This is a genomic window from Streptomyces sp. NBC_00885, assembly GCF_045207475.1.
Lineage (GTDB): Bacteria > Actinomycetota > Actinomycetes > Streptomycetales > Streptomycetaceae > Streptomyces.
On record NZ_CP108796.1, the window covers coordinates 7,678,545 to 7,793,555 of the forward strand.

Consider the following 115,011-nt stretch of genomic DNA (forward strand, 5'->3'; position numbering starts at 1 on the left):
GCCCGTGGTCAGCGTCAGCGCCGCCATCAGGGACGTCAGATGCCCGGGCTTCGTCTGCAAGCGCGCTCCTCGGCTGCGGCCGCGGCTGGGGTGTCGGGCCAGTGTCCGCATCCGCGTGCCACCGACCGCACCATTGGGCCAACCGTGGGCCGAACCCGGCCGGAGCGACCAGGGGCGCCTCGAAACGTACGGCCGGACAGGGCCTTAGACGTGCGACCTTCTGCGCGGCACCGCGCTGCCCGCCTGAAGGGCTTCGGTGATCAGCCGGACGCCGCGGGCCAGACGGTTCAGCTGCTCCAGCTCGATCGCGTACATCCTGATCGTGCTCTCGATGATCGTCTCGGCCACTCCGAGGGCCGGCAGTTCGGCCCTGCAGGTCTGCAACGCGGTCCGCACTGCCCGCATCTCGTGCTGCACCTGGAAGTGTGCGTGGCGCGCGAGCAGGATCGGGTTGCGCGTGAGCGGCGAGTAGCCGGCGTAGCGGGCCGGCAGGAGGTCTCGCAGCCAGCGGGCGGCCGTTCGTTCCCAGTCAAGGCTCCCGGGAGCCTTGACCTGGCACGGCCAGTCCGCGTTGATCGGCGAGTAGGTCGTCTGGGACATCGTCGTCCTTTTGGGATGTCGTGCGGATGTCGTACGCGTGGGCTCTGGTCGAGGGGATTTCCGGCGGCCCCGGCCCAGGGGTTGACCGGGGCCGCCGATGGACGGGCGCGTCCGAGGGGAAACGGAGCGCCCTGTTGGATCACCCCGGGCCGACGAGAGGAGGCGTCGCCCCATGGCGTCCGGTTCTGTGGCCCGTGAGGGCCGTGGTTCCGGCGTGCGGCTCCGGGAAACCCGGGGCCACCGGAGCAGTAAATATATATACCGTCGAGTACGCAAGGGTATGAAAAATTTCATGCATGAATAATGATGAAAACGCCTGGTCTGCGAGCTTCCGCGACGGCGGCGCAGACGCGGGCGCGACGCGACGCGGACGGCGGGCGAAGCCCTGGGCCGGTCCCTGGTCCAGTCCCAGGGGCCGGCCCCAGTATTCAGTCCTCGAGGAAGAAGTTGTGCTGATCGGCGACCTGCTCGTATCCCTCGAGCCGGACCTGCGTGCGCTGGGGGTCGGCATCCGCCATGGCCTGGAGGAGGGCCGCGGACAGAACGCCCGGTGCCGCGTACGAGTCGAAGACGAGACGTGAGCCGGTGCCGGCGATCAGTGCCACATCGGCCTCGTCCACCAGCGGCCCGAAGGCGAGGTCGGTGATCAGCGCGACGCGCAGCCCGATGCGGCGGGCCGTACGCATCGTCGCCAGCGTCTCGTTGGCGTGCCGCGGCATGGCGAAGGCCAGCACCCAGGTCCCGCCCGCCTCGTGCGACTGCAGCAGCGCGTCATAGGCGACGCTGCCGCCGCGGGTCACCGTGCGCACATCGGGATGGATCCGTCTCGCGGCGTAGGCGAAGTACTCCGCGAGGGACACCGAGATCCGCAGACCCAGAATCGTCAGCGGAACGGACCGCGCCAGCTCCCGGCCGACGTCCAGGACCTGATTGGTGTCCGCGAGCAGGCGGCGCAGGCTCTCCAGGTTCTCGATCTCGGCGTCGACGGCGGCCTGCAGTTCATTGCGGCGGATTTCCTCCCGCGTGTCCGGCGAACCGGCGACCGCGCTGAGGGCGATGGGCTGAAGTGCCTCCCGCAGTGCGGGGTATCCGCTGAAGCCCAGCGAGGAGGCGAAGCGGGTGACCGACGGCTGGCTCACCCCGACGCGTTCCGCGAGCTCGGTGATCGAAAGGAATGCGGCCTCGGTGAGGTGGTCCACCAGGTACTGGGCGATGCGACGCTGCGCGGGCGACAGCCGGTGGCCGCCGAACAGGGCGAGAACCCTGTCCGTGGGGGCGGCTTCCGTCTCGGGAGACTGCCCTCCCGGCGTGATCGCAGACGCCTCTGCGCGTGCCTGCTGATCTGATGGCACCGGTGTCACTCCTTCTCGTCCCACTTCCGCTCAACATAGCTCACGCACCGTGGTCGCAAGGGGGCGAGAAGGAGAACGGGCAGCCGTCGGCGGCTGCCCGTTCCCGGATCGGCGTGCGTCCACCGTCGTCGTCGGAGTGTTCCGGCCGGAGATCCTCGGACGGGGTGCGGAACAGATCTGAGTGGGCCATGCCAATGAGACCGCCGCTCGTCGCCGCTGGATGACGCAATCCCTCAGGTGTGGCGGGAGTTGGCGGCCGGGGCCCGTTCCCGCCCGGCGTTGTTTCGCTGCCGGGCCCCGGCCGTTGCCGTGTGACCTGCTACTGAACGGAGGGAAGCAGCCCCGTGACGGGCGCGACCAGGTCGGTGAGCTGGTGCAGCTGGTTCAGCTCGGCGAGCCCCTCGTCGGCTCCCCGGAACTGACCGGACACCGACGGCAGTTCGGCCCGGTGCTCCGAAGGGATGCTGCTCTCGGCGAGAGAATCGACCTGGCTCATGACGGGGATCTTGTGGTCGGTGGCGACATCGGCGCTCGCTGCGGGGGCGGCCAGCGCCGTGGCGCCGGTGGCAAGAGCTACGGCGGCGAGAATGCGTCGTGTGTTGTTCATGCCCTGGCAACGGCTGACATGACGGGCGGACACGGCCGAACGGCCTCACTCACCCGCGGGCCGTATCGCGCGCTGCCCTGATGACGCCGCGGCTGCGGTGACCGGCTGCGAGGGGTGCGATCGGCTGGTTGGCTACGAAGTGTCAGCAGCCCGGCATGGAGAGGCGGCACGCATGACCACATCGCCCGCAGACGGCAGCGAGGAGAATCGTCCCGTGGTGGCGGTGCTGGGCACCGGCATCATGGGCGCCGCGATGGCCCGCAGTCTGCTCCGCTCCGGTCTGTCCGTCCGGGCGTGGAACCGTACGCGGGAGAAGGCCGAAGCCCTCGTGGCCGACGGAGCGTACTGCGCCGAGTCTCCGCAGGACGCCGTCGCGGGCGCGGACGTGGTGCTGACCATGCTCAACGACGGACCGCGGGTACTCGCCGCCATGCGGGCGGCGAGCGCGGGCCTGGCTCCCGGAACGGTGTGGGCCCAGTCGGCCACCGTCGGGGAAGCCGCGACGGCCGAACTCGCCGACTTCGCCGGGCGGCACTCCCTGGTCTTCGTCGACGCCCCCGTGCTCGGCACGCGCCGGCCCGCCGAGGCGGGGGAGTTGCTGGTCCTGGCGGCGGGGCCGGACAGCGCGCGATCCGTACTCGCGCCCGTCTTCGACGCCGTGGGCAGGCGCACCACATGGGTCGACGACGACGGCTCCCGCGCGGCCGCCAGCCGGCTCAAACTCGTACTGAACAGCTGGGTCGCCGCCCTGACCCATGCGACCGGCGAGGCGCTCACGCTGGCGAGGGTGCTCGGTGTCGATCCGCAGGCCTTCCTCGACAGCGTGTCCGGCGGCCCGCTCGACAGCGGATACCTGCGCGCCAAGGCCAAGGCCATCCTCGACGGCGACTACACGCCGAGCTTCGCGGTCGACAACGCGCTCAAGGATTCCCGGCTGATCGTCGAGGCGGGTCAGCGCGCGGGCGTACGGCTCGATCTCGCGCAGGCGGGGGTGGCTCGCTTCGAGCGACTGGAGCGGCGCGGCCTGGGCGAGCAGGACATGGCCGCCACCTATCTCGCCTCCTTCGACGACGGAGTGGAGCCTTCGGACCAAGGCGGCGGCAACTAGGACAGGAACTGGCCTACAGGATGTCTAACGTGGCATCACGTGAGGCATTCGAAGCCGGGGAGGCGCCCAGATGGAATCGTTCAACGGCCTGGAAGTCAACGCCTTCGAGGACGCAGCGGAGCTGGAGTCCTGGCTCTGCGAACATCACGGGCTGCAGTCCGGCGTATGGCTGAAGCTGGCCAAGAAGAATTCCGGAATCGCCTCGGTGACGGCCGCGGAGGTCATCGACGTGGCCCTGTGCTTCGGCTGGATCGACGGTCAGCGCCGGTCCTTGGACGAGTCGTACTTCCTGCAGAAGATCACGCCTCGACGGCCGCGGAGCATGTGGTCGCAGGTCAATATCCGCAAGGTCGAGGCGCTGACGCAGGCAGGTCGTATGCGGGAGCCCGGCCTTGCCCAGGTCGAGGCCGCCCAGGCGGACGGACGCTGGGCCGCGGCGTACGCATCGCAGAAGGAAGCCACCGTCCCGTCCGATCTCGAAGCCGCGCTCGACGGAAATGAGCCGGCGAAAACCGCCTTCGGGAAACTCAACAAAACGAAGAGATACGCCGTGATCTACCGCCTTCTGACGGCGAGGACCCCCGGTATCAGGGCCGCACGGCTGCGGGAGATGGTCGCCGCGCTGGAAGCGGGTCAGCCGATTCGGTAGTCCTGCGCGTGCCCGCGTGAGGGCCGTCCACGCGCCTTCCGGCTGGCCGCCGCGAAGCCGGTATGCACACCATGGCTCTCTGGGATGATGCCCGCACGCCGCACCCCTGGCGCGAGCGATCACTGGAGGAAGCATGGCCGGTCATTTCGAGGCAACGGTCGAGATCGGCCCCCCCGTCGAGGAAGTCTTCGCCTTCCTCGCGGACGGCACGAACGATCCCAAGTTCAGCCCCAGGGTCCTCGAGATCACGAAGGCGCCGGACGGGCCGACGGAGGTGGGCACCGTCTTCAGGAGCACGGTCAAGGACGCCGGGATGACGACCAAGCGTGAGATCCGGATCAGTGAGTTCGTGCCGCCCGGCACCCTCCGCTGGACCGAGACCTCCAAGAACATCGTCGTGTCCAAGGAAGGCGGCTACGACCTCGAGCCCACGCCGGAGGGCAATACTCGCCTGCGTATCTTCAACAGCCTTGAGGGCCATGGCATCGGCAAGCTCATCGTGGGTCTCGCCCTCAGCGCGGCACGCAAGGACGCGGACGCGTTCGGGCAGCGGATCAAGGCGGCCGTCGAGGCGTCCTGACTTGGAGCCCGCCGGAGAGGTCCTGGCGGCATCCCGTGCTGTGACAGGCTTCCTGTGAACGCCCGGCCGGACAGGTCGCCGGGCCGGACGGATCGGGAAGCGCAGCCCATGGCCATAGTGGATCATTCCGGGTCGCAGTCGCAGACACCTTCGAGTTCCGCCCTGACGTCTGCGGCTCATCGTGACGCCGTCGCGGCTCAGACCGCCAGATTCGTGACGGTCGTCAAGGGAGCCGACCTGGCGACCCCGGTGCCCACTTGTCCGGGCTGGACGCTCCTCGACCTGGTACGCCACGCCGGGAGTGTGCAGCGCTGGTTCTCCGTACTGCTGCGTCAGCTCGTCCAGGAACCGCCGCGCAGCCGTGATGTCGAGCTGCGGCTTCCCGCGGACGAGGACGCCTTCGCCGACTGGCTGACCGCGAGCGCGGCCGAGGCGGCCGGTGCCTTCGCGGTCACCGATCCGGACGCCCCGATGTGGGTGTGGGGCGCCGATCACCACGCCAGGTTCTGGGTGCGGCGGATGCTGTTCGAGACCCTGGTGCACCGCGTCGACGCCGAACTCGCCCTGGGACTGCGGCCCGCGATCGACCGCGACCTCGCGGCCGACGGAGTGGACGAGTTCCTGGTCAACCTGCCCTTCGCCACACCCTTCGCGCCGGACGTGGCCAAGCTGCGCGGCAGCGGCGAAACCCTGCGCTTTCGCTGCACCGACGCCGGTGGCGACTGGCTCGTCCGCCTGCGGCCCGACGGTTTCGGCCTCGACGACCAGGACTGCGCGGACACACCGGCGGACGCCACGGTCCAGGCAGCCGCGGCCGATCTGCTGCTGCTCCTGTACGGACGCCTCGACCGCGGCGCGGATGCCTTCGAGATCACCGGGGACGAGGATCTGCTGGCCCGCTGGTTCGCCAACTCCGCCTTCTGAGGAACGTGGGCCGCTCCGGACACCTGGCCGCGGTGGGGTGCCGGGTGGCAAGGAGATGCGCGGGGCGCCCGCCGGGGAGCATGCTGGCTGTGTGACCTGGTACCGCGCGGCCGGGCGCGCCGCGGTGAACGAGGGCGGGGCGGAACCCGGGGGACCGAACGGCACCGACCGCGTTCCGGACGAACTGACCCTGGTGCTCGCGCACGCCGCCGTAGGGGCGACCGAGGCTGTCGGCGGGTACGCGGGCGGCGTCTACCTGCCCTCGCGCACGCAAGGGCTGTTGCGGCTGGCCGTGATGGCCGGGCTGCCCAGCCGGCTGTTCAGGCCCTGGTGGCGGATGCATGTGAACCGGCCGTTTCCGGTGGCCGACGCCCACCGTTCGGGCCAAGCCATCCACCTCGGCGACGCCGAGGAAGCCATGCGGCGATATCCACAGCTCATGGCCGGTCTGCCGTACCCCTTCGGCTCGCTGTACGCGCCCGTGGTCAGCGGCCGCCAGAAGTTCGGGGTGCTGGTCGTGCTGCGCCCGGCCACGCCCGGACAACCGGTGACGCACGCCGACCGGCTGCGGATGCACAACGCCGCGGCACGGCTCGCGTCCGCCCTCGTCACGCTGGGCGCGCGGGGGGTGCCGCTCCTGTGGGACGGCGAACCGCTGTCCGTCCAGTTGCCCGCGGTCACCACGCCGCCCGTGCGCTTCGGCCGCTTCGACTGGGACCTTGGCACCGGAGCCGTATCCGCCGACGAGGACCTGTGCGCGATTCTCGGCACCAGTCGTGCGGACTTCGGCGACACCGTCGACGCGCTGACGGCAAGACTGGCACCGGAGGACATGTACGGGCTGTGGACCATCGCCCGCCAGGCCACGGAGACGGGCAGGCCCGTCTCCCGCAGCATGCGCCTGCGCGGCCCGGACGGACGGCCTCACCTGCTTGAACTCTCCGCCCTGGCGCACCCACCGGGCGACGGCCGGGGCCGCCGTCTGACCGGATACCTGGTGGACCTCGGCACCGGACCGATCGTGGCCGAGGCGACCGACCGGCTCCCGCGCGGCATCTTCTCGCTCGACCGGCTCGGGCGGATCACCTATGTCAATCACAGCGCGGAGCTCCTGCTGGGCCGGCCGCGGTCGGAGTTGTCCGGACGTGTCCTGTGGGAGGTCCTGCCGTGGTTCGGGAACACGGCATACGAGGACCACTACCGGGCGGCGCTGCTCTCCCGCGACCCCGTTCACTTCATGGCCCGCCGATCGCCCCAGGACTTGCTGTCGGTCACCCTTTACCCGGGTCACGACGGCCTGACCGTCACCGTCTCCCCGTCCCACCGGCCCTCGTACCCGCCGGGGTCCGTCGCCCTGCCCGGGACCGGGCTCGGCTCCCCGGCCGACCGGGCAGCGGCCCTCTACCGGCCGGTTGCCCTGGCCATCGCCCTGACCGAGGCCGTCACGGCCCGCCAGGTGTCCGCCGTGGTCACCGAGGAACTGCTGCCCGCCTTCGGCGGCCGTCAGCTGGCGATCTACCTGCTCAACGAGCGCCATCTCTATCTGGCCTGGGAGACCGGGTTCCCGCAGGGCTTTTTGAACCGCTTCGACGGTGTCGCGCTCGACGCCAGGCTGCCCGGCGTCGAGACGCTCACCACCGGCCGTCCCATCTTCTTCGAGTCCATGGAGCACCTGGCCGAGGCCTACCCCGGCATCCCCCTCGACGCCAACGTCGGCGCCCGGGCCTTCCTGCCGCTGATCGCCTCCGGGAGGCCCGTCGGCTCCTGCATCCTCGGCTTCGACCGGCCGCGCGGCTTCAGCCCCGAGGAGCGCACGGTGCTGACCGCGCTCGCCGGACTCATCGCGCAGGCCCTCCAGCGAGCCCAGCGCTACGACACCGAAGCGGCCCTCGCGCGCGGACTGCAGGACGCCCTGCTGCCGCACCGGCTTCCCGTGCTCGACCAGGTCGACACCGTGGGCCGGTATCTGCCAGGCACCCAGGGCATGGAGGTCGGAGGCGACTGGTACGACGTCGTCGAGACCGACCGTGGACTGGCCCTGGTCATCGGCGACGTACAGGGACACGGTGTCTCCGCCGCGGCCACCATGGGCCAACTGCGCAGCGCCGTACGCGCCTTCGCGCTGAGCGGGCACGACCCGGAGGAGGTGATGACCGGCACCAACCGGCTGCTCATCGACCTCGATCCCGGCCAGTTCGCCAGTTGCTGCTACATCGTCCTCGACCCGGCGACCGGCTCCGTGAAGGCGGTGCGGGCCGGGCATCCGCAGCCCCTTCTGCGCCACGCCAACGGCAGGACCGAGGTCCTGGACCTTGCCGGCGGGGTCGTGCTCGGCATCGACGTGGAGGCCTCGTACCCGGTCACCGAACTGCGGCTCGGGCCCGGCGATGTCCTCGCGCTGTACACGGACGGACTCGTGGAACAGGCGGGAATCGACATCGACCTCGGCGTCGAGCGGCTGCGCGGCTCGCTCGCCGAGGCCGGCTCGTCCTCGCTCGCCGGAACGGCGGACCGCCTGATGAACGAGGCACGGCAGGCCACCGACCGGCCCGACGACATCGCGCTGCTGCTTGCCGCCCGCTGGACGGAATCCGGCACAGGGAACCCGCCATGAGCAGCGTGTACGGCGCCGAGCACCACAGCGTGCGCGGGCCACTCAACGCCACGAGGGCCGCCACGGCCGTCCTGGACGCCGACGGCACGGTCGTCGGCTGGAGCCCGACGGCTCAGGGGCTGCTGGGATACGCACCACAGGACGTGCTCGGGCGCATGATCGACACCCTGGTGATGGACGGAACGGCAGAGGATCACGCGGCGCCTGATGCGCCGGCCATGGGCCGCGTAGCCCGGACGCTCCGTATGCGCCACCAGGACGGCCGCGCTCTCCGCGTGACCACCACAGAGCTGCCGCTCGCCCACACGGGCCCCGGTCCCGCACGGCTCCTGGCACTTGCCGACGCCGAGGAGACCGAGCAGTGGGAAGCCCTCCAGTCGATGCTCCGGGGACTGGCCACCCAGTCACCCGTCGGTCTGGCCATCTACGACACGGATCTGCGGGTGGTGTGGACGAACGCCGCCCTGTACGAGGAGATGGGCCCTTCGCAGTACGTTGGCCTCGGCCCGGACGACATGGTGACCCACGGCGAGGTGCTGTCCACGGCGTATCCGAAGACTCTCGAAGAGATGATGCGGCGGGTGCTCGCCACCGGTGAGACGGTCGTCGACCTGCACTACCGGGGCCGCCCGCCCTCGGACCCGGAGCGTGATCACGTCTGGTCGTGCTCCTACTACCGGCTGCAGGACGCCGGATCGGTCTCGCTGGGTGTGTGCGAGGAGACGGTGGACATCACCGATCGCTATCTCGCGCAGCAGCGACTGGATCTGCTCGTCCGCGCCGGGGCGCATCTGGGCACGAGCCTGGACATCACCCGCACGGCTCGCGAGCTCTCCGCGGTCGCAGTACCGGAGTTCGCCGACAAGGTCACGGTCGATCTCCTGGAGGAGGTCCTCGAGGGCGATAAGGCCACGCCCGGCGCGCGGCGGGCGGGAAGTGTGGTCCGGGTGTTGTGGGAGGCGGAGGAAGCCACGGGCGCGGCGGGTGAAATGCCCGTACCGGGGAAGCGGATCTACTACGCCCCCGACTCGCCGCAGGCCCGCAGCCTCGCATCCGGCAGCCCCGTGCTGGAAGGCCCGGCGGGCTCGGAGGACGATGACGAGCCACCGCCGCAGCGCTCGTGCCTGGCCGTGCCCCTGCGTGTCGAAAGCGCGACGCTGGGCGTGGTCACGTTCACGCGGAACCGTCTGCCCAGCCCGTTCGACCCCGCCGAACAGGCGGTTGCCGAGGAACTCGCGGCCCGGGTCGCCGTCTGCATCGACAACGCCCGCCACTACACCCGAGAGCATGCCGCTGCCCTGATGCTTCAGCGCAGTCTGCTCCCGCAGAAACTGCCACGGCTGACCGGAGTCGAGCTGGCCCACCGCTATCTGCCCGCGGACAGCAGGGCTGGAGTGGGCGGCGACTGGTTCGATGCCATCGCCTTGTCCGGCGCGCGGGTCGGTCTGGTTGTGGGAGACGTCGTGGGGCACGGGCTGCGGGCCGCTGCCACCATGGGCCGGCTGCGCACCAGCGTACGGGTGCTCGCGCGACTGGACCTCGCGCCCGACGACCTCCTCGCCCGCCTGGACGACCTGCTCTGGCAGGGGGCCGACGAGCAGGAGGCCGCCCGGATGGAGGGCGACGAACTGCCCGACGACGCGGCGCTCGGCGTGACGTGTCTGTACGCCGTCTACGACCCTGTGTCCGGTCTGTGCCGCATGGCGCGGGCCGGGCATCTGCTGCCCGCCGTCGTCGATCCCACGAACGGCTCCGTCACGTTCCCCGACATTCCGGCGGGACCGCCCCTCGGCCTCGGGGGCCTTCCCTTCGAGACAGCGGAACTGACGCTGCCGGAGGGGAGCCTCCTCGCGCTGTTCACCGATGGCCTCGTGCGGACCCGCGACCGGGATGTCGACGCCGGTCTCGACGGGCTGCGGGCCGTCCTCGCGGAGTACGAGCACCCGCTGGACGAGCTGGCCGACCGGGCGCTGGCAACGCTGCTTGCCGGTCCCGTCGACGACGACGTCGCGCTGCTCCTCGTCCGGACCCGCACGCTCGACAGCCGTCAGGTGGCCACCTGGGAGCTGACCCCCGATCCCCAGGAGGTCGCCCGGGCCCGTGCGCAGGCCGCCGCTCAGGTAGGCGTCTGGGGACTGGACGACCTCGTCTTCACCACCGAACTGGTGGTGAGCGAGCTGGTCACCAACGCCCTGCGGTACGCCTCAGGACCGATCCGGCTGCGGCTCATCCGCGACCGGACGCTGATCTGCGAGGTCTCGGACAACGGCCACACCTCACCCCACCTGCGCCGGGCGGGCTCCGACGACGAAGGCGGCCGGGGCCTCTTCCTCGTCGCCCAGATGACCCAGCGGTGGGGGACCCGCCATGCGTACAGCGGCAAGACCATCTGGGCCGAGCAGACACTGCCGTAGAGGCCGGGCAGGCAGGGCGTCAATCAGCGTCCAGGCACAGGACCGGGATCCGCTGGACCAGATTGTTGGCGAAGCCGCCGCGGTTCCAGGGCTGGGTGAGGGGTTGCGTACGGCCCTCGGCGTCGGTGGCACGGACGCTCAGCACATGGCTGCCGGGCGTCGCGGTCCAGACCGTCCGCCACTGCCGCCAGGCCCAGCCGTGCTCGTCCGCCGGGCCGAGAGCGGCCCTGCTCCAGGAGCCGCCGTCGTCGGTGCTGACCTCCACCTGTGTCACCGGGGCGTGACCGGACCAGGCCCGGCCCTCCAGCGGCACCTCGCCGGGGCGTACGACACGGGCCCGGGACATGAAGTCCGGGAACCCGGGCGGGATCATCAGCGCACGCGGGGCGATCTTGTCGACCGGTTCGCCGGGCTCGTCGGGAGACTGCTTCAAGCGGTACGCCACCGCCTGCTGGAATCCGGTGAACGGGGTGTCGGTCAGCGCGATGTCGCGCAGCCATTTCACATGCGCCATGCCGTACCACCCGGGGACGATCAGCCGCAGGGGATAGCCGTGCTGCGGCGGCAGGGGAAGGCCGTTCATCTCGTACGCGACCAGCACCTCGCGATCCTCGCCCATGGCCAGTGCCAGTGGCAGGCTGCGGCGGTAGTCCTGCTCGATGCCGCGCTCGACGCCGTGGTCGGCCCCGGTGAAGACGGCTTCGACGGCATCCGGCTCCACTCCGGCCTCGATGAGCAGTGTGCGCAGCGGCACCCCCGTCCACTCGGCGGTTCCGACCGCCTCGACCAGCCAGGGCTGGCTCACCGGCCGTGGATCGAGGCGTGCCCTGCCGTTTCCGGCGCATTCCATCGTGACGCGGTGGGTTGTGGACGGGAGCGATCTCAGCCTTGGCATGTCCAGGGTGAGCGGGGTGCGCACCCGGCCGCTCACGGTCAGCCTCCACTCGTCGGCGTCGGCGGCGGGGATGTCGTAGTGGACGAGCACATAGTGCAGTCCGGCGGGGGTGAGGTCGTAGCGCAGCGCCTCCAGCAAGAGCCCGTGATTGCGGGCCGCGAGGGCCAGTTCGTCCAGGCCGATGCCCTCGCCGGGCTCCGCGAGACGCCCCGGTGTGCTGAGGTCGGCGATGCGTCCGTCCATGACTTCATGGTGCTCTCCGGGCGGGTCCCGGGCACCTTGCGGGCGGAGGTGAGCACAACTCGGCGAGGTGCTCATGGACTGCCTGTTGACTGGAATGCCCTGGCAAGCGTTATATCGGAGATAAAGGGCAGATAAAGGCTTCTGAGTAGGAGGCAGCCCGCAATGACCACCCACCCGAGCATTGAGCAACACCCCGATCTGGCCGAGATGCGTTCCCGGTTCGAACGGGCGACCACGACCCCCCGTGCCCAGGCGATCGAGACACTGGCCCTTCTGACGGGTCTGTACCTGGCCGCCTCGCCCTGGATAGTCGGGTTCAACGACCTGAGCACTCTGGCCGTCTGCAACCTGATCACCGGCGCCGCCTACTGCCTGTGCATGGGAGGGTTCGGCTCGGCTTACGAGCGGACTCACGCCATGGCATGGTGTGCCATCGCCATCGGAGCGTGGACGATCATCGCTCCGTGGGTCGTGGCAGGCAGTGTCGACACGACCCGCACGATTGTCAGCAACGTCATTGTCGGAGCCGTGGCCCTGCTGCTCGGCCTGGCAATGGCCGCCATGGACATCCGCCGTCCCAGCCGCCTCCGCGCTCGCGGGAACGCGGCCATGTGATCCCCAGCGCTTACGCGCACGTTCCGAACACAAGGGCCCGGTGGGGTGCGGCTGCCGCACCCCACCGGGCTTCACGGACACCCGGAGGGGCACGGACAACATGCTCGTCAGGTACGCGGCATGAGGCGGGTCAGCCCACTGCCTTGAGGAGTTCGACGGCCAGCGGGGCGGACGACGAGGGGTTCTGGCCGGTGATGAGATTGCGGTCGGTGACCACGTGCGGGGCCCACGGCTCGCCCTCCTGGAAGTCCGCGCCGATCTCCACGAGCCGGTCCTGGAGCAGCCACTTCGCCTTGTCCGCCAGACCGGCCTGGGTCTCCTCGGCATTGGTGAAGCCGGTGAGCCGGTAGCCCGCGAACGGCGATGTGCCGTCCTCGCGCCGGGCGGCGAGCAGCGCGGCCGGCCCGTGGCACACCACGCCGAGCGGCTTGCCGGAGTCCAGCGCGGCCGTGAGCAGGGCGCCCGAGTCGGCATCGACAGCCAGGTCCTCCATCGGGCCGTGCCCACCGGGGTAGAAGACCGCCGCGTAGTCGGCGAGGTCGACCTCGTCCAGCTTCATGGGGCGCTCCAGCGCCGACATCTCGGCGAGGGCGGCCGTCACGGCGGCGGCGCCCTCGGGGCCGCCGTTCACCTCGGGGGCCAGGCTCCCGGCGTCCACGGTGGGGACGACGCCCCCGGGGGTGGCGACGGTGACCTCGTGGCCCGCGGCGGTGAGGGCCCGATAGGGAGCCACGGCCTCCTCGGCCCAGTAACCGGACGGGTGCCGGGTGCCGTCCGCCAGCGTCCAGTGGTCCGCGCCGGTCAGTACGAACAGGATCTTCGCCATCTCACATCTCTCCGCTGGGCTTCGCTCTTGCTGACGTCCTCGAACCTAAATCGCCGGGTCATTCGGATCCAATAGGCTCACCACCATGAGCCATAGAGAATCCAATGGATCGACGGGAATGCGGGAGGCCGCGTCGAACGCACCGCTCGATCTGACCCTGCTGCGGACCTTCCTCGCCGTCCACCGGGCGGGCTCATTCACCGCGGCCGCGCGCCTCCTCGGTCTGTCCCAGCCCACGGTGACCACCCAGATCCGTTCCCTGGAACGGCAGTTGGGCCGCGAGCTGTTCGGGCGGCTGCCCCGCGGCGTCACTCCGACCCCGGTCGCCGACGGGCTCGCCGCGCGGATCGCCTCGCCTCTGGACGCCCTGGCCGCCGTCGCCGACCGCGGCCACCTCGACGAGACCGTGCCCGCCGATCCCGTACACCTCGCGGGTCCGGCCGAGCTTCTGTGCGTACGCGCCCTGCCCGCCCTCGCGCCGCTGGTCGAGCAGGGCGTACGGCTCAGGGTCACGACCGGGCTGACCGACGAACTGCTCGAAGGCCTGCGCCAGGGCCACTACGACCTGGCGATCTCCACCCACCGCCCGCGCGGGCGCACGCTCACCGCCGTACCGCTGATGGACGAGGAATTCGTGCTGGTCGCTTCGCCGTTGTGGGCCGAACGCATCGGCCGGGACGGGGACTGGCAGGAGCGGGTGGCGGACGAAGGGCCCGCCGCCCTGCGCGGCGTCCCGCTGGTCACCTACGCGGAGGATCTGCCCATCGCCCGCCGCTACTGGCGCCATGTCTTCGGCACCCGCCTGAACGCGCAGCCCGCACTGACCGTCCCCGATCTGCGCGGGGTGCTCTCGGCCGTCGCCGCGGGCGCCGGAATGAGCGTGCTGCCGCGCTATCTCTGCCAGGGCGAACTCACCTCGGGCGTGGTGGTGCCGCTGCTGGCGCCCGAGGACCCGCCCATCAACACCGGCTTTCTCGTCCAGCGCCCGGGCGCCACCGACAACCCGCACCTCACGCTGGTGCGTGACCGGCTGCTGCGGGAGGCGCGCGGCTGGTGAGCGAGGCACCTGGCCGGTGCGCGATTCCTTCGGCACTCGGCGGCGTATGGAGGGATCATCGTGACAGCGGTCCGACGACAGCAAGGAGTACGACGCGTGTCCCCTCTCTTCCCCGCACTCGCCGCGAGGTCTGCGCTGCCGGCTCTCCGCTTCGGCGACCGGTCCCTGACTCATGCCGAACTGGCCGCGGCCGCGGGCTCACTGGCCGCGAGGCTGGCCGGCGCGCGGAGGGTCGCGGTGTGGGCGACGCCCACGCCTCAGACCGCGGTGGGTGTGGTCGCGGCGCTGCTCGCGGGCGTGCCCGCCGTACCGCTCAATCCGAAGACCGGCGAGCGCGAACTGGCGCACATCCTCGCCGACAGCGAGCCGTCACTGGTGCTGGCCGAGCCGGGCACCGAACTGCCTGCGGCCCTGGGCGCCTTGCCGCGCAGGGATGTGGAGCTCACCGGACCGGAAACACCGTTGCCGCCCGAGCCGTCACCCGAGGCGCCCGCCCTCATCGTCTACACCTCGGGCACCACCGGACCGCCCAAGGGCGCCGTCCTGCCGCACCGGGCGATCACCTCCACACTCGACGCGCTGGAGGACGCCTGGCAGTGGACCGCCGACGACGTTCTGGTGCACGGGTTGCCGCTGTTCCACGTCCACGGGCTGATCCTCGGCATCCTGGGGCCGCTGCGCCGCGGCGGCGAGGTGCGGCACCTGGGACGGTTCAGCACGCAGGGCGTGGCACGCGAACTGGCCTCGGGCGCCACGATGCTCTTCGGAGTACCGACGATGTACCACCGCATCGCCGAGGAACTGCCAGGCGATGCGCAGCTGGTGAAGGCATTGGCCGGAGCCAGGCTGCTCGTCTCCGGATCGGCGGCGCTGCCCGTGCACGACCATGAACGGATCGCCGCGGCGACCGGCCGCAGGGTCATCGAGCGCTACGGGATGACGGAGACGCTCATGAGTACTTCCGTACGCGCCGACGGCGACCCGCGCCCAGGGACGGTCGGTGTGCCGCTCAAGGGAGTTGAGTTCCGGCTGGTCGACGAGAGCGACGGCATCGGTGAGATCCAGGTGCGCGGGCCCAACCTGTTCACGGAGTATCTGAACCGGCCCGACGCGACCGAGGCGGCCTTCGACGACGGCTGGTTCCGTACGGGAGACATGGCGAGCCTCGACGCCGACGGCTATGTGCGGATCGTCGGCCGCAAGGCCACCGACCTCATCAAGAGCGGCGGTTACAAGATCGGCGCGGGCGAGATCGAGAACGCGCTGCTCGACCATCCCGGTGTCCGTGAGGCAGCCGTGACCGGCGAGCCCGACGCGGATCTGGGCGAGCGGATCGTCGCCTGGATCGTGCCGGCGGACCCGGCCGCGCCACCCGCCCCGGAAGAGCTGTCCGCGCATGTCGCGGCCCAACTCGCCCCGCACAAGCGACCGCGCGACGTGCGCTTCCTCGACGCCCTGCCCCGCAACGACATGGGCAAGATCATGAAGCGGGCGCTCCATGGCTGAGCGGCTCACGGCACGCGAGGCCATCACCCGGGTGGCCTCAGCCTTCACCGAACTGCCCGCGCCCGACGGCACGTCCGCGCCCGACGGTCCGATCGCCTGGCAGGGCTACGACGAGCAGCACGCCCGTGCCGCGCTGCGCACCGGCGAGAGCGAGTCGGTGGTCTGCGGCACCGGCACGGTCGGCGAGACCGAAGTGGTGCTGATCTCCTTCGAGTTCGGCTTCCTCGGCGGATCGCTGGGGGAGCGCACCGGCGACCGGCTGGAGGCGGCGTACACGCATGCGCGCGAGCGGCGGCTGCCCGTCGTCTCGCTGATCGCGACCGGCGGCAGCCGGATGCAGGAGGGCATGCGCGCGCTGGTCCAACTCCAGCGCGTGGCACGGCAGTCCACACTCACCCGCGCCGCCGGCCTGCCCCAGATCGCGGTGGTGCGCGACCCTTCGACGGGCGGCGGCTGGGCCACTCTGGGCGCCGGTGCGGATGTCGTCCTCGCGCTGCCCGGCGCCCAGATCGGCTTCGCGGGCTCGCGGGTACGCCCGGCGGACGCCGACCCTGCCGCATACACGGCGGAGGCTCAGCTGGCCGCCGGCCATGTCGACGCGGTCGTACGCCAGGAGGAGCTGCGCGCGACGCTGGGCCGCTGGCTGACGCTGCTCACCGCCCCGTCCGACGCACCGGCCCGGCCGCCCCGCGCCCTCGGCCGCGCCGAACTCCCCGCCACCGGCTGGGAAGCCGTCCAGAACGCACGCTCGGCCGACCGCCCGAGGGCGGGCGCCTACCTCGACGCGTACTTCGAGACACGCGAGGCCATCAGCGGCGACCGGTGCGGAGGTGTCGACCCGGGCATGCTGTGCGGCTTCGGACTGCACCAGGGACGGGCCATCGCCTACGCCGCCCAGTGCGGCACCGCGACCCTCCCCGCCGGCTACCGGACCGCGGCCCGGCTGATCCGGCTCGCCGGCCGTCTCGGCGTACCGGTGCTCACCGTGATCGACACGCCGGGCGCCGCCAATGACGCCGCGGCGGAACACGCGGGAGCGGGACCCGCGATCGCGGACGCCTTCTCCGCGGTGGCCGCCGCCCGAGTGCCGGTCACCACGCTCGTGATCGGCGAGGGCGGATCGGGCGGGGCGCTCGCGCTCGCCTCACCCGGCAACACCTGGGCCACGCCGGACAGTTACTTCTCCGTCATCGCCCCCGAGCTGGCCGCGGCGATCCTCAAACGCGGGCCGGACCAGACGCGCGCGACCGCCGAACAACTCCGGCTGCGCCCACAGGACCTGGTGGACCTGGGCATCGCCCGTGGTGTCGTATCCACCGACTGACTACCTGGAGACCGACTGCCTCGGTGGAAACCGGCGCCGTCCGCCCGGTCAAGGCGACTGTTCCTTCCGCGATTACCGCAGCGATATGCCGTTCCAGCCGTTCAGGGCTGACCAACGTGCCGAAAAGTGTGCGCGAGCTCGCCGAGTTCGGCAGCCGCGCAGCCGAACGCCGTCTGAGCGGCGTCGTGCGCTGTGCCGGACTCCAAGTGCGAGAGCAGGACGAATTCCTCGGGCAGGGAGAGGTACCACGGTGCAGGACCAGATATGCGACTGATCCTGCCCGGTGCCGTCCTGAAACAGAACGGCCCGGCAACGCACGCTCAACCCGCAACCTCAGCGACGCCACAAGTCCAAGACCAGCACCCGAGCGACGGTGAGGCGCTCATTCGTGGAAGGCGGCGGTTGCGATCTGGACGAACGAGCGGATGAGTGGATTCGTGTCGCCCTCGTTCCATGCCGCCACCGCGCGGCTCGGCGGCATGTCGATCAGCGGCACCACGCTGAGCCCCTCTGCCGGCTCGTGGTCCAGGAGAGTCATGCCGACCGTGCCGTTCCAGAGAACGGCTTGCCGGCATTCCTGGACGGCGCGCACCACCGGGCCCTGGCGAGGTTCCCCGCCGTTCCAGTACGACTGCCAGATGGGGTCGGTGCCCTCCGGGAACAGGAACCAGCTGCGGTCGGCCAGGTCGGCCAGCTTCAGGCTGTCGCGGCGGGACAGAGGATCGTCGGCGCGCAGCAGCGCGCCCACCGGGTCGGCGCGCAGCTCGTGCACCGTCAGGCCGGTCTCGTCGAACGGCCCGCGGGTCAGGGCGACGTCGACCAGTCCGCCGCGCAGCCCGCAGGTGGGATCGGTCAGGTTGGTCTCGCGGATGCGGACTTCGACGCGCGGGTGCCTCCCGCGGAAGGTGTTGGCCATCCGGGTTGCGCCCGGGTCGGTGCTGTCACCCAGGATGCCGACGGTGATGGTCGCGCCGCCGGCCGCCGTGGCCAGGCGTATGCGTACCCGGTCGGCCTGGTCGAGCAGGGCGCGCGCCTCATCGAGCAGCACCGCCCCCACCGGAGTGAGCCTGACAGCGGTGGACGACCGGTTGAACAGCGCCGCGCCGACCTCGGTCTCGAGCTGCTTGATCGCCCGGCTCAGTGGCGGCTGACTCATGTGCAGCCGGGCGGCGGCCCGGCCGAAGTGGAGTTCCTCGGCGACCGCCACGAAATAGCGCAGCGTGCGTAGCTCCATGGTGCGACGATACCGGTACGGTATCGACATCACAGAATGGGTCTTGGACGGTCGCACTGCCATGGCAGTTGAATCGAAGCGTGACTGACGAACCGAAGACCAGTGAGCCGATTGCCGACCCCACCGTATCGGTGGTCGGTCCGGGCGACGGTGAGACGATCCTCCTGGGCACCACGCGACTGCGCGTCCTCGAAGACGGCAGCAACACCGGGCACCGCCTCGGGCTCGCCGAGTCCGTCCTCGCGCCACACACGCCCGGACCGCCGCAGCACCGCCACGCCCAGCACGACGAGGGTTTCTACATCATCTCCGGCACGGTGCGGTTCACGGTCGGAGAGAAGGACTACGACGCGACCGTGGGCACGCTCGTGATGGTTTCGCCCGGAGCACCGCACACCTTCGCCAACATGACCGACCAACCGGCCGTCATGCTCAGCACTTTCACGCCGGACCTGTACGTGCAGTACTTCCGGGACCTGCAGAACATGATCGTCGGCGGCCGGGCATTGACCCCCCAGGCGAACATCCAAGCGATGAGTCGTTACGCCACCGAGCCTGCCACCGACTTCGCCTAGAAGCCGGAAGAGCCGCCCGGCTGCCCGTTACCGGATCCGTACCCCGAGGCGGCTTCTACCTGGGCCGCTTACGCACTTACGCACTCGCCTGTGCCTTTTGTCGCCGCTCTCTTGGTGACGATGTGTCACCTACAACTGGTAGCCGTGGATGGGAATCGTGAACGTTGCATATTGGATCGTCGCCGGCCCGCTTGCTCTCTTCTACCTCTACGGGGGCGGAGTGAAGGTGGTCCAGAGCCGTGAGCAGCTCCGACCGATGATGGCGTGGGTGGACAGCACGCCGATGCCGGCCGTCAGGGCCATCGGGGTGATCGAAGTGCTCGGCGCGATCGGGCTGATCCTCCCGCCGCTGACCGGCATCGCCCCCTGGCTGGCCCTGGCTGCGGCGATCGGGTTCGTGGTCCTGCAGATCGGCGCGACAAGGGTTCACCTGAGCCGCGGAGACCGCGAGGTCGCCCTCAACATCACGCTCATTCTCGCTGCGGCCCTGACCATCTGGCCGGCGACGATGTGGCGGTGACTTCAGGCGAGGCTGGTCACCCTGCGCCTGGCGCGGTCGCGTCTTGATCGTGCGGCTCAGGAGCTGAGGGCCGGGGCCCGGTCCAGGTAGGGGCTGGGAGGCTGCGGGATCTTCTGGAGGGAGGTCACGTCGAGGGCGAGGGCCGCGGAGGGCGTTCCCAGGGTGCCCTGTGGATGCCAGGTGCCCGTGACCTTCACCCAGGTGTCGGCGGGCGGCGCCTTCACGCCGTGCATCGCGACCGTCAGGGACTGGGAGTCGGCGGCGCAGCAGGCCACCAGCAGCCGGGTGAGATCCCAGGTGCCGTTCTTGCCGGGTGTGACGAAGCCCGACAGGAGCACGTTGCGGTCCTTGAGGGCCTGGTGGTCGTCCTGCTGCGTCCGGGCGATGAACTCCGTCAGCGAGAGAGGCGCGGGGCCGTGCGCCGGCAGCGGGTCGAAGCGGTCGTAGTCCTCGACGACCTTGGCGTTGTCACGTGCGGCTGTGTACGAGCCGAGTGCGGGGGGCGCGTAGAAGAGGAGGGTGAGTGCGGGCAGGAGCAGCAGCCAGGCGATGCGGGGGCCGTGCGAGTGATCATGTCCGTGCTCGTGCTCGTGCCCGTGCTGATGGCCGGGTTCGTCCTCAGCCGCTCCGTCCCGTCCGGGCCTGTCGCGCACCGTGCCGATCAGGCCGAGCGCCATCAGGCAGACGCCCGAGGCGATCACGTACGGCTGCAGGCCCGCCTTGACATACCGCAGGACGATGTCGCTGAACAGGGAGACCCGCAGCACCCCTGCCCCGGTGAGCAGGAGCAGCCCTGCCTGGAGGGTGCGCTTCAAAGCAGCCACCACCCGGTCAACGCGCTGCACACGACGGCGGTGATCGCCGTGGCCGTCGAGAACCGTACGGCGAAGGCCCGGCCGAACGTCCCCACCTGCAGGGCGATCAGCTTGAGGTCGACCATCGGGCCGACCACCATGAACGCCAGCCGTGCCGTGGGGGAGAAGCCGGTCAGCGAGGCGGCCACAAAGGCGTCCGCCTCCGAACAGACCGCCAGGACGACGGCCAGGCCCGCGAGGAAGAGCACCGACATCCAGGCCGAGCCGGAGAAGGTCTCGAGCACCGAGCGCGGCACGGTGACATTGAAGGTGGCGGCAGCCATCGCGCCGAACACCAGGAACCCTCCGGCGTGCAGGAAGTCGTGCTGGAAGCCCAGCCGGAACTCGTCCCAGCGGCTGTGGCCGCTCTGATGTCCGGTGTGCCGGGAAGGCATCCGCAGCCACTCGGAGCGGCCGAGCCTGAGCCACAGCCAGCCCATGCTTGCGGACGTGGCCAGGGAGGCGATGAGCCGCGCGAGGACCATCTGCGGACTGCCGGGGAAGGCCACGGCCGTCGCCGCGAGCACGACCGGGTTGACCGCGGGTGCGGACAGGAGGAACGCGAATGCGGCGGCCGGTGTGACACCGCGCCGGATCAGGCTGCCGGCAACCGGCACCGACGCGCACTCGCAGCCGGGCAGTACGACACCGGCTGCGCTCGCCACCGGCACCGCGAGCGCGGGGTTGCGCGGCAGGATCCGGCTGAAGGCATGAGCGGGGACGAACGCGTTGACGGCGCCGGAGATCAGCGTGCCCAGCAGGAGGAACGGCAGCGCCTGTACGGCGATGGCCACGCAGATCGTCTGCCAGGCCCGGAAGCCGGGATGCGTGAGCCACTGGTCGGCCCCGAGCAGTCGGCCGAGCGCGACGAGGATCAACAGCGAGACCGCTCCGGCGACGACAACGGAGGGCACGAGGCGGCCAGGCGTGGTCTGGGGGATGGGCGCGACGGCCTGCCCGCTCAGCGGCCGGTCCGCCAGTTCTTCCGCATTGGGCACATCTGCTCCGGTTGTCGGTGAAAGAGCATCACGATAACCAGGAGATCGATGCCTCCTGCATACGTTGAAACGCAAACATGTGACCGATAACAGGTGTATTCGGCTCCGGCCCGTAGAGCGTCTCCCCTGCGCCGAGCCTCTCCGACGGGCGGGCCCCTGACCACGAGCTGTTCCAGGACGCGTTCTCCGGCGCGGTGAGCGAGGATGAGGCGAAGGAGCCCTCGACCCGTGGACGGAGGCCAAGGTCGACACACCGCTCTCACCTGCGCACGCCGCTTCGTCCGACCGAGAGGACAGCAGCTAATGAGCAGTTTTACGACCACCGACGGCACCGAGATCTACTACAAGGACTGGGGCAGCGGGCAGCCCGTCGTCTTCAGCCACGGCTGGCCGCTCAACGCCGACGCCTGGGACGGGCAGTTGCGGCTGGTCGCCGAGAACGGCTTCCGTGCCGTCGCCCACGACAGGCGCGGTCACGGCCGCTCCGGCCAGCCCTGGCAGGGCAACGATATGGACACGTACGCAGATGATCTCGCCGAGCTGATCGAGTCGCTCCGTCTCAACGAGGTGATCCTGGTCGGGCACTCGACCGGCGGCGGCGAAGTGGCCCGCTACATCGGCAGGCACGGCACGGCCCGCGTGGCCAAGGCCGTACTCCTCGGCGCCGTACCGCCGCAGATGCTGAAGACCGACGCCAATCCGGAAGGTCTGCCCATCGACGTCTTCGACGGCCTGAGGGCGGGAGTCGAGCGCGACCGGTCGCAGTTCTACAAGGAGCTCAGCGAGAGCTTCTACGGGGCGAACCGGCCCGGATCGTCCGTCTCCCAGGGCACGCGGGACGCGTTCTGGCTGCAGAGCATGCAGTGCGGGCTGAAGGCCGCGTACGACTGCGTCGCCCAGTTCTCGGAGACCGACTTCACCGAGGACCTGAAGCGGATCGACGTCCCCACCCTCGTCGCCCACGGCGACGACGACCAGATCGTGCCCATCGTCGCGGCCGCCCACAAGTCCGTAACGCTGGTCAAGGACGCGACGCTCAAGGTCTACCCCGGCGCACCGCACGGTCTGACCGGCGACTACGAGCAGGCCTTCAACGCCGATCTGCTCGACTTCATCCGGGGCTGACGGCTACAGCGGCGGGGCGCACCCGGCCACGGGTGATGTACAACAGCGGCTCACATCAGCGTGATGGCGTACACCTCGACCCGAGGGTCGTCCGGCAGCGTCACCGAGCGCAGCGTCCTCGTCCCGTCGAGCGCGACCGTGCCGCCGAACAGCCGCACCGGCGGCCCGTCGACGCCCTGCCCGTCCTTGATGCGGTGCGGCATGTCGAGCACGACCGTGCTGCCGGACGGTGTGGAACCGGCCCAGTCGCCCACAGTGACCGGCACGTCCGCACTGCTTCCGTCCGTGTAGCGGACGGTGAGCGTCGTCGCGACCGGACCGTTGTGCGCGGCGGCGACCAGGCGCAGCGAGGAACGTGCCCCCGCGGGAAGAAGCAGCGCCTGGCCGCGGGCCTCGACGAAGTTCCCGGCCGTCCCCGACGCATCGGGCGCGTTGTACGTCACGCCGTTCCAGGTGACCGGACCCGCCTTCGGCAGCAGGTCGCCGTCGTAACTCCAGCCAAGGCCGTCGAAGTTGCCCTGGCCCGGCTGCTCCTTCGTCGCCGTACCGTCGTGGTTCATGGCGCCGCCCAGGTCCACGGCACACTGTCCGCCACCGGCTCCCGCACAGCTCGCCGCGGTCCGCACGTCCACGGTGGCCGTACGGACGACGGGCGCGATGCCCTGCGCCGTGACCGTGAACTGCACCGGATACGAGCCGACCGCGGTGCCCGGCGGCACCGTCACGGCGAGCGGGACGGTCGTCTGCACCGGCAGACGACGGGAGGCGAGAGTCAGGGGCGAGGATGTTTCCGTGGCCCAGCCGGCCGGAGCCTTGGCAGCGACGGACACGCGCACATCTCCCGGTGACTGGGCCAGTACGTCCAGCGAGAGGTGGGCGGTCTGTGCGCTGACGCCCGCCGGCACGGCGTCCGAGGCGGTGCGCAGCGAGGCGTCGACATGCCGGCGGCTGTCGGCTGCGGCCGCCGCGCCCACCGACGGAGGCTCGGCGTTCCTGCCGGTGCCCCACGCGGACGGCCGGGTTGCCAGCCGGTGGGCCAGCCGACCGCCGTGTGCGATCGCGTCCCAGTCCAGCCAAGTGGTGGCTACGTTCTCGCCGTTCAGGGCCACGCTCTGCACATAGCGCCGGTCGTCGCTCGCCCCGGGAGCACTGATCTCCAGCGTGCCGCCCTGCTTGCGGCCGTACTGCCCGATCCTGACCGTCGCCGATTCGAACTGCGGGCTGGACAGCGCCAGGAAGTCGGCGCCGCTCATCGTCGGATAGAGACCCAGCGACGAGAAGACGTACCAGGCCGACATCGTGCCGAGATCGTCATTGCCGGTCATGCCGTCCGGGCCGTTGGTGAAGAGCGTCATCGCCGCACGCGTGACGGTCGCGGTCTTCGCGGGCGCACCCGCCCACAGATACATGTACGGGGCGTGCAGATCGGGTTCGTTGTTGGGGTTGTAGGTGGGCTTGCCGTAGTAGTCGTAGGGCTGGGAGATCCAGTCGTTGCGCGCGGTACCGGCCGGGTCGGTGAGCAGCTTGTCGTGGACGAAGAAGGCGTCGAGCCGCTTCTCGGCGGCCTTCCTGCCGCCCATCAGCGCGACAAGCCCGGCCGGATCCTGGGGCACCAGCCACTGGTACTGGTGGGCGCCGCCCTCGTGGAACTGATGGCTCGCCCCGACCGGGTCGTACGGCGTCACCCATGTCCCCTGCGTCGTACGGGGACGGAACTGCCCGATCGAGGAGTCCCACAGATTGCGGTACCACCGGCCGCGCACGGCGAACACCTTGGCGTCGGCCCGGTGGCCGAGCCCACCGGCCATCAGGGCCAGCGAGGCATCGGCTGCCGCGTACTCCAGGGTCGCCGACGCGGGGTGGCTGCAGTCGTTGTCGCCGCCCTTGTCGGCGCAGTCCTTGCCGAGGGCGAGACCCGAGGGGATGTAGCCGCGCTCGCGGTAGAAGTCCACGCCCGAGCGGCCGTTGTACGGGGATGCGGCGGGCGGCGTGCTCGTGGCGTTCTGCTTCAGCAGCGCGTACGCCTCTTCCTCGTGCCCGACGAGCAGGCCTTTCGACCAGGCCTCGACGAGGAACGGGGTCACCGGGTCACCCGTCATGATGTTGGTCTCGCTGTTGGCGAGCGCCCAGCGCGGCAGCCGGCCGCCGTCCCTGCCGATCGCGACCACGGAGAGCGCCACATCGCGGGCGACACCGGGCTGAAGGAGTTCGAGCAGCTGGTTCTGCGGGCGGTAGGTGTCCCAGAGCGAGAGGTTCTGGTAGGGCGTATAGCCGTTCGCCGTATGGGCTTTGCGGTCGAAGCCGGTGTAGCGGCCGTCCACGTCGCCGGCCAGGTTGGGGTGCAGTTGTGCGTGGTAGAGCGCGGTGTAGAAGGCGCTCTGCCGCTCGTGCGAACCGCCGCCGATACGGATCGAGCCGAGCTGCTCCTGCCAACTGCGGTGCAGGGCGGCGCGGGTGGCGTCGAAGTCGTACGAGTCCTTCGTCTCCGCGGTCAGATTCCTGCGGGCGCCTTCGACGCCGGTGTACGAGAGGCCGACCTTCACCACGACGTCCTTGTCGGTGCTCGCGTCGAAGCTCACCCATGCGCCGTTGCCGCCCTCGCCCGCGGCGTCCCGGCTGCCCGGCTCGGGAGTCGAGCCGCGCCACGTGCCCTGGGTCTTGAAGGGCCGGTCGAAGGTGGCGGTGAAGTAGACGGTGTGGTCGTCCTTGCCCGCGCAGAAGTTGCCCGCGTGCACCCGGCCCTCGACGGTGCGGTCTCCGATGACATGCACTTCGGAGTCGTACACCTTCTGGTTGGCCCTGCCCGTGTTGAACAGGACGTTGGCGGCGCCGGTCGAGGGGAAGGTGTAGCGCTGCCAGCCGGTGCGCTGCGTGGCGGTGAGCTCGGTGTCGATGCCGTAGGTCTTCAGCTTCACGCGGTAGTAGCCGGGCTCGGCCTGCTCGTCGTCGTGGGAGTACTCCGAGCGGTAGTCGTCCGGGTTCACGCGGTCGACCGCACCGGTGGTCGGCATGATCGGGAGCTCGCCCGCGACGGAGCAGCCCACGCCGGACAGATGGGTCTGGCTGAAGCCGTGGATCCTGTTCTGCTGGTAGTCGTAGCCGCCCTGGCCGCCGGTGTCCGGGCTGACCTGGACCATCCCGAAGGGTGCGCTCGCTCCGGGGAAGGTGTTGCCGAAGTTCTGTGTGCCGACGAAGGGGTTGACCAGACTCGTCGGGTCGGCCACTGGTGCGGCGGCGGCGCTGACGGCGGCCGGCCCGCTGAGAGCACCGGTCAGCAGGGCGCCAACGGCCAGGCTGGTCACGCAGTTCCGGATCCGGCCGACTGACCGTCGCATAGGGCCACCCCTTGTTGACAACGTTGTCTGATGCGGGCTCGGGAAAGATGTCACGGCCGCGCAAACCTGTCAACGGCCGTCCACGGCACGGTCGCCCGGCCATACCGTGACGCTCGGGACGGTCCCTCGGAACGGCGTCGGGCGGGGCATGGGGATTCCGCCCGGAGATCTCACGGAGAAGTGCATATGCCATACGGATGTCCCGCGAGTTGGGGGTGCAAAAGAGGCTACGGTCCGGTTAGTGCAATCCTGAATGAGTTGGCGGTGGATCAACCGGACTGCTGTTTTCGATATGACTTGTTGGTGAGTAGGGTGTGCTCGCTGCCGTGGATCAATGGAAGGGATCCGGCTAATTCTGCGTGGCCGGAATCTGTGCATGGGTGGTGTCGTCTGCAGGAGCGGGGAGGGGTTCATGGCTGCTGGCTCGTTCGAGGGGCAGTATGTCTGGCATCCGGCTGCCGATGACCGCCAGTTGGCTCAGGCCTGTATCGATGTGAAGGCGGGCCGGTACCTGAGCGCGCACGAAGCCCTCCTGGACGCGCGCCACGATTTCGAAGTGCGGGCCCATCGCTCCCTGGTGCTGGCGTCCGAGGCGGCGGACTCCGATCTTGCCGAGCGGTGGCTGGACGAGGAGCCTGGCCCGGAGTCGGCCCTTTTGTGGGCGCGCGTGGCGATGCTCCGGGCGTTACGGATGGCCGATGCCCATGACCGCCGGGCGGGAACGCTCGTGGGGATAGCGCAGGCGGCAAGCGAACGGGCGGCGCAGCTGCTGCCGCAGGACCCCACTCCGTGGGTTGCCCAACTGGCCCTGTCCCGCCTCAGGCGCCCCCGGGATCCGGCCCCCAACGGTCTGCTGACCGCGCCGCCCGGACCCTGGCAGTTGTTCGCCCACATCCTCCGGCTCGACCCCTGGCACCGCGAGGCGCACCACCGATTTCTTGCCTTCTTCTTCACCCGTCACGGCGGGACGGCGAGTGCGCGCTGGGACGTCGCCTCCTTCCTCAGCCACCGGGCCCCGGCCTCCTCCGCGTTGAGGCTGCTGCCGCTGGTCGCCCTTGTCGAGGACTACGACGCCTCGGCCCTGCTGGCCGACCGCACCTGGGAACAGCCCCAGTGGCTGGCCGCTGCGACGGGCAGCTACAACAACTGGTTCCCCCGGGTGGCCGACTACCGGTTCACTCCCGTACTCGACCTCTCGTATCTGGCCCACGCGCTCTACATGGCGAAGCGTGAATTCGAGGCCCGGGAGGTGCTCACGGCGATGGGGCCCTATGCCTCACGTATGCCGTGGAGTGCATTCGGTGCCCCGGCGGATCAGTTGACCCGAGCGAGACGCTCCTGCGGGCTCCCCATTCCCAGTGCGGCCTGATATTGCCGCACGAGTTGTCCCCTCAATGAAGCCGATCAGTTCTCTCACCCCCAATGAGAAAGGCTGCGATTGTGTCCGAGCGTACGTCTGTCCTTCGCTCGAAATACCGTCAGGATGCGGAGTCGGTCGCCCTCGACGACGACGCCACCCTGCACGCCATGGGCTACCCCAGGAAACTCACCCGCAGATTCCGGGCGTTCGACAATTTCGCCATCTCCTTCACCATCATCAACATCATCTCCGGGATCTTCTCGGCGTTCGGCTTCGGCATGGGCGCGGGCGGGCCGCGGATCCTTGTCTTCGGCTGGATCGGCGTGTCGGTCATGGTGCTGTTCGTCGGCGCGGCGATGGGTGAAATCGCCTCCGCCTACCCGACGAGCGGCGCGCTGTACTTCTCCGCGGGCAAGCTCGCCAAGCGGCACCGCGGAGCCTGGTCCTGGTACACGGGCTGGCTGAACTTCGTGGGCCAGGTGGGCGGCACCGCCGCGACCGGTTATGCCGCGGCCACCTTCGTCCAGGCCTTCATAGTCATGCAGTGGCCGGGCTACGAGGTCACGGCGCAGCGCACGGTGCTCATCACGGCGGTGATCCTGGTCCTCCAGGCGCTGGCCAATACCTACACGGTGCAGTTGGTCGCCGCCCTCAACCGGATCTCCGTGTGGTGGCTGCTGATCGGCATGGTGGTGATCGTCGTCGCCCTGACCGTGAAGCCGGCGCACCATCAGTCGGCCTCCTTCGTCACCCATTTCACGAACAACACTGGTTTCACCAATGGCATCTACGCCGCAATGCTGGGTCTGCTCGTGACCAGCTGGACCTTCACCGGTTTCGACGGCAGTTTCCACATGTCCGAGGAGACCGTGAAGGCGACGGTCAACACGCCCAAGGGCATCATGCGGGCGATCTCCTACTCCGCGGGCGCCGGGCTGATCCTCATGCTCGCCCTGGTGTACGCGATCCACGATTACGCGGCCGAAGCGAGCGCCGCGGCGCCCCCGGTGCAGATTCTCATCGATGCGCTCGGCATGGGCACGGCGAAGCTGCTTCTGCTGATCGTGATCGGCGCCATGCTCTTCTGCGGGCTCGCCAACATGACCAGCAATACGCGTCAGATCTTCGCCTTCTCCCGCGACGGGGCGATGCCCGGCTCCCGTTGGTGGCATTCGGTGTCCCTGCGGACCCGTACACCGGTCAATGCGGTGTGGCTCGCCGCGGCCTGCTCCATGGCGCTGATCATTCCCGCCTGGTGGTCGCACACGGCCTTCACCGCCATTGTGAGCGTCAATGTCGTCGGGCTCTATCTCGCCTACGGAGTGCCGATCTTCCTGCGTCTGCGGCTCGACGACTTCCAGCCGGGACCGTGGAACCTGGGCCGCTACGGCAAGCCGGTGGGCGTGATCGCCGTGACCTGGATCGTCTTCAGCAGCGTGCTGTTCATGCTGCCCCAGGTCTCTCCGATCACCGGAACGACGTTCAACTACGCGCCGATCGCACTGGGAGTGGTGCTGTTCATCGCCACGGTGTGGTGGTTTGCCACCGCCCGCCGCCGCTTCCAGGGGCCGGTCAGCTACGGCAGCCCCGACGAAGTGGCCGCCATGGACCTGATCTGACCGCCGGCACAACCACCCCGAGGCCGCGCACGGCGGCCGCACCCGCCATCATCTGAAGGGACGAAAGAACGTATGAACCCCCTCGGCGAAGCCCCCCAGTCACCTGCCGCCGTCGAGCGCGCCGCCGGGAGCACTCCCGGCGGCGCGGGCGGACTCACCGTCACCGCAGCCTCGTTGGAGGACTGGCACCAGGTGGCGGGGTGGGCCGCCGAGGAGGGGTGGAATCCCGGCCGCGGCGACGTGGCCTGTTTCCACCCCACCGATCCCGCCGGCTTCTTCATCGGCCGCCTGGGCTACCGCACGCTGTCCGCCGTCTCGATCGTCAACTACTCGGAGCAGTACGCCTTCCTCGGCTACTACCTCGTTCACCCCGACCACCGTCACCAGGGCCTCGGCCTGGCGACCTGGCGGGCCGCCTTTCCGCACGCCGGGACCCGCACTGTCGGACTTGACGCGGTCCCGGAGCAGCAACCCACCTACATGCGCGCCGGGTTCAAGTCCGCCAACGACACCCTCCGCTACGGCGGCCGCCCCGAGCGGTCCGCAGCCTTGGCGCCGGATGTCGTGCCCGTCACCGCGGCCCATGCCGACGCGATCGCGGCGTACGACCGGCAGTGCTTCCCCGCCGACCGGCGTGCCTTCGTCGCGCGCTGGCTCACCGCGGCGGGACATGTCGCCTATGCCCGCCTGAGCGAGGGACACATCAGCGGCTACGGAGTGATCCGCCCGGCCCGCGACGGCCATCGCATCGGGCCGCTGTTCGCCGACACGCCCGAGGACGCCGAAGCGCTCTTCGACGCCCTCACCGCGCATCTCGGGCCCGAGGACGAGGTCTCCATCGACATCCCCGAACCCCAGCACGCGGCGGGCGCCCTGGCCGCGGCGCGCGGCCTCGAAGCGCGCTCGCACACGGTGCGCATGTACACCGGGCCGGTCCCCGAGATCCGGGCGGAGCGCACGTTCGGCGTCACAACGCTCGAACTCGGATAGCGGTGCAGGTGCTCGGTGAGAGCTAGGACGAGGAGGCCGCGTCGGGCTGCGAGGCCGATGAGCCGCCGGGCGACTCAGGGGCCGACGAGCCCGACTCCGGTTGTTCCGACGACGGCGGCTCCGATGATGGCGTCGAGGACGACGGGGACGACGGGGACTCGGGCGACGGGGGCTTCGAAGAAGGCGACGTCGGGGGGCAGGGGCTGCTCGAACCGGGCGAGGGCTCTGCCGGGGGCGAGCAGGGCGACGACACGCCCGTCGACGGCGAGGACGTGCTCGGGGACGTGGGCGGCCGGGTCACGGGCGGCGGGACCTTCTTGTCGTGGCGTCCGTGCTGGTCACCGGCCTTCCGCACGAACCAGTCCCCCTGGTTCGGGTCGAAGACGACAAAGACGTTGATCACGGTGACGGAGGGCTGAACCTGCACCACCTTCGTGGTCTGGAAGCCGGACCACGTCGGGCCCGTCAGCCGGGCGTCGCCCTGCACCCTTTTCGGCTCCTGCAGCGGATTGCCGCATGCGCAGCGCACGCGCGGTACGCCGTGGTCGTCGACGAGGACGGCCGTACCCGCCTGCAGCACCGACTGATACGTGGTGGGGCCGCCGTCCTTGTAGCCGTGGTTGGTGACCCGGGTGTCATAGCTGAGCCGAAGGGGGGTCAGCGAGCGCAGATAACCGGGCACCTGGCCGGGGCTGATGCCCAGGACCGAGGCGAACGCGCTGTTCTTGGCCGGAGCCGCGGAGAGGTAGCCGATCTGCTTTTCCACGTCGCAGCTGGCCGTCTTCCGTGTGCCGCCGTACACGCCGGCGTCCGAGCCGCTCACCTCTCCCGCCCGCGGGGCGGGCGCGTCCTTGGGAGGGGGCTCCTTGTCCGTGGACGGCGGCGTGTACGGATCTTCGCCCGCCGCGTTGACGGGGTCTCTGACGATCTCCCCGGCGGCGGCCGTGCCGCCCCCTCCGGGGCGCGTCAGGACAAGGGTCAGTGCCACGACGGCGACCAGCGCGGCGGCGATCGTTGCGATTCTGGGGACCGACCGCCACCAGGGGCGTTCGGGCTCCCCGCCCGGGCCCTGTGCCTGCCCGCCTCCTCCCGAGCCGCCCGGTCCACCGCCGCCACCACCGGTCGGAGGTCCCGGGGGAGTGCCGGGCGGGGGCGTCGGGCTCTGCTGGGTCGGGCCCGAGAGGGGGCCGGACGGGGGTCCTGTGGGGCGGTCGGACGACGGCGGTTGGGCGCTCACGGGCCCTTCCTTCCAGCGTAGGAACATCCGGCGCAGGAGTAGGTCGGCGCCGGAAACTCGGCACAGCAATACCGGCAAATGCACTCAAAAACGAAAAATGCCCACTATCGCGCATACCGAGCCCATTGTGTGCTCCACACCTGGACGGCCCGCAAGCCGACGCGGTCGGCCCACCACAGCGGGCGCGGCGCCGCAGCCCTGCTTAGCGTGGCAGCGTGAGCTTTCAGGAGACCGGCCGCCGGAGCCGTACGACACGTGCCTCCCCCGGCTGGGGCGACGCCCTGGTGGCGGTGCTCGCAGGGGGGATCGCCCTCTTCGCCACCGCCGCACTCGGCCTGTGGGCCGCCGGCGCCGCCGATCTTCCCGGAAACGCCTTCGGGAGCGTCACGGCGGCCGTGGTCGTCATGGCCGTCGGCGGCTCCGTGGAACTCTCGGGCGACGCCGGATTCATCGCCGACACCCAGGCCGACCTCAGCGCGCTGCCACTGTCGGTCACCCTCGCCGGAGCCCTCGTCATCGCCGCCGGGTTTCTGCGTCCGCTGCGCAACCGTGCCGTCGCCGGGACCCGTGAACTCGTCGGCTGGGCGGCCCGCTTGGCGGTGCTGTGGGCGCTGGCGCTCATTGGCCTCGCGGCCCTGGCCCGCCACACCTTCGACATCCCGCTCGGCGAAGGCACCATCGGCGACATCGGCGACCTGCTGGACGCCTCGCCCCAGGTCGGATTCCGCGCCGACATCCCGCTCACCGTCATCCTCGGCCTCGTCTGGCTCGCGGGCCTTCTCGTCCTCGCTCTGCTCGTATCGCGCAAAGCCCCGCTCCCCGCCCGACTGGTGCGCTTCCAGGAGTCGGTGCGCCCGGCCGCCTTCGCCATGGTCGTGCTGCTGCTCGCCTATGTCGTCGTCGGAGTGGTCATCGGACTCGTCGTCGCGGCGACCCGGGGCCACACCGCCGAGACCTTCGCCGTGATGCTGCTCGGACTGCCCAACCTCGTCTGGCTCGCCCTCACTCTCGGTCTCGGCGCCTCGTGGGAGGGACGGGTCGAGGGGCCCTTCGGGCTGCCCATGCCGCAGGTGCTCGACTCGGTTCTGCGTACGCCCGAGGACTCCACCCTCAATGTCGGCTCGCTCGCCGACTACGACGAGCGGGCGTGGTGGCTCGTCGTCGTGGCCGCGGTCCTGGTGCTGGCTGCCGCCTTCGTGATGGCCGTGCGTTCACCTGCCCGGATGCGAGCTTGGCAGCACGCCGTTCACATGGCCGTGGGGCTGACCCTCACCGTGCTGACCATCTGCCTCGTCGTTCCGGTCGATGCTCGCTACGGCCTGTCCCTGCTGGGCATCGGCGACCTCGCCGGAGGCCTGAGGGGAGTGGTGACACTGGAGCCGCAGCTGTGGGCCGCGCTCGGCCTGGCCGTCCTGTGGGGACTGGTCACCGGCTTCCTCGGCAGCCTGCTCGCCTCCCGTGTGCACCGCAGGGGCGAGGTCTGATCCGCCGGCCGGACACCCGTCACGCATCGGGCCCGAGCCCGGGGAACACCGGCCTCGCCCAGCGCGGCGGCAGCGGCGGCGGCCCGGGTTCCTGAACCGGTTTGGCCACGCGGACATCCACCTGTGTCGGCGGATGGCCGCCACCCGCAGCCCGTACGGTGCCCGCGACGCGCAGCGCGGACACGAACGCGAGGCAGCTGTCGTAGCGCTCGTCGGGAGACTTGGCGAGAGCCCGCGCCAGTACGCCGTCGACCGCGCCCGGGATATCGGGGCGCTGTTCGGTCAGCGGCGGCGGGGGATCGTACTGATGGGCCCACAACAGCGCCATGTCGTCGTCCCGCTGGAAGGGCGGTGCCCCCGCCATCATCTCGTGGACCACACAGGCCAGGCTGTACACGTCGCACCGGCCGTCCACCGGGCGGCCCGAGATCTGCTCCGGGGCCACATAGTCGAGGGTCCCGACGAACTGGCCCACGGTGGTGAACCCGGTCAGCGACAGCGACTTCTTCGTCAGCCCGAAGTCGGTGAGGTAGACGTGCTCGGGGTGGTCGCTGTCCGTGCCCGCCGCGACCAGGATGTTGCCCGGTTTGACGTCCCGGTGCACCAGATCGTGGTCGTGGGCGGCGTCGAGCGCGGACGCCACCTGTGCGGCGATCCGGCCGGCCGCACGTACCGAGAGCGGCCCCTTGCGGTCCAGGAGGGCTCGCAGATCCTGTCCCGCGACAAAGCGCATGGCGATGTAGAGAATGCCGTCGGTCTCACCGGCCTCGAAGACCGGCACGATGTGCGGGTGGTCGATCGCGGCGGCGACCCGTGACTCGTGCGTGAAGCGCTTGCGGAAGGTGTCGTTGCGGGCGAGTTCGGGGGCGAGCAGTTTCAGTGCGACGGTGCGGTCGAGCCGCAGGTCCTTCGCGCGGTAGACGACCGCCATGCCGCCGCGGCCGATCTCGCTCTCGACGAGATAGCCCGCGATCTGCTTTCCCAGCAGATCGGAGGGCCTTCCGGTGGGCAGGCCGTCGTCACGCGGGGCACTGGACATCAGGGCTCACCGGGCCACGTGGGCGGATGGCCGGGGGAGTCCCCGAGGGGCGGCACCGGACGGGTCTCCTCCGCCCTGCCCGATCCCGGCGCGACCTCCCCCGGGCCCACCACTCGCGTCGCGTCCGCCGGCGCCGCGGTACCGGTCCCCGACGGTGATGTCCCGGCAGCGGGCCCCGACGGTGTCGCGTACGTCCGAAGCCGTATTCCGTCGCAGTAGACCCACCGCTCGTGCTCGGCGTCGTAGAGCCAGACCGACTCACCCTCCACGACCATGCCCACGCGCAGCCCCCGCGTCCGGTGGTGGAAGGTCTCGCCGTCCGTCCGCCCGGCCGCCAGGTCCTCCGCCGCGCTGCGGTACTGGCCCAGGGTCTCCTCGACGCGTGCCATCAGCGGCCGTGGATCGGCCGTACGGGCCATCGGCTGTCCGGCCGCCGGGGGTTCTCGCGGTACGGAGACCAGCAGCCGGCCGTCCACCCACGCCGACCAGCCGTTCGCGCACAGGATCTGCCCCCAGTCCCCGCGCCGCTCCAGCAGTTGTACCGGCAGCAGCGGGTCCAGCGGCTCGGTCGGACGGGACACGTCCGGAGCCTCCCAGGCGGGCAGTCCGTCCTGGGGGACGACATGTGTCGGGCGGAAGTCCTCGATCGTCATCAGTGATCCGCCCCTACTTCCGCATGATGGCGGGTTCATGGCGGCGCAGCAGCTTCGCGACCGCGTATCCGAAGACGACGGAGAGGACCACCATCATGCCCATGTTGAGCAGCCACACCGCGGTTTCGTGCTCGAAGAGCGGATCGGATGTCAGCTTGCCCGGGACGATCCGGTGCAGCCCGATCGTTCCCGCCATCGCCCCCAGCGCCCACCGGGAGGGCACCAGCCACGCCAGCTGCTCGACCCCGGGGACCCCGTCCAGCTTCAACAGCGCGCCGCAGAACACGACCTGGACGATGGCGAGGAGCACCAGCAGAGGCATCGTGACCTCTTCCTTGCGCACCAGCGCGGAGACCAGCAGGCCGAGCATCATCGCGGTGAAGGACAGCAGTGCCACGGCCAGGGTGATCTCCACGAGGGGCGGCATCAGCACTCCTTCGCCGCCCGGCGCGGAGAGGTCGACGCCGACGAGCCCGACCAGGGTCAGGACGATGGCCTGCAGCACGGTGATCGTGCCGAGCACCACGACCTTGGACATCAGATACGCGGATCTGGACAGCCCGACGGCGCGTTCCCGCTGGTAGATGACGCGTTCCTTGACCAGCTCCCGCACGGCGTTGGCCGCTCCCGTCAGCACGCCGCCCACACACAGGATGAGCAGCGCGTTCATCGCCGTCTCCTGGGTCAGCGTGCTGCCGGCCAGGGCGCGGGTCATCGCACCCATCACGAAGGGCAGCGCGACCATGATGACCAGGAAGGTCCGGTCGGCGCCGAGTGCGGCGGCGTACCGGCGCACCAGGGTCCACAACTGTGTCCCCCAGCTCTGTGCCTTCGGCGGCGGCGCGACCTGGGCGGCCACCTGGTCCTGCGGCAGCACCGGCTGCGTAGTGGAGTTCGCGATGTACTGCCGGTGGAAGGGCGACTCGCGGTAGGTGCCCGCCCAGTCCCGGTCCTGGTCGTTCTCGAAGGCCTCGAACGCCTCCGGCCACTCCTCGAAGCCGAAGAAGGCCAGCGCGTCGTCCGGCGGCCCGTAGTAGGCGATCCGGCCACCGGGCGCCAGTACCAGCAGCCGGTCGCAGACATCCAGACTGAGGACGCTGTGCGTGACGACGATGACGGTGCGACCGTCGTCGGCGAGGCCGCGGAGCATGCGCATGACCGAGCGGTCCATGCCGGGGTCGAGTCCGGAGGTCGGCTCGTCGAGGAAGAGGAGCGAGGGCTTGGTCAGCAGCTCAAGGGCCACACTGACCCGCTTGCGCTGACCGCCGGACAGACTGTGGATCGGCTGGCCGACCCGCTGCTCCAGGCCCAGCTCACGGACCACCTCGGCCACCCTGGCCTGCCGTTCGGCCTTCGCTGTGTCCTGCGGAAAGCGCAGTTCGGCCGCGTAGCCAAGGGCCCGGCGCACACCGAGCTGAGAGTGCAGGATGTCGTCCTGCGGTACGAGTCCGATGCGCTGGCGCAACTCCGCGTAGTCGCGGTACAGGTCGCGTCCGTCGTACAGGACGGTGCCCTGGTCGGCGGGCCGCAGGCCGGTGAGCGCGTTGAGCAGCGTGGACTTGCCGGCGCCGCTGGGGCCCACCACGGCGAGCAGGCACTTCTCGCCCACCGGAAACGACACATGGTCGAGCAGTGTTTTGCGGCCCCGGTCCACCGACACCGCAAGGTCCTGGACGTCGAGCGAGACCTCGCCGGTGTCGACGTACTCCTGCAGCTCGTCGCCGACGAGACAGAAGGCGGAGTGGCCGATGCCGACGATGTCACCGGGCAGAACCGGCGCGCGGTCGACCGGCTGGCCGTTGAGGTAGGTGCCGTTGTGCGAGCCGAGGTCGACGATCTCGTACGTGCCGTCCGGATGCGCCTGCAGCTCCGCGTGCCTGCGCGAGACGACCAGATCGTCGATGACCAGCTCGTTGTCGGGGCCGCGCCCGATGCGTACGGTGCGCACCGGCAGCGGCCGTACGGTGGTCGGCTGCCGGAAGGTGCCCGTCGCGGACGGCATGGAGACCTGGGACGGGCGGTCCGGCTCCCGCAGTACGGCGGCCGGGGGATCCCGGCCGATCAGAACTGCACGCGGTCCGTCCGCGGGATTGCCGAACCTGATGACGCTGCCCGGGCCCACGCCCCATTCGTGGATCCGACGGCCTTCGGCGTACGTGCCGTTGGTGCTGCCCTCGTCCTCGATCGTCCAGTGCCCGGCTTCGGGCCGCAGCACCGCGTGGTGCCAGGACACCCGGGCATCGTCGATGACGATGTCGCTCAAGGGGTCGCGCCCGACGTGATAGTCCCGGCTCGGACTCATCACCGTGGAGCCCGCGTCGGTTTCGAGGACGAGCTCGGGCGCAGTCGGCGCGACAGGCCGCTCTCCCATGTTCGAATTCTAGCGATTGGTCCCGATCTGCGCCCGCCCGCGATCCGTCGCCCGCGATCTGCGCCCGGTCAGGCAGCGCGGGGGCGGGACTGGTACAGCCGCGTGTAGTAGCGGCCTTCGGCCTCGAGGCCCGTCGGGTCGTGCCCCAGCAGACGAGCCTGCTCGACGGCATTGCGCTGTTCCGCCGGACCGGTGAACAGTCGCTGCGGATAGGTCTGCGCCGGGTCCGTCTCGGTGGCAAGACCGAAGTCGGCCAGAGCGGAGATCACCGGCTCGTAGTCGACGGTCCGCAGGACGAACGCGGTGACCCAGAGGGGCATCTCGGCACACTCCAGCAGTGCTTCGAAGGTGCGGCGGGTGATGTAGCCGATGCCTCCGGTGACAGTTATCAGCCCAGTGCGCGCGACGGCGCGCCGCAGCTGCTCACCGGGCGCCTGCTGCTCCAGGTTCTCGGCGTACCCCTCGTCGAGCAGGCCGACGGCCAGGGCATAGCGCACGGCCTGGTCCGCGGCGTCGAGCCCGATTGCGACAGTGGCGTCCTCGCGGCGTCGCGAGGCATAGAACTCCTTGTCCAGGTCGATGAGTTCGGCGGTGGTGAGCGATTGCGTCTCCGGGCCCGTGTAGTGCGCGTACAGCTGGGCGAGTGTGAGGTCGTGGTTGAGGAGCGCGGCGTTGATGCCGTACGAGCAGCACAGATCGAGGACCGTGACGGGGCCGCCGGTGTCCCCGGCCGCGGCCCGGTCGGCCCGGGCGCTGCGGAACGCGTCCTGGGCCTGCTGTGGAATCTCGTACTGCAGCGGGGCGAGCCGGCGGAAGTAGGCGCGCGGATCGGGCCGGTTGTAGATGTCGTCGAAGCGGCTCTTGCCGGGTGTCGTGGTGCTCGTCCGTCCTCGGTTCATGCGGTATACCTCCGCGGTTTGGGGAACAGCCCTGCGCCCAGGACGTCTATCCGACGTCCGGTGTGGGCCGATAGGGCGCGGGGGCGGAACCGGCCACCTGCGCGGTTCCACGGATCTTCGGCCGTTCCGCTCGGGTTGTGGCCCGTAATGAACGCTACGCCGGGCGATGTCGTACTACTCGGCAGGCCACCCCGCCCACCCAGGAGGTCTGCCGCGGATGATTGACCATCGTCGCACTGTCGCCGCCGTCGCGCTCGTCGGTGCCGTGCCCCTCGCACTCACTGTCACCGTCGCCGCCGCCGGCGCAGCCCAGGCGCACGGCGCGCCGACCGATCCCGTCAGCCGGGTCGCCGCATGCAGCTCCGAGGGCGTGCAGCGGGCGTCGGCTGCCTGCCGGGCCGCCATCGCCGTCAACGGCGGATCGGGGTTCGAGGACTGGGACAACCTGCGCCTTGCCGGTGTCCGGGGCAGAGACCGGCAGTTCATCCCGGACGGACAGCTGTGCAGCGCGGGTCTCGACGCGTACAAGGGCCTGGATCTCCCCCGTACGGACTGGCCGGCGACGCCTCTGAGGGCCGGATCGGCGTTCACGCTCACCTATCGGTCGACGATTCCGCACGAGGGAACCTTCAGCCTGTATCTCACCAGGCAGAGCTACGATCCCGCCGAACCGCTGACGTGGGACGACCTGCAGTCCGTGCCGTTCGCGAAGGCCACCGACCCGGAGCTGCGGGGCGGTGCCTACCGGATTTCCGGCAGGCTCCCCGAGGGGCTCACCGGCCGTCACGTTCTGTACACGATCTGGCGGAACTCCAGCACTCCGGACACGTACTACTCGTGCTCCGACGTGGTGATGGCCGACCACGAGGAGTCGAACGACAGCCAGCAGGGCGATACCGCGCCGAGCGTGGCACCGCCCGCCGACACCGCGCCGGCCGAGGAGCCCCCGAGCCAGGCCCCCACCAGTCAGGCGTCACCCACCGACGTCCCTGTGGGCGGGCAGCAGGCCGTCCAGCCGCCTGTCGAGCCCGTCGGCCGTTCCGCCGCGGCAACGGCGGAGCGGGCGAACGACTCGGCTGTGCTGATCGGCGGGGCGGCGTCCGTGCTGGCGCTGATCGCAGTGGTTCTGTCGGTGGTCCTCAGGCGCCGGGCCGCCCGTTAGCGGGTCAGTCGCAGGGTGAGGATCTGGAACGGCCGCAGCGTCAGCGCCACCGAGCCGTCGTCCCCCACGGACAACGGCTCGTCCGGCAGCGGACGCTCCAGCAGATCCGCGATCCGCGCTCCGGCCGGCGGGAAGCCCGTGCGCAGCGTCGCGTGCGCCCGGCCGCCGTGGGACTCGTAGAGCCGGACGACCACATCGCCCGAGCGGTCGTCCGCCAGCTTCACCGCCTCGATCGTCACGGCCGGGTTGTCGCTGCTCACCAGCGGCTCGATGCTCCGGTCCGCGTCCGCCACGCGCAGCGGCAGATTCAGGGCGTACCCCTCCGCGATCGCGTCCTCGATCGTGGCGCCCGGCAGCAGAGCGTAAGTGAAGCGGTGCATGCCCTGGTCGGCCTCGGGGTCCGGAACGCGGGGTGCCCGGACCAGGCTGAGGCGGACCGTGGTGGTCGTCCCGCCGTCGTCGCGGGTGGTGCGGGTGACATCGTGTCCGTACGTCGAGTCATTGATGACCGCGACGCCGTATCCCGGCTCGCCGACATGCACCCACCGGTGCCCGGAGACCTCGAAACGGGCCGCTTCCCAGCTGGTGTTGGTATGGGTCGGGCGGTGGACATGGCCGAACTGGATCTCCGCCGTGGACCGTTCGGCGCGGACGTCGACCGGGAAGGCGGCCTTGAGGATCTTCTCGGCCTCGTGCCAGTCGATCTCGGTCTCGACGTCGATACGGCGGCTGCCGGCCCGGACCGTGACGGTCTGGACGATGCGCGAGCCCCTGCCGAAGGCGCGCTCGATCCGTACCGCGCCCAGGAGCGGGCCGCTTTCGACCACGGCGACCGACTCGGTGTCGAGCAGATCGGTGTAGCGGTTCTTGTAGTGCTTGTCGATGTCCCAGGCGTCCCAGTAGTTGGGCAGGTCACTGTGCAGCCGCAGCAGATTGCCGGGGCCGGCGAGGACTTCGCGGCCGGCGACGAGATCGCGTACGGACGCCAGGGTGCCGTCCTCGGCGAACTCCACGCGGACCAGGCCGTTGTCGAGGACGCGGTCTGCCGCCGAGACGGGCCGCGGGGCCGTCCCGGTGCCGAGCGGGGCACTGCCGCCGGCGGGGACCTCGGTGTAGACGGCGTCTCCGTCCGGGCCCGTGATCACCTCGGCGCGGGCGCGCGGAGCGGTGTTGAACACATGGGGGGTGCCCTCGCCGAGCGCGGCCAGCGCCTCGGACGTCAGCGCATCGAGCTCCCGCGCCACCCGCGCGTACTCCGCCTCCGCCTCCCGGTGCACCCAGGCGATCGACGAACCCGGCAGGATGTCGTGGAACTGGTGCAGCAGCACCGTCTTCCACAGCCGGTCAAGATGCTCGTACGGATAGGCGTAGCCCGGGGCGTGCAGGGCGGCGGCCGTGGCCCACAACTCGGCCTCCCGCAGCCGGTGTTCGCTGCGGCGGTTGCCCTGCTTGGTGCGGGCCTGCGAGGTGTACGTGGCGCGGTGCAGTTCCAGATAGAGCTCGCCGGACCAGACCTGCTCGGCCGGGATCTCCTCCCGGGCCGCGGCGAAGAAGGCGTCCGGGTGCTCGACCCTGACCTTGGCGGAGCCTTCGAGGTCGGCCAGCCGGCGGGCGCGCTCCATCATCTCGCGTGTGGGGCCGCCACCGCCGTCGCCGTGCCCGAACGGCGCGAGCGAGCGCGTACCGCGGCCCTTGTCCTGGTAGTTGCGGACCGCGTGCGCCATCTGGCTGCCGGAGAACACCGCGTTGTACGTGTCCACCGGCGGGAAGTGCGTGAAGATCCGCGAGCCGTCGATGCCCTCCCACCAGAAGGAGTGGTGGGGCAGCTTGTTGGTCTGGTTCCAGGACAGCTTCTGGGTGAGGAACCACTCGTTGCCCGCCAGCTTCGCCAGTTGCGGGTAGGCCGCGTTGTAGCCGAAGGAGTCCGGCAGCCAGACGCCCTTCGTCTCGATGCCGAAGTGCTCGATGAAGAAGCGCTTGCCGTGGACGAACTGGCGGGCGACGGCCTCGCCGCCGGGCAGATTGCCGTCGGACTCCACCCACATGCCGCCGACGGGTGCCCACTGACCGTCCGCGACGGCCTTCTTGATGCGCTCCCACACCTTGGGGTAGTGGTCGCGGACCCATGCGTACTGCTGGGCCTGCGAGCACGCGAAGACGAACTCCTCGTACTCCTGTGCCAGCGCCGTCACGTTGGAGAAGGTGCGCGAGGTCTTGCGCTTGGTCTCGCGGATCGGCCAGAGCCAGGCAGTGTCGATATGGGCGTGACCGACCGCCGACATGATGTGCGCGCTCGCGTGCGCGGGCCGGGTGAGCACCGGCCGCAGCAGCTCCCGTACATCGGCTGCCGTGCCGGAGATGTCGTCCAGGTCCAGGGCGTCGAGCGCGTGGTCCAGCGCGTGCGTGATCTCGTGCCGTCGCGGCTCGTGCGCGCCGAGCTCCAGCATCAGTTCGCGCAGTACCTGCATATCGAGACCGAGGTGCCACACCTCCTCGTCCAGTACGGCGAGATCGGCGCGGGTGAAGGTGTACAACGGCTCGCGGCCCGCCGTCGCCCTGTCGCCCAGGGGGGTCGGGACGAAGCCGCCGGCGAGGATGTCGGGGTTGGACGCGGCCTCGATGAGGTAGTCGACCCGCTCCCCGCCCGCCGCCGGACGGGCGACCGGAACGTACTGGTTCTGCGGGTTGACGGCCTTGAGCGGGCTGCCGTCCAGGGTGTGGACCAGGGCCTCGGCCTGAGTGCCGGGTGAGCTGCCGACGAAGCCGAGGTCGAAGACGGTCTCGACGCGGCGCCCCGCCCACGAGGCGGGGACCTCGCCGCGGACCCGGAACCAGGTCGTGCCCCACGGCGGCCCCCACGGGGTTCCCATCGCGAAGGGCTCGTACGTCTGGGACGCCGCCTCGGCGAACGGCACCGGCTCGTCCGGCGCTTCCCAGGCCGTGACGGAGAGGGGCAGGGCCGCGGCGTAGACGGCGGGCTGGATGCGCTGCTCCAGGATGCGTGCGACGCGCTCCTCGATGCGGCGGCGTTCGTCGTGCATGTGGCGGCTCCTACCTCAGATAGGCGAGCGAGCGATGGACGCTGGTGTAGCCGTCGACGAGTCGGCGGGCGACGGTCACGGAATCGACGAGCGGGTGCAGCGCGAAGGCCTTCACGGCGGTCGCGCGCGAGCCACTGTCGGCCGCGGCGAGCACTTCGCGTTCGACGGCCTTGACGGCGCAGACCAGACCGGTGGCGTGGAGCGGCAGCGGGGACACGGGGAGGGGATGCGCGCCGTTCGCGTCGACGGAGCACGGCACTTCGACCACCGCCGCCTCGTCCAGCACCGAAAGGGTGGCGCGGTTACGGACGTTGAGGATAAGCGTGGTCCGCTGGTCGTGGGCGATGGCCCGCATCAGCGCGAGGGCGACCTTCTCGTAGCCGCCGGACTCCAGGTCGCTCGCGTCGCGCTCACCCGCACCCGCGGCCTCGCGGTTGTGCGCCATGTACGTGGCCTCGCGCTCGGCGCGGGTGCGGTCCCAGGTCGCGAGCGCCTGGGTGTCGGGCCGCTCCATCTCCGCGTAGAACGTGGCCTGTTGCTCCTGGAGGAAGGCGCCGCGGGTCTGTTCGGCCTTCTGATAGGCGCGTACCGCCTCGCGGTTGAAGTAGTAGTAGTGCAGATATTCGTTGGGGATCGCGCCCAGCGACTGGAGCCAGTCCGCGCCGAAGAGTCTGCCTTCCTCGAAGGAGCCGAGCAGCTCGGCGTCGGCGAGCAGCCGGGGGAGCTCGTCGCGGCCGTCGACGCGCAGGCCGCGCAGCCAGCCCAGATGGTTGAGCCCGGCGTAGTCGGGCGAAACCGTCGCGGGGTCCGCGCCCAGGGCATGGGCGACCCGGCGGCCGAGTCCCACGGGCGAGTCGCAGATTCCGATGACACGGTCGCCGAGGTGGCGGGCCATGGCCTCGGTGACAAGACCGGCCGGGTTGGTGAAGTTGATGACCCAGGCGTCGGGGGCGAGCCGGGCGACCCGGAGTGCGATGTCGCCGGCGACCGGAACGGTGCGCAGTCCGTACGCGATACCGCCCGCGCCCACCGTCTCCTGGCCCAGGACGTCCTCGGCCAGGGCGATCCGCTCGTCGGCCGCTCGGCCCTCCAGGCCGCCGACACGGATGGCGGAGAAGACGAAGTCCGCGCCGCGCAGCGCCTCGTCGAGGTCGGTGGTGACGGTGATCCGCGGCGCGTCGGGCACTGATTCGGCCTGGTCGGCGAGGACCCGTGCGATCGCGGTCAGCCGAGCTGCGTCCACGTCGTGGAGGACGACCTGGGTGATACGGCCCTCAGCGTGGTCGGCGAGCAGGGCGCCGTACACGAGCGGCAGGCGGAAGCCCCCGCCGCCGAGGATCGTGAGCCTCATACCTCCACCACCTTCACTCAGGACTTGGCCGACATGCGGTGGGCCAGACCTGGATAGTCGACCACGAGCCCTTCCGCGTCGAACTCCACATCGCTGCGGAAGTCGCCCGAAGCGAAGCGGACGAGCGCACCGGCGTCGGTCCGCCCGAGATGGGTGTACGTCTGCCGAGAGGCGTGCACGGCCAGATCGGGCACCGAGACCCAGGCCATCAGGAACGTCCGCTCGCCCGGCGCCAGGTGGAGCCCGTGCCGCAGCACCGGCATGGTGTTGGTGAGCGGACACAGCCCCAGATCGCAGTCGAGCGCGCCGTCCATCTCGGGCAGCTGCTTTCCGCCGGCCGTCCACCGGCCGGAGCCGTCGTGCAGCAGGCGCAGCTCGTGCGAACCGTGGGCCGTCGCGGCGCGCACATGCAGCTCACGGGTCACGAAGTCCTCGTCGGTGTCGAGCTCGTACGAGATCCAGTAGACCTCCGGCCGGGTTCCGACCGCACGCCCGCGGGCCTGGAGCGTCGTGCCCCGGAGCTCGATCCATGAGGTCTCGTACCCCTGGCTCCCGGTGACTTCCCATGTGAGGACGTGCGAGGTGACCATGTCCTCAGCCTAATGAGCGCGCGAAGCCGTGGGCACGGTGACGCGCGCCACGGCGTCTGCGCAGCAGAGTCGCCGATATTTGGCTCAAATCCCTACCCATCGGTAGCAGGATTTGCGTTCGAGGGTGGCCGACATGGTGGGATAAGGCGATGCGACCCCCCACACGCATATCAGCGCATCCACGAAATCCGTACGAAGAACTCGCTCAACTGGCGGACCCCGAGCCCGACTTCAGCGTCTACGACCCGAAGGACCCTCTGGAGCTCGGGCTCACCTCCGACCCGGACGACGACGACTGGACACCGCCCAATCACCGTGGCAAGAGCCGGTTCGCGGCGCTGCCCGCGGTGGTGAAGCTGACCGCAGCGGCCGTCCTGTGCACCCTGTGTCTGCTGCTCACCGACCGGCTCGCGGAGTACTACGCGCAGAGCAGGGCGGCGGACCAGCTCCAGAAGTCACTCGGGCTCGCCACCAGGCCCGACGTGGACATCCACGGTTTTCCCTTTCTCACCCAGCTGCTCGACGAGCGGATCGACCGCGTCGATGTCACCGTGCCCGACGTCTCGGCCGATCGCGTCTCGCTTGCCGAGGTGCGGGCCACCGCCAAGGACGTACGCATCGTCGGAGATGCCCCGACCTCGATCAAGGGCGCCGTCATCGGCGATCTGGACGGCGAGGTGCTGCTCTCCTTCGACGATCTGAACCGTGAACTGGGCGCCTCACAGCTGAAGTTCACCGGCAGCGGCGCGGACGCGGTCCGGGTGAACGGCGAACTCGCCGTCGCCGGACAGGATCTGCGCGTGCAGGCCCAGGCGCACATACAGCGTGACAACGAGCGCTCCCTCACCACCACCCTGGACGGCATGCAGCTCGACATTCCCCGGGTGGCCACCTACCGGCCCGGCAAGGATCCGGATCACTCCGGCCTGCGGCTGCATCGCGAGGCCGCCGAGCGGATCAGCGGCGAGGGCGCCCGGCTGAAGGCGCTGCTTGCCGTGCCCGCGATCGTGGACCGGCTCGGAGTGCCCAGGGAGTATGTGCGCCGGGCGCTGCGGAGCGAGGAGGAACTCCACCGGCTCACCAGCGCGCCGAAGTTCATCGAGCGGCTGATGAAGGTCAATCTCGTCGATGTCGTACTGGAGCATCCGCAGCTGCTGAGGAAGGTCGGCATCGATCCCGGTCTGGTCGGGGCAATGCTCGCCCTCAAGCCCCCGGAGCTGTCCGAGAGGCTGTCACTCTCCTTCGAACTGCCCCGCTCCCTGAAGGAGTTGCGGCTCCAGCACATCACGGTGGAGCGCGACGGCATCAAGGCGCGCGTGGTGGGATCCGGCCTGCGCGTCGGGCAGTCCGGCGGCCACTGAGGTGACCCGGCGCTTTTCCGGTACGGGTCCCACCGCGCACTGCCGTACCGGAAAAGCGGGTCGCCGGGCCTGATCAGGTGTACATCAGTGAGCCCGGCGTGGTCAGCAGCTCGCCGGTCTCCAGCCAGGTCTTGAGGCCGGAGAGGATCATCGGCCAACCGCCGTACAGCTCCTCGTTCGCACCCTCGCGCAGCTGGTCGTGCGTGACGGTGAGCCGGCAGGAGTCGCCGACGGGCTCGATGTCCCAGGTGACCCTCGACGTGCCTTCGGCTTTCGCCTCGTCGCTCCAGAGCGCGACCATGCTCTGGACGAGCTTGCGCGGTGGATCGATTTCGAGGATCTCGCCCTCGCCGAGCAGGCCGTCGGCCTTGGGGGAGCTCATCTCGAAGCGCCCGCCGGGCTGCCAGTCGGAGGTGACCCGCATGCCGAAGTTGTACTTGCTCCGGATCTCGGGGTCGGTGATCGCCTCCCAGAGGCGCTCAGGGGTGGTGCGGATGTAAATCTCGAAGACCTTTTCCATGGGGCTCTCCAGTCGGCTCTTGAGGCCGCTGAGTGCGGCCGCCCAGGGTTCCGCGTACTTGCTCACCCACCGGTCGTGGACGAGCCGGATAGGGACGGGGTTCAGGAAGTGGAGCTTTTCCCGGCCGCGGCGCCTGGTGACGATCAGGCCGGCTTCCTCGAGCTGCTTGAGGTGCTTCATGACGCCGAAGCGGCTGATGTCGAAGCGGGCCTCGAGCGCGCTGAGCGTCTGCCCGTCCTGGCGGAAGAGCTCGTCGAGGAGGCTGCGCCGCGTCGGGTCGGCCAGTGCCTTGAACACTTCGTCCATGCCATCCAAAATAGGTGACCGTTTGGTCACATGTCAATGACGCACCTAGGGTGATCGTGCAGCTGGTTCGCCCTGTCCTCCAGGCAGGCGCGTCGCAAGAGGGAATCCGGTGGGAATCCGGAACTGCCCCGCAGCGGTGAGTGGGAACGACCGCCGTCATACGCACTGGATCCGGCAGCGGATCCGGGAAGCGACGGCCAGTAGGTGCCTGCGTACGCAAACCCCGTACGCGCGGGCGTGCCCATGAGTCCGAAGACCTGCCACTGCCCGTGCGCGAACGCGCGCGGAGATCTCGGTGACCTCGTGGGCGGGTCGGCGGCATGGGCAGACGGCTGTGTCTGCCCTCCTTCGCGTCCCACGAGCTGTCCGAGGTCATGGACGAGTACTCGCGAAGGAGAGTTCCGTGACCAGCACATCCACCGCCGCAGGATCCAGGGCCACCGTCCACGGCTACCCCCGCCAGGGCCCGAACCGGGAGCTGAAGAAGGCCGTCGAGCGCTACTGGAAGGGCCGCGTCGACGCCGATGCCCTGAAGGAGACGGCCGCCCGGCTGCGCCGGGCCACCTGGCAGCAGCTCGCGGGCGCCGGTATCCACGAAGTCCCCACCGGAGACTTCTCGTACTACGACCATGTCCTGGACACCAGCGTGATGGTCGGCGCCATTCCCGCACGTCACCGGGCGGCCGTCGACGCCGACGCGCTCGACGGCTACTTCGCCATGGCCCGCGGAACCCAGGATGTCGCGCCCCTGGAAATGACCAAGTGGTTCGACACCAACTACCACTACCTCGTCCCCGAACTCGGCCCCGACGCCGCCTTCGCCGCCAACTGTGGCAAGCAGGTCGCCGAGCTGAAGGAAGCGCTCGCGCTCGGGCTCACGGCCCGCCCGGTGCTCCTCGGGCCGATCACCTATCTGCTGCTCGCCAAGCCCGCGCCCGGAGTTGCTTCCGACTTCCAGCCGCTCACCCTGCTGGACCGGCTGCTGCCGGTGTACGCCGAGGTGCTCCGCGAGCTGCGGGCCGCGGGCGCCCAGTGGGTCCAGCTCGACGAACCGGCACTGGTCCAGGACCAGCCGCCCGCCGTGCTCAGCGCCGCGGGCCGCGCCTACCGCGAGCTCGGAGGGCTAACCGGCCGGCCGAAGCTGCTGATCGCCTCCTACTTCGACCGGCTCGGCGACGCACTCCCCGTCCTGGCCAAGGCCCCAGTCGACGGGCTGGCCCTCGACTTCACCGGCGCCGCCCACGCCAACCTCCGCGACCTCGCGGCCGTCGGCGGACTGCCCGGCAAGCGGCTCGTCGCCGGAGTCGTCGACGGTCGCAACGTATGGATCAACGACCTCGGGAAGTCGGCCGCCACCCTCGCCACCCTGCTCGGGCTGGCCGGCGAAGTGGATGTCGCGCCGTCCTGCTCCCTGCTGCATGTGCCGCTCGACGCCGCCGCGGAACGCGATGTCGACACGCAGGTCGCCCGCTGGCTCGCCTTCGCCCGCCAGAAGACGGCCGAGGTCGTCACGCTGGCCCGTGGGCTGACCGAGGGCACCGACGCCATCGCCGCCAGGCTCGCCGCCAACCGGGCCGACCTGCTCTCCCGCGCCACCTCCGCGCTCACCCGCGACCCCGCCGTCCGCGCCCGCAGCGCGGCCGTCACCGCGGCGGACACCCGGCGCAGCCTCCCTTACGCGCAGCGCGCCGCGGCCCAGCGCGCACGTCTGCGCCTTCCCCTGCTGCCCACGACCACGATCGGCTCGTTCCCGCAGACCGTCGAACTGCGCACCGCACGGGCCGACCTGCGGGCCGGGCGCATCGACACCCAGGGGTACGAGGAGCGCATCGAGGCCGAGATCCGCGAGGTCGTCTCCTTCCAGGAGAAGACCGGCATCGACGTGCTCGTACACGGCGAGCCCGAACGCAACGACATGGTCCAGTACTTCGCCGAACAGCTCAGCGGCTATCTCGCGACGCAGCACGGCTGGGTCCAGTCGTACGGCACCCGCTATGTCCGGCCGCCGATCCTGGCAGGTGACGTCTCCCGCCCCGATCCGATGACGGTCCGCTGGACCCGCTACGCCCAGTCGCTCACCGACCGCCCCGTCAAGGGCATGCTCACCGGCCCTGTCACCATGCTCGCCTGGTCCTTCGTACGCGACGACCAGCCGCTCGCCCAGACCGCACGCCAGGTCGCCCTCGCCCTGCGCGACGAGGTGAACGACCTTGAGGCGGCGGGCAGTTCGGTGATCCAGGTGGACGAGCCCGCGCTGCGCGAGACGCTGCCGCTGCGCGGCGACGGCCACGAGGCCTATCTGGCCTGGGCGACGGAGGCCTTCCGGCTGACCACCGGCGGCGTCCGTCCGGACACCCAGATCCATACGCACATGTGCTACGCCGAGTTCGGTGACATCCTCCGGGCGATCGACGATCTCGACGCCGATGTCATCAGCCTGGAGGCAGCCCGCTCCCACATGCAGGTGGCCGGCGAACTCGCCACGGCCGGATATCCGCGCGAGGTGGGGCCCGGTGTCTACGACATCCACTCACCGCGTGTACCGAGCGCTGAGGAGGCAACCGCGCTGCTTCGGAAGGGACTTGAGGCGATCCCCGCCGAGCGGCTGTGGGTCAACCCCGACTGCGGTCTGAAGACGCGCGGCTGGCCCGAGGTCCGTACCTCACTGGAGCACCTGGTCGCCGCGGCCCGCGAGATCCGGGCCGGGCTCACGATGTCGTCCTGAGCCGTACGGTTCCGGGGCGGGGGCCGCATCGAGCCCGCCCCGGAGCCGCTAGCTCGGGCGCTGAAACGCCTGAAGGATTCGTTCCGCCGCCAGCGTCGCCGTCAACTCCCCGTCCCGCACCTGCTGTTCGAGGCCGGGTGCGAGCGCGCGCACGCCGGGATGGCTGCGCAGCCGGTCCCGCAACTCGTCGTGGACCATCGTCCAGGCCCAGTCGATCTGCTGGTCGCGGCGTTTCGCGGCCAGCCTGCCCGTCGAGTCCAGCAGCGCCCGGTGCTGCTCGAGCCGCTCCCAGAGAGTGTCGAGCCCGGTGCCCTCCCGCGCGCTGCAGGACAGCACCGGGGGAGTCCAGGCGGCGTCGGCGGGGTGCATCAGCCTCAGCGCACCGGCCAGTTCACGGGCGGCGGAGCGTGCGTCGCGCTCGTGCGGGCCGTCCGCCTTGTTGACGGCGATCACGTCGGCCAGCTCCAGGACGCCCTTCTTGATGCCCTGCAGCTGGTCACCGGTCCTGGCCAGGCTCAGCAGCAGGAACGAGTCCACCATGTTGGCCACGGCGGTCTCCGACTGGCCGACCCCGACCGTCTCCACGAGTACCACGTCGTAGCCGGCGGCCTCCATCACGATGATGGTCTCGCGGGTCGCCTTGGCCACTCCGCCCAGCGTGCCCGAGGTGGGGGACGGCCGCACAAAGGCGGCCGGATCCACCGCGAGCCGTTCCATCCGGGTCTTGTCGCCCAGGATGGAGCCGCCCGTACGGGTCGACGACGGATCGACGGCGAGAACCGCGACCCGGTGGCCGAGGCCGGTGAGCATCGTGCCGAGCGCGTCGATGAACGTGGACTTGCCGACGCCGGGCACACCGCTGACGCCCACCCGCCGCGCCGTACCGGAGTACGGCAGCAGCTCGGTCAGCAACCTCTGGGCCAGCGCACGGTGATCGGCGCGCGTGGACTCGACGAGCGTGATGGCACGGGCGATGTACGCCCGCGACCCCTCACGCACGCCTTTGACATAGCCGGCGATGTCGATGACGGGATGCATCGGGGGCACGGTCCTACAACTCGTGGCCGAGCGAGGCGCCCAGCGTCTTCACCAGGTCCTGCGCCGCGTCCGGGATCACCGTGCCCGGCGGGAAGACCGCGGCGGCTCCGGCCTCGCGCAGCGTCTGGATGTCCTGGGGCGGAATCACCCCGCCCACCACGATCATGATGTCGTCCCGTCCCTCGGCGGCCAGTTGCTCCTTCAGCGCCGGTACGAGGGTGAGATGCCCGGCCGCCAGCGAGGACACGCCGACGATGTGGACATCCGCCTCGACCGCCTGACGGGCCACCTCTTCAGGCGTCTGGAACAGCGGGCCGACATCCACGTCGAAGCCCAGGTCGGCAAAGGCCGTGGCGATCACCTTCTGGCCGCGGTCATGGCCGTCCTGGCCCATCTTGGCGACCAGGATGCGCGGACGGCGGCCCTCGGCCTGCTCGAACTCCTCGACCAGCGTGCGGGTCTGCTCCACTGCGGGTGACGTCCCTGCCTCGTTCCGGTACACACCGGAGATCGTACGGATCTGCCCCGAGTGCCGCCCGTACACCTTCTCCAGGGCGTCGGAGATCTCGCCGACGGTCGCCATAGCGCGGGCGGCGTTCACCGCGAGCGCCAGCAGATTGCCCTCCAGGCCGGAGCCCGGACCCGACTCGGCGGCCGCGGTCAGCGCGCGCAGCGCGTCCTGGCAGGCGTTCTCGTCCCGCTCCGCGCGCAGCCGCCTCAGCTTCTCGATCTGCTGGGTGCGCACCGAGGAGTTGTCGACCTTGAGCACATCGATCTGCTCGTCGGTCTCGACGCGGTACTTGTTCACACCGATCACGGGCTGGCGTCCGGAGTCGATACGGGCCTGCGTACGGGCCGCGGCCTCCTCGACGCGCAGCTTGGGGATGCCCGCGTCGATGGCCTGCGCCATGCCGCCGGCGGCCTCGACCTCCTCGATGTGCTGCCAGGCGCGGCGCGCCAGATCGTGGGTGAGCTTCTCGATGTACGCGCTGCCGCCCCAGGGGTCGATGACCCTGCAGGTCCCCGACTCCTGCTGGAGCAGCAGCTGTGTGTTGCGGGCGATGCGCGCGGAGAAGTCGGTCGGCAGGGCCAGCGCCTCGTCGAGGGCGTTGGTGTGCAGCGACTGGGTGTGCCCCTGAGTCGCGGCCATCGCCTCCACGCAGGTGCGGGTCACGTTGTTGAACACGTCCTGCGCCGTCAGCGACCAGCCCGAGGTCTGGCAATGGGTGCGCAGCGAGAGCGACTTGGGGTTCTTCGGGTCGAACGTCTTCACCAGCTTCGCCCACAGCAGCCGCGCGGCGCGCAGCTTGGCGATCTCCATGAAGAAGTTCATGCCGATCGCCCAGAAGAACGAGAGCCGCGGCGCGAAGGCGTCCACGTCGAGTCCCGCGCCGATACCGGCCCGCAGATACTCCATGCCGTCGGCGAGCGTGTACGCCAGCTCCAGATCGGCCGTCGCACCGGCCTCCTGGATGTGGTAGCCGGAGATGGAGATCGAGTTGTAGCGGGGCATCTTCTGCGAGGTGTACGAGAAGATGTCCGAGATGATCCGCATCGAGGGCCGCGGCGGATAGATGTAGGTGTTGCGGACCATGAACTCCTTGAGGATGTCGTTCTGAATGGTCCCGGCCAGCTTCTCGGGCGCTACGCCCTGCTCCTCGGCGGCCACGATGTACAGCGCCAGCACCGGAAGGACAGCGCCGTTCATCGTCATCGACACGCTCATGCGGTCCAGCGGAATGCCGTCGAAGAGCTGCCGCATGTCGTAGATCGAGTCGATGGCGACACCGGCCATACCGACATCGCCCGTCACCCGGGGATGGTCACTGTCGTAACCCCGGTGAGTCGGCAGGTCGAAGGCGACCGACAGACCCTTCTGCCCGGCGGCGAGATTGCGCCGGTAGAAGGCGTTGGACTCCTCGGCGGTGGAGAACCCGGCGTACTGACGGATCGTCCACGGCTGATTGACGTACATCGTCGGGTAAGGGCCGCGCAGATACGGCGCGATGCCCGGATACGTGCCGAGAAAGTCCAGCCCGGCCAGATCCTCGTCCGTGTACAGCGGCTTGACGGGAATGCCCTCGGGCGTCTCCCACACCAGATCGCCCGCGCCCTTGCCCGTGGCGTCCTTGACGGCGCTGCGCCACTGGTCCCCGGACACGCCGGAGGCGCTGCCGGTCCCGAGTTCGACACCTGAGAAGTCGGGGATCCTCATCACGCCACTCCCATCCGGTCCAGCGCGGAGGTCAGGACGGCGACCGCGTCGCCGCCCGCGACGACGAACTCGTCGACTCCGGCCCGTACATACGTCTCACGCTGCTCACCGGGACGGCCCGCGAGGAACACCCGCAGGGCACCGGCCGCCTTCAGCGCCTCGGCCACCGGCGCGGCCTGCTCGGCGTAGAGCGTGTCACTGGAGCAGACGCACGCCACGCTCGCCCCACTTGCGGTGAACGCCTCGGCGACCGAGGCCGCGTCGACGGACATCGGGTCATGGACCGGTTCGATGCCGCCCGCCTGGAAGAGGTTTGCGGCGAAGGACGCGCGTGCGGTGTGCGCGGCCGCCGGGCCGAGCGCCGCCAGGAAGACGCGCGGCCGGGTGCCGGTCGCCGCCAGATGCGCGTCGGAGCGGGCCCGCAGGGTTTCGAAAGCCTCGTCGCGGCGCACCTTCGGCAGTCCGCCGGAGGGTGCAGCGGGCGCGGGGTCGCGCTCGACCGGAGGCTGGTCGAGGATCGGGAACTCGCTGACCCCGGTGACCGGTTCGCGCCGCTTGGCGAGGTTCTTCGTACGGTTCTGCCAGGTGGCGCCGATCCGCGTCGACACCAGACCGGCGCGCAGCGCTGCCTCCTGGCCCCCGGCACGCTCGATCTCCTGGAACCAGGCCCAGGCGGCCTGCGCCAGCTCGTCGGTCAGCTGCTCCACGTACCAGGAACCGCCTGCCGGGTCGATGACGCGGCCCACATGCGACTCCTCGACCAGGATCGTCGAGGTGTTGCGGGCGATACGGCGGGCGAAGGCGTCGGGCAGTCCGAGCGCGTGGTCGAAGGGGAGCACCGTCACCGCATCGGCCCCGCCGACGCCGGCGGCGAGGGAGGCGACCGTGGTGCGCAGCATGTTCACCCACGGGTCGCGCCGGCTCATCATCACCGGGGAGGTCACGGCGTGCTGGCGCTGGGCGCCGGCGGCCGGGTCCGCGCCGCAGGCCTCGGCGACCCGGGCCCACACACGCCGCGCCGCACGCAGCTTGGCGATGGTGAGGAACTGGTCGGCGGTCGCCGCGTACCGGAACTCCAGCTGGCCGCAGGCCGCTTCGACGCTCATTCCGGCGGCGGTCAGCTCACGCAGCAGTGAGACACCGGTGGCCAGGGAACAGCCCAGCTCCTGGGCGGCCGAGGCGCCGGCCTCGTGGTACGGCAGCGCGTCGACGGTCAGTGCCCGCAGCCCGGGGTACGTCGCGTGGCACAGCCGGGCGAGTTCGGCCGCCGTGGCCGTGAGCTCGGCGAGGTCCTCGTACCGGCCGGTGCGAGCGGCGTGCCCCAGCGGGTCGGCGCCGAGATTGCCGAGCGCGGCCTCGGGGGCGACTCCCCGCTCCTCGTACAGACGCAGCAATTCCCGTGCGGCGGCGTCGAATTCGGCGCCCGCGTCGAGTACGACCGGGGCGAGGTCGAGATAGACGCCCTCCAGGACGGTGGCCAGTGCGGAGAGGGGAATTCCGGCCGCGCCGACGGACAGCCAGAGCGAGGTGACCCCGTTCTCCAGGTCCGCGAGCACCGCCTCGCCTCCCCGCAGCGGATCGGGCCGGTCGTGGCGCTGGCGTACGTCCCAGCCGGAGACCGCGCCGCCCTCGGGCCTGCCGCCCCTGGTGAAGGGGGCGAAGCCCGGATAGCCGGCGCCGTCCGCGCCGTCGCGTGCCGAGTCCGCGGTGTACAGAGGGCGGGTGGCGAGCCCGTCCTCCAAGGCCGTGGACAGCACGTCATCGGCCGCCGTGTCCGGGGCGTCCTTGCCTGCCTTGCGCAGCACGCCGGCCACCAGCAGCTGCCACTGCTCGTGGGTCGCATCCGGGAATTCGGCGGCCAGTGAGAACCCGTCATTGGGGAGGACCGTCATGCTCAGATGCTAGGTCACGGGCGCAAAGGTGCAGCAGGGGAGAAGGCTGTGACCTTGCACTCTCAGGGCCGCCCTTGATCCTTCGGTCGCGATGGCCTATCCGGCGGGCCGCCCAGGTGGTGGCCAGTGCGGCGGCGATCAGCGGGAGTGCCGTCCAGGGCAAGTCGCCCACGCCTGCGCCTTCCAGGACGATTCCACCGGTGAGGGAGCCGGCGGCGATCCCGATGTTGTAGACGGTGGCCTGCAGGGCGGTGGCCACGTCCGCGTGTGCGGGTCCCGAGATGTCGACCAGCGCGGTCTGCAGCAGCGTGGGCGCCCCGCCGAAGGCCGCGCCCCACACAGCTGCCGCGACGATCAGGGCGGCGGGAGCCTGCCCGAGCAGACCGATGAGCAGTGTCGCGGCCGCGATGAGAGCCAGCGCTGTCAGCAGGGCCGGCCGGAGGTGACGGTCGACGAGGACGCCGACGGTCCAGATCCCGGCGACCGTGGCGACGCCGAAGACAAGGAGGACCGGGCCCGCGTTGCCGATTCCCGCGCGTTCGGCGAGCGGCGACATGTACGTGTACATCGTCTGGTGGCCAAGCAGCAGGAACAGGGTCACGAGAAGTACGGAGCGAATCCCGGGCAGCGTGGCGATGCGGCGCAGCGGCGGGCGCTCAGCGGCCGGCTCCCCCGGGAAGCGGGGGACCTTCAGCAGCACCCAGGCCACGAGGACCACGGAGAGGACGGCCAGCGAGGCGAACGCGACGCGCCAGCCGAGGGCGGCGGCCAGCGCGGTTCCGGCCGGAATTCCGGCGCAGAGCGCGACGGTGATCCCGGCCAGGACGATCGCCATGGCCTGGCCGCGGCGCTCGGCGGGGACCATCCGGGCCGCGTAACCGGCCAGCATCGCCCACAGCAGGCCGCCCGTCGCGCCGGCCAGCAGCCTGGCCCCGAAGGTCAGGGCGTACGAGGACGAGAGGGCGGTGACCGTGTTGCAGAGCGCGAACCCGAGCAGCACGCCGACGAGCACCGGCCGCCGGGGCAGCCCGCGCAGCGCGGTGGTGAGGGGTATCGCGGCGAGGAACGAGGCGGCCGCGTACCCGGTGACCAGAAACCCCACGCGCCCCTGCGTCACCCGCAGGTCCTCGCTCATCCGGGGCAGCAGCCCGGCCGGGAGCAGTTCGGTCATCACGGCGGTGAAGGCCGCGGTGAACAGGGCGAGCAGTCCCCACCGCGGCAGCCCGGGCGCCGGCTGCATGGCTGGGGGCAGCTCGGGTGGGGGCGGCGTGGGTGCGGTCGACATGCGACCATGGTGAGACCTTCACATCAGTGTGAAGGCAAGGGGAGGCAGCCATGAAGATCGGCGAACTGTCCCGGCAGACCGGCGTCCCCACCAGGATGCTGCGCTACTACGAGGAACAGGACCTGCTGCACCCGGAGCGGGCCGAGAACGGTTACCGCGCCTACGACACGTCTGCCGTCTACCGCGTCCAGCAGATCCGCGGGCTGCTCGACTCCGGCCTGACCACGGAGATCATCCGCAGGATCCTGCCCTTCCTCACCGAGCCGGACGAGATCCATGTTCATCCCGAGTGCCTGACTGAGGAAACCGCCGCGCTGCTGCGGGGCGAGGCGGACCGGATCCAGCAGCGCATCGACTGTCTGGCGCGCAACCGCGACGCGATCCTCGCCTATCTCGCGGCCGTCCGGCCGGACACCTCCCGGCCCCTGACGGGGTGAGCGGGGCGGGTGCACGGGCGCGGGGGCGGCCGTACCGTGGATGCACACGGTGGGACGGACAGTCTCCGTACGGAAGGCGGGACCCGCGATGGCCGGTGAGATCTCCTTCTTCGAACTGGGCGTGGGCGACTTCGAGGCGGCCCGCACGTTCTACGGCAGCCTGTTCGGCTGGACCTTCGAGCCGGGGCCGACCGATGGCGGGGGCTATGCGATCGGCACACCCAACGTCCCCGGCGGAGTGCACGGCGGCGACGCGGGCGCGAGCCCGTATCTCTTCTTCAGGGTCGACGACATGAAGGCCGCGCTCGAGCGGGTCCATGAACTGGGCGGCACGGTCGACGACTTCGACGCGGGCAGCGACGACGTGAGCGTCGCCCGCTTCGGCCGGTTCACGCTCTGCCACGACGATCAGGGCTCACCCTTCGGCCTGCACGAGCCTCCGAAGAACACCTGACCCGGCGGCGCCGAGCGGCCCGGGGCGGGTCGTCAGACCGCGCCCGCCGTACGTCGTACGCTCCAGTCGAAGCTGCCGCGGCACACCAGCACACCCGTCGAGTCGACGACCTCGGCGTCGGTGGTGAACCGGGCGCGGAGCGCGGCCCCCACCAGGACCGGACGCAACTCCCGCAGAGCCTGTTCGTCCAGCCGGCATGACGCGACCAGCCTGCCCCGGGCGGGCGCCAGGAACTCCATGGCCGCGGCGGCCCCCAGCGGCACGACTCCGTGGAACTCCTTCTCGTCCTCGGCCGCCCCGATGATCGCGGCGAGCCCGGCGGCGTCGATCAGCGTGATCAGACCGCTGGAGTGCAGGGACCCGATCACATTCGTCAGCGCCTGGGGCGTCGACAGGGCGACTTCCGCGACACGGTCGGCGGCGCGGAGCACCTCGGACGTTCGACCCGTTGGACTGCTTGGACATCGGGCGTTTCCTCCCGGTCACGGCGAGCACTCATGGTGTTCACGGATCCGTACGGCCTGGTGGATATAGCTTGACGCCATGTGCTGGAGTGCGACAGCCGACCTCGCGGCGGGGACATGCGTCGCCGCGATCGGAGTGGCCTGCGTCGCGCAGGTGCGCCACCTCCGCGATCTGCCGCTCGCCGCGCTGCCGTTGCTGCTCGGAGCCCACCAGATCATCGAGTCGGTGGTCTGGCGTTCCGGTGGTGGCACGGGTCCGGCCACCGTCGCCTGGGCCGTCATCGCCCTGCCGCTGCTGCCCGTGTGGGTGCCGTTCGGCGTACTCCTCGCCGCGCCGCCGCCCGCCCGGCGCGGGCTCGCGGTGCTCGCGGCCGTCGGGACCGCCACCGCCGCAGTCCTCGCGTACAGCCTCGCGACCAGATCCGTGACGGCACAAATGCGGGGGCACACCCTCGGCTATGTCCTGGATCTGCCGCGCTCGCCGCTGATCATCATCGGCTATCTGCTGGCCACGGTCGGCGCACTCCTGCTCGGCGGGGATCCGGTGCTCCGGCTGCTGGGAGTGGTCGTCGGGCTCGGTGCCGCGGCGTGCGCGCTGCTGTGGCGGCTGGAATTCGTCTCCACCTGGTGCGCGCTGGCCGCGGTGGCCTCCGTCGTCCTGTACCGCTGGGTCCGGCAGCGCCCGGCCGGCCCGGGAACGGCCCTGGCATAGCCGTTCGGCGCAGCGCGGGAACAGCCGCGAAGCGGCATCCGTACCTCCGGTTGGCCGCACGCAGTGCGGGTACCCGCCCGGCGTCCGAGGATGCATTCGGGGCCAGGAAGGGCGCGCCCTGCAAGGAGGAGGACCCATGACCGACCGACGGCCTCACGACCCCGCAGACGCAGAGAAGGACCACGGCACGCAGGTGCCCCGCGACCTGCCCGATCAGCAGGCGCAGGAGGACGGCGACCCGCTGGAGACAGTCGGCGGCCACGACTCGGACGAGGACAAAAGGGATCCCGACGCGAGCCTTCCGGACATGGACGAGTCGGGGGCGGGCCGCGGCGGAGAGCCGCGCAGTGGCGCGGTGCACCCCGAGCAGCCCGTGCCGGACGAGCCCTCAGGCTGAGTCCGGTCGCAGACGGTGCCTCACCGGGTGAGTCTGTAGGAGGCGCACCCCTTACGTGGAGCGGGCCCGCCCGGCGACGGAGGGCACAGCACTGGATCCCGAGAGGCAGGAAACACCGTGAACAGCACCCAGGAGTACACGACACCTGTCGTCGTGACGCTCAGCAGCTGCGCCAAGGAGGACGCACACAGCGTCTTCCGGCTGCTGAGGCAGTCCTTCGCCTCGGACCGCGCGGACGACGACGTACCCGACTACACCTCCCACGACACTTCGGACGTGCACACGAGCGTGTGGACGTCGACCTTCGAGGTCGCGCCCTCGCACGCCAAGCCCGGACCGGTGCGATTGACGGCGCCCGTCAGAGTGGATCTCCAGGGCACCTACTGGGGAGTGGACCGGATGACCGAGACGCTGGCCGATGCCTTCGCCGTCAAGGCACAGGGCATGGCAGCGGGTGACCAGGAGAAGGACGTCCAGCTTCTTCTCGAGAGCGGCAGCGGATAGTTCGAGGAGGACCTGCCATGCCCATCGCCACCGTGAATCCCGCGACCGGTGAGACGCTCAGGACGTTCGACGCGCTGGGACCGGACGAGATCGAGCGGCGTCTCGCGCTCGCGGTGACCGCGTTCCAAAAGCACCGCACCACGGAATTCGGCGAGCGGTCCGAACTGCTCGACCGTGCCGCGAACCTGCTGGAGGAGGATCAGCACTCCATCGCGCGCACCATGACCACCGAGATGGGCAAGCCGATCACGGCCGCCCGTGCGGAGGCGGCCAAGTGCGCGAAGGCGATGCGCTGGTACGCCGCCCACGCCGAGCAGCTCCTGGCCGACGAGAAGCCCTCGACCGTCGACGTGAGGGACTCCGGGGCCTCGCGGGCGAGCGTCCACTACCGCCCGCTGGGCGTCGTGCTGGCCGTCATGCCGTGGAATTTCCCCCTCTGGCAGGTCGTGCGCTTCGCCGCCCCCGCCCTCATGGCGGGCAATGCCGGACTGCTCAAACACGCGTCGAACGTGCCCCAGACCGCTCTCTACCTGGAGGAGCTGTTCCGGCGCGCCGGCTACCCGGAGGGGTGCTTCCAGACGCTGCTGATCGGATCCGGGGCCGTCGAGGGAGTTCTGCGCGATCGCAGGGTCGCCGCCGCGACACTGACGGGCAGTGAGCCGGCCGGCCGGTCCGTGGCGGCGATCGCCGGTGACGAGGTGAAGAAGACGGTGCTGGAACTCGGCGGCAGCGACCCCTTCGTGGTGATGCCGTCGGCCGACATCGAGCGCGCGGCGCAGACCGCGGTGACCGCCCGCGTGCAGAACAACGGCCAGTCCTGCATCGCGGCCAAGCGCTTCATCGTCCACGCGGATGTGTACGAGGACTTCCTTGAGCGCTTCACCGCGGGAATGCGGAAGCTGACCGTCGGTGATCCGATGCAGGACTCCACCGACATCGGCCCGCTCTCCACCGAACAGGGCCGCGCCGACCTGGAGGAGCTCGTCGACGATGCCCTGCGCCTGGGGGCCACGGCCCGGTGCGGGGCGCAGCGCCCCGAAGAGTTCGACCAGGGCTGGTACTACGAACCCACGGTCCTCGTCGACGTGAAGCCCGAGATGCGTATCCACCACGAGGAGGCATTCGGTCCGGTGGCAACGGTGTACCGCGTGGCCGATGTCGACGAGGCGGTGAATCTGGCCAACGACACGCCCTTCGGGCTGAGTTCCAATGTCTGGACGCGCGACGACGCCGAAGTGAGCCGCTTCACCCGCGACCTTGAGGCGGGCGGAGTCTTCTTCAACGGAATGACTGCCTCCCATCCCGCGCTGCCGTTCGGCGGTGTCAAGCGCTCCGGCTACGGCAGGGAGTTGTCGGGTCACGGAATCCGGGAGTTCTGCAACATCACCACGGTGTGGCACGGAGCGGAGCCTTCAGCGAGCCGCTGAGGTTACGTACCGCCGAGTGAACTGCCCTGCCCCTGGCGGGACTCGTATGCGACCCCGGCGACGACCAGATCTTCCCAGGCCATGCCGACGCTCTTGAAGAGCCGGGGCCGGGAGGTGTCGGCCTTCACCGTGCCGCGTACGAGGTCCGCCAGTCCCACCAGGGCATCGGGATCCAGCGCTCCGGCCCCGATGGCGAGGATGACGTCACCGGCCTCACGCAGCGCGGCCCCGCGCGCCTCGACCACGACCGTCGACCGCCGCGCCGTCGTGTCGTCGACCTCGCGCGCCTCGGGCTCGTGCGAGCCGACAGCGACGACCGTCGCGTGCGCGGGCAGAGTTGAGCCGTCGAAGAGGGGAGTACGGGCAGTGGTGCAGCAGGCCACCAGATCGGCGCGCGCCGCGGCGTCCGGAGCGCCCGCCTCCACGGTCGGTCCCGCATCGCCGTACTGCGCGAGGAAGGCGGCGAGCCGGTCCTCGTCGCGGCCCACCACCGTGATGTGCCGCAGCGTTGGGCGAATGGCTCGCAGCGCCTCGACGTGGCTGTGCGCCTGCGGGCCCGTGCCGAAGACGACGAGCCGCTCGGGCTCCGCCACGGCCAGCAGATCGGCGGCGGCCGCCGACACCGCGGCGGTACGGATCGCGGTCAGCGCGACACCGTCCAGCACGGCGAGCGGGCTGAGCGTCTCGGCGTCCAGCAGCAGGTAGGTGCCCTGGATCCGGGGGAGTCCGAGTGCGGGGTTGCCGGGCGCGACGGTGGCGATCTTGACGCCCGCGTAGCGGCGGGAGTGCGAGGGCATCAGCAGCAACTGCCCGTGCTCGACGGGCACCACGGACCTGGCCGGGTCGGCCTCGGGGTCGAGCCCGTCGCGCAGGGCGTGCTGGATGGCGGTGACGGTGGTTGCCATGGGGAGGGCGGCGCGGAGGTCGTCGGCGTCGATGACGGTGGCGGGGGGCTTGCTCATGCGGTCCTCCGGTGCGGGCGGATGCGGTGGCCCCCCGCGGGGCGGAACGTTACCCGTCCGGAGCGGGCCGCCCGCGGCACCCTCCGGGGGCCTTTTCCCCACCCCGCCCCTTCCCGAACTGGGGGCAAGCCCCCAGACCCCCCGTATGCGACCTTCGGCCGCATGTCCTCAATCGCCGGACAGGCTGAATTTCCGCCGGTCGGCCTGAAGAATCAGGCCGACCGGCGGAAATTTCAGCCTCGCTGGCGATTGAGGCGCGGGGGTTCGGGGGCGGAGCCCCCGCAAGGGGTCCGGGGCGGAGCCCCGGTTACGGGAAGGGGCGGGTAGGGGAACACCCCCCAACCACAACCCCGTCAGACGTTCGGCACCTTCAGCTTGTCCCAGCTCGCCTTCCCCGGGATCCCATCCGCATCGCTCCCCGAGAACCCCAGCTTCCGCTGCCACGCCGCGTACGACTTCCGGTCGGCCTCCGACCAGTCCGGGCTCGGGCCCTCCTCGTACCGCCCGCAGCCCTCGGCCACCAGCCGCTTGCCCATCGCGGTGATGATCGGGCTGCGCCGCCCCGGCGCGAAGAACGCGGCGCCGGGGAACGGCTCGAACGTCGCCGGCGGCTTTGGCGCGGGCGGCTTCGGCGGGCCGTCCGGTCCGCCGCCCAGACGCGCCTTGATCCGCGCTCTCATGGAGTCCATCGTGAACCCGCGCGGGTCGACCTTCCCCGGCTGCCACTCCTTGTGGCCGATCACCGAGCGGTAGGTCCAGCCGTGTGCCCGGCAGATCGCGGCCGCGGCCTTCTCGATCGCCTCCAGCTGCACCGCAGGCCACGGGTCCGAGCCGTTGCCGAGGTTGACGCACTCGAAGCCGTAGAAGTAGCGGTTGCCGTCCGTGTTGGCCTCGTTGTCGGAGGGCAGGGCGGTCTCGTTGGTCACCGCGCGCAGGACGTCGTCGTCGCCGAGTCCGGCGTGGTTGGCCCGGCCGTTGCCGACCAGGTGCACCGTGCCGTTCTTGGCAATCACCCCGTGGCACAGCGGCCCCGGCAGGCTGGAGTAGCCGTCGTAGCAGATGTCGACGGAGTTCTGGGTGCCCTCGGTGACGGTGTGATGGATCATCACGCCGCGCATGGGGCCCCAGGGCCCCTTGTGGTTGCGGTTGTGCGTGCGCCAGCTCCGCTCCTCGACGACCTGAAGCCCTTCGTCACGCAGAACCTTGACCAGTTGGGAGGCGGTCAGAGGCGTTGCCATCGTGGTGCTCCTTTCCAGGTACTACGTCAGTGGCCGGGCTGTCCTTCGACGTCCTGCCCCGCCGTGCCCGGGTCCGAACCGCGCGCCGCCGCGCTCTCCGCAGCCGCTGCCTCCGCCTCGAACGTGGCCTCCGCCGCCAGCGCCTCGGCGTCGGCCGCCGGGATGGGCGCCGCCAGCGGGGCGAAGGTCTGGCGCAGGTCGGCAACCGAGCCCTCGCCGAGCACCCAGGCGAGCGGCGCGTAGTGCACATGGTTGCCCGCCGGGGCCTGGAGCAGCGGCCGGCGAGCCGCATCCGTCGGCCACTCGACATTGCCCGTCGCCGTGCGCGCCGCGACGCTCCAGTAGTCGCCCGTCCGATAGATCTTGCCGGGCTCGAAGTAGACGAACACGCCGTCCTCCAGCGGCAGCCAGCCGCCCTCCTCGATCCGCAGGGCTCCATGGCGCAGCTTGGCCGCGCCCTGCTTCGTACGCCCGGAGCCGCTCGGGCGCCCGGAGCCCGGGCGGTGGTCCCAGCGCCGCAGGAAGGGGTGGAGTTCGGGGCGGCGGCCCACCGAGGGGTCCGGCTCGGCCGAGAGCCGCACCCGGCGTCCCGGCAGGTCTAGCTCCTCGACCCGCAGCAGCGGCAGCGGCTCGTTGCGGCTGAGGTAGGCGGTGTCCGCGAACTCCACCCAGTCACCGACGTTCAGATCGAGCTTGTCGTCGCTGCCGAGTGAGGCCAATTCCACCCAGGTGCCGTCGAGTTCGTCCACCGGGAAGGTCACCGAGCCGTTCTCCCGCGACCACTTGAAGGTCGCGTCCTTGGCCGCGCCGCCCTCGTGGATCTCCACGCGGTACATCTGGTTCTCCTGGCCCCGGTAGCGGGCCTCCGGCTTCACCAGGCACGGGTCCTCGTCCGCGTGCTCGGGACGCTCGCTGCGGGCCGCCATCCGCGCGCTCGGCGCCTGCGCGGCGGCCCACTTCGTGAAGGCCGCCCGAACCTGGTCCTTCGTCGCCCCGTCCGGCAGCTCCAGCTGTGAGCCTGGCAGCGGAAGAACCTGCCACACGACCTTCAGCCGGGCCGCGGTGTCGGGCATCGCCGACCCGAGCGCCACCTCACGCAGCAGCGGGTCCTCGGCAGCCGTGACCGAGCGCTCCCACACCTTCAGATAGGCGAGATACGGGAACTGGGAGGGCAGCCGGTCGCCGGGACGCTCGGCGTCCCGGTAGCCGTCGGGCTGGTCCCAGTATGTCCAGGTGGCCGGCGGCGCGGCCGGCGCGGGCGCGTCGGCGGGCTCGTCCTTCTCGCCCTCCTCGGAGCTGTGCGCGTCCTCCACGACCGGGACGCCCGGCTGCGGGCGGGTCGCGTCCAGCAGGATGCCGTCCACGTAATAGCGTCCGCCGCCGATGGACAGATCGTCCAACTCCCGGCTCCCGCCCAGGAAGTGGAGCTCGAAGCCGGTCGCGCCGCGCGGCCCGCCGTGCTGCCCGATCAGATCGGCGGCGGTGGTACGAGCCTGGGCCAGCTGGATCGCGGTCTGCTCATTGGCGTCGGCGTCCAGCTGGACGCGGCCCTGCTGGGCGATCACAGCCGAGTAGTGCCGGTCCGGCCGGAAGGTGCTGCGGGAGATGTCTGCGTGCATGGGAAGGGGTCCCCCTCAATGATTGGGCAGTTGATGTCGTGTCAGGTGACGGGGATGATCCCGGCGTCGGTACCGGCCGGGGTGTACTCGGCGAGCCGGGCCCGCAGGCTGTCCTCGCGCTGGGGCTGGTACAGGTCGTGGAAGGCGCCCATCTCGGAACCGTCCTCGGCGCCCCGCTTGATCTCCTCCGCGCAGCCCGTCGCGAGTTGCCCGTATGCGGGCGTGCCATAGCGCTCACTGGTGAACAGCGGGCGGACCAGGTGGGCGTTCTGACTGCCCACCAGGTCCGGCTGGCAGCGATGTCGGCGCGGAGTGCGTGAGCCGCCAGGCACGTACGAGAAACGCATACAGCCGATGCCCCGCCGTGCCACCTGCATCCGACCGGTGAAGATGCTGTTCTCGGCGATCTCCACGGCATGGGTGTGGACTTCACCGATGACCGTGGTGCGATGCGCGTGGAGCACTGCGTGCGCGTGCCGGCAGTCCGGGGCGGACAGAGCTGCCCGGTCGTGGCCGGTGGCGTCCAGGATGCTGTCCCGGATGTGGATGGGCAGCGGCTCGTGGTTCACCTCGTCGCCGATGACCTCGATGGTGCCGAGGATGCTGCGCTCGATCGACACGCACGCGGTGGTGCGGTCCAGGACCAGGCTGGGTTCCTCCGGGGAGTGCGGATGGCACTCGGGCTCCAGCGACCAGCCCGGCACGAGCGTGCAGTGCCGCAGTCCCACCGCGCCCACCGGACCGGTGACATTGAGGCCGCGACCGGTGATCAGCAGACCGTCGAGCACGATCCGCGGAGGCTCACCCTCACAGTCCTCCCGGGCGCGGATGTTGAGCGCGTCGGGCCGGTTGCTGTACCAGTCGAGCAGCCGGATGACCGGCCGGGTGCCCTCGGCGGCGCGCACTTCAAGTCGGTCGCCCGGATCCAGATCGAAGTCCAGCTGCTCCTGGTAGGCGCCGCTGTGCGTGATCTCGATGATGCCTTCGGGGCCGCACTGCCCCGAACGCCGCTCGCGCTGCCAGTCGTTGTACGCGTCCATGATCCGCTGGTAGCTCTGGTCCGGGCCGACCCGGTAGACCTTCGCCGCCGTCGGCGTCTCACGCTCGCGCGGGTACTCGCCGCCACCCATGTCGTCCGCGAACGCGTAGTGGTACGTCACCCAGACGCCCTGCCGCGGCGCCGACCGCGAACCGAACGCGATCCTGCCGAGCGCCGGATCGACCGCGACCTGGCCGCGCTTGGGCCGGTAGCGCCAGTGGGTCAGGTCCGCGACCACGATGTCCGAAAGCGGCACGGGCTCGTCCTGGCCGTCGCGCCAGATCGTGAAGCTCTTGCCCGGCCCGTAGTAGTCCGCGAGCCGGTCGGCGAGCTGCCGGCGCCGGATGTGGGCGGGCACGTTGTCGATCGTCGCGACATGGGTCGCCGACGGCTCGGGGACCGGCTTGGTCACCAGCGGAGTGTCGTTGCCCAGAATCGAGAAGGTGTACAGGTTGCGGGCCCGGTCGATGCAGTACGCGGGCGCCCCGGTCACGTGGTACGGCTTCAGCCGCCAGACGAAGAGGCCCACCCCGGCAGGGGAGTAACCGCCTTGCCTGCGTGCCGAGTCGGCCCGCCGTACATTCACCGACTGCGCCACCGTGCCGAACGGCCCGCCCGCCAGATCGAGGGCCGCACCCTCGCGTACGTCCACGAGCCTGCCGCGTTCCCGGCGGCGCGCGTTGGCGGCCTCCGTGCCCGATCCGTACAGCTTCACCGGCTGCCGGTGGGAGACGAGCCGGGAGAATTCCACGGCCCGCGAAGGCCATCCGGCGACGTCCTCGGCCAGCTCCTCGAGGAGGGCGAGGGTGCCCTTGCGGCGCCGGTTGGCGACCGTGGCCGCCACATCGCGGCGCGGCGCCAGGGCCTCGGCGAGCCGCAGGCGCGAATCGTCCCCGCTCTCGCCCTCCAGACCCTGCGCCTGCACGCGTTCGTAGCCCGGCAGCGGGGAGTAGCCCACCAGATCGCCGAGATACGGCAGCACCCAGGGCGCCGCGGTCTCCACGAACCAGTCCTCGTAGCCCTGCTCGACCCCGTCCCGCACCCGGTCGGCCTGTTCGGCGATCACCGCCAGCAGGGCGCGCAGCGGCTCTCCGCCCTCGGCGTCCCGCAGGCGGTGCCACTGCGGAAGCAGATCAGCGAGGCCGTCCGGTTCCCTGGTCATGAGGTGACCTCCGTCAGAATCAGCGTGTCCGCGACATGCGGGGAGAGCAGGGTGAGCTGTGCGGGCCGGATACCGCGGAAGACGAACACGGCCCGGCCCTTCTCCAGCCGCCGGGTATCAGTGATGTCCGGGTTCAGCCGCAGCAGTTCGGCGAGCGAGATGCCGTGCCGGGCGGCGACCTGGGTGAGCGTTTCGCCGTCGTCGGCGGTGACGCGGTGCACGTCCTCGTCGTACTCGGCGAGCCTCGCCCCGACCGCGGTACGGGGCTCAGCGAGCTGTTCCGCGAGGCGCGTCAGCTCGTCGGGCGTCACGGACGCGGGCACACCGGTGAACACATCCACGTCGACATAGTCGACACCGGGCACCGAATGGGCGGTCGCCAGCACCTCGGACAGACGCGCGGGACGGCCCAACTCACGCCGCGCGCTGCCGAATTGGGTGAGCAGCGCCCCCCGCAGCCGTGGCTCGACGATGCTCCAGGTGTGGTCGGGGGCGACCTTTACCTTCGCCGCGAGCAGCAGCAGTACCAGCTCGCGCACGTCCACCCTGACCGGCAGGCGCGAGTCGCCGTACTCGGCCAGCGACGAGCGCAGCGCACGCAGCACCTCCGAGTCGTCGGCGATCGCGATGTCGTCGACCCCGGCGACCGTCACATGCAGCACCCGGCGCCGGCCGTCGAAGATCTCGCGGGCCGCGGCCCGCCCGATGCCCGCACGCGAGCGTGCGAAGTCCTCGTAGTCCTCGACGGACACGAGCCGGTCGAGCGCGGAGACCGCCAGCGGGATCGTGCGCCGGGTCAGCCCGGGGCCGTCGGCGTCCGCGCCGCCCGTGGCCGGCTGCGGGTTGGTGACGGCACTGACGCCCAGCGGGCGGGAGACCGCCTGAGTGATGCGGTCCGCCCGCACGTTGGCGGCCTTGCCGGTGCCGAAGCGGTACCGCGCCCGGACGTTCTCGTGTCCGGTGGACAGTCGTGCGCCGTGCACCCCGTCGCCGAAGGTCACCGTCGTACGCCCGTCCCCGGCCGTCCCCGAGACATACACGCGCTCGCGCGGACCACGCCCCGCCAGACTGTCCACCTCGTGCCACAGCAGCCCGTCGACGCGCACCTCAAGGGTGGGCGTCGCACCCAGAGGAGTGTCGGCAGGCAGCCACGTCAGCGGCGACTGCCACAGCGTGAACGTCTGGTTGGCCCGGTCGGCGTCGCCGCTGCCGATCGGCTCGTCGCGGCTCTCGCCGTGCGTCGCGGGCACCACATTGCCCTGGACGCGCACCGTGTCACGGCGGTAGCGGAAGGCCAGATCCGTGGTGAGCGTCAGCTTCGTATGTACGTGATCGCCCGGCAGGTGCGGATCGAGCTGCTGCTCCACCGCCGCGATCACCACCAGTTCGGTGCCGCGGACCCCTGCCGTGTCGGGGATGTCGGTGCGCTCGCCCGAGACGACCAGATGACGGCCGGGCCGCAACCCGTCGTACAACTCGGCCAGTTCGAGGTCATTGCCGTGAACGTCCTCGCCCAGCGGCTCGTCGGCGGGCCGCAGCGCCTCGCCGCCCGCGTGCACGGTCGCGTCCCTGATCGCCGAGAGCAGGACGTCGTGCTCGTCCAGCCACGGATCGGCGAGCGTCAGCTCGGTGCCGCGGCCGGTGATCCCGTAGTTGGTGTACGCGGCCGTGCGTACGGCGGTGACACGGGTGGTCACAAACGCGAGCTTCTTGTCGCCGGGGATGCCGTCGGGTTCCCCGGAGCCCTTGCGGGGACGCTCGACCGCGACCCAGCTGCCGACCGTGATGCCGTCCTGTACGGAGTCGAGCGGAAGCACATGACGGTTCGCCTGCTCCGGCACGGTCGCGATGCCGATCTCGACATTCGCGGGCTCGGTGCCGACCGTGTACCGCGCCGTCACCTCCACGCCGCCGTGGGTGACCTGCTTGTGCTCACCGGGAGCCAGCAGCCAGTTGAGCGGCCGGCCGTTCTGTACGGCCACATGCACCCGCCCGTCCTCGGCGGGCCTCGACACGAACAGCGTCCGCTCCGGAAGCCCTTGGGAGAACTCGGCCGTCACACCGGGCTCCTGGGAGTCCGCGGGGCGCCTGGTCAGCCAGCTCAGATCGTGGTCCTGGCCCACCCGGGTCTGCAGCGCGACCCTGCCCGGCCCCAGACCGAAGCTCGTGTCCGCGGGCAGATTCTCCGAACGCTGCCAGGACGACCCTGTCTCGATGTGCTGGAACTCGGCGCGCACCGGAACCCGTCCGGCCGTGTCGTACACGATCCGCATCGTGGTGAGCTCCCCGCCGCTCACGGGCCAGTCCGTCTGCCGGATCACCCGCCCGCGCTCGTCCTGCACGGGCTTGAGCGGCGCCGTCGCCCCGAACGGCGCGGCGGTCACCCGCATCGCCTGAAGCTCCCGCAGCAGCGCGGGCGCCGCAGGCGCCGCCTGCCGCCACGCCGCGTACATGCCGTCGGCGACCCGCGGATCGAGCGCCGACAGCAGCTGCGCACCGAGATCGGAGCCCGGCGCGAAATACCGGCCAGGATCGTGGGACAGCGTGCGCGCCCCCGAGGGCGGCCGCACCACGCGGGTGCGCAGCGCGGGAAGTACGGCGCCGAGCGCCCGCATCGCCGGTGAGTCCGAATCCGCCGCGGGCGTCAGTGCGCGGGAGGGCTCCAGATCGGCCGCCCGCTGCATCAGCTCGCCGACCACGGCCTCCAACTGCTCGAACCAGGTGGCCACTTCCTCGTAGGGTGCGGCTATCGCCTGCGCCTCCGCGAGCCGGTCGTGCGGCTCGACGAGCCGTGCCGCGAACTGTGCGGGCGTCCTGATCCCGGCCAGATCCGCACGCAGCGGCGCGAGCACCGATGCGTCGAAGTCCTCGATGATCCGGCTGACAGGACGCGGGTTGGGGTTCTCGGGGGTGGGCTCACCCTCCTCGACCTCCCGCTCGTCCTCGGTGATCCACTCGCGCAGCTCTGCCACCAGCTCGGACAGCGAGGGCGGAGCGGACTGCGGCAGCCCGACCGCCGTGACCGCGTCCTCCCGGTCGATGCGGATACGTGCCACCGGCAGCAGCAGCCGCTGCCCGGGTGTGTCCTTGTCCCCGCCGAAGACGAAGAGCAGTCTGTCCCCGGTCTGCAGGGAGGTGTCGGTCCCGGAGACGAAGATCTCCGGGCGCCTGCGCAGATCGTCCGGGGTGAGCAGCGCCGGCCGGCGCCGGCGCACCGCCAGCTCGTTCCACGCCCAGCGCGCGATGAGGTCCTCGCTGGTCTCGAAGGCCTGCGACTCCTCGTCGGAGGTGCTGGGCACACTGTTGGCGCGCGCGCCGCGCGGGATCAGCACCGGCACGTCCTCGGCCCGCGGATCCCGGTCCAGCGTGTACGCGAGATGGGTGTCGGCGGCGATGCCCGGCCGCGGCCGGTGCCCCACGAGACGCCCCAGCAGAGCAAGCGAACGGTGCTCGTCGGCCGTGCGCAGATACCCCTCGTCGGCGATGCGCTCGGAGTGGAAGGTGAGCAGATCGCCCACCACCGCCCACGCGTCGAGCAGTCCGATCGACGGATCGTCCGGGGTACGGACGGTCAGCCCGCGCAGCGCCGGATAGGCGGGGGATGCGAGCCGGTCGAGCATGGCCGCCAGGAACGAGCCGTACTCGCCGACCCGGTAGTTCAGGGCCGTGCGGCCCGGCGGGTTGTACAGAGCCTTCGGCGCATGGCGTTCGTCGTGCCCGCCGCATCCGCAACCGCAGGAGCCGCTCATCGCGCACCTCCGCCGAGCTCGATCGAGAGCCGGCCGAGCTCCGGCCGGTCGGGGTCGTTGTCGCAACGCGCGATCTCCAGCGGGCCGAGCCGCAGCACGCCTGCCTCCAGTGCCGTGTCGTCGAGTGGATCTTCGTGGAACAGCCGGCGCAGCCGGGTCACCCGTACGCTCTGAACGCCCTGGACCGCCGCGGCCGCCGCCACCAGACGGCTGAGCCGCACCGGTTCACCGAAGGTCAGCGCGTCGGGATGGAAGAAGCCGAGCCGTCCGCCGGTCAGCGGGCGGTTGCCGAGGAGCCGGTACAGCTCGGCGAGAATCTGGCCGTGCTGATGACCGGGCGCCGCGCACACCGCCAGCGCGATGTCCAGCGGCACGGACCGCGCGGGCCCGACCACCAGGTCGTGCCCGATCCGGCGGTAGCTCTCCAGCGCGTACGCCACCGAATCGAGCAGCTCCGGGGACACGTCCCCGTTGCCCAGCGCGTCGACGGCGACATGCGCCTCCTGCACACTGCCGGTCCAGCGGATCTCGGCGGCCGCGCGATGCACTCCGGGCAGCTGAGATGCCAGTGCCGCATAGTCCTCGGCCGTGACCGCCCGCAGTCGGGTGCGCTTGAGGTCGAGCGGGGCCAACTGGCGTACCTGTTCAACCGGTTCGGGCTCGGTGCCGCCGACGGCCGGCAGCGGATTGCGTACGCCCGCGACGGGCATCGGGTCCCCGGCGTCCGAAGCCTCGGGATCACGGCACAGCACCAGATGGTTGATGGACTCCGCGCCGACATTGCCGGCCGTGCCGCCGCCGAGCCGGTAGTGCAGCTCCACCCGTGCGCCCGGCTGCGGGCGGGCACCGTGGCGCCCGTCCCCGAACCGCAGCGCGATCCGGCCGTCGTCCTCCAGCTCACCGACGAAGTGCCGCTCGCGCGCACCCGAGTCGAGCAGGTCCCGCTTCGCGGTCCACCACTGATCGCCGTTCGTGACCGAAACGGCGGGAAGCGCGGCCCGCGGATCCTGTACGAGCGCGGCTGCGGGGCCCCGCAGCACCGGCTCGTCCGGATCGATCCCCGCCGCGTACTCGGCGCCCCAGGTGTGGGTGATCTCCCAGGCGATGGAATCGTCCAGCACCGCACCGGCCCGCGCCCGGGCCGCCAGCACCTCCAGACGCCTCAGCTTCGCGGCCAGCAGCCGTTCGCTGCGATACAGCAACTCCCGCAGCGCGCGCACCGGATGACGGCGCAGCTCGAGACGCTCCAGCACCCGGAGTCCGAACAGCACCGTCAGCTCGGCGATTTCGGGCTCTGTGAGCCCGTCGCAGTCGCGGGCGCTGCGCCACAGTTCCACCAGCCGCTGCCGGACACGTCCGGGAATGGCGGCCAGCCGGGTGGACTGTCCCGCCGAGACATGACGCGGGTCGGGGAACGGCACCGACTGGACCACGGGGGAGCGTTGCAGCACCGGCCGGAAGCGCGCCGGGACACCGGGGTAGACGACCTGAGCCAGCAGGGTCTGAAGCGCCTCGGCCTGCTCGTAGGCGGTGCCGGGGACGACCTTCTCCCGTCGGCGGCCCGCGAGTTCCAGGCCGAGACCCGCACGTGCGGTCTCGTCCTCGCCGACGACGCTGAACAGCTCCCGTATCTGATCAGCGGTCAGAAGCCGACCGCAACGGGCCTGCTCCAGACGGGCGTTGATCAGATCCGCCGTGGCGTTGCCCTCCTTGCGGTCCCAGCAGCCGAAGCCGGACGGATCGCAGGAACCGAGGACGGCGGACGCGGGAGGCACGGTGACCGTCTCCGGCGTCCCGCCGCAGAACGCCGCCGAGCGCCCATGGTCGACGAGCACGACATTCCCGCGCGCCACGCTCACATCCCCGACCGGCTCGCAGTCCCTGCCGCCCCGCGTCGACAGACAGACGGGGAAGGCCAGTGCGTCCTCCTGGGCCCAGGTGACCTCCAGCACAGGCTGGTCGGCCAGCCGGTCCACGCCCGGCGTGACCGAGGTGATGCGTACGGCCTGACGGTGGGCGGGGTCGGCGTCGCCCGGCGTACCCGAGCGTGCGCCCAGCACCTCCTCGATCAGCAACAGATCGCCCGGAGCCAGCTCCAGCGACCTGACCGAGCAATCCTCGTCCGCCCACGCGTCCCGCAGCGTCGCGGACGTGGCGCCCTTGGGCAGCGAGCACACCTCGTCGCCCCAGGTCCAGAAGCGGATGGTGTTGTGCTCGGGGCGCAGTGCCAGCGGCTCGTCGGCGACGACCGGCTCGAACACCTCGACCGATCCTCGCTCGTCCAGAACGGCCAGGTCCCGGTCCTCGATGACGGTGCCGATCGCCGGCCTGTCGCGCGGCCCCAGGCTACGGACGTCGACGGCCGCGAAGCGGTACGTGCCTGGCTCCAGCGTCAGCGGCCGTACGGTCTCGACCGCCACGAAAGCGCGGGCGTTGACGCCGTCGTGCATCGGGTAGTCGATGAGCCGCACATGACGGCGTACGGAGACACGGCGGCGGGCCGTGTCGAGATACGCCTCCGTCGCCACCGCGTCCTGCTGGTAGCTGATCCGGTCGGCGGTGTGGGCGAGCAGCTCGACCAGCGTCGTGCCGAGGTCGGCGGCATTGCGCTCCACCCAGTCCGGGGTGGTCAGCGCCAGCCGGTCCAGGATCAGGCGGCGGATCGTGTCGTAGTCGCGCGCGGTGTAGTCGATGACCGGCGCGGCAGGGAAGGAAGGCGGGCAGTCGGGCTGCTCGTCCTTGCAGTCGAAGGGGGTCGGGCAGTCGGGCCGGAAGTCGAACCCGGCGGAGAAATAGCGCTGGTCGAAGCCGGGAAAGGGCTCGGTGCCGGGCCGTCCGTACGGATCGGTGTCCACGACGGAGAGCGTGTACCAGGACGTGTCGCCCGTGCGGTCCAGCGTGACGCACAGCCGGTCGTCGAGCTCCGGGTCCTCCTCGCGCTCGACGGACACCTCGACGGCCTCGATGCCGGTGATCCGGCGCCCGCCGTCGATGCGGATGTTCTCCGGGCACAGCCCGTGGGGCGCCTTGCCGAGGAACGTGACGGTGAGCGTCAGCCCGTCGTCACCGACCTCGACGGCGTCCACACCGCCGAGCTGCGCGGCCCGTACCTTGGCGCGCCTGCCGTCCGTACGGCAGACCAACTCCTTGCTCGTACCGCTCATGCCGGGCCGCTCCCCTCGAACACGTCGTCGCGTCGGCTCGCGGTGGAGCGCACCACGTAGCGCAGATACACCCTGACCACGTTCTCCTCGCTCACCACGTCCAGGGCCTCCACCTCGATCAGCTCACCCAGCCAGCGCTGCAGGGATGCCTGCACCGACAGCTCCAACGCGGAGGCCAGTTCGGGGCTGTTGGGCGTGAAGACCAGATCGAGCAGCCCACAGCCGAAGTCGGGGCGCATCACACGCTCGCCGGGGCTGGTGAACAGCAACTGCTCGATCAGATCGCGCACATGCTCGTCGTATGCCGCGTGCGCGGTGCGTCCCCGCCGGTCCGTGCGGTAGGGGAAGGCGATATCGCTCCTCATCGGGACGACACCCCCCGCGCGGAGGCGGCGACCAGCGGCGGGCCCTGCGGTATCAGCGCGGCGCTGAAGCAGAGCGCGGATGTGCTGTCCAGCAGGACGGGTGAGCCGTCGATGAGCACGCTGTCGCGGTGCGGCGTCCAGCGGACGGTGGCGCACGGATGCGGCACGCCGTCGACCGTGTGGCGGCAGCCGCTGACGATGAAGACGCCGGCGGCGGTGGGCACTTGATGGCCGTCGATCCGGACGCCGGACGACGGGGCGGAGGCGGGCACGACGCGGCCGCCGTGCGGGCAGCTGATCACGCTGCCGCCGTTCACGAGATTCCCCGACAACACGTAACTCCCCGTTCCCTTGGTCCTGGTGCTCATCGCTTCTTCGGCACGATCAGCCGGCCCTCGTTGATGTTGACCTCGTCGCCGATCAGCACGATCGACGCCCCCTTGCCGTTGCCGATCGTCACGCCCTTCTCGTCGATCTGGATGTACGCGCCGCCCTTGGCCTCAAGGAGAATCCCCGTACCGCCGGGCACGTCCGACATCACCAGCTTGTGAGCGCCCGGCGTCTGGATGACCACCGGCTGAGAGCCGGGCAGCTCGGCGCTGGCCCTCGGCGGCAGCTCCGAGGCGTCGCCGAACCAACTCCCCGTCCAGATGGGGAAGCTGGGATCACCCTGCTCAAACTCCATCCACACACCGGCGCCGATCTCGGGCACGACATACTGACCCGCCTGCCGTCCGGTGAACGGCAGACAGGGCAGCGCCCAGGTGGAGGCCTCGTCGCCGAGCACATCCGGCACCTGAGCCGTGATCCGGCCGAGCTTGAGCGGATCCCTGTTGTCGATCACCCGCCCCCGGAACTTGCCGAGAAACCGGTTGTTCGGTCCTGCAGCCATGCGAAGTTCTCCTGGTCTTTACGGTCGTACGGTGCTGCTGCGGGCGATCAGTCCTTCACGTGAGAGCGTGAAGTTCTGCTGGTACGAGCCGGGCCTGAGGTTGTGCGTCACGCTCTTGACGTAGTAGTCGCCGTCGTACGTCACGCCCGAGCCGCGCACCCCCACCAACTCCCGTGGCCGCAGGACATATCCGTGCCGGTTGACATCCAGCGACCCCGACCCGGAAATCGCGTCCGCGGACGTCGCGGCCCTGGCGAGGGTCTCGGCCTCGGCCTGCCCGAGCTCCTTCTTCGCCGTACCGGAAAGGGTCTTGCGCTTGAGTGCGGGCGAGGCGCGCAGACCGAGCGGTGGCCGCAATGGGCTGATGTCGGGCTGCGCCAGCAGCCGCACGTCGCGGGTGCGCGGGTCCTGGACACGGGCCTGGGGCTCTTCCCTGGCCGTCCCGTCGTAGGCGAACGTCAGCTGGTCGACGGTGGAGTTGTTGTCCATGTTGACGTTCAGCGCATGCTGACGCTGCCCGAGCCGCTGCTCGGGACCCCAGAAGCCGACGGACCGGCCGATGCCCGGACCCGGCTCCAGATAGAAGGTGTAACCGTTGGCGCGGGCCAGCTCGTTCAGATACTGCAGATCCGTGCCGGTCTGGTAGTCGACACGCAGCTGCTCGCGGGGCGGCTGATGGATCTGCTCACGGATGATCCAGGGATCGATTCCGTAGTCCGCGTACCTCCGCAGAATCCGCTCAACACGCTGTGCGGGGCCGAGATTCGGATACCGGTCCGTCCGCTCCTCCAGATCCATCAGCAGGGTCAGATCCTCACCGGTGACGGTGAGCGTGGTCTGCCCCGGCTGATTGCTGGCGCCCACTTCCTGCCGCACGATCAGCCCGTCCAGGATCACCGTCGACGTGCCCTTGACGGACGTCGTGACGATCACCCTGGTCTTCGGATCGAAGTACCCCTCGGGCAGCAGCCGCTGAGTGATCAGCCCCCGCTTGGTCAGATCGAAGGCGAGCTGGAACCCGCTCCGTTCCCCGGCGGTCATGGTGATCTGCGCGGACAGCAGAGCCTCGGCCACCTCGGCCGGCACCGGACGCGTGAGCTTGGGCCCCATGTGCAGGGTGAGATGGACGGGCCCGCTCCCGATGGGCTCGTCAGCCATGGAACCCACCCGGCAGAGGAATGTCGATCGTCCGCCCCGGCTCGGCGGTCAGCTCCTGCGGGTCCAGTACGGGATTGGCGTCCGCGATCTGCCACCACTGCCCGGGGTCGCCGAAGTAGCGCTGCCCGAGATGATCGGGCCGCTCGCCACTGCTGACCGTGTGCGGGGCGGTCTCGCTGGCGGCCTCGCTGAGCGGAGGCAGCAAACGCCGCTTGGTGTACCGCACTTCGGTGCCGTCGGGGAGCCGGTGCACGCCGATCTCCGCGTCGTGGTACCGGCTGGTGCGGGGGTAGGGATGTGCCCCCGGGATCGCGTCCAGCGCACTCTCATAAGGATCAATCACGTCTTACAGCCCCCGTCCAAGACCGAGCTCGGCCAGCCGCCCGCCCCGCGCGGCGGCGGCGAGCCGTTCCTTCTGCGCCAGATGAGCGAGATACAGATCGGCCCCGCGGTGCCCGGCAGGCAGATCGCTCACGCTGAGCACCTTCATGCCGATGCCGAGGCTCGCCCTGATCGGATTGAGATTGACGTCGAACGCCGACTCGTTGATGGACAGTTCGGTGAGCCGCACGGGCATGACGCGCTTGCTCCCCCAGGTGAAGAGGGTCAGCGGCATCTCGATCGGGCTGATCTCGATGGTGCCCTTCTGCGTCCGGCGGGAGGCTTCGCGCAGCTGCGCGCTGGTGGGATGCACGAGCATCTCCAGCGTCGCGAGCTGCGGATGAATCCCGTCGGGCGCGGCGACCTCGAACTGATCGGTGGCATCGATCTCGGCGGTGAACTTCCAGGTCTCCTCGGCGGGGCCCTTGAGCCGGAGGGCCTCGTTGCGATCCCCTCCGCTCCCTCCGCCGCCGGCATCACCGGAGCCGCCGGCGGACTGGGGGGCGAGGGAACGTTCGAGGGTGTCGGGGTTGAACTGGAGGACGATGATGCGCTGGGGGGTTCCGCGCTCGGGGTCGACGACGACGATGCCGGAGCGGATGGGCTTGGGTATGTCTGCGTAACGGGTTATGGCCTTGTCCCCTTCTGAGCGCGAAGAACTATTGCCCGGCCCGATCTCAAATTTGTCACCGGAAGGCCGGGTGTTTCACTGATTCAGATTACAGACCCTGGTCGAAAATCATTGACCACCAGCCCGTCGGGTCATGAAGGGCATGGGAGTCGAGAAGTTTCAAGTAATCCCTTAGTAGATGGAGATGTTCCTTTGCCTGCTGTTTCGTAGAGTTGGCTTTAAAGAAGGTGAATCGCTCGACGCGAAAGAGGAACTCCAAGAATTTCGGCAGCGATTCATTAACTACCTCGACTTCCCCGTCTTCAAGGTCGACAAGGAGCGTGAATCCATGCTCCAGATCCAGGCAATAGCGCAGGCCGGTTTCATAATTTGGGGCGCCGATGCACAGCAGATTCAGCCGACTCTCCCCTGATTGGACCGGGATAATTGTAAATGCTTGCGGAGTCTCCTTGGTGGCCAATTGAAAGACGCCCGGTACGCGAGCGGGCAAGCCTACCGCGAAAAGAATTTCCGAGTCCTGCGGTGAAAACTTGACTGAACTGTCGACCTGACGATCGGCAGTGACTACATTGCTCTCGCCGAATGTGTTGATCAGTTCTTCACGTGTTGCCATCGACTGCCTCTGCTCATCTGGATGGGGGCCTCGCGATTCTAGCACCTACTTGCGTTCATTTCGTTGTGTATCCCCGTCCTCCCACCACGTAATAATAAATCGAATGAATTGCCCGTCCTTCAGGGTCTGGATCTTCGGGCTCATCTGATTGTTCGTGCGCTGGTTTACTGCCTCTTGAAGCATTCCGAGATTCTCCCACGCGTCTTCGCCGGCGCCCTGAAGGTCCCTTCGGTGGTCTGCTTGGCTCTTCCTGGTCTCTGCTATTGCCTTCTCGCGCATGCTCCTCTTGTCATCTGCCTTCTCTTTCGAGTCTTCCTCGTCCTTGGCGAATTCATCGCCGATCGCTGTTCTGATTGCCGCCAAGTATGTGTTGGTTATTCTGGAGTCCCGGCGATCGCCTTGGGGCGAAGGCGCCTTGAAGGGTGCCTTTGTGACGTCGTCCTCACTGCTCCATCGCATGAGTTCGAGCGCCTTCTTGGCGAAATGCAACTTCGACATTCCGGGCTCGTACGTGACGACGACGGGTAGTGCGTCCTCACGATTCTGCCCGGGTGCCGGGCGTGAGTCGCCGACGCCTCGACCCGCTTTCTTCTTTTTCTGGGCTTCTGAGAGCTGATGCAGGTTGACGATATTCCTGATGAATTGAGGGCTCTTACCCTTGGCCCAGTCGGAGTTTTGGATGTCCGTTGTATTCTTGGGTATGGTCCGTAAGGCTTCCTGGACTTTCCTTTCTGCGTTTTTTGCCACTAGAGTATGTGGATCTGCGTTTTCGCGGTCCATCTCGCTCACTAGGGCATTGAATCGACCCTCGAATTTTTCGACGAATTTGTCCTCCGAATCGTTTCCCTTGAAGAACATCCAATCGTCGATATCCCTGATGCCGAGCTCTGCTTCGATCTCCTGCTTCTTCGTTCCGCTGGCTTTAACTACCGCCTCAATGTGCTTCCGTGTTCCATCGCTCAGTTTCTCGCGTGGGTTGAGCGTCGCCTCGATCTCAAATCTGTTGGCATCGGACGCGTCGAGTTTTGACAGTCGGTACCAAGTACGCATCGCAAGAAGCGTCGCTCGAAGAACGGGTCGATTCACCCCGCGGCGCAACATTTTGTCGACCCGTGGGCGGATCCGCGAGGCGATCTTTTGGAGGCGCGCCTCCTTGGACTCCTTGGATTTCTCGTCTTTATTGCGCTTGTCCTGGTTCTGCTTCTTCTGGTCCTGCTGGTTCTTCTTGTTGTCGCGCAGCTGGTCGCGCTTCTTCTTGAAGACGTTGCGCAGCTTCGACGCGCTGTTCTTCAGCGCCTTGCCCGGCTTGCTCTTCTTGAGCTTCTTGCCCAGCGTCTTCGCCGCGTTGCGGACCTTCGTCAGGGCTGACTTGACGGCCTTCTTCGCCCTGCCCAGGGCGTTCCCCAAAGGAGACTTCGGCTTCTTGGGCTTGGTCGGCTTCGGACCCTCGATTTCCCTCTTCTTCTTGGGAGTCTGAGGGGTGCTGTCCTTCTGGCCGCCCGGAGTCTTGTCCTTCGACGGCCCCGGTGTCGTGTCCTTCGGCTTCGCCGGTGTCGGCTCCGGCTTCGCAGGAGACTTCGGCGTCGCCGTGTCCTTCGGTTTCGGCGGGGCCTTCGGGTTCGGGGAAGGCTTCGCCTTCGGCTTGGGGGACACGGCCGGCTTGCGCAGGGTCTGCTTGGCGTTCCGGATCGCGCCGCGCGCCTTGTTGACCGCCTCGCCGGCCGCCTTCTTCGCGCCCTTGCCCGTCTTCTTCAGGCCCTTCATGATCGTCTCGGCCATCGCCTTGAGGCGCTTGCCGACACCCTTGGTCGCAGAACCGAGGCGTTGCAGAAGGAAGTTGGCGATGAAGTCCAGCAGCGCGACAACGCCCGCGGCCACCGCCTCCGCGAACAGGCACGCCGCAGGTCCCGCCTTGACGGCCTTCAAGTAGGCCCAGAACTTACTGAAGGCGGAGAGGATCGAGCTGATGCTCTGCCAGGCCGCCATCAGGCCCTGGACGATCGTGAGGATCGCGCCCGCCGCCGGGACGATCATCGAGACGACCTTCTCGATCACGAGCGACGCGATCATCATCGGCAGCGACGCGATGATCGCGTCCCACGCCATCTTCCCGATCTGTTTGATCGAGACGCAGCCCTTCACCAGGACATTGATGACGGCCTTGCCCAGGCCGAGGATGCCCTCGACCTTCGTGTCGAACCACCGCTTCACACCGGTCTTGATCGCGCCCCAGAGGTGGTCCTGGATACCGGACTTCGCCGAGCTTCCCGCCTTGCCGATCCAGCCGCCCGGGTCCGGGGCGATGTCCGCCACCAGCGCGGCGAACTTGCCCAGCGCCTCGATCGCCGCCTGGGCGAACTTGATCGCGCCGAGGATGACCGCCTGATAGATCTTGATGACGGCCTTGATGCCCGCTTCAAGGACGTCGAGCAGCGCGTTCAGGCCCGCCGCCAGCGCGTCGAGCAGCGCGTTGACCGCCTTCTTCAGGCCGTCCGCCAGCGCGTTGACCCCCGCGATCGCCTTGTCGCGCAGGCCCTCGATCGCCTTGCGGAACTTGTCCCGCAGCTCCGGGAAGGCCGCGAGCAGCACGTCCCCGATGGCGATCAGCGCGTCCGCCAGCACATTGATCGCGCTGATGGCGAGGTCACGTACGAAGTCGATGGCCTTGTTGGCCCACTCCTTGAACGTGTCGATGATGCCGTTGACGAGCTTGCGCGCCGCGTCGAAGACCTTGGTGACCGCGTCGAGGATCGCGTTGAAGGCGCTCTTCACCTTGTCGGCGACCCAGCCGAAGAAGCCTCCGGAGGGCTTCTCCTCCTCCTTCTTCTTCTCGGCCTCCTTCTCCGCCTTCTCGCGCTCCGTGTCGATCTGAGCGTTGTCCTTGTCCTTGCGGTCGCTGACCTCCTTGTCCTTGTCGTCGCGGGCCTTGACGATTTCCTTGTTCTTCTCGGTGTGTTCCTTCTCGGACTTCTTGTCCGCGTCCTCGATCTTCTGGTCCTGCTCGGTGCGCCAGTTCTCGCGCTCGCGCTGGGCGTCCTCTGCCGCTCGGCCGCGCTCGGCCGTCTGCTTCTCCGCGTTCTGGGCGACCTCGCGGTCGATCTCGGTCTGCTTCTCCTGCTTGGCCTGCTGCTCGCCCTGCTGCTGTTCCTTCTCCTTGGTGACGAGGTCGCCCTGGGCCTGGCCGGCGGCTCCCTGGATCTCGCTGCCGCGCTCCTGCTTGGCGACCGCGCCGACGCCGGGCTTGGGCGCGGACCCGGCCTTCAGATCGCCTCCGCCGCCTCGCCGTCGACCGCCCGTGGCCTCGCCGACCAACTGCTCCTGGGGCGCGTCGGGGAAGATCTGGTCCTCGCCCATCGGCTTGGCCGCGTCCTCGCGGCCCGTGCTCTGGATGTCGGACTGCTTCTCCTTGAGCGCCTTGGCCTGGTCGTCCGTGCGCTTCGGGTCGCTCTCGCCCTCAAGCCTGATCTTGGGGGCCGGGCCGACTGTCTTGTTCTGCAGTTCCGGGTCGACGGTCGGGACGGCGTCGGCCGCGGCATCGACGTTCTTCGCCTCTTCGGCGGTCAGTTTGTCCGCCACCGGGGCCGGCGGCGGGGGAGTGTTGTCGGTGGGCTTCGCGCCCTCCGCCTTCTCGCTGCCCTTGGCCTTCTGCTTCTCGACCCGGTCCTCGGGCCCGAGCTTCTCGACCTTGCCGGTCACCTGGGCGGCCGGAGCGGCCGCCTCGGGCGGGCCCGACTGGGTGCGCGGGGCACCCGAAGGGCGTTCCCGCTTCGGCGGGTTGGCGTCGAGCCGCTGCTGCTCCTCGCCGATCTTCTTGTCCGCGGCGGCGTCCACACCAGGCATGGCGGCCGCGGCCTGGTCCGGCGCCAGCTTGCTGACCGTACCGATGGCTGCCTTCGGATCCTGGCCCGAGACGTCCGGCGGCTCCTCCTGCTTCTCCTCGGGAGCGGCCCCACCGCCGCCACCGCAACTGCCGCCGCCCTCCTCCTTCTCCGCCGCGGGCTCCGGAGGGGCGCAACCGCCGCCGTCCTTCTCCAGCGACGCCTCCGGAGCAGCCTGGGCACCTTCCGGTGCGGGCGCGCCCATCCTGCCGGGGCTGTCGGTCTGTTCGCCGGCCGGGCTGACCGCCGGCTGTGCCGCGGAGGGGGCAGCGCCAGGTCCCGCCGCGGCCGTCGGACCGGCCTGCTCGCCGCCGCCGACCGTTCCACGGGGAGCCGCACCGGGGCCGGCTTCCTTGGGGATCCGGCTCTTGGGGCCGGCCGCTTCCCGCTCGGACTTGGGCGGCTCGGCGTCACGCCGCGCTGCGGGGGAGGGGTTTCGGTCCTCGGCGGGAGCCTTCTGAGTTTGCGCACCCGCGGGCCTCATCGCCGCCGGGCCGGGCGACGGGTCCGGCGCGGCAGCTCCCTGCGGCTGCCCCTGTTCGCCTCGCTGTTCCTGTTGCCCGCGCTCCTTCAGCTCCTGCTGCTCGTCCTGCGCATCCTTGGCGTCAGGCCTTTCGTCGCCTTCGCCGGAGTCCCCGGCCCTGTCGTCCTGGTCCTGCTGTTGCGCGGGGTCCGTCTTCTCGGCCTCGGGCTCCTGCTGGTCCTTCTCGGTGGTCTCCGGGTCGGGGCCGACCTCCTGATCGGTCGGCTTCTCCGGTTGCAGGTCCTTCGCGCTGCGGTCCTGAGCCTCGGCCGCGGGCCCGCCCTCGGGCTTCGGCGCCTCGCCCTCGACCGGACCCACGTCCTCGCCCGGCGCCTTCGCCTCGGGCCCGGCGGATTCCTCGTCCTCCTCGGTGGCCTCGTTCTCCCTCTGCTGCTCGACCCGTTCCGCCTTGGTCGGCGGCGGTGCCGGGAACGTGGGGACGGACGGCTCCGCAGCACCAGGTGTCATCTGGTCTGCGGTCGGTACTGAGGAAAGATCCAGATCGGCGTCCGGCAGATAGTCCTCGGGCTTCAGCTCCGGCCCACCCTTGGCGGCACCGCCCCGGTCATCGTCCTGCTCGCCGCCGATCTCACCGTCCGCGCCCGCCTCGAGCCCGAGCGGCTTCTCCTCCTCGCGCGGCTCGTCCTCGTCCTCGTCCTTCTCGTGCAGCCCGTGCTCGGACAGCGCGCTGTCCCGCTGCTCCGCCCGCTCGTCCACCTTCTCCGGGCGTACGGGACCGGGCTGCCCCTTCGCCTTCGGGTCAAGGTTCTCCTGCTTCGAGCCGTCCGCCGGCTTCTTCGCGTCGTCCTTGCGCTTGCGCTTGTCGGCGCCGGGGGCATTCGCCTGCTCCGGGTCCTGCTCCTCCCGGTCGCGCTGTTCCTTGCGCTCCTCCTTGGTCTGCTCGGCGCCGACCGCCCGGCCCTGCGCGCGCTCGTCCGCGGCCTCGTCGACCCGCTGCCGGTCCTGGTCCTGCTTCTCTCCTTCCTGCTGCTGTTCCTGTGCGGCCTGCTGCCGGGACTGGGCGCGTTCGTCCTCCTGCTCCGTGCGCCGGGCGGCCTCCTCCTTCTCGGCCGCTGCGTCCGACTGTGCCCTGCTCCGGTCGCCGCCGCGCTTATCGTCGCGCGCCCTGGCGTCCTTCTGCTCCTCGCGGGAGTCCTCGGCCCGCTTGTCCTTCGCGCCCCGGCCGCCTTCCTCCTTGCGCTTCCACTGGGTGCGCTCGACACCCAGGAGCTCGAAGAGATCGGTCTCCGGTTCCGGCACCTCGGCAGGCTGGAGGTCGACGGGCCCGGTCTCGGACTCCTCGGCGAGGTCGAGCAGCCGGTCGTACTCGTTGGAGAGCAGCCGCACTTCCAGCCGGTCCAGCACCGAGTCCTGCAACTGCGGTGACATCCGGCCGAGTTGGAGGCGTACGCGACCTGACAGATCCGCCGGGTCGCCGCGGAGGGAGCGCAGCACACCGTTCGCCAGACGGTCCACCAGCGTTGCGGGGTCCAGCTGTTCCATCCGGGACCGGTCGGCGTCGACCGTGGCGTAGCGCAGCCAGCCGGGCGTCGACTGTTCCGGCTCCACCTCGGGGGCCTGCTCCTCGCCCCGTACGAGAGCCTGCGCCGCCGATTCCGCCTCGCGCTCCATCGCCTGGTGCGGCAGGCTCACCGCACCCAGGTCGCGGCCGGCGCGCAACGCGCCCAGACCGTCCGGGTTCTGCACCGTGTGCAGCAGCTCATGGGCCAGCAGCCGCTGCCCGTCCGCAGTACCCGGACGGTAGGTTCCCTCGCGGAAGAAGATGTCCTGACCGACCGCCACCGCGTCCGCGCCCAGCATCTCGGTGAGCTGCCCGGCGTCCCGGTCGGTGTGCAGGCGCACCCGGCTGAAGTCGTGGCCGAGCTGCTCCTCCAGCTCCCGCCGTACGCTCAGGTCGAGCGGCTGTCCGGCCCCGCTGACGATGTTCTTCGGCTCCGGCGTACGGGACTTGGCGCGCTCCTTGCGCTTGCGCCGCCGTTCGGCCTGCGCCGTCTGCGCGTCCTGGGCATGTGACGTACTCATCGCGGCTCACCCCGCCCCGAAAGTCCCGCGTGCACGGCACGCGCCAGCGCCTCGCCCAGTCGCCCCGGCGAGATGGTCGAGGGCAGCGGCGGCAGCCCCGACAGTCCGTCGAGAGCCCGGCCGCCGTCGGCGGCCAGCGGCACGCCCCGCTCCCGTACGAGCCGGGCCAGCTCCGCCTGGAAGGCGGCCGACACCCGGTCGGGGTCCAGCCGCTCGAACCCATCGAGCACCAGCTCGCCGATGTCCACGCGGATCGTGCGCTCCGCGGGGCGCGGTGCCTCGCGTGGAGCTTCGCGCGGTGCCTCGCGCCGTGCCTCGTTCAGACCCATCCGTGGACCTCCGAGGGCGTCAAGGAGCGGTCCAGCTTGAGGTATTCGGTACGCGCCGCCTCCAGCATGTGACGCATCTGGAGCCGGTCGCCCTCCTCCGCCGCGAGGAAGGCGCCCGACAGCGCGATATTGCGGATCGAGCCGCCCGCCACCGTCAACCGGGCGAGCTGCTCGGGATCGATGCCCTTCATCGGTGCCCGAGCGGGCAGCACTCGCCGCCAGATCTCGGCGCGCTCGCTCTCACCGGGGAAGGGGAAGTCGACGACGAAGCGGATACGGCGCATGAACGCCGTGTCAAGGGCCTGCTTCATGTTCGTGGTGAGGATCGCGAGCCCGCGGTACGCCTCCATCCGCATCAGCAGATAGCTGACCTCGAGGTTGGCGTACCGGTCATGGCTGTCCTTGACCTCGCTGCGCTTGCCGAAGAGCGCGTCTGCCTCGTCGAACAGCAGCAGCGCGCCGCCGCGTTCGGCAGCGTCGAAGACCTTGCGGAGGTTCTTCTCGGTCTCGCCGATGTACTTGCTGACGACCTGCGAGAGATCGATGATGAACAGGTCCAGGCCCAGCTCCTTGGCCATGACCTCGGCAGCCAGGGTCTTTCCGGTGCCGGAGCCGCCCGCGAAGAGCGCGGTGACGCCCAGCCCACGGCGCAGCGTCTCGGCGAAGCCCCACTCCTGGTACACGGTCGAGCGCTGACGCACATGCGCGACGATCTCGCGCAGAATCCGCAACTGCCGCTCGGCCAGCACCAGATCGCCCCACGCCGCCCCCGGCTCGATCCGCCGGCCCAGCTCGTCCATGCCCATCCGGGCCTCGGTGAGCCCGGCCCGCCAGGCAAGAGCGGTGGCGTCCAGTTCGTCCTCGCCCGGCAGATCCCGTACGACGGCCGCGCCGGCGGACCGGATCAGATGCGGCGGCAGCGAGAACTGCTCGACGAGATCCCGCAGATCCTCCTCGCTCACCTCCGGTACCTCCGCGAACGCGTTGGCCCACACGCCCAGTTGCTCATCGCTGTCCAGCGGGGGCACGGTCACGCGCTCGCCCCGCGGCCGGGCAGTCTGCCGGGGATCGAGGCTGGAGACGACGAGCGGAACGGCCGCGCTCTCGATGAACGCGTCCGTCGCCGCGGCCTGGTCGCGGTCGAGCTCGCCGACCTCGACGAGCAGGGCGGCAGGCAGCATGATCGCCTCGCGCTGCCACAGCCGTGCCAGGCGGTCGCGCTCGGCCGGATCGGTGGGCATGTCGTCGGCGGCCATGGCATAGAGCCCGAGCCCCGAACGGCGGGCCGCCGCAGCGGCGATGTCGGCACGGGTCCGCAGATCGCCGCCGACCAGCTCGACCCGCAGCGGAGCATGCGCTCCGGCTCCCGCCCAGCCCGCGGCGACCTGACTCGCCGCCAGATCGTAGGAGGCGGGCAGGGACTCCGGTGCGGGCGCACGGCGCAGCAGTCCGTGCAACCGGGAGTCCAGATAGGGCGAGCCGACGAGGAAGTGCAGGATGCGCTCGTCCAGCCGCAGCCGGGAGGTCGTCAGCCGGGTCTCGTCCTCCAGCTCGACGAGCCGCCAGCGGCGCAGCGGGGCGACGGGGGTCAGCGCGCTCCAGTGGGCGCCGTCGAGCGCGGCCAGGGCGAGCGAGAAGGTGGGGTGGGCGCGCTCGGGGTCTCCGCTCGCGGCCGCACACCGTCCACCGGTCGTGGGGTCGAGCTCCGCGGCGGCGGCCAGCAGGACGACGTCACGCTCGAAGGGGCTGAGCCCGAAGCAGGCGACGAGCGAGTCGAGCGTGGCGGGGCCGCGCACGCCGGGGGCGGCTGCGAGACGGCCCTGGGCTGCCGGTTCGCCTCCGGCTGCGGCGGTGGGGGCGCTGCCTTGGGCCGCGAGTTCGCTCCGCGGAAGGGGCGCGGCGCCCGGGTCACCGCCCTGCCTTCCGGGCTCATCCGCCGCATCCGCCGCAGGGCTCTCTCCGCGGCCCGGCCGTCCCTGCGCCCGGGCCGCATGGGCGTCGATACGGGTGAGCACGGACCGTACCGCCGCGAACAACGCACGCCCGTCCGCCGTGGTGGACCCAGCCTTCCCGTCGAACGTGCCCATGCCCTCACCCGCCCCCGTGTCGCGCACCGTGCCTCAGCTCTCCTTGCCGTCTGCGTCCGCTTCGGTGCCTTTACGGGCACGAGCGGGGGCGGCCCGTTTCGCGACCGGCTTCGCGGCAGCCTTGGTGGCCTTCGTCGCGGCCCGCTTCCGCACAGGCACAGCCGCCTCGGGTTCCGCGTCAGGCGCAGGCTCCGGCTCGGTCGGCGGCTCGGATGCGGATGCCGGCGACCCACCCCCCGGCGGCACCGGCGCGCCCGGTGCCCCGAACGGCAGCACCTTCACCGTCCGCCGCTCCACGGGCTTCGCCGGCACCGGCCTCTCGCGGCCCTCGATCAGGACCAGCGACGCCTGGTACGCCACCGACAGGGTGTACGGGGTCTGGTGGAGCATCCCCCACAGCTTCGACGTCTCGTCGATGTCCATCACCGTCGGCGTGAACCGCACCTTCTGCGGCGACTCGGCCAGATCGCTGCCGGCCAGATACGGCCGCTCCGCCGCGAGCTCGATCAACTCCTTCGGCAGCACCGGGATTTCGTGCAGTGTCCGCACCACGCAGCCGATCAGCCGCTGTCCGACCAGCTCCGCCTCCTCCCCGTACGCACTGATCAGAAAGTGCAGGTCCAGCGCGGCGGCGGGCCGCTTGAGGAGCGTGCCGTCCGAGGCGCGCGTCGGCAGGTCGGTGTGGCGCATCGAGGGGTTCGGTGTGACCTGGTACAGGAAGACGTTGATCGTCGGCTCGGTGGGCGGTTCGGCCGGTGGTTTACGGGTCTCGACCTTGACCGCGATGTCCATCTCGGGGCTCAGGTTGTGATCGATCAGCAGGGCCAGTGCCTGGGTGACCGTCGCGATGGCGAGTGCGTTGCTCATGACCTCAGTCCCTCTTCTCGCCGCGTGACAGATAGTCGTCCAGCGTCAGCGCGGGTGTGCGCCGTCCGGTGTGCTCGGGGCGGCCGCCGGCGGGGCGGCTCGCGCCGGGCGGCGGGGCCGCGCTCACCTCCAGCCGTCCGATCTGTACGTGCACGACGCGTTCGGCGGGCCGCGGCGCGCGCCGTCCCACTCCGCTCAGCGCCGCACCGCGGGCCGCGGCCGTATCGGCGCCGCGCGGCCGGGCCGGTGCCGAGGCGGCCCGGGGGGCCGCTTCCGTGGCCCGGGGCTCGGGGGCAGCCTGCGTGCCCGGTGCCTCGGTCACCTCGGTCGAAGCCCCTCGCCTCCCGGCACGCGGAACTTCCGAGGCGGCCCGGCGCGGTGCCACGGGCGCGGGCACGGCAGGCCGCAGCAACGGCCCCGGACTCTGCACGGTCTGCACCGCCCGCCGCTCTGTCTCGCCCGCCGCGGCCGCGGCCTCGGTCCGTACGACCGTCTCGCGATCCGTCCGCACCTCGCGCTCGTGCCGCACCAACTCGGACGGTCCGAAGGCAGGCTGGGGCGCCGACGGGATCAGCGCCGCCGGCTGGTCGGGTTCCGGTGGCCCGCTCCGCAGCGCCTCGACCCGTTCGAACGGGCCGGGCAGCCGCGGCCGGACCCGCGCCGTGCCACTGCCGGCCGCGGGCACCGGTGTGTACCGGGCGAGCAGCCGGTCGAAGTAGTCAGGCATCTGCGCACAGCTCCAGGTAGTAACGACGCCGCAGCGGGCTGAGCGCCAGAATCGCCGGCTCGCTCCACCCGTAGGCGGTGGCGAGCAGATGGACGTCGAGCATCAAGTCCCGCGCCCAGGTGTCGAGTTCGGTCCACAGATAGGAGGTGATGTCCAGCTCGGCCGGTGTGGCCTCACCGCACTCGGGGCAGGCGACGTTCAGCGTCACGTCGGCCGCCGGATCGGCTTGCTCCGCCAGCTCGGCCAGCCGTCGCTGTACGCCCTCGGGCAGCAGTGCGGCCAGCCGATCGGCCACAACCACCTCCCCGTTCCGCAGCGCCGAAACAGTGCAGCGCGCCATGAGCAGCCGACGGGCCTCGTCCGGGTCCGGCACGGCGCCGGCCGCCGCGAGGTCGGCGACGGTGGGCAGCCGGAACTCGATCGCCCACTCGCCCTCCTCCACCCGCAGCGGCCCGTCCGGTGTCCTGGTCCGGGTGCCGAACAGCGTCGCGTCGAGGTCGAACTCCATGGCCTCGCCGCATGCCGCGCACTCCACCCGCACCTGCATGCGCTCGCCGAACAACGCCCGGCGCAGCGCGAACAGATCAGCCTCCCGCTCGCCGACCGGCATCGACAGCAACGCGTCGGTGCCGGCCCCCGGGCGGGCCGCCCGGTGCAGCAGCAGAGACCTTCCCGAGTCGTGCTGCGCGAGCCCGGCCTCCCAGGTGGCGAGCAGCTCGGCCGGCCCCGTCGGCGTCATCCCTCATTCCTCCGGTGCACAGATGTCGTTCAGGCGGGATGGGTGAACGAGGGCTCGACCGGCTCCTCCACCTCGTAATCCCGCTCCCAGCCCTCGCACTCGAGCTTGACGCTCTGGATCGCGACGGCGTTGGCGTTGGCGTCCAGCTCGCCGAGCACCTGGTACTCGCTCACCCAGGCCCGGTAGAGCTTGTGCGAGACAGCCACCTGCCCGGCCTCGTTGAGGACCTGGATGATGATGTCCTTGCGGAAGTCCCGCAGCGAGACCTCCGAACCGAGCCCGGCCCCGACCTGCCAGACCTTGTTGGCCCAGCGGTCGAACTCCGCGTCGTGGGTGACCCCGCGCTCGAGCGTGACGCCCTCGAACTCGGAGCGGCCCGGCGACTTGCGCGGAGAGCTCGGGTCACCGCCGTGGCGGTGCTTGACCACCTCGGTGGTGCGCTTGAGGGGACTGATCTTGCTGATGCCCGCGACCGTTCGACCGTCCCAGAGGACCAGGAACTTGAAATTCTTGTAGGGGTCGAAGCGATGGGCGTTGATCTGGAACTCAGCCATCGGTTTCCTTCGTGTTCCTTTTCCTTGGGTTACGAGAGGTCGAACTGCCCGGCCATCTGCTGGATCTTGACGATCACGAACTCCGCGGGCTTGACCGGTGCGATGCCGATCACGACATTGACCACTCCGGCGTCGATGTCGGCGTCGGTGGTGGTGTCCTTGTCGCACTTGACGAAGTACGCCTCGCGCGGCGTGCCGCCCTTGAACGCGCCCTGCCGGAACAGGTCGTTGAGATACGCCGATGCCTTGAGCCGGATCTGCTGCCACAGCTGCTCGTTGTTCGGCTCGAACACGACCCACTGCAGACCGCGGTGGAGGCTCTCCTCGACATGCAGCGCGAGACGGCGCACGGGCACGTACTTCCACTCGCTGTCGAGCGCGTCGGCGCCCTCCAGCGTGCGCGCGCCCCACACCAGCGGGCCCACCACGGGGAAGGTGCGCAGGCAGTTGATGCCCAGCGGATTGAGCAGACCGTTCTCCCGGTCGGTGAGCTTGACCGAAAGGGACCGCACACCGGCGAGGCGCGCCTCGGTACCGGCCGGCGCCTTCCACACGCCGCGCTCGCCGTCGGTCCTCGCGATGACACCCGCGATGGCTCCCGAGGGCGGGAAGGACCGAAGCCGCCCGGTCAGCGGGTCGTTGAGCTGAAGATGCGGGAAGTAGAGCGCGGCATGATTGCTGCGTACGGGATCGAACGCGCCGATTCCGGCCCGGGCCGCGTCCACGCTGCCCCAGGTGGACGGCGAGTCGACGAGCAGGAAGATCCGCCGCTCCCGGCACAGCTGCTCGGCCGCCGAGAGCACCGTGACCATGTCGTCGGTGGACTCGTACGCCGAAAGCTCGGGCAGAGCCAGCAGGTTGACGTCGTCCACGTCGCGCAGCGCCTGGACGCCGGTCTTGCGCGCCTCGCTGCCGATGAGGTCGCGCGGCCCGGGCGGGTCGCCGTCCTTGCCGCCCTTCAGCGGGAAGACCGGCGGGTTGACCGAGGCTTCGAGACCGAGGTCGTTGGCGCACTCGCCGACGAAGCGGACCACGTCGTCGGGGTCGACGGACCCGGCGACGACCTGGAGGCGCCGGCCGAAGGCGGTGACCTCGGCTCCAGCGAAGGAGTGCTTGCCGGGGGCGTCGGGCAGCGCGCGCAGCTTGCGCTCCAGGAGCAGTGCGAGCTCGGTGACACTGGCCGGCGGCTCGCCGTCGTGGTCGGGCTCGTAGAGCGTGAACTCGCGCTCCACGTCGCCGATCTTGACCTTCAACTCGACGTTCAGATCGGGCAGTTCGGCAGCGAACGGCTTGGAGACCGTGCCGGAGGGGTCGGGCCGGTCCTCGTCCAGCGCCTTCACCCGGACCAGCGAGGAACCGGCGCCCACGACCGTCTCCACGAAGCGGCCGTGACCGCTGTGCATCGACAGTCCGGTGAAGGACTCGCGGGCACCGCCGCGTGCGTCGAGGATGTGCAGATTGAAGGTCTTGTCCGGGGTGGGGGTGTCGTGGTCGACGGCCACCCGCAGGCCCGAGCCCCATACGCCGGGCTCCTTGGCGTGCACCTCGAGCACCGGGCACTCGCTGTGCCCCTCGGTGGAGTTGAGCGTGACGCAGGCTTCCTCACCGGTGCCGGCCTTGGCCACACGGACGATCACCGCGACCGTGCCGCCGTTCCCGAAGAACTGGTGCACCGCGTAGCTGACGGCGCTCTGCGAGGTGAGTCCGCCGAAGCGGCGCTCGAAGTCGGCGAAGCTGGTGATCCGCACGGGTTGATTGAGCGGACCCCGGCGGGTGTGCCCCACGAACGCGGTCACCGAGGTGGTGACGGAGGCGATGGTACGGATGCTGCTGGGAAGTTCTTCGATGTATACGCCGGGATAGCCCATGTGCGTCGGCATTCCCCCTCCATTCCCTTCGCGCGCAACAGGAGATGAGGAGGGGAGGTGAAGAAGCCGCACGTATGCGTCGAGCATGCATACGCGCTCTTCACTGCATTCCCCCGTCACACACCCCGTGCGATATCGGTCTCGCAGGGCCGTCGGCATGTGCCTGTGCTTGTGGCTCCTGATGCATGAGTGCCTCTAGGAAGTCTGGTTTGCACCTGGAGGGCGGGTCAAGGGGCCGATTCAGTCATCGGGCGATCATCGCCTGATGGGTCGGTGAGGGGTGATTTGACGTGGTCGGAGGGATATCGCTGGCCGAATATGAAGAGGAATTCACGATCACTTCACAGGAAAATTGGATCAGGGGTGGGAAACAAGCCGAATGCAACTGGTCGCGGCGCGCCGCCTTGTGTCCCTTTGCGGGCCAAATGGGGCTTACTGGGTGGGGTACTTGGAGGCGTCACTGACGGGCACGTCGGGGTTGCGGAACCAGGAGCCCTGCACTGCCTGCTGAATGAGCATCAGGATGGCGCCGATGACCAGGGCGCCGATGCCGATGACGGAGACCCCGCCGGTGTCGCCGAGCCATGGCAGGTCGATGACGGTGGTGCCGTACTCGGGGTCGGCGTAGACGCTGAAGGCCGCGTAGCAGAAGAAGTACAGCAGCATCAGGGCGCCGAGGAGCGGCAGAACGCCCTTCAGCCAGAAGTCGGCGGCGCTGCGGGTGAGGACCTTGCGGAAGTACCAGACGCAGGCGAAGCCGGTCAGTCCGTAGTAGAACGCGATGCCGAGGCCGACCGAGGCGATCGAGTCCTCCAGGACATTGCCGCTGATGGCCGTGAGGCCTGCGTAGAAGGCGATCGACGCCAGGCCCATGGCGACCGTCGACCAGGTCGGGGTCAGGAAGCGCGGGTGGACACGCGCGAACACCGCGGGCAGTGCCTTGTGCGTCGCCATCGAGAAGCTGGTGCGGGCGGTGGGGAGAATCGTCGTCTGCGTGGAGGCCGCGGCCGATGTGAGCACCATCAGGACCAGCAGTTTCGACAGGAACCCGCCGAATCCTTCCGTGCCGAACACATCGTCGCCGAAACTGCCCAGCACGTCCCCGGAGTTGTCGGGGTTGGCCAGGCCGATGCCCTTCTCGCCGATACCGGCGAAGGCCTGCGCCGATGTGGTCACCAGCAGGTAGATGCCGAGCAGCATGATGGTGGAGATGACGGCGGCGCGGCCGGGGGTGCGCTCGCGGTCGGCGGTCTCCTCGTTGACGGAGACGGCCGTGTCCCAGCCCCAGTAGATGAAGACGGCCAGCAGGACGCCCTGCGTCAGGGCGCTGGCGGAGTCGATCTCGAAGGGGTTGAACCAGGAGGCGTCCACATGCAGCGATTCCGCGTGCGGGTTGTCGCCGTACACCTTCACCAGCGCCGTGATGGAGAGGATGGCGAGGAGTACGAGCTCGATGCTGAGCAGCCACTTCTGAAGGAATGCGGAGATCTCGATGCCGACGTAGCAGATGAACGTCATCACGGCGATCCAGATCACACCCGCGAACATCGTCCACCAGCGGCTTTCGGCCACGCCGTCTGCTCCGACCAGCTGGAATCCGTACTGGCCGGCGATCTGCGCCAGATTCGCCATCACGATGATGTCGGCGATGATGATGCCCCAGCCGCCCATCCAGCCCGTGCGCGGTCCAAACGCCCGGGCGGACCAGGTGAAGGTGGTGCCGCAGTCGGGGTCCACGGCGTTCATGGACTTGTAGGCGTAGGCGATGAAGAGCATCGGGACGAATCCCAGGATCACCACGACCGGGGACTGGAGCCCGACGGCCAGAACGATGAAGCCGAGCGTGGCGGCCAGGCTGTACGCGGGGGCCGTCGAGGCGAGGCCGATGGCCACGGACGAGACAAGGCCCAGGGCGCCGCGCTTGAGCCCTTTCTCGCCCACCGCGGATGTCTGCGTCGGCAGTGAGTCGGGAGGCCCGCCGGGAGGTCTTTGCATGGTGTGGCCTTTCGCCGATCAGCCACGCGGGATTCGCAGATGCGCCGCTACGTTCCGTGATACACCCGTTTGTGGGTGATCGAAAGTCGGGACACCTTTCGGCAGTCGAGGGAAAGCGCTCTCAGTCCGCGCTCCCGAAACCCCGCACTCGGCTACAGCCCCGATTTCCGGGTGCCCGGCCGGCGGCAGGCGGCAATTCTTGCAACTGGCCCCGCCTCGGGGAGATGGAAGGTCACCTGGGAGCCGCGGAATACCCCGGCGCTCTGACGGGCTTCCTGATCGGTTCGAACCAGCCGCCGTCGTCCGACCCGGGCTCAGGCCGCGGCGCCTCACGGGGCGCCGGGAGACAGAGCGGCCGGGTGCGGGCTTCGGGATCGATCCAGGTGACGGGACGGGGGTCGAGGAACTGTTCCGAGTGGGAGACATGTCCGCGCCGCTGAACCGAGGTGGGCAGCGGGTCACGAATGAGCGATTCTGAGGGCAGGCCGGACTCGTGCAGCAGCGCGGCCGTCTCCTGGACGAACATCACCGGACCGCAGAGATAGACGGTCTCGCCAGGCCACTCCCGGCGCCCGCTCAGATTGCTCTGCAGTCGTTCGGCGGCCCGCGTACTGCCCTCGTCGCGCTCCTGGTACCACCAGTAGGCGCTGAGACAGGGGTGGGCACGCAGCAGGTCGACCAGTGCGTCGGCGTCGTAGAAGTCGGCCTCGCCGCGCGCCACGACGTCGACACGGATACGGGGCGAGGGTTTGCGGACGAGTAACTCCGCCAGGACCGACTTGACCGGGGCCCAGCCCGTACCGGCGGCGATCAGCGTGACGGCCGGGGTGCCGGGCGGCGGGGCCAGCGCGGAGCCCGAGGCGCCGCCGAGCCGGAGTACCTGGCCCGGCTCGGTGCGGTCGCACAGCACAGTGCTCAACTGGCCTTCGTCGACCCGGCCGACATGGAATTCGAGCGCACCGTCGCGATCGGGGTGGCCCGCCAGGGAGTAGGGCCGCCACACGCCCGGCAGATCGGGATGCTCGATCGTGGCGTACTGGCCCGGGAGCCACGGGTAGTGGGCCGACGGGGCGGCACGGATGACAGCCGTGTGCCCGGCGTGCAGCCGGTGCGAGATGACGGTCGCCTCCCACGAGGCGGGCTCGCCCGCGGCGAGAGACAGACGGGCGCCGCCCGTCATGGCCTCGGCGGCGCCCGTGTAGACCCGGTTCCAGGCAGCTTCGGTCCGGTCGTCCCAGAAATACGTGCTGTGGTACCGGACGGCGGCGACGAGACTCTCGCCCACCGCCGCGTAGTCGTCGTCCACTATCCCGAACTTGCGGTGATCCCGGCCGAGCCGCTCGAGATGGGCCGTCAGGCCGGGGTGGTCGAGATGGTCCACGACATGCACCAAGGCCGTGAACAGACGCTCGTACTGATCGTCCATCACGGCCGGAAACAGCGGGCGCAGCTCCGGATGTTGGCTGAAGAGATGCGCGTAGAAGTAGCGGACCACGTGGGAGGCCCGTCGTCTGACCCGCTCCAGGCTCGCTCTGACCACATCGATGTCGTCGTTCATGGGTATCCCCCGCGCCCTTGTGAAGCACCGACCGCCCGCGCGGGGTCAGGGGGCGGCATGGTTGCGCGCCGTCTGAACGCGCGTCAAAAGTGCTGAGCCAGCGCACCGTATCAACTCATGGGCGATGTCGAGCTGTTGAGGCGTAAATTATGTCTCGACTGGAACATTCCCCTTCCGGCCGGGAGGCGCGGGAGCCGAACGACAGGCCCTAGATGCCCTGCCAGTCGGGCTTGGCGGCATAGGTGGCGCGGAAATAGTCGGCGAGCTTGAGGCTGGAGGCCGCGGCCTCGTCCACGACGACCGTGGCGTGCGGGTGGAGCTGCAGCGCCGATGCGGGCACCAGCGCGGCGAGCGGGCCTTCGACGGCCAGCGCCACGGCGTCGGCCTTCGACTCGCCGGTGGCCAGCAGGACCAGATGGCGGGCTTCCAGGATGGTGCCGATGCCCTGGGTGATCACATGGTGGGGGACCTCGTCGAGGCCGTTGAAGAACCGGGCGTTGTCCTGCCGGGTCTGCTCGGTCAGCGTCTTGATCCGGGTGCGGGAGGCGAGGGACGAGCAGGGCTCGTTGAAGCCGATGTGTCCGTCGGTGCCTATGCCCAGCAGTTGGAGGTCGACGCCGCCGGCCTCGGCGAGGGCGCGGTCATAGGCGAGGCATGCTGCCGCGACGTCCTCGGCGGTGCCGTCGGGGCCCATGAAGGAGGCTTCGGTCAGGCCGAGGGGTTCGACCACCTCGCGCAGGACGACCGAACGGTAGGACTCGGGGTGTCCGGACGGCAGCCCGACGTACTCGTCGAGCTGGCAGATCCTGGCCCGGGAGGCGTCCACCTCCGAGGCGCGCACCTTGGCCGCGAGGGCTTCGTAGATGGGCAGCGGAGTTGATCCCGTGGCGACGCCCAGAAGAGCGTCGGGCTTGCGTCGCAGCAGGTCGGCCATGGCTTCGGCAATGAGCTCGCCTGCGGCGCCGGAGTCCGGAACGATGACAACTTCCACGAAGATCCCTGTCTCTGAAGGCGCAAGTGGTGTAGACCAATCTACCTGGTCGGCGAGGCTTCTGTCGCGCGCGGCAGAAGTACCCCGGGTGAAACCTGACGGAAATCCCCGGTGCGAGAGCGCCTCTACGCTCGGATCAGGACGCCATGGGAGGTGAGCGGGTGGTCACCGGCCTCGGACCGCACACACCGGACCGGAGCAGGCTGCGCTCCGTCAGTGAGGACGACGTACAGCTGCGCCACCATGTGGTGCACGGCTACCGCCGCGCGTACCGGATCGCCGGAGAGGGACCGGCGCTCCTCCTCATCCACGGCATAGGGGACTCCTCGGCCACCTGGGTGGACCTCATGCCGGGACTGGCACGCAGATATACCGTCATCGCACCCGATCTCCTCGGCCACGGGGCCTCCGAAAAGCCGCGCGCCGACTATTCGGTGGCTGCCTACGCGAACGGCATGCGCGATCTGCTCGGCGTGCTGGGCATCGACTCGGCCACCCTCGTCGGCCACTCGTTCGGCGGCGGGGTCGCCATGCAGTTCGCCTACCAGTTTCCCGAACGCACCGAGCGGCTGGTCCTGGTCGGCGCGGGCGGGGTGGGCCGCCTGGTCAACCCCGTCCTGCGGGCCGTCTCCCTGCCGGGCGCCGACCTGCTGCTGTCGATGCTCTCGCTGCCGGGGATGCGCACGGTCACCGGCCTTTTCACCGGGTTGATCAGGCGGCTGGACACCGACCTCGGACAGGACGCCCCCGAGCTGCTCAACCTGGTGGACGCGCTGCCGGACGCCACCTCGCGCAGTGCGTTCATTCGCACGCTGCGGGCCGTCGTCGACTGGCGGGGCCAGGTCGTGACCATGCTCGACCGCTGCTATCTGACCGAGGGGATGCCGACCATGCTGCTGTGGGGATCACGCGACAGCGTGGTGCCGGTGGAGCATGCGTACGGTGCGCACGCGGCGATGCCCGGAAGCCGGCTGGAGATCTTCGAGGGCGCAGGCCACTTTCCCCATCACGTCGACCCGACGCGCTTTCTGGCTCTGGTCGAGGACTTCGTCGAGACGACCCGGCCGGCCGACTGGAGTACGGAGCGCTGGCGCGAACTGCTGCGGGCGGGGCGCGCGGGCGAGAGTGAGAGCGACCTGCGGATGGCGAGCGAGCGCAGCGCGACGTAGCGGCGCGGTTCAGAGCGAATCAGAACAGGGGCAGCTGGCCCGGGAAGTCCGGCACGACGACGCCGTCGAGATCCGGCTGCAGCGCCGGAGCGAGCGGCGCCTGACGTCGGGACCCGGGACAGGAGACGAGCTCGGCCGCCGTCCGCGCGCCCGCAGGGTCATGGCGGGCGAACCGCCCGGCGACGACGGCGATTTCACGGCGGCACACGGGGCAGCGGCGACGGGGAGCGGACATGGCTCCAGTCTGCCGGCCCGGACCGACAGGGCAGCGGCGCGGCGGGGCACGCCGGGCGGGCACCGACATACCCCTCGCCCTCCTCGCTCGGTTGTCGCGGAGACCTCGGCAGGACCTCAGCGCACCTCGGTCAGCCGGGCGGACGCCACGACGTTCCCGTCGTAACCGGTCTCCTTCGTGTACCCGCCGCCGCAGGTGATGACCCGCAGCTCCGGCCGAGGAGTGTCCCGGTAGATCCGCTCTGCGGGGAAGCTCTTCTTGGCGAACACCTGGACGGCGTAGACGGCGAACACCGCCGTGCGCCCGTCGCCGCGCAGGATCTCGATGCGGCTGCCCCGCTGGAGCGAGCCGAGCGAGTAGAAGACCGCCGGGCCTGCAGGGTTGTCGACATGGCCCACGACGACGGACGTGCCCCGTTCGCCGGGGCTGACCGCGCCCCGGTACCAGCCGGCGAGATTGCTGTTCTCCAGGGGCGGCGCGTCGACCCAGCCGTCGGCGTCGAGCCCGACCTCGGTCAGCGGGGCGTCGACCCGGAGCGACGGTACGGCGATCCGGCGGGGCGGGGAGTGGGGGAGCGGTCCGGGCGCCGTCGGCAGAGGGTCGTCCACGCTCTTGTGCGCCGCGGCGGCGCCGGGCTGGGGCGGGCCGCCGCTCGCCCCGCCTGCTCCGTTGCGTACGAGAAACAGCCCGAGCAGCAGGACACAGGCGAGCGTGAACCAGGTGCCGCGTCTGCTGGACGTGGGCATGGGCCTTCCCTTGGGTCAGCTGCCGTTCCCGGTGGGGCGGCGCAGCATCAGGACACCGCCGCCGGCGAGCGCGCCCGCGATGAGCGCGGAGCCGACGCCGATCTGTGTGGGGCTCAGATCGGCGAAGCTGCCGCCGGTGCCGCCCTTCACGCCTCCGCCGGGCTTGACGGGCCTGAAGGACTTGGCAGGCTTGACGGGTTCGACGGGTTCGACGGGCTCCATGGGCTTGGCGGGCTCAGCCTTGCCGGTCGTTTCGGCCGCATCGTTCGCTTCGGTCGCATCCGTGGGTTGCGTGAACTGAGTCGGCCCGGTGGGCAGGTCCGACCCGTCGGCGGCGGTGAGGGGTGCGGTGCCCGTCCCGCCCAGGCAGTCCGGGGTGACGTCGTAACCGGCCTCGCACCCGGTGGTGCTGAGGGTCCCGGTGTCGCCCTGTTCGGTGGCCGTGGGCGGGAGGGTGGAGCCGAACGAGGTGATGCTGCTCCCGTCGTCGGCGAGGGCGACCGGGGCGCCGAGAGCCAGCGCGGCGGTGCCGATCAGGGCGAGGGAGGCGACACGTATCGCACGCATGGTCAGTTCTCCAAGTTCCCGAGGAGCCATGGCGGAAGGTTCGGCGAAATGGGATAAATGCCCCTCGTTGGGTCTGACGCTAGGAGGGCCGAGGGGGGTGGCGCATGTGGCGCGGGGCATACGGAAGCGGCGTGTCACCCCCGTCGGGCGCCGCCCCCATGACGGTCGTGCCAGGTCACGCGGCATGCCCGGGCGCCCCGGTCGAACCCACTCCTGCGCCGTGACGGCCGGGGCCACCGGGGTGACGGCGTCACCCGTTCGGAAGCGCACCCCGCCGGAGTCCCCGGCGGCCTGCCGCCCTTCGCCGTCCCGGGCTCACACCTTGCGGTAGTCGTACGCCTCCGAGGCCGCGGCCTCGACCGCGTCGAGATCCCCGCCCGCCGACGCCGTCACCACCGCGGCCACCGCGCCCTCCAGGAAGGGTGCGTCCACCAGCCGTGTCCCGTCCGGGAGTTCGTCGCCCTCGGCCAGGAGTGCCTTCACCGTCAGTACGGCACTGCCCAGATCGACGAGTACGGCCACCCCCGCGCCCCCGTCCACCGAGGCCGCGGCCGCCGAGATCAGCTCCGAGCTGGTGCCGAGGCCGCCGTCGGGCGTACCGCCCGCCGGGGCGACGGGGGCGGTCGGGCCGCCGCCCGCTAGCCCCTTGGCCAGTTCGGCGACGGCAGCCGCCACCTCCTTGCTGTGCGAGACCAGGACGATCCCGACGGGCTTGCCCTCGCTCATCCCGCGACCTCCGCAGTTTCCGTAAGCGCCGCGATCAGCAGAGCCGATGAGGTCGCACCCGGGTCCTGGTGCCCGATGCTGCGCTCGCCCAGATAGCTGGCCCTGCCCTTGCGCGCCTGCAGCGGCACGGTCGCGAGCGCGCCCGCCTCTGCCGCGTCGCGTGCTGCCGCGAACGAATCAGTGCTGTCGCCGAGCGCCTCGACCGCAGGCTCCAGCGCATCCAGCATCGTCTTGTCCCCGGCCTTGGCCCCGCCGAGCTGCGCGACCGCCGCCACTCCCGTGCGCAGGGCATCGGCCAGCTGCCCGGGCGTCACCTCGGCGTCGTCGCCGAGCGCCTTGCCCGTCCGCCGCAGCAGCGTCCCGTACAGCGGACCCGAAGCCCCGCCCACCGTCGAGATCAACTGCCGCCCCGCCAGGGTCAGTACGGCCCCGGGCGTCTGCGGTGCCTCCTTCTCCAGGACCGCGATCACCGCCGTGAACCCGCGCTGCATGTTGGTGCCGTGGTCGGCGTCGCCGATCGCCGAATCCAGCTCGGTGAGCCGGTCCGCCTCACCGTCAACGCGGGCCGCGGCTGCCGTCATCCAGCGGCGGAAGAAGTCGGCGTCGAGCACATGAACTCCCTGGGGTGAGTCGTACGGGGACAATTGGTTCAGCTGGTTCAGCGCCCCCAGCGCAGGGCGGCCGTCTCCACCGGCGCGTCCCACAACCGCAGCAGCTCCTCGTCGACCTGACAGAGCGTCACTGAACAGCCGGCCATGTCGAGCGACGTCACATAGTTCCCGACGAGGGTACGGACGACGGGCACCCGGCGCTCGCTCAGCACCCGCTGCACCTCGGCGTTGAATCCGTACAGCTCCAGCAGCGGAGTGGCGCCCATGCCGTTGACGAGCACGATCACCGGAGAAGCGGGCCGCAGATCCTCCAGCACCGCGTTCACGGCGAAGTCCGCGATCTCGCGCGAGGTCATCATCGGGCGCCGTTCGCGGCCGGGCTCGCCGTGGATACCGATGCCCAACTCCAGCTCGCCCGGCGGGAGATCGAAGGTCGGGCTGCCCTTCGCCGGGGTGGTGACGGCGCTGAGCGCGACGCCGAAGCTGCGGGAGTTCTCATTGACCTGCCGCGCGATCGACTCGACCCGCTCCAGCGGCGCGCCCTCCTCGGCGGCCGCACCGGCGATCTTCTCGACGAACAGGGTGGCGCCGGTGCCGCGCCGGCCTGCCGTGTAGAGGCTGTCGGTCACCGCCACATCGTCGTTCACCAGCACCTTTGCGAGGCGTACACCCTCGTCCTCGGCGAGCTCGGCGGCCATGTCGAAGTTGAGGACGTCGCCCGTGTAGTTCTTGACGATGAACAGCACCCCCTCGCCGCTGTCGACGGCGGCGGCCGCCCGCACCATCTGATCGGGCACCGGACTGGTGAAGACCTCTCCCGGGCATGCCGCGGCGAGCATCCCGGGCCCGACGAAGCCGCCGTGCAGCGGCTCGTGCCCCGAACCGCCCCCGGAGACCAGCCCGACCTTCCCGGCGACGGGAGCGTCACGCCGCACGATCACCCGGTTCTCCACATCGACGGACAACTCCGGGTGTGCCGCCGCCATACCGCGGAGGGCGTCGGCGACGACGGTCTCCGGCACATTGATGAGCATCCTCACGGGTACCTCCTGGTGAGTGGAGCGGCTGCCTGCCGACCCGGCCCAGTATCGACGGAAGGCGGCCGTGAGGCACGGACTGCGGCACGGGTTGCCTCAGTCCAGCGCAGCGCCCCAGGCCCTCGCCCGGTCGAGCTCCCCCTCGCGCAGCGGGCCCTCGGCGTCCTCGATGATGAAACCCTCGGGTTCCGCGGCGAGTTGGTAGCCGTGGCCCTTCAGCCTGCGAGCGATGGCGGGGGCGGCACCGCCCGCCATACGGAAGTCCGCGCGGGTGTCGAAGGCGGCGGCGTGAGGACCTTTGCCGGTCTTGGGCAGTGCGTGGAACCAGTCACGAAGACCGGGCCCCTCCGCGCCCTCCTCAGGCTCGTGCCGGGTCTCCTGGGCGTCCGCTTTCTTCTCGCCCTCCTTCTTCTCGTTCTTCTCGGCCTTCAGCCCCATCTTCCGGGACAGGCCCGAGGTCATGCCCCGCATATGCGTGGGGCCTCCCACGACGAGCAGGTCGGCCGGACCGACGCGCTCGGGGACCGCCTCGGCCACGCGCAGACAGTTGATCTCGGCGTCCGGACGCGACTCCCGTACGCCCTCGCCAATCGCCTCGGCCACCTGTCGCGTATTGCCGAACAAGCTCTCGTACACAATGACGACACGCATCACGTCTCATCCCTTTCGGTGCTTTCCACCCGGACGGGCCCGGGCCTGTCCCTGTGCTCCACGGTCGTCCTGACCGACCGCAGCGCGGCCCGCAGGACGATGCCGACGCCAGGTGAGACGAGCGTCCAGTAGCGGCCGAAACGGGCCGTGGACGCCGGGTCGGTGCAGGCGGTGCGGGCCTCGTAGACCAGCAGGGAGCGCCGCGTGCCGTACGGATGAACGGTGAAGGCGGCGGCCATCTTCGCCCAGCCGGGTTCGTCGAAGGCGGTGAACGCCTCCGGCTCGATCCGGCGCCATTCGATGGCGGGTTTCCATACCTTGCCGACGGCTCCGAAGACGAGTTCCCTTCGTGGGGTCTCGCCGAGCGCCACCCAGGGCTGGTCCTGGTCACGCTTGCCAGCGACGTCGAAGAGATCGGCCACCCGCATCGTCGGCGGCGCCGGCAGGGGGCGGCTGCGAAGCCGGTCCGGCACCCCGCGCGCCCACATGACCGCGTCGAACAGCGGTGAGTGAATGGTGAGCAGGTCCAGCTCGCGCGTTGCTTCGTACACCGCGGAGGGTGGGGCCGCGATCATCACGCACTCCAGGCGGGTGAACCGGAAGTCCGGCAGCGCTTGGTCGAGCAGCAGGGGCGCGGTGGCCGTATCCATGGTCGGGTCGGCGTTCATCAGAACCTCCCAGGTCCGATACGTGCCCGATGCCTCCAGTGTGAGGTGGCACCCCGTACTGCGCAGGGGCCGAATGGTCCCGGTTTCAGCCGGAAACCGGGCCTGACCAAGCGCCTGCGCGCCCGGCCTCGCTCCGGACGCGCAGGTGTGTGCGGCTCCTGGCGGATGTGCGCTCAGGCATGCCGCACCGGGATGGTCCGGGTGCCCGCCTTCGTCTCGGGCACCGGGACCTTGATGGTCAGCACACCGTCCTTGTAGTCCGCCGTGGCGTCTTCGCCACCGGCACCGGCCGGCAGCCGGACCGAGCGGGTGAAGGTGCCGTAGCGGAACTCGGAGCGATGCTTCTCAGTGGTTTGCGTGCTGCGCTCGGCACGCAGTGTCAGGACGCCTTCCGTGACGGTTATCTCGACGTCGTTGGCGGGGTCGATACCCGGGAGTTCGGCACGCAAGGTGTACGTCCCGTCGTCCAGGGACTCCTCGATGCGAATGCCATGCAGTCCAGGTGTCGAGTGCAGTCCGGGAATGCCGCCCTCGACCCAGCCGAACAGGTCCGGCAACTGCGGCGGCCAGTTCGGCAGCCGCTCCATCATGCCGTTCATTTCGCCCTCCCTCCGGAGTTGTTGCCCTCTGCCTCTTCTCCAGTGTCACGCCGGGCCGGGGGACCTCGCGAGTGCCGACCGGCCCTGTGCGGGATGCCGACCGGCCTGCGCCCATGGGGCCTTCAACCGTGCGGGACGACGGCCACGCCGCTGCGAAGCTCTCGGCAAATCCGTCCACCCCGACAACCACCGACGCAGCATGACGTACACCCCCAGTAATGGCTCGTAGCTCTCTGCCGTTCCCGTGCAAGGAACTCGCATGCTCATCCGCAGGACAGCTCCCGCGCGATCTCCGCCGCCCAGGCATCGACGGCCGGCCAGTCCCGGAAGTCGTCGTACCTGCATCCCATCAGCCTGAATGCCACACGCCCCGTGAACGGCAGCTGGTCGCGCGTGATGACACCCGACAGGAGCCGGTGACCCTGGTACGGGATGCTGCCCGGCAGATCCCGGGTGATCGCGGGCTTCTCCTCGTCCGCCATGCGTTTGCAGGGCCCGCGCAGCGCGCCCGGCATACCCACGCTGAAGATCCACACAGGACGCGCGCCGAGCAGTTCGCCGTTGCGGCGCAGGAAGTCCTTCGCCGGGGCCAGCCAGGCCTGACCGTGGACCGCGCTGCCGAGCACGAATGCCTCGTACGCGTCCGCGTCTTCGACGTCGGCCATGGATCGCACATCGGCCTTCAGCCCGGTCTCGCCGAGCCGTGCACCCAGGCGTTCCGCGATCTCACGGGTGGATCCGTGTGCGGTGGCGTATCCCACCAGAAGGTTCATGTCGTCACCTCGATCAAGTGCCACCAGCGTCTCGCGGGGGCGCGGCGGTGTGGAGGGGCCGGCAGTCCCCTTGCGCGGTAGGTCGGCCCGCGGGCAAGGAGCCGTCACCGTCGCGGCCCGACCGGCCCTCGAAGGAGTGCCGTCCAGTCCATCCGGCCCGGGCCGTAAGGCACTTGGGCGCCGGTCGCCGACAGTGTTCGCTGGAGGCGCCTAAGGAGGCTGCTATGAGCACCGATTTCCCCAGGACTCCTGATATCCCCAGGAAACCTGCAGGACTCCGATCGTTACGTCCGGCGGCTGTGGCCGCCGTGCTGGCCCTTCCGCTCGCGACGTCCGCGTGCGGCAGCGACCGATCGGGGGAGCCCCCCGCCGACAACTCCCGTACCGGCACTGAGAATCCAGGGGGTGGAAGCGGTGGCGCAGGCGGCACCGGCTCTTCCGGAGACACCTCCCCGGGCGGCAACAGCCCCCAGGCGCCGACCACCCCCGGGACGGGACCCGCACCGGCTCCGCCGACCCCTCCCGGCGGCGGAGGGAGGCAGGTACCTGCGGCCGCGTACTTTCTGCACGGAGGGCGGGTATCTCCGGCTCCGCGTTCCGTGTCGGCACCCACCACCGCGGACGGGGCCCTTCGTGCCCTGCTCGCCGGGCCCAACCGCTACGAGCGGAGACACGGCCGCACCACGGCCGTCCCCGTTGGCACGACGCTGCACTCCGTCACACTGCACCACCACGTCGCGACGGTTGACCTCTCCGGGCGTTTCGACGACGGCGGCGGGACCCCGTCGATGCGGGCACGGCTCGCACAGGTCGTGTTCACCGCCACCCGCTTCCCGAGCATCGAGAAAGTCCAGTTCGAACTCGACGGCAAGGCGGTGACGTCTTTCGGCGGCGAGGGCACCGTCCTCAACCACCCGGTGGGGCGAGCCGACTTCGAAGACCTGGCACCCGAGATCCTGGTGGAATCACCACTGATCGGCGGCACTGCCCACAACCCGGTCCGGGTGTGGGGCACCGCGAACACCTTCGAGGCCACGTTCTGCCTGAAGCTCACCGACGCCGCCGGGCGCACCGCGGCCCACGTGTACGTCGTTGCTACTTCGGGCAGCGGCACGCGAGGGTCGTTCGACGTCACGTTCCCCTACACGGTGACACGCTCGGGCGCGGGCCTGCTGACCGCGTACTACAACTCTCTGGAGGACGGTCACCCGGTCGTCATCGACGCCGTGCCGCTGACCGTGCACCGCTGACACTCCCTATAGGCCGCTCGTGCCACCAGGAACGCCGTGGTGTCGGCAACTGCGGTGAGCTCCGGGTAGTCGTCCTCGTCGATGCCCTGCCCCGCCGCCGGGCAGGGCGCGCATCCTGAGGACGACGTGAAGCAACTGTCGTCCGGCAAGGCGCCCGCCGGCGGCGCGCACTTGGGAGGACCGCCATGACCACCACGACACTGCTCAATGTGCTTCCGAGGGACGAACGTGACCGCCTGGTGGCGCTTTCCCTTGAGGTGTCCTTCCCGGCAGGTGGACGGATCTTTGAAGAAGGCGGCCGGGCCGACCGATTCTGGATCATCCGTACGGGTGCGGTCAACCTCGACCTGCAGGCACACGGGCGGCGCGCGGCGGTCGTCGAGACGCTGAGGCACGGAGATCTGCTGGGCTGGATCTGGCTGGTGCCGCCCTACACCTGGCGTCCGGGTGCCGAGGCATTCAGTCCGGTCCGGGCCGATGAGTTCGACGCGGCGGCTGTGCGGACCCTCTGCAACGCGGAGCCCACTATCGGACTGGTGCTGACCGCCGTGTGTTCGAGGTGGTGGCCCATCGGCTGCAGGCCACGCGGATCCGCCTGCTCGATCTTTACGCGTCGCACGGCAGCGGAACCACGCTGACCACGGAGTGACGCGCGGACGTTCCTCACTCGTGCGGGACAACGGCGACCGGGCAGGCGGCGTGGTGGATCACGGCGTGAGTGACATGGCCAATGTGCGGCCCGAGGGCTGCCTCGGCCGTGCGACGGCCGACGACCACCAGATCCGCTTGTGACGCGGCATGGAGCAGATGCCGTGCCGCGGTGCCGGTCAGTACCTTCTCTTCGACTGCCACGTCGGGGAATCTGTCTCGCCACGGGCTCAGCGCGGCAGTCAGTGCACGCCTCTCGGCGGCCTCCAGTTCCCGATCCATTTCGGGCTGCGGCGATGCAGCGAATCCGTAGAGCGGCGGGAAGTTCCAGGTGTGGATGACGCGCAGAGGTGCCTGGCGGCGTTTTGCGCAGTCGAAGGCGAACTCGATGACCGCGTCGCTCGGCTGTCGTAGATCCAGCCCGAGCACCACGGCCGGGCGCGGCCGCCAGGTGGCCGAGGCGGCGTCGGCATCCGTCATGTTGCTGTCGTCGGGCAGCTCGCCGGGCCTCACCAGGATCACCGGCCGGGTCGTGTGGGCCAGGACGGCGAGGGAAACCGAACCTGTCAGAAAACCGGCGACGCGGCCGAGATTCCGCGATCCCAGGACGAGTATCTCGGAGTCCGCCGCGGCTTGCAGCAGCTCTTTGACCGCGCTGCCCGACACCTGCTGCGCCGAGACGAGCAGCCCCGGGTGGCGGCGCTCCATCGTGACTCCGGCCTCGCGCAGCGCACCCGCTGCCCAGTTCTGCTGAGCGACTGGCTCGGCGATGGCCGGTGGGGCATCGGGCAGCCACTCCCAGACGTGTACGAGGTGCAAGGGCAGGCCGCGAAGTACGGCCTCCCTGGCTGCCCATTCGGCGGCGGCGAGACTCTCCCGCGAACCGTCCAGGCCCACGGTGACGGGTCGAAGCATGGAACCCTCCAGCTGCCTCAGGACGTGGAAGCCTCGGGCTGTTCCCCCGAGGGAGGAACGTGGGTCTCCCTGACGTGGATCCGCCGGCCCGTGAGACGGGTCGGAGTGCGACATGCTCAACACATCCCATCGGTGATCCACGAGGCTGCGTCGCTCAGCGGCGCCTCTTCCCTCTTCCGGCTTCTGCGTTCAGCCTCTGCCCGGATGTGGCCGCGCGCATGGGCCGGTTGGTTCCCGAAGTGGGGCAGCTCGGCACTGTGCGCGGAGTCCGGCCGGATGTTGAGTGGATGCGGGAAGGCCGATCGAGGAAGAGGGCGAGAGACGTGGGAACGACCCTGACACCGCAGACCAGCAGGCCTCCCGTCCCACCCAGGCCGACCACGAGGGCAGTGCCTGCCGCGCTGAGCACCGCCGTCGGCGTATTTGTCATGTATGTGCAGCGTCGCCGGGCGGAGAAGCGCCTGCGGATTCGGGAAACACCCGGAGGAGGTGTCGGCCGTGGTTCGCCCCGTGGTCGCCGGTCTTGACGGCTCGCGCGAGAGTGTCGCCGCAGCGCACTGGGCGGCCAGGGAAGCGCTGCGCCGTGGCCTGCCGCTGCGCCTGTTGCATGCCTGGGAGGGGCTGGGCAACGACGACGCGACCCTGCCGGAACTCCGGACACCGCTGGAGTGGGCGAAGCGGCTGCTGCACAGCGCGATGGACGAACTCGACGAGAGCTACCCGCAGTTGCACATCACCGCTGATCGGATAGCACAGCCGGCCGTCGCCGCACTGCTGTCGGCGGGGGCGGAGGCGGAGCTGCTGGTACTGGGCAGCCAGGGGTTCGGCCGTGTCAGTGGCTTCCTGGCCGGTTCGGTGGCGCTGGCCACCGTGGCCCGTGCGGAATGTCCGGTGGTCCTCGTCCGGTCGGGTGAGAGCGCCGAGGACGAGCATCTGCCGGACGGTGCCGCGAGAGCGTCCACGCGCACGCCCTGCCGCGAAGTGGTTCTGGCGGTGGACGCCGGGCAGTCGTGCGACGCTGTGATCAGGTTCGCGTTCGAGAGCGCCGCGCGCCGCACAGCGCCGCTGCGTGCGGTTCACTACTGGTACTTCCCCCATGCCTACGGGTACGCCCCCGGTCCTATGGACGGCAGGGCCCGGTCCCAGTCGCAGGCGGACGCCGAGCAGGCGCTGGCCACGGCGCTGAAGCCGTGGCGGGAGCGGTTCCCCGCGGTGGAGGTGAGCGAGTCGGTGGAGAACGGCCGGCCTGCGCAGCAGCTCGTACACGCTGCGGAAGGAGCAGGACTGCTGGTCGTGGGCCGCAGGACACGCCAGGGCTCGATCGGGGCGCACACGGGCCCGGTCGCCCAGGCTGTGATGCACCAGGCCCGATGCCCTGTCGCCGTGGTGCCGCACGACTGAGGGACGAGGGGCTCGCGCGAAGGACGGCGAGGGGCGGCGTAGGGCCGAACGTCCCGGACGGGGGCCGAAACGCCCCTCCTCACTGCCCCGCGCACGGTGGGACGGTGACAACAGCAACGCCTCCGATCAGCCGGATGAAAGGTGGTGGAGACGATGGAGCTGCCCCTTGTCGTAGGTGTGGACGGTTCGGAGTCCAGCCTCGGGGCTGTGGACTGGGCGGTGGAAGAGGCTGCTCGCCATGGGGTTCCCCTGCGGCTGGTTTACGCGTCGCTTTGGGAGCGCTACGAAGGGGAGAGGCCGTCGCACAGCGTTGACCGCCCCGCCGAGCGGGTGCTCGCGGACAACATCGTCGGTACCGCCGCGGAGCGCGCCCATCGCCGCGACCCGGGTGTGAAGGTGTCCACCGAGGTGGTGCCCGACGAGGCGGTGACCGCGTTGCTGACGAAGGGGCACAACGCCTTCGCGGTCGTCACCGGATCACGTGGTCGCGGGGGCCTCGCAGGTCTGTTGCTCGGCTCGGTGAGTCTGGCGGTCGCCTCGCGTGCCGATTGCCCGGTGATCGTCGTACGCGGCGACGACGCTGCCCTGTCGGGCAGCCATCGGCGGATCCTGCTGGGCGTCGACGAGGCCGCCCGCGGTACCAGCGCGCTGGACTTCGCCTTCCGCGAGGCGCAAGCACGGCGCTGCACCCTCGACGCCGTACGCGCATGGCGCTGCCCCGCACACGAGACGACCGATCACCCGCTGCTCACCGGCGACGCGGCCAAGTTCCACGAGATGCGGGCTGCCACCGCACTCGACGAGGCGCTGGGCAAAGCTGTGGAGGATCACCCGGATGTCCTCGTGCGCCGGACCACGCTGGAGGGCCCGGCCCGCAAGGTGCTGCTGGAACGGTCGGCCGCCGCGGACCTTCTGATCGTCGGAGCCCAGCGCAGGCAGGGGCACTTCGGCCTCCAGCTCGGCCGACTGGCCCACGCCGCACTCCATCACGCCGCATGCCCCGTGGCCGTCGTACCGCAGCGCGTGTGAGCGCGTGATCGCAGCGCTGCGGGCAGTGGCAACGGTGGTGCCCGCGCACGCTCAGCGCAGGGGCGCCGGGTCGGTACCGCCCATGTCCAGCCTGAAGGGCGGGTACGCGTCGGTCATCAGGACCGCGTACGCTGCGACCCGCAGAACCCACCGGTTGAGACCCATGACGAGGTCGAAGATGTCCCTCGGGTACTTCTCGGTGAAGGCGAGAATGACACCGGCGATGACGGCCAGCACGGCGATGAGCCCCCCGTCCCACCAGCCGGCGTGGAAGCCGCCCGCGAAGAAGCCGATCACGATGTACTGCGGAATGGCGAGCAGCCACCATTTCACCAGGACGAGGCCACGAGACAGCCGCTCCGGATAGGCGATGTCCAGTCGGGCCGGATAGCCGGGCTCCTCGCCGAGGCTGAAGGGCGGGTAGCGGTCGGTGGCCAGCGCTCCGTAACCGTAGTACGAGACCCGCCACGTCCAGCGCAGCACTCCGAGGGTGAAGTCGAACAGCGGCCGGGGATAGCGCTCCGTGATCAGAATGGCGAAGAAAGCGACCACGCTGACCAGGAAGACGGCTACCCAGAGGAAGAACAACACGATGTAGTGCGGGATCAGCATCAGCCACTTCACCAGCCAGAGCCAGCGTGACAGCGGTGCCTCGAGCACCGCATCCACTCTCACCGGGTCGTACGCCGCCGGAGTCGTCGTCATGGCTGTCAGCTCCTTCCTCCACGTGCCCTCGTAGGTCAAGGGCTGATTCCAGCTTGCGCGCGCCGGGCGCCCCAGTCATGCCGAGGCACTGGTGGCGGGCAGCCGTGCAGGTGGGGCCCGTCGGCCCCCGGAAATAGCCGTCGACCGGAGCGCGCCGTTCGACAACGGAGTCGTCAGCCTCAGCGGCAGCCTGACCGACACTCGGCTGTTTCCGCTCGCGACTCGGCTGATCAGGGCCGTGGCGGGCGTCGTCGATGTCCAGTGGTTCCCCGGCGGTGAGAGCGGGGGGACAGCGGACAAGCCACCCCGGGAGGGCGGCTGATCCGCTTGTCCATGGCCTTCGGGTCCATGGCGCCTTCGCGTCGCGGGTCAGCCGACGGGCTCCACGTCCTTGTGTTCCGGGCCACCGAGGACGACCTTCAGCGCGCCCGTGTCGGCCGCGTTGGAGAAGACGTCGTACGCCTCCTCGATCTGTGCGAGCTCGAAGCGGTGGGTCACGAGAGCGGACGCCGGCAGCCGGCCGGCCGCCAGCATGCCCAGCAGCACCGGTGTGGAGTACGTGTCCACGAGACCCGTCCTGATGGTCACGTTCTTGATCCAGAGCTCTTCCAGGTGAAGCGTCGCGGGCTTCCCGTGCACGCCCACATTCGCCACGCGGCCTCCTGGCCGCACCACGCGGGTGCAGAGTTCGAAGGTCTCGGGGACACCGACGGCCTCGACGGCCACATCCGCCCCCAGCCCCTCGGTCAGGTCCGAGACCAGCGACTCCGGCCCTTCCGCCGCGTTGACGACGGCATCCGCACCGAGTTCACGGGCGGCGTCCAGCCGGGACGTGGCCAGATCCACGGCGATGATCCTGCCGGGGGAGAACAGCCGCGCCGTCGCGATGGTCGCGAGTCCGATCGGCCCCGCCCCAACGACCACGACGGTGTCGCCCGGCAGCACACCTCCGTTGAGTACCCCCACCTCGTACGCGGTGGGGAAGATGTCGGACAGCAGTACGGCGTCGCTGCTGTGCACCGCCGCCGGGAGCGGGTGGACGGAGAAGTCGGCGAAGGGGACACGTACGTACTCGGCCTGGGTGCCGTCGATCAGGTGGCCCAGCACCCATCCGCCGTTGCCGCGGCACTGCCCGTACATCTGCTCGCGGCAGTAGCGGCAGCGGCCGCAGGGGGAGATGCAGGAGACGAGCACCCGGTCCCCGGGGCGGACCGTGCGGACGTCACTGCCCGCCTCGACGACCTCGCCGACGGCCTCGTGTCCGAGGACCGTGCCGGGGGTCACCTCGGGTACATCGCCCTTGAGGATGTGCAGATCCGTACCGCAGATCGTCGTGGTGTCGACCCGGACGACGATGTCCGTCGGCTCCTGGATGCCCGGATCCGCCACCTTGTCCCATGAGGCCTGGCCCGGGCCATGGAAAACGAGCGCTTTCATGGTGTTCCTCTCCTCCAGTGGTGCGCCTGATCCCGCCCCGACCAGCGTCTTCCGCGTGGTGCGCGGCGCACAGGGGCCGTCCGGCCCCAGCGCGGGGCATCCGGGCCCTGCCGGGTTGCCTCGCCGCCCGCGCAAGCTGGGTGCAAGGTTGAAGACGACCACCCCAGGCCTCTGACGCGGCCCCGAGGGACGGAGACGGCAATGACCACGATGTCCACGCTGCTGAACGTCCTGCCACCGGAAGGCCGGGGCCGGCTGATGGAACTTGCCGAGGAGAAGGAGTTCCCGGCCGGTGCGCGCATCTTCGAGGAAGGCGGCCGCGCCGACCACTTCTGGATCATCCGCACCGGGACCGTCGATCTCGACCTGCATGTGCCGGGTCGGCGCGCTGCCGTCGTCGAGCACCTCGGCCCGGGAGATCTGCTGGGCTGGTCCTGGCTCTTCCCGCCGCGCAACTGGCATCTGGGCGCCCGGGCGGCCACACCGGTCCGGGCCATGGAATTCGACGCCGTGAGCGTACGAACCCTGTGCGACGAGGATCCGGAGTTCGACCGGATCCTCACGCACCGCGTCGCCGAGGTGATCGCGCACCGGCTGCAGTCTGCCCGCGGTCGGCTGCTCGACCTGTACGGGCCCTCGGGCGGCGGGGATGAGCGGCAGGGCGACTGAGAGCCGGCGAGGAGGCGTCGTCAGGACCCGGCCGGCGCGCCCGTCGACCCGTCGGCCGCCCGTCACGGAGCACGTCGCTCACGATGCGCGGGCCGGTTTTCTTCAGAGGGCCCCTTCGGCGTTGAGCTCCTTAGCGATGTCGCGGGCCCAGGACCTGATCTGCTCCTCGTTGCAGAAGTCCCCGCCGCGGCCCTGCCGGAGCAGCATTCTCGCGATCCTTCCCGTCGCGCCTTCGTCGAGCCGCCCGCCGAAGGTGACGTGTCCGCGGGCGTCGAGCCGCTCGGCGACGCGAACGGCACCGCGCACCGCGGGGATGTCGCGTTCGTGCGCGGACGCGTCCAGCGGGCCGCTGCTGAACAGCCACACCGGGCGTCCGGTGAGCGCGCGTCGATGGCGCCGGGCGAAGCCGCGCGCCGGCCTGAGCCAGCGGCCCGCGTACAGGGCGCTGCCGAGCACCACGGCGTCGTAATCGCCGACGTCGAGCACTTCGCCGACGGGACGGGCCACGGCAGGAACGCCCTGCTCGTCGAGGGTTTCGGCGATCGTGCGGGCGATCTCGGCGGTGGACTGGTTCTTCGTGGCGTATGCGACCAGGACGTTCGCTGTCATGGCTGATTCTCCTCTCGGATCCCAGGCTCAGAGCGTGCGCAGCCACTCTTCGCCGAGACCGTGCAGTGCCTGCTCTGTCGGCTGCAGATGGGAGTCGTCCAGCCGGTACTTGAGCTTGTCGACGACCGCGACCACTCCGTCGACCTGGCGCGTCATCTGGAGCGCTATTGGCTTCTCACTCAGCCGCTCGACCTGACCTTCGAGCGTGACCACCCCGTCGTCGACACTGACCGTGACGGTCTGCGGCGCGAGCCACATGGCATCCACGATCACTGATTTTATGATCTCCCGGCGTATGTCCTCGTCCGGGCGTAGGAAGACCTTCAGTACGTTGCGCCGGGTGACGATGCCGACCAGACGGTCCTCTTCGTCGACGACGGGGAGCCGTTCGACGCGGTGCTTCGCCATCGTCCGGGCTGCGGTCGCGATGGACTGGTCGGCGCGGATCGTCACGGCCGGAGAGGACATCAGTCTCCCCGCGGTCCTGGCCCGTGCCTTGACCAAGGCGCTTCGGGCCGAGCGGCTGAACCGGGACAACAGGCGCTGGCGACCGGGTGCGCCGAGCTCGGGCTCGGCAGCCTGCCGAAGCATCAGATCGGTCTCGGAGACGACCCCGATGACCTTCTTGTCCTCGTCCACCACGGGCAGTCCGCTGATGCGGTGTGCACCCAGCAGTCGTGCGACGTCCTTGAAGGAGGTGTCGTACTCGGCCCGGATCACATCGGTCACCATGATGCTGTTGACCTTGGTGTGTTTCATAGCAGTCCTTCCTGCTCGGCGCGCAGTCGGCGCAGATATGGGTCCGGAGTGCGGCGCGGAACGAGCCGGATCCGGTCGTCCGGGGGCGTGATGCGGTCAGGCGTGCCACGACAGGGTTGAGGTCGGCTTCCGCCGGCTGGGGCAGATCCGAGGCCATGCGCGACAGCCGCCGCAGCGGCTGTTCGAGCACTTCGAAAACGACCGGGCCGCCGCCCCGGAAGCCGAAGAGCAGCGGGGCACAGCGCGGCGCTGTGATCAGGTCGTGTACGTCCTGGTCGGTGAGCGGGGCGAGCCTGGCCGCATCGTCGGCAAGCAGCTCGGTGGCCGTACCGCCGAGTCCGAACAAGCCGCCCGCGAAGCGGGTATGGCCGCGCACCGCCGACGCGCTGGCCGCGAACCACGAGGCCCTCAAGGCAGGCGTCGGCGGCCAGACGCCCGCACCTCCGGCATTGGTCACGATGGCGACCGATGCTCCGGCCGGCAATGGCTGGGGTCCGTGAGCAGTGCGTGCACCTGCCGCTGGGTGTCTGTCATCGCAGTGTCTTCCCTCGGGGCTGCTTCAGCTCCAGCCTCCTGCCGCGGGACTCCCGGGCCCCATGGGCTGGCCGGGCACCCGAGGGGGGCCAAAGGTCCCCGACAGGGGCCGAACCGCCCCTCCACCGGGGCCCGCCCCCGGTGCGACCGTACGGACAGAGACGTCACTCGGATGCCGAGCGGAAGGCTATGGAGATCATGGACCCACCCCTGACCGGGCTTCAGCCCATGAGCCCCGCCGCATGATCGGGCACATAGGTCTGCAGATCCCGCGGCGGCCGCTCATAACCCGAGGAAGGTGGCCGCGGCGGGAGCGTCAGCGCCGGTGGCGGCACATCGCGGTAGGGCACGGTGGACAGCAGGTGGGCGATCATGTTGAGACGTGCCCGGCGCTTGTCGTCGCTCTCGACGACGAACCACGGCGCCTCCGCGATGTCGGTATGGACGAGCATCTCGTCCTTCGCCCGGGAGTACGCCTCCCAACGGGTGATCGACTCCAGGTCCATGGCCGAGAGCTTCCAGCGCCGAGTGGGATCCTCGAGCCGCCGGCGGAACCGCTGCTCCTGTACGGCGTCGCTCACCGAGAACCAGTATTTGCGCAGCAGGATCCCGTCCTCCACCAGCATCCGTTCGAAGATCGGGCACTGGTGGAGGAAGCGCTGGTGCTCTTGCTTGGTGCAGAAGCCCATGACGTGCTCGACACCGGCCCGGTTGTACCAACTCCGGTCGAAGAGGACTATTTCCCCGGCGGCGGGAAGGTGTTCGGCGTAGCGCTGGAAGTACCACTGGGTGCGCTCGCGCTCGGTGGGTTTGGGGAGCGCGACGATGCGCGCCACGCGCGGATTGAGAAGTTCCGCGACCCGCTTGATGGTGCCGCCCTTGCCGGCCGCGTCGCGCCCTTCGAAGACGACAACGACGCGGGCGCCCTCGGAGCGCACCCACTCCTGAAGTTTCACCAGTTCCGTCTGCAACCGGTTCAGCTCGCGTTCGTACAGCTCACGCGGCACTTTCGTGGGCTGCTCCGACCCCTTCTTGACTGCCATGCAACGACCTTATGGAGGAAATGATGACGCGCAAGGTCAAGGTTAAGGACCGCACGGAGCTGGGCGCCGAGGAGCTGGAGGCGCTCGACGCGCACTGGCGGGCCGCCAACTACCTCGCGGTCGGACAGATCTATCTGATGGGCAACCCCCTGCTGACCGAGGAGCTTCGACCCGCGCACATCAAGCCGCGGCTGCTGGGCCATTGGGGTACCTCTCCCGGTCTCAATCTCGTCCACACGCATCTCAACCGGGTCATCAAGGCGCGTGATCTGTCCGCCCTGTGCATCTGGGGTCCGGGCCACGGGGGACCCGCAGTCCTCGCGAATGCCTGGCTGGAAGGCAGCTACAGCGCCGTCTATCCGGACGTCAGCCGGGACGCGGCAGGTATGGAACGGCTCTTCCGGCAGTTCTCGTTCCCCGGCGGTGTGCCCAGCCACGTCGCACCCGAGACGCCCGGCTCCATCCACGAGGGAGGAGAGCTCGGCTACTCCCTCGCGCACGCCTACGGCGCGGCGCTCGACAATCCGGAGCTCCTGGTCGCCTGTGTGATCGGCGACGGCGAGGCCGAGACCGGACCGCTCGCCGCCTCCTGGCACTCCAACAAGTTCCTCGACCCGGCGGGCGACGGCGCGGTGCTGCCGATCCTCCACCTCAACGGCTACAAGATCGCCAACCCGACGGTCCTGTCCCGGCTGCCCGAGGCGGAACTCGACGATCTGCTGCGTGGATACGGCCATGAGCCGCTCCATGTCACCGGCGACGAACCGGAGCAGGTGCACCGGGCGATGGCCGCGGCGATGGACGAGGCGCTGGATCGCATCGAAGAGATCCAGCAGGAAGCCCGCAGCGGGGGAGAGCGGCAACGGCCGCGCTGGCCGATGATCGTGCTCCGTACGCCGAAGGGCTGGACCGGACCCCACGAGGTCGACGGCGTCCCCGTCGAAGGAACCTGGCGCTCCCACCAAGTCCCGCTCGCCGGCGTACGGGACAACCCTCAGCACCTCGCCCAGCTGGAGGCATGGCTGCGCTCGTACCGTCCCGAAGAGCTCTTCGACGCCTCGGGCAGGCCGAGCACGCAGGTGCTGGCCTGCGTCCCCGGGGGCGAGCGGCGCCTCGGCTCCACGCCGCACGCCAATGGCGGACTTCTCGTGCGGGACCTGCCCGTGCCCCCGCTGGAACACTTCGCCGTCCCCGTCGACAAGCCCGGCGCGACCCTGCACGAACCCACCCGCGTACTGGGCGGCCTTCTCGCACAGATCATGGCCGACACGGCTGAACGCCGGGACTTCCGTGTCGTCGGACCGGACGAGACCGCATCCAACCGCCTCGACGCCCTCTTCGACGTCACCGGCAAGGCGTGGCAGGCACAGACCAGGGCCACCGACGAACACCTCACCCACGACGGCCGGGTCATGGAGGTGCTCTCCGAGCATCTGTGCCAGGGCTGGCTGGAGGGCTATCTGCTCACCGGCCGGCACGGACTGTTCTCCTGCTACGAGGCGTTCGTCCATATCGTCGACTCGATGGTCAACCAGCACATCAAGTGGCTCAAGACCGCCCGGTCGCTGCCGTGGCGTGCGCCTGTCGCCTCCCTCAACTACCTGCTCACC

General features: G+C 70.1%; 97 protein-coding genes, 2 pseudogenes and 1 riboswitch (2 of these 100 running past the window's edge). Of the genes and pseudogenes, 34 read left to right on the plus strand and 65 right to left on the minus strand.

The window, feature by feature from the left end; all coding sequences use genetic code 11:
• The 4 genes from OHA61_RS35070 to OHA61_RS35085 all read right to left on the minus strand — a co-directional run.
• Positions 1-60, minus strand: partial view of a YoaK family protein gene (locus OHA61_RS35070; RefSeq protein ID WP_406306405.1) — the start only. 648 nt of this gene lie to the left of the window's left edge; only the first 60 of its 708 coding nucleotides appear in the window; its start codon is at positions 58-60; the stop codon falls past the left edge of the window.
• Positions 61-204: 144 nt separating this feature from the next.
• Entirely contained in the window at positions 205-600 is a 396-nt protein-coding gene (locus OHA61_RS35075; RefSeq protein WP_406306407.1) for a hypothetical protein, read from the minus strand.
• Positions 601-1,028: 428 nt separating this feature from the next.
• Positions 1,029-1,952, minus strand: coding sequence for a MurR/RpiR family transcriptional regulator (locus OHA61_RS35080; RefSeq protein WP_406306408.1), 924 nt, complete (start codon positions 1,950-1,952; stop codon positions 1,029-1,031).
• A 319-nt stretch (positions 1,953-2,271) separates the two neighbouring features.
• Positions 2,272-2,559 carry a hypothetical protein gene (locus tag OHA61_RS35085; RefSeq protein ID WP_324976736.1) on the minus strand — a complete coding sequence of 96 codons (288 nt, stop codon included), beginning with the start codon at positions 2,557-2,559 and terminating at the stop codon, positions 2,272-2,274.
• Between the two features lie 172 nt (positions 2,560-2,731).
• On the opposite strand from OHA61_RS35085, the gene OHA61_RS35090 reads away from it, so the two are divergent.
• The 6 genes from OHA61_RS35090 (at position 2,732) to OHA61_RS35115 (ending at position 10,848) form a co-directional block, all read left to right on the plus strand.
• Positions 2,732-3,667: an NAD(P)-dependent oxidoreductase gene (locus OHA61_RS35090; RefSeq protein WP_406306409.1), complete on the plus strand. Its 936-nt coding sequence runs from the start codon at positions 2,732-2,734 to the stop codon at positions 3,665-3,667.
• Between the two features lie 70 nt (positions 3,668-3,737).
• A complete protein-coding gene (locus tag OHA61_RS35095) occupies positions 3,738-4,316 on the plus strand; it encodes a YdeI family protein (RefSeq protein ID WP_406306410.1) in 579 nt (192 codons plus the stop codon).
• A gap of 133 nt (positions 4,317-4,449) precedes the next feature.
• Entirely contained in the window at positions 4,450-4,896 is a 447-nt protein-coding gene (locus OHA61_RS35100) for an SRPBCC family protein (RefSeq protein WP_406306411.1), read from the plus strand.
• A 108-nt stretch (positions 4,897-5,004) separates the two neighbouring features.
• Positions 5,005-5,820, plus strand: coding sequence for a maleylpyruvate isomerase family mycothiol-dependent enzyme (locus OHA61_RS35105; protein ID WP_406306412.1), 816 nt, complete (start codon positions 5,005-5,007; stop codon positions 5,818-5,820).
• A gap of 55 nt (positions 5,821-5,875) precedes the next feature.
• Positions 5,876-8,434 carry a SpoIIE family protein phosphatase gene (locus OHA61_RS35110; RefSeq protein ID WP_406306413.1) on the plus strand — a complete coding sequence of 853 codons (2,559 nt, stop codon included), beginning with the start codon at positions 5,876-5,878 and terminating at the stop codon, positions 8,432-8,434.
• The gene (locus OHA61_RS35115) at positions 8,431-10,848 is read left to right on the plus strand and encodes a SpoIIE family protein phosphatase (RefSeq protein WP_406306414.1); all 2,418 of its coding nucleotides are present in this window, start codon (positions 8,431-8,433) and stop codon (positions 10,846-10,848) included. The genes OHA61_RS35110 and OHA61_RS35115 overlap by 4 nt, the downstream gene beginning before the upstream one ends.
• A gap of 19 nt (positions 10,849-10,867) precedes the next feature.
• Here OHA61_RS35115 and OHA61_RS35120 read toward each other — a convergent pair whose 3' ends face one another.
• Positions 10,868-11,986, minus strand: coding sequence for a sulfite oxidase (locus OHA61_RS35120; RefSeq protein ID WP_406306415.1), 1,119 nt, complete (start codon positions 11,984-11,986; stop codon positions 10,868-10,870).
• Between the two features lie 162 nt (positions 11,987-12,148).
• On the opposite strand from OHA61_RS35120, the gene OHA61_RS35125 reads away from it, so the two are divergent.
• Positions 12,149-12,601 (plus strand): SPW repeat protein, encoded by a 453-nt coding sequence (locus tag OHA61_RS35125; protein ID WP_324976712.1) that lies wholly within the window; start codon positions 12,149-12,151, stop codon positions 12,599-12,601.
• Positions 12,602-12,731: 130 nt separating this feature from the next.
• Here OHA61_RS35125 and OHA61_RS35130 read toward each other — a convergent pair whose 3' ends face one another.
• Positions 12,732-13,427: a type 1 glutamine amidotransferase domain-containing protein gene (locus OHA61_RS35130; protein ID WP_406306416.1), complete on the minus strand. Its 696-nt coding sequence runs from the start codon at positions 13,425-13,427 to the stop codon at positions 12,732-12,734.
• A gap of 85 nt (positions 13,428-13,512) precedes the next feature.
• Here OHA61_RS35130 and OHA61_RS35135 point away from each other — a divergent pair, with 85 nt between their 5' ends.
• The 3 genes from OHA61_RS35135 to OHA61_RS35145 all read left to right on the plus strand — a co-directional run bounded on the left by OHA61_RS35135 (position 13,513) and on the right by OHA61_RS35145 (position 17,314).
• Positions 13,513-14,484, plus strand: a complete 972-nt coding sequence (locus OHA61_RS35135; RefSeq protein ID WP_406306417.1) for a LysR family transcriptional regulator — start codon at positions 13,513-13,515, stop codon at positions 14,482-14,484.
• Between the two features lie 96 nt (positions 14,485-14,580).
• Positions 14,581-15,990: an acyl-CoA synthetase gene (locus OHA61_RS35140; RefSeq protein ID WP_406306418.1), complete on the plus strand. Its 1,410-nt coding sequence runs from the start codon at positions 14,581-14,583 to the stop codon at positions 15,988-15,990.
• Entirely contained in the window at positions 15,983-17,314 is a 1,332-nt protein-coding gene (locus OHA61_RS35145; RefSeq protein WP_406306419.1) for a carboxyl transferase domain-containing protein, read from the plus strand. Before OHA61_RS35140 ends, OHA61_RS35145 begins: the two co-directional genes overlap by 8 nt.
• Before the next feature lie 382 nt (positions 17,315-17,696).
• Here the strand turns inward: OHA61_RS35145 and OHA61_RS35150 are convergent, their stop codons facing one another.
• Positions 17,697-18,548: a LysR family transcriptional regulator gene (locus OHA61_RS35150; RefSeq protein WP_406306420.1), complete on the minus strand. Its 852-nt coding sequence runs from the start codon at positions 18,546-18,548 to the stop codon at positions 17,697-17,699.
• Positions 18,549-18,628: 80 nt separating this feature from the next.
• On the opposite strand from OHA61_RS35150, the gene OHA61_RS35155 reads away from it, so the two are divergent.
• Together OHA61_RS35155 and OHA61_RS35160 are read left to right on the plus strand one after the other, a co-directional pair.
• Positions 18,629-19,123: a cupin domain-containing protein gene (locus tag OHA61_RS35155; RefSeq protein WP_406306421.1), complete on the plus strand. Its 495-nt coding sequence runs from the start codon at positions 18,629-18,631 to the stop codon at positions 19,121-19,123.
• Positions 19,124-19,280: 157 nt separating this feature from the next.
• Positions 19,281-19,643, plus strand: a complete 363-nt coding sequence (locus OHA61_RS35160) for a DoxX family protein (protein ID WP_406306422.1) — start codon at positions 19,281-19,283, stop codon at positions 19,641-19,643.
• A gap of 56 nt (positions 19,644-19,699) precedes the next feature.
• Here OHA61_RS35160 and OHA61_RS35165 read toward each other — a convergent pair whose 3' ends face one another.
• Positions 19,700-20,458, minus strand: coding sequence for a TIGR03943 family putative permease subunit (locus tag OHA61_RS35165; protein ID WP_406306423.1), 759 nt, complete (start codon positions 20,456-20,458; stop codon positions 19,700-19,702).
• Positions 20,455-21,351 (minus strand): permease, encoded by an 897-nt coding sequence (locus tag OHA61_RS35170; RefSeq protein ID WP_406307584.1) that lies wholly within the window; start codon positions 21,349-21,351, stop codon positions 20,455-20,457. Before OHA61_RS35170 ends, OHA61_RS35165 begins: the two co-directional genes overlap by 4 nt.
• Before the next feature lie 447 nt (positions 21,352-21,798).
• Here OHA61_RS35170 and OHA61_RS35175 point away from each other — a divergent pair, with 447 nt between their 5' ends.
• Positions 21,799-22,620: an alpha/beta fold hydrolase gene (locus tag OHA61_RS35175; protein WP_406306424.1), complete on the plus strand. Its 822-nt coding sequence runs from the start codon at positions 21,799-21,801 to the stop codon at positions 22,618-22,620.
• 50 nt (positions 22,621-22,670) lie between these two features.
• On the opposite strand, the gene OHA61_RS35180 is transcribed toward OHA61_RS35175, so the two are convergent.
• The gene (locus tag OHA61_RS35180) at positions 22,671-25,955 is read right to left on the minus strand and encodes a GH92 family glycosyl hydrolase (RefSeq protein ID WP_406306425.1); all 3,285 of its coding nucleotides are present in this window, start codon (positions 25,953-25,955) and stop codon (positions 22,671-22,673) included.
• 412 nt (positions 25,956-26,367) lie between these two features.
• On the opposite strand from OHA61_RS35180, the gene OHA61_RS35185 reads away from it, so the two are divergent.
• The 3 genes from OHA61_RS35185 to OHA61_RS35195 all read left to right on the plus strand — a co-directional run bounded on the left by OHA61_RS35185 (position 26,368) and on the right by OHA61_RS35195 (position 29,924).
• Positions 26,368-27,324 carry a hypothetical protein gene (locus OHA61_RS35185; protein ID WP_389369111.1) on the plus strand — a complete coding sequence of 319 codons (957 nt, stop codon included), beginning with the start codon at positions 26,368-26,370 and terminating at the stop codon, positions 27,322-27,324.
• Positions 27,325-27,482: 158 nt separating this feature from the next.
• Positions 27,483-28,934, plus strand: coding sequence for an amino acid permease (locus tag OHA61_RS35190; RefSeq protein WP_406307585.1), 1,452 nt, complete (start codon positions 27,483-27,485; stop codon positions 28,932-28,934).
• A 72-nt stretch (positions 28,935-29,006) separates the two neighbouring features.
• Positions 29,007-29,924 carry a GNAT family N-acetyltransferase gene (locus OHA61_RS35195; RefSeq protein WP_406306426.1) on the plus strand — a complete coding sequence of 306 codons (918 nt, stop codon included), beginning with the start codon at positions 29,007-29,009 and terminating at the stop codon, positions 29,922-29,924.
• Positions 29,925-29,946: 22 nt separating this feature from the next.
• Here the strand turns inward: OHA61_RS35195 and OHA61_RS35200 are convergent, their stop codons facing one another.
• The gene (locus tag OHA61_RS35200) at positions 29,947-31,161 is read right to left on the minus strand and encodes a DUF6777 domain-containing protein (RefSeq protein WP_406306427.1); all 1,215 of its coding nucleotides are present in this window, start codon (positions 31,159-31,161) and stop codon (positions 29,947-29,949) included.
• A 215-nt stretch (positions 31,162-31,376) separates the two neighbouring features.
• On the opposite strand from OHA61_RS35200, the gene OHA61_RS35205 reads away from it, so the two are divergent.
• A complete protein-coding gene (locus OHA61_RS35205; RefSeq protein WP_406306428.1) occupies positions 31,377-32,645 on the plus strand; it encodes a streptophobe family protein in 1,269 nt (422 codons plus the stop codon).
• Between the two features lie 19 nt (positions 32,646-32,664).
• On the opposite strand, the gene OHA61_RS35210 is transcribed toward OHA61_RS35205, so the two are convergent.
• The 4 genes from OHA61_RS35210 to OHA61_RS35225 form a co-directional block, all read right to left on the minus strand.
• Complete coding sequence (locus OHA61_RS35210; protein ID WP_406306429.1) at positions 32,665-33,684, minus strand: serine/threonine-protein kinase; 1,020 nt, start codon at positions 33,682-33,684, stop codon at positions 32,665-32,667.
• Positions 33,684-34,337, minus strand: a complete 654-nt coding sequence (locus OHA61_RS35215; protein ID WP_361903790.1) for a hypothetical protein — start codon at positions 34,335-34,337, stop codon at positions 33,684-33,686. Before OHA61_RS35215 ends, OHA61_RS35210 begins: the two co-directional genes overlap by 1 nt.
• Positions 34,338-34,350: 13 nt before the next feature.
• Positions 34,351-36,708 carry an FHA domain-containing protein gene (locus OHA61_RS35220; protein ID WP_406306430.1) on the minus strand — a complete coding sequence of 786 codons (2,358 nt, stop codon included), beginning with the start codon at positions 36,706-36,708 and terminating at the stop codon, positions 34,351-34,353.
• Between the two features lie 68 nt (positions 36,709-36,776).
• Complete coding sequence (locus OHA61_RS35225; RefSeq protein ID WP_406306431.1) at positions 36,777-37,607, minus strand: hypothetical protein; 831 nt, start codon at positions 37,605-37,607, stop codon at positions 36,777-36,779.
• 217 nt (positions 37,608-37,824) lie between these two features.
• Here OHA61_RS35225 and OHA61_RS35230 point away from each other — a divergent pair, with 217 nt between their 5' ends.
• Entirely contained in the window at positions 37,825-38,769 is a 945-nt protein-coding gene (locus tag OHA61_RS35230) for a lytic polysaccharide monooxygenase (RefSeq protein WP_406306432.1), read from the plus strand.
• Here the strand turns inward: OHA61_RS35230 and OHA61_RS35235 are convergent.
• The 3 genes from OHA61_RS35235 to OHA61_RS35245 are packed head-to-tail and all read right to left on the minus strand — an operon-like array spanning position 38,766 to position 43,751.
• Complete coding sequence (locus OHA61_RS35235) at positions 38,766-41,810, minus strand: alpha-mannosidase (RefSeq protein ID WP_406306433.1); 3,045 nt, start codon at positions 41,808-41,810, stop codon at positions 38,766-38,768. The genes OHA61_RS35230 and OHA61_RS35235 overlap by 4 nt on opposite strands.
• 10 nt (positions 41,811-41,820) lie before the next feature.
• On the minus strand, positions 41,821-43,161 hold the full coding sequence (locus OHA61_RS35240) for a 6-phospho-beta-glucosidase (protein WP_406306434.1): 1,341 nt from the start codon (positions 43,159-43,161) through the stop codon (positions 41,821-41,823).
• Between the two features lie 17 nt (positions 43,162-43,178).
• Positions 43,179-43,751, minus strand: a complete 573-nt coding sequence (locus OHA61_RS35245) for a putative glycolipid-binding domain-containing protein (RefSeq protein ID WP_406306435.1) — start codon at positions 43,749-43,751, stop codon at positions 43,179-43,181.
• 149 nt (positions 43,752-43,900) lie between these two features.
• Between OHA61_RS35245 and OHA61_RS35250 the strand changes: the two genes are divergently transcribed.
• On the plus strand, positions 43,901-45,112 hold the full coding sequence (locus OHA61_RS35250) for a DUF2993 domain-containing protein (protein WP_406306436.1): 1,212 nt from the start codon (positions 43,901-43,903) through the stop codon (positions 45,110-45,112).
• A gap of 73 nt (positions 45,113-45,185) precedes the next feature.
• Here the strand turns inward: OHA61_RS35250 and OHA61_RS35255 are convergent, their stop codons facing one another.
• Positions 45,186-45,938 carry an ArsR/SmtB family transcription factor gene (locus OHA61_RS35255; RefSeq protein ID WP_389369128.1) on the minus strand — a complete coding sequence of 251 codons (753 nt, stop codon included), beginning with the start codon at positions 45,936-45,938 and terminating at the stop codon, positions 45,186-45,188.
• A 46-nt stretch (positions 45,939-45,984) separates the two neighbouring features.
• A riboswitch (cobalamin riboswitch) is annotated at positions 45,985-46,218 on the plus strand.
• A 123-nt stretch (positions 46,219-46,341) separates the two neighbouring features.
• Between OHA61_RS35255 and metE the strand changes: the two genes are divergently transcribed.
• Positions 46,342-48,663, plus strand: coding sequence for a 5-methyltetrahydropteroyltriglutamate--homocysteine S-methyltransferase (metE, locus tag OHA61_RS35260; protein ID WP_406306437.1), 2,322 nt, complete (start codon positions 46,342-46,344; stop codon positions 48,661-48,663).
• 48 nt (positions 48,664-48,711) lie between these two features.
• Here the strand turns inward: metE and meaB are convergent, their stop codons facing one another.
• From meaB to OHA61_RS35280, 4 genes are read right to left on the minus strand one after another with little or no spacing between them, the layout of a single operon-like run.
• Positions 48,712-49,701, minus strand: coding sequence for a methylmalonyl Co-A mutase-associated GTPase MeaB (gene meaB, locus OHA61_RS35265; protein WP_406306438.1), 990 nt, complete (start codon positions 49,699-49,701; stop codon positions 48,712-48,714).
• Between the two features lie 13 nt (positions 49,702-49,714).
• Positions 49,715-51,916, minus strand: a complete 2,202-nt coding sequence (gene scpA, locus OHA61_RS35270) for a methylmalonyl-CoA mutase (RefSeq protein WP_406306439.1) — start codon at positions 51,914-51,916, stop codon at positions 49,715-49,717.
• The gene (locus OHA61_RS35275; protein WP_406306440.1) at positions 51,916-53,808 is read right to left on the minus strand and encodes a methylmalonyl-CoA mutase family protein; all 1,893 of its coding nucleotides are present in this window, start codon (positions 53,806-53,808) and stop codon (positions 51,916-51,918) included. The genes scpA and OHA61_RS35275 overlap by 1 nt, the downstream gene beginning before the upstream one ends.
• Entirely contained in the window at positions 53,789-55,093 is a 1,305-nt protein-coding gene (locus tag OHA61_RS35280) for an MFS transporter (RefSeq protein WP_406306441.1), read from the minus strand. The genes OHA61_RS35275 and OHA61_RS35280 overlap by 20 nt, the downstream gene beginning before the upstream one ends.
• Before the next feature lie 50 nt (positions 55,094-55,143).
• Here OHA61_RS35280 and OHA61_RS35285 point away from each other — a divergent pair, with 50 nt between their 5' ends.
• Together OHA61_RS35285 and OHA61_RS35290 are read left to right on the plus strand one after the other, a co-directional pair.
• Complete coding sequence (locus OHA61_RS35285) at positions 55,144-55,530, plus strand: MerR family transcriptional regulator (protein ID WP_361903830.1); 387 nt, start codon at positions 55,144-55,146, stop codon at positions 55,528-55,530.
• 88 nt (positions 55,531-55,618) lie between these two features.
• The gene (locus OHA61_RS35290) at positions 55,619-55,984 is read left to right on the plus strand and encodes a VOC family protein (protein WP_406307586.1); all 366 of its coding nucleotides are present in this window, start codon (positions 55,619-55,621) and stop codon (positions 55,982-55,984) included.
• Positions 55,985-56,016: 32 nt separating this feature from the next.
• Here OHA61_RS35290 and OHA61_RS35295 read toward each other — a convergent pair whose 3' ends face one another.
• Positions 56,017-56,415 (minus strand): DUF4442 domain-containing protein, encoded by a 399-nt coding sequence (locus OHA61_RS35295; protein WP_406306442.1) that lies wholly within the window; start codon positions 56,413-56,415, stop codon positions 56,017-56,019.
• A gap of 112 nt (positions 56,416-56,527) precedes the next feature.
• On the opposite strand from OHA61_RS35295, the gene OHA61_RS35300 reads away from it, so the two are divergent.
• The 4 genes from OHA61_RS35300 (at position 56,528) to OHA61_RS35315 (ending at position 59,488) form a co-directional block, all read left to right on the plus strand.
• On the plus strand, positions 56,528-57,160 hold the full coding sequence (locus tag OHA61_RS35300; RefSeq protein WP_389369139.1) for a DUF6629 family protein: 633 nt from the start codon (positions 56,528-56,530) through the stop codon (positions 57,158-57,160).
• A gap of 136 nt (positions 57,161-57,296) precedes the next feature.
• Entirely contained in the window at positions 57,297-57,557 is a 261-nt protein-coding gene (locus OHA61_RS35305) for a hypothetical protein (RefSeq protein ID WP_406306443.1), read from the plus strand.
• Positions 57,558-57,674: 117 nt separating this feature from the next.
• Entirely contained in the window at positions 57,675-58,061 is a 387-nt protein-coding gene (locus OHA61_RS35310) for a hypothetical protein (RefSeq protein ID WP_361911892.1), read from the plus strand.
• A 17-nt stretch (positions 58,062-58,078) separates the two neighbouring features.
• Positions 58,079-59,488: an NADP-dependent succinic semialdehyde dehydrogenase gene (locus OHA61_RS35315; RefSeq protein WP_406306444.1), complete on the plus strand. Its 1,410-nt coding sequence runs from the start codon at positions 58,079-58,081 to the stop codon at positions 59,486-59,488.
• A gap of 2 nt (positions 59,489-59,490) precedes the next feature.
• Here the strand turns inward: OHA61_RS35315 and OHA61_RS35320 are convergent, their stop codons facing one another.
• The 24 genes from OHA61_RS35320 to nagB form a co-directional block, all read right to left on the minus strand.
• On the minus strand, positions 59,491-60,450 hold the full coding sequence (locus tag OHA61_RS35320) for an ornithine cyclodeaminase family protein (protein ID WP_406306445.1): 960 nt from the start codon (positions 60,448-60,450) through the stop codon (positions 59,491-59,493).
• A gap of 353 nt (positions 60,451-60,803) precedes the next feature.
• Complete coding sequence (locus tag OHA61_RS35325; RefSeq protein ID WP_406306446.1) at positions 60,804-61,688, minus strand: peptidoglycan-binding protein; 885 nt, start codon at positions 61,686-61,688, stop codon at positions 60,804-60,806.
• Positions 61,689-61,714: 26 nt separating this feature from the next.
• A complete protein-coding gene (locus OHA61_RS35330; protein WP_406306447.1) occupies positions 61,715-63,307 on the minus strand; it encodes a DUF6519 domain-containing protein in 1,593 nt (530 codons plus the stop codon).
• 41 nt (positions 63,308-63,348) lie between these two features.
• Positions 63,349-65,508 carry a hypothetical protein gene (locus OHA61_RS35335; protein ID WP_406306448.1) on the minus strand — a complete coding sequence of 720 codons (2,160 nt, stop codon included), beginning with the start codon at positions 65,506-65,508 and terminating at the stop codon, positions 63,349-63,351.
• A complete protein-coding gene (locus tag OHA61_RS35340) occupies positions 65,505-69,257 on the minus strand; it encodes a putative baseplate assembly protein (protein WP_406306449.1) in 3,753 nt (1,250 codons plus the stop codon). Before OHA61_RS35340 ends, OHA61_RS35335 begins: the two co-directional genes overlap by 4 nt.
• Positions 69,254-72,421, minus strand: coding sequence for a putative baseplate assembly protein (locus OHA61_RS35345; protein WP_406306450.1), 3,168 nt, complete (start codon positions 72,419-72,421; stop codon positions 69,254-69,256). The genes OHA61_RS35340 and OHA61_RS35345 overlap by 4 nt, the downstream gene beginning before the upstream one ends.
• Positions 72,418-72,786: a GPW/gp25 family protein gene (locus OHA61_RS35350; RefSeq protein ID WP_406306451.1), complete on the minus strand. Its 369-nt coding sequence runs from the start codon at positions 72,784-72,786 to the stop codon at positions 72,418-72,420. The genes OHA61_RS35345 and OHA61_RS35350 overlap by 4 nt, the downstream gene beginning before the upstream one ends.
• Positions 72,783-73,154, minus strand: a complete 372-nt coding sequence (locus tag OHA61_RS35355) for a hypothetical protein (RefSeq protein WP_406306452.1) — start codon at positions 73,152-73,154, stop codon at positions 72,783-72,785. Before OHA61_RS35355 ends, OHA61_RS35350 begins: the two co-directional genes overlap by 4 nt.
• On the minus strand, positions 73,151-73,678 hold the full coding sequence (locus tag OHA61_RS35360) for a phage baseplate assembly protein V (RefSeq protein ID WP_406306453.1): 528 nt from the start codon (positions 73,676-73,678) through the stop codon (positions 73,151-73,153). Before OHA61_RS35360 ends, OHA61_RS35355 begins: the two co-directional genes overlap by 4 nt.
• A gap of 18 nt (positions 73,679-73,696) precedes the next feature.
• Positions 73,697-74,836: a hypothetical protein gene (locus OHA61_RS35365; protein ID WP_406306454.1), complete on the minus strand. Its 1,140-nt coding sequence runs from the start codon at positions 74,834-74,836 to the stop codon at positions 73,697-73,699.
• Positions 74,829-75,179 carry a hypothetical protein gene (locus OHA61_RS35370; RefSeq protein ID WP_406306455.1) on the minus strand — a complete coding sequence of 117 codons (351 nt, stop codon included), beginning with the start codon at positions 75,177-75,179 and terminating at the stop codon, positions 74,829-74,831. Before OHA61_RS35370 ends, OHA61_RS35365 begins: the two co-directional genes overlap by 8 nt.
• A gap of 3 nt (positions 75,180-75,182) precedes the next feature.
• Positions 75,183-75,848, minus strand: coding sequence for a hypothetical protein (locus OHA61_RS35375; protein WP_266487771.1), 666 nt, complete (start codon positions 75,846-75,848; stop codon positions 75,183-75,185).
• A gap of 88 nt (positions 75,849-75,936) precedes the next feature.
• A complete protein-coding gene (locus OHA61_RS35380; RefSeq protein ID WP_406306456.1) occupies positions 75,937-76,461 on the minus strand; it encodes an SUKH-4 family immunity protein in 525 nt (174 codons plus the stop codon).
• A gap of 45 nt (positions 76,462-76,506) precedes the next feature.
• Positions 76,507-82,905, minus strand: coding sequence for a DUF4157 domain-containing protein (locus OHA61_RS35385; RefSeq protein ID WP_406306457.1), 6,399 nt, complete (start codon positions 82,903-82,905; stop codon positions 76,507-76,509).
• On the minus strand, positions 82,902-83,234 hold the full coding sequence (locus tag OHA61_RS35390) for a hypothetical protein (protein WP_406306458.1): 333 nt from the start codon (positions 83,232-83,234) through the stop codon (positions 82,902-82,904). The genes OHA61_RS35385 and OHA61_RS35390 overlap by 4 nt, the downstream gene beginning before the upstream one ends.
• Positions 83,225-85,321: an AAA family ATPase gene (locus tag OHA61_RS35395; protein ID WP_406307587.1), complete on the minus strand. Its 2,097-nt coding sequence runs from the start codon at positions 85,319-85,321 to the stop codon at positions 83,225-83,227. The genes OHA61_RS35390 and OHA61_RS35395 overlap by 10 nt, the downstream gene beginning before the upstream one ends.
• Positions 85,322-85,354: 33 nt before the next feature.
• Positions 85,355-86,188 carry a DUF4255 domain-containing protein gene (locus OHA61_RS35400; protein WP_406306459.1) on the minus strand — a complete coding sequence of 278 codons (834 nt, stop codon included), beginning with the start codon at positions 86,186-86,188 and terminating at the stop codon, positions 85,355-85,357.
• Between the two features lie 4 nt (positions 86,189-86,192).
• Positions 86,193-86,915, minus strand: a complete 723-nt coding sequence (locus tag OHA61_RS35405) for a hypothetical protein (RefSeq protein WP_406306460.1) — start codon at positions 86,913-86,915, stop codon at positions 86,193-86,195.
• Positions 86,908-87,654 carry a hypothetical protein gene (locus tag OHA61_RS35410; RefSeq protein WP_406306461.1) on the minus strand — a complete coding sequence of 249 codons (747 nt, stop codon included), beginning with the start codon at positions 87,652-87,654 and terminating at the stop codon, positions 86,908-86,910. Before OHA61_RS35410 ends, OHA61_RS35405 begins: the two co-directional genes overlap by 8 nt.
• 29 nt (positions 87,655-87,683) lie before the next feature.
• Positions 87,684-88,208: a phage tail protein gene (locus OHA61_RS35415; protein ID WP_266487762.1), complete on the minus strand. Its 525-nt coding sequence runs from the start codon at positions 88,206-88,208 to the stop codon at positions 87,684-87,686.
• 29 nt (positions 88,209-88,237) lie between these two features.
• Complete coding sequence (locus tag OHA61_RS35420) at positions 88,238-90,088, minus strand: phage tail sheath family protein (protein WP_406306462.1); 1,851 nt, start codon at positions 90,086-90,088, stop codon at positions 88,238-88,240.
• Between the two features lie 420 nt (positions 90,089-90,508).
• Entirely contained in the window at positions 90,509-92,017 is a 1,509-nt protein-coding gene (locus OHA61_RS35425; RefSeq protein WP_406306463.1) for an APC family permease, read from the minus strand.
• Positions 92,018-92,303: 286 nt separating this feature from the next.
• Positions 92,304-93,629 (minus strand): globin domain-containing protein, encoded by a 1,326-nt coding sequence (locus OHA61_RS35430; RefSeq protein ID WP_406306464.1) that lies wholly within the window; start codon positions 93,627-93,629, stop codon positions 92,304-92,306.
• Positions 93,630-93,837: 208 nt separating this feature from the next.
• Complete coding sequence (gene nagB / locus OHA61_RS35435; protein ID WP_406306465.1) at positions 93,838-94,620, minus strand: glucosamine-6-phosphate deaminase; 783 nt, start codon at positions 94,618-94,620, stop codon at positions 93,838-93,840.
• A 146-nt stretch (positions 94,621-94,766) separates the two neighbouring features.
• On the opposite strand from nagB, the gene OHA61_RS35440 reads away from it, so the two are divergent.
• Positions 94,767-95,789: an alpha/beta fold hydrolase gene (locus tag OHA61_RS35440; protein ID WP_406306466.1), complete on the plus strand. Its 1,023-nt coding sequence runs from the start codon at positions 94,767-94,769 to the stop codon at positions 95,787-95,789.
• A gap of 19 nt (positions 95,790-95,808) precedes the next feature.
• On the opposite strand, the gene OHA61_RS35445 is transcribed toward OHA61_RS35440, so the two are convergent.
• The 10 genes from OHA61_RS35445 to OHA61_RS35490 all read right to left on the minus strand — a co-directional run bounded on the left by OHA61_RS35445 (position 95,809) and on the right by OHA61_RS35490 (position 102,402).
• Positions 95,809-96,024: a hypothetical protein gene (locus tag OHA61_RS35445; protein ID WP_406306467.1), complete on the minus strand. Its 216-nt coding sequence runs from the start codon at positions 96,022-96,024 to the stop codon at positions 95,809-95,811.
• Between the two features lie 116 nt (positions 96,025-96,140).
• A complete protein-coding gene (locus tag OHA61_RS35450) occupies positions 96,141-96,770 on the minus strand; it encodes a class F sortase (protein WP_406306468.1) in 630 nt (209 codons plus the stop codon).
• A 15-nt stretch (positions 96,771-96,785) separates the two neighbouring features.
• On the minus strand, positions 96,786-97,337 hold the full coding sequence (locus tag OHA61_RS35455) for a hypothetical protein (RefSeq protein ID WP_406306469.1): 552 nt from the start codon (positions 97,335-97,337) through the stop codon (positions 96,786-96,788).
• A gap of 315 nt (positions 97,338-97,652) precedes the next feature.
• Positions 97,653-98,063 carry a PTS fructose transporter subunit IIA gene (locus tag OHA61_RS35460; RefSeq protein ID WP_324988549.1) on the minus strand — a complete coding sequence of 137 codons (411 nt, stop codon included), beginning with the start codon at positions 98,061-98,063 and terminating at the stop codon, positions 97,653-97,655.
• Positions 98,060-98,674, minus strand: a complete 615-nt coding sequence (gene dhaL / locus OHA61_RS35465; protein WP_406306470.1) for a dihydroxyacetone kinase subunit DhaL — start codon at positions 98,672-98,674, stop codon at positions 98,060-98,062. The genes OHA61_RS35460 and dhaL overlap by 4 nt, the downstream gene beginning before the upstream one ends.
• A 47-nt stretch (positions 98,675-98,721) precedes the next feature.
• The gene (gene dhaK, locus OHA61_RS35470; protein WP_406306471.1) at positions 98,722-99,714 is read right to left on the minus strand and encodes a dihydroxyacetone kinase subunit DhaK; all 993 of its coding nucleotides are present in this window, start codon (positions 99,712-99,714) and stop codon (positions 98,722-98,724) included.
• A gap of 93 nt (positions 99,715-99,807) precedes the next feature.
• A complete protein-coding gene (locus OHA61_RS35475) occupies positions 99,808-100,362 on the minus strand; it encodes a flavodoxin family protein (protein ID WP_406306472.1) in 555 nt (184 codons plus the stop codon).
• The gene (locus OHA61_RS35480) at positions 100,362-101,030 is read right to left on the minus strand and encodes a hypothetical protein (RefSeq protein ID WP_406306473.1); all 669 of its coding nucleotides are present in this window, start codon (positions 101,028-101,030) and stop codon (positions 100,362-100,364) included. Before OHA61_RS35480 ends, OHA61_RS35475 begins: the two co-directional genes overlap by 1 nt.
• A 173-nt stretch (positions 101,031-101,203) precedes the next feature.
• Entirely contained in the window at positions 101,204-101,629 is a 426-nt protein-coding gene (locus OHA61_RS35485) for an Hsp20/alpha crystallin family protein (RefSeq protein WP_406306474.1), read from the minus strand.
• A gap of 263 nt (positions 101,630-101,892) precedes the next feature.
• Complete coding sequence (locus OHA61_RS35490; protein WP_406306475.1) at positions 101,893-102,402, minus strand: flavodoxin domain-containing protein; 510 nt, start codon at positions 102,400-102,402, stop codon at positions 101,893-101,895.
• A gap of 224 nt (positions 102,403-102,626) precedes the next feature.
• On the opposite strand from OHA61_RS35490, the gene OHA61_RS35495 reads away from it, so the two are divergent.
• Positions 102,627-103,652, plus strand: a complete 1,026-nt coding sequence (locus OHA61_RS35495) for a GerMN domain-containing protein (RefSeq protein ID WP_406306476.1) — start codon at positions 102,627-102,629, stop codon at positions 103,650-103,652.
• A gap of 185 nt (positions 103,653-103,837) precedes the next feature.
• A pseudogene (locus OHA61_RS35500) lies at positions 103,838-104,301 on the plus strand (cyclic nucleotide-binding domain-containing protein).
• A gap of 14 nt (positions 104,302-104,315) precedes the next feature.
• Here OHA61_RS35500 and OHA61_RS35505 read toward each other — a convergent pair.
• Entirely contained in the window at positions 104,316-105,215 is a 900-nt protein-coding gene (locus OHA61_RS35505) for a universal stress protein (protein WP_406306477.1), read from the minus strand.
• Between the two features lie 498 nt (positions 105,216-105,713).
• On the opposite strand from OHA61_RS35505, the gene OHA61_RS35510 reads away from it, so the two are divergent.
• Entirely contained in the window at positions 105,714-106,616 is a 903-nt protein-coding gene (locus OHA61_RS35510; RefSeq protein WP_406306478.1) for a universal stress protein, read from the plus strand.
• A gap of 153 nt (positions 106,617-106,769) precedes the next feature.
• On the plus strand, positions 106,770-107,645 hold the full coding sequence (locus tag OHA61_RS35515; protein WP_406306479.1) for a universal stress protein: 876 nt from the start codon (positions 106,770-106,772) through the stop codon (positions 107,643-107,645).
• A 51-nt stretch (positions 107,646-107,696) separates the two neighbouring features.
• Here OHA61_RS35515 and OHA61_RS35520 read toward each other — a convergent pair whose 3' ends face one another.
• Together OHA61_RS35520 and OHA61_RS35525 are read right to left on the minus strand one after the other, a co-directional pair.
• Complete coding sequence (locus tag OHA61_RS35520) at positions 107,697-108,350, minus strand: DUF4389 domain-containing protein (protein WP_406306480.1); 654 nt, start codon at positions 108,348-108,350, stop codon at positions 107,697-107,699.
• Between the two features lie 369 nt (positions 108,351-108,719).
• Positions 108,720-109,787 carry a zinc-dependent alcohol dehydrogenase family protein gene (locus OHA61_RS35525; RefSeq protein WP_406306481.1) on the minus strand — a complete coding sequence of 356 codons (1,068 nt, stop codon included), beginning with the start codon at positions 109,785-109,787 and terminating at the stop codon, positions 108,720-108,722.
• A 201-nt stretch (positions 109,788-109,988) separates the two neighbouring features.
• Here OHA61_RS35525 and OHA61_RS35530 point away from each other — a divergent pair, with 201 nt between their 5' ends.
• Entirely contained in the window at positions 109,989-110,456 is a 468-nt protein-coding gene (locus OHA61_RS35530) for a cyclic nucleotide-binding domain-containing protein (RefSeq protein WP_406306482.1), read from the plus strand.
• 102 nt (positions 110,457-110,558) lie between these two features.
• Here the strand turns inward: OHA61_RS35530 and OHA61_RS35535 are convergent, their stop codons facing one another.
• The 3 genes and pseudogenes from OHA61_RS35535 to OHA61_RS35545 all read right to left on the minus strand — a co-directional run.
• Complete coding sequence (locus tag OHA61_RS35535) at positions 110,559-111,065, minus strand: flavodoxin domain-containing protein (protein ID WP_406306483.1); 507 nt, start codon at positions 111,063-111,065, stop codon at positions 110,559-110,561.
• 27 nt (positions 111,066-111,092) lie between these two features.
• Positions 111,093-111,824 carry a CBS domain-containing protein gene (locus OHA61_RS35540; RefSeq protein WP_406306484.1) on the minus strand — a complete coding sequence of 244 codons (732 nt, stop codon included), beginning with the start codon at positions 111,822-111,824 and terminating at the stop codon, positions 111,093-111,095.
• A pseudogene (locus tag OHA61_RS35545) lies at positions 111,821-112,203 on the minus strand (acetate--CoA ligase family protein); the annotation flags it as partial. The pseudogene OHA61_RS35545 and the gene OHA61_RS35540, both read right to left, overlap by 4 nt.
• On the opposite strand from OHA61_RS35545, the gene OHA61_RS35550 reads away from it, so the two are divergent.
• Positions 112,103-112,324, plus strand: coding sequence for a hypothetical protein (locus OHA61_RS35550; protein ID WP_406307638.1), 222 nt, complete (start codon positions 112,103-112,105; stop codon positions 112,322-112,324). The pseudogene OHA61_RS35545 and the gene OHA61_RS35550 sit on opposite strands and share 101 nt — an antisense overlap.
• A gap of 255 nt (positions 112,325-112,579) precedes the next feature.
• Here the strand turns inward: OHA61_RS35550 and ppk2 are convergent, their stop codons facing one another.
• A complete protein-coding gene (gene ppk2, locus OHA61_RS35555) occupies positions 112,580-113,401 on the minus strand; it encodes a polyphosphate kinase 2 (RefSeq protein ID WP_406264257.1) in 822 nt (273 codons plus the stop codon).
• Positions 113,402-113,424: 23 nt separating this feature from the next.
• On the opposite strand from ppk2, the gene OHA61_RS35560 reads away from it, so the two are divergent.
• Positions 113,425-115,011, plus strand: the 5' portion of a protein-coding gene (locus tag OHA61_RS35560; protein ID WP_406307588.1) for a phosphoketolase. 798 nt of this gene lie beyond the right edge of the window; 1,587 of the gene's 2,385 nt are visible here — the first part of the coding sequence; the start codon lies at positions 113,425-113,427; its stop codon lies beyond the right edge, outside the window.

Bases quoted from the DNA above. Each gene is read 5' to 3' on its own strand.
- OHA61_RS35075 (WP_406306407.1), bottom strand. From the start codon at position 600: ATGTCCCAGACGACCTACTCGCCGATCAACGCGGACTGGCCGTGCCAG.
- OHA61_RS35085 (WP_324976736.1), bottom strand. From the start codon at position 2,559: ATGAACAACACACGACGCATTCTCGCCGCCGTAGCTCTTGCCACCGGC.
- OHA61_RS35090 (WP_406306409.1), top strand. From the start codon at position 2,732: ATGACCACATCGCCCGCAGACGGCAGCGAGGAGAATCGTCCCGTGGTG.
- OHA61_RS35095 (WP_406306410.1), top strand. From the start codon at position 3,738: ATGGAATCGTTCAACGGCCTGGAAGTCAACGCCTTCGAGGACGCAGCG.
- OHA61_RS35100 (WP_406306411.1), top strand. From the start codon at position 4,450: ATGGCCGGTCATTTCGAGGCAACGGTCGAGATCGGCCCCCCCGTCGAG.
- OHA61_RS35105 (WP_406306412.1), top strand. From the start codon at position 5,005: ATGGCCATAGTGGATCATTCCGGGTCGCAGTCGCAGACACCTTCGAGT.
- OHA61_RS35110 (WP_406306413.1), top strand. From the start codon at position 5,876: ATGCGCGGGGCGCCCGCCGGGGAGCATGCTGGCTGTGTGACCTGGTAC.
- OHA61_RS35115 (WP_406306414.1), top strand. From the start codon at position 8,431: ATGAGCAGCGTGTACGGCGCCGAGCACCACAGCGTGCGCGGGCCACTC.
- OHA61_RS35120 (WP_406306415.1), bottom strand. From the start codon at position 11,986: ATGGACGGACGCATCGCCGACCTCAGCACACCGGGGCGTCTCGCGGAG.
- OHA61_RS35125 (WP_324976712.1), top strand. From the start codon at position 12,149: ATGACCACCCACCCGAGCATTGAGCAACACCCCGATCTGGCCGAGATG.
- OHA61_RS35130 (WP_406306416.1), bottom strand. From the start codon at position 13,427: ATGGCGAAGATCCTGTTCGTACTGACCGGCGCGGACCACTGGACGCTG.
- OHA61_RS35135 (WP_406306417.1), top strand. From the start codon at position 13,513: ATGAGCCATAGAGAATCCAATGGATCGACGGGAATGCGGGAGGCCGCG.
- OHA61_RS35145 (WP_406306419.1), top strand. From the start codon at position 15,983: ATGGCTGAGCGGCTCACGGCACGCGAGGCCATCACCCGGGTGGCCTCA.
- OHA61_RS35150 (WP_406306420.1), bottom strand. From the start codon at position 18,548: ATGGAGCTACGCACGCTGCGCTATTTCGTGGCGGTCGCCGAGGAACTC.
- OHA61_RS35175 (WP_406306424.1), top strand. From the start codon at position 21,799: ATGAGCAGTTTTACGACCACCGACGGCACCGAGATCTACTACAAGGAC.
- OHA61_RS35180 (WP_406306425.1), bottom strand. From the start codon at position 25,955: ATGCGACGGTCAGTCGGCCGGATCCGGAACTGCGTGACCAGCCTGGCC.
- OHA61_RS35185 (WP_389369111.1), top strand. From the start codon at position 26,368: ATGGCTGCTGGCTCGTTCGAGGGGCAGTATGTCTGGCATCCGGCTGCC.
- OHA61_RS35190 (WP_406307585.1), top strand. From the start codon at position 27,483: ATGGGCTACCCCAGGAAACTCACCCGCAGATTCCGGGCGTTCGACAAT.
- OHA61_RS35195 (WP_406306426.1), top strand. From the start codon at position 29,007: ATGAACCCCCTCGGCGAAGCCCCCCAGTCACCTGCCGCCGTCGAGCGC.
- OHA61_RS35210 (WP_406306429.1), bottom strand. From the start codon at position 33,684: ATGTCCAGTGCCCCGCGTGACGACGGCCTGCCCACCGGAAGGCCCTCC.
- OHA61_RS35215 (WP_361903790.1), bottom strand. From the start codon at position 34,337: ATGACGATCGAGGACTTCCGCCCGACACATGTCGTCCCCCAGGACGGA.
- OHA61_RS35220 (WP_406306430.1), bottom strand. From the start codon at position 36,708: ATGGGAGAGCGGCCTGTCGCGCCGACTGCGCCCGAGCTCGTCCTCGAA.
- OHA61_RS35225 (WP_406306431.1), bottom strand. From the start codon at position 37,607: ATGAACCGAGGACGGACGAGCACCACGACACCCGGCAAGAGCCGCTTC.
- OHA61_RS35230 (WP_406306432.1), top strand. From the start codon at position 37,825: ATGATTGACCATCGTCGCACTGTCGCCGCCGTCGCGCTCGTCGGTGCC.
- OHA61_RS35235 (WP_406306433.1), bottom strand. From the start codon at position 41,810: ATGCACGACGAACGCCGCCGCATCGAGGAGCGCGTCGCACGCATCCTG.
- OHA61_RS35240 (WP_406306434.1), bottom strand. From the start codon at position 43,161: ATGAGGCTCACGATCCTCGGCGGCGGGGGCTTCCGCCTGCCGCTCGTG.
- OHA61_RS35245 (WP_406306435.1), bottom strand. From the start codon at position 43,751: ATGGTCACCTCGCACGTCCTCACATGGGAAGTCACCGGGAGCCAGGGG.
- OHA61_RS35250 (WP_406306436.1), top strand. From the start codon at position 43,901: ATGCGACCCCCCACACGCATATCAGCGCATCCACGAAATCCGTACGAA.
- OHA61_RS35255 (WP_389369128.1), bottom strand. From the start codon at position 45,938: ATGGACGAAGTGTTCAAGGCACTGGCCGACCCGACGCGGCGCAGCCTC.
- meaB (WP_406306438.1), bottom strand. From the start codon at position 49,701: ATGCATCCCGTCATCGACATCGCCGGCTATGTCAAAGGCGTGCGTGAG.
- scpA (WP_406306439.1), bottom strand. From the start codon at position 51,916: ATGAGGATCCCCGACTTCTCAGGTGTCGAACTCGGGACCGGCAGCGCC.
- OHA61_RS35275 (WP_406306440.1), bottom strand. From the start codon at position 53,808: ATGACGGTCCTCCCCAATGACGGGTTCTCACTGGCCGCCGAATTCCCG.
- OHA61_RS35280 (WP_406306441.1), bottom strand. From the start codon at position 55,093: ATGTCGACCGCACCCACGCCGCCCCCACCCGAGCTGCCCCCAGCCATG.
- OHA61_RS35285 (WP_361903830.1), top strand. From the start codon at position 55,144: ATGAAGATCGGCGAACTGTCCCGGCAGACCGGCGTCCCCACCAGGATG.
- OHA61_RS35290 (WP_406307586.1), top strand. From the start codon at position 55,619: ATGGCCGGTGAGATCTCCTTCTTCGAACTGGGCGTGGGCGACTTCGAG.
- OHA61_RS35300 (WP_389369139.1), top strand. From the start codon at position 56,528: ATGTGCTGGAGTGCGACAGCCGACCTCGCGGCGGGGACATGCGTCGCC.
- OHA61_RS35305 (WP_406306443.1), top strand. From the start codon at position 57,297: ATGACCGACCGACGGCCTCACGACCCCGCAGACGCAGAGAAGGACCAC.
- OHA61_RS35315 (WP_406306444.1), top strand. From the start codon at position 58,079: ATGCCCATCGCCACCGTGAATCCCGCGACCGGTGAGACGCTCAGGACG.
- OHA61_RS35320 (WP_406306445.1), bottom strand. From the start codon at position 60,450: ATGAGCAAGCCCCCCGCCACCGTCATCGACGCCGACGACCTCCGCGCC.
- OHA61_RS35325 (WP_406306446.1), bottom strand. From the start codon at position 61,688: ATGGCAACGCCTCTGACCGCCTCCCAACTGGTCAAGGTTCTGCGTGAC.
- OHA61_RS35330 (WP_406306447.1), bottom strand. From the start codon at position 63,307: ATGCACGCAGACATCTCCCGCAGCACCTTCCGGCCGGACCGGCACTAC.
- OHA61_RS35335 (WP_406306448.1), bottom strand. From the start codon at position 65,508: ATGACCAGGGAACCGGACGGCCTCGCTGATCTGCTTCCGCAGTGGCAC.
- OHA61_RS35340 (WP_406306449.1), bottom strand. From the start codon at position 69,257: ATGAGCGGCTCCTGCGGTTGCGGATGCGGCGGGCACGACGAACGCCAT.
- OHA61_RS35345 (WP_406306450.1), bottom strand. From the start codon at position 72,421: ATGAGCGGTACGAGCAAGGAGTTGGTCTGCCGTACGGACGGCAGGCGC.
- OHA61_RS35350 (WP_406306451.1), bottom strand. From the start codon at position 72,786: ATGAGGAGCGATATCGCCTTCCCCTACCGCACGGACCGGCGGGGACGC.
- OHA61_RS35355 (WP_406306452.1), bottom strand. From the start codon at position 73,154: ATGAGCACCAGGACCAAGGGAACGGGGAGTTACGTGTTGTCGGGGAAT.
- OHA61_RS35360 (WP_406306453.1), bottom strand. From the start codon at position 73,678: ATGGCTGCAGGACCGAACAACCGGTTTCTCGGCAAGTTCCGGGGGCGG.
- OHA61_RS35365 (WP_406306454.1), bottom strand. From the start codon at position 74,836: ATGGCTGACGAGCCCATCGGGAGCGGGCCCGTCCATCTCACCCTGCAC.
- OHA61_RS35380 (WP_406306456.1), bottom strand. From the start codon at position 76,461: ATGGCAACACGTGAAGAACTGATCAACACATTCGGCGAGAGCAATGTA.
- OHA61_RS35385 (WP_406306457.1), bottom strand. From the start codon at position 82,905: ATGAGTACGTCACATGCCCAGGACGCGCAGACGGCGCAGGCCGAACGG.
- OHA61_RS35390 (WP_406306458.1), bottom strand. From the start codon at position 83,234: ATGGGTCTGAACGAGGCACGGCGCGAGGCACCGCGCGAAGCTCCACGC.
- OHA61_RS35395 (WP_406307587.1), bottom strand. From the start codon at position 85,321: ATGGGCACGTTCGACGGGAAGGCTGGGTCCACCACGGCGGACGGGCGT.
- OHA61_RS35400 (WP_406306459.1), bottom strand. From the start codon at position 86,188: ATGAGCAACGCACTCGCCATCGCGACGGTCACCCAGGCACTGGCCCTG.
- OHA61_RS35405 (WP_406306460.1), bottom strand. From the start codon at position 86,915: ATGCCTGACTACTTCGACCGGCTGCTCGCCCGGTACACACCGGTGCCC.
- OHA61_RS35410 (WP_406306461.1), bottom strand. From the start codon at position 87,654: ATGACGCCGACGGGGCCGGCCGAGCTGCTCGCCACCTGGGAGGCCGGG.
- OHA61_RS35415 (WP_266487762.1), bottom strand. From the start codon at position 88,208: ATGGCTGAGTTCCAGATCAACGCCCATCGCTTCGACCCCTACAAGAAT.
- OHA61_RS35420 (WP_406306462.1), bottom strand. From the start codon at position 90,088: ATGCCGACGCACATGGGCTATCCCGGCGTATACATCGAAGAACTTCCC.
- OHA61_RS35430 (WP_406306464.1), bottom strand. From the start codon at position 93,629: ATGAACGACGACATCGATGTGGTCAGAGCGAGCCTGGAGCGGGTCAGA.
- OHA61_RS35440 (WP_406306466.1), top strand. From the start codon at position 94,767: ATGGGAGGTGAGCGGGTGGTCACCGGCCTCGGACCGCACACACCGGAC.
- OHA61_RS35445 (WP_406306467.1), bottom strand. From the start codon at position 96,024: ATGTCCGCTCCCCGTCGCCGCTGCCCCGTGTGCCGCCGTGAAATCGCC.
- OHA61_RS35450 (WP_406306468.1), bottom strand. From the start codon at position 96,770: ATGCCCACGTCCAGCAGACGCGGCACCTGGTTCACGCTCGCCTGTGTC.
- OHA61_RS35455 (WP_406306469.1), bottom strand. From the start codon at position 97,337: ATGCGTGCGATACGTGTCGCCTCCCTCGCCCTGATCGGCACCGCCGCG.
- OHA61_RS35460 (WP_324988549.1), bottom strand. From the start codon at position 98,063: ATGAGCGAGGGCAAGCCCGTCGGGATCGTCCTGGTCTCGCACAGCAAG.
- OHA61_RS35475 (WP_406306472.1), bottom strand. From the start codon at position 100,362: ATGCGTGTCGTCATTGTGTACGAGAGCTTGTTCGGCAATACGCGACAG.
- OHA61_RS35480 (WP_406306473.1), bottom strand. From the start codon at position 101,030: ATGAACGCCGACCCGACCATGGATACGGCCACCGCGCCCCTGCTGCTC.
- OHA61_RS35485 (WP_406306474.1), bottom strand. From the start codon at position 101,629: ATGAACGGCATGATGGAGCGGCTGCCGAACTGGCCGCCGCAGTTGCCG.
- OHA61_RS35490 (WP_406306475.1), bottom strand. From the start codon at position 102,402: ATGAACCTTCTGGTGGGATACGCCACCGCACACGGATCCACCCGTGAG.
- OHA61_RS35495 (WP_406306476.1), top strand. From the start codon at position 102,627: ATGAGCACCGATTTCCCCAGGACTCCTGATATCCCCAGGAAACCTGCA.
- OHA61_RS35505 (WP_406306477.1), bottom strand. From the start codon at position 105,215: ATGCTTCGACCCGTCACCGTGGGCCTGGACGGTTCGCGGGAGAGTCTC.
- OHA61_RS35515 (WP_406306479.1), top strand. From the start codon at position 106,770: ATGGAGCTGCCCCTTGTCGTAGGTGTGGACGGTTCGGAGTCCAGCCTC.
- OHA61_RS35520 (WP_406306480.1), bottom strand. From the start codon at position 108,350: ATGACGACGACTCCGGCGGCGTACGACCCGGTGAGAGTGGATGCGGTG.
- OHA61_RS35525 (WP_406306481.1), bottom strand. From the start codon at position 109,787: ATGAAAGCGCTCGTTTTCCATGGCCCGGGCCAGGCCTCATGGGACAAG.
- OHA61_RS35530 (WP_406306482.1), top strand. From the start codon at position 109,989: ATGACCACGATGTCCACGCTGCTGAACGTCCTGCCACCGGAAGGCCGG.
- OHA61_RS35535 (WP_406306483.1), bottom strand. From the start codon at position 111,065: ATGACAGCGAACGTCCTGGTCGCATACGCCACGAAGAACCAGTCCACC.
- OHA61_RS35540 (WP_406306484.1), bottom strand. From the start codon at position 111,824: ATGAAACACACCAAGGTCAACAGCATCATGGTGACCGATGTGATCCGG.
- ppk2 (WP_406264257.1), bottom strand. From the start codon at position 113,401: ATGGCAGTCAAGAAGGGGTCGGAGCAGCCCACGAAAGTGCCGCGTGAG.